The organism is Tistlia consotensis USBA 355 (genome assembly GCF_900177295.1).
GTDB lineage: Bacteria > Pseudomonadota > Alphaproteobacteria > Kiloniellales > DSM-21159 > Tistlia > Tistlia consotensis.
The window spans coordinates 55,760-156,558 of the sequence record NZ_FWZX01000012.1; the positions used below are offsets into that span (position 1 = coordinate 55,760).

Consider the following 100,799-nt stretch of genomic DNA (forward strand, 5'->3'; position numbering starts at 1 on the left):
GGGCGGCGGAGGCCGTCCGCCGCCCGGCCGCGTGGAAGGGCCGGCGGGCACACGCACAGACCATGCGTCGGATCATCAACTATCACCCGGACCGGCTGACGGGCCTGCTGCTGGCCATGCTGCCCTTCGTGCTGCTGATCGCGGCCTACGCCGTCGGCTCGCAGGCGCGGCTGGCCGAGAACGCCGACGACAAGCTGATGCCGGCCTTCGCGACCTTCGTCGACGCGATGAGCCACCTCGCCTTCGAGCCGAACCGGCGGACCGGCGAGTACGTGTTCTGGACCGACACGCTGGTCAGCCTGCAGCGCCTCGGCCTGGGGCTCGGCATCTCGACGCTGCTGTGCATCGTGATCGGCGTGCCGATCGGCCTGATCCCCTACCTGCAGCAGTTCCTGAACTCCTTCATGGCGGCCTTCTCGCTGATCCCGCCGCTCGCCGTGCTGCCGATCCTCTTCATCATCTTCGGCCTCGGCGAGACCTCCAAGATCGTGCTGATCGTCTTCGGCATCGCGCCCTTCATGATCCGGGACGTCACGATCGCCGTGACCCAGATCCCGAGGGAGCAGCTGATCAAGGCGCAGACGCTCAACGCCAGCACCTGGCAGATGATGACCCAGATCGTCTTCCCGCAGGTCCTGCCGCGGCTCTACACCGGCCTGCGCCTGGGGCTCGGCGCGGCCTGGCTGTTCCTGATCGCCGCCGAGGCGATCGCCTCGGAAGGCGGCCTCGGCTACCGCATCTTCCTGGTCCGGCGCTATCTCTCGATGGAGATCATCCTGCCCTACGTCGCCTGGATCACCTTCCTGGCCTTCGCCATGGATTTCGCCCTCGACCGCCTGTCCCGCTGGACCTGCCGCTGGCATCATCTGGCTTCGTGAAGGAGCGCGCGTGACCGAAATCGTCGTCAAGGACCTGTTCAAGGACTACGACCGCGTTCCGGTGCTGGAGCGCGTCAACCTGACGCTGACCGACCACGAGTTCTGTGTCGTGCTCGGCCCCTCGGGCGCCGGCAAGACCACCTTCCTGCGCCTGCTGCTCAGCCAGGAGACGCCGACCCGCGGCTCGATCGAGATCGACGGCAGGCCGATCGCCCCGGAGCCGGAGGCCGACCGCGGCGTGGTCTTCCAGCGCTACTCGGTCTTCCCGCACAAGACCGTGCTGCACAACGTCATGATCGGGCCGGAGCTGACGCGCAGCCGCTTCCTCGGCCGGCTGTTCGGCAAGGCCCGGCGCGAGCTCGAGGAGAAGGCGCGCGGCCTGCTCGGGCAGGTCGGCCTGGCCGACGCGGTCGACAAGTACCCCGTGCAGCTGTCCGGCGGCATGCAGCAGCGCCTGGCGATCGCCCAGGCGCTGATCATGGAGCCGAAGGTCCTGCTGCTCGACGAGCCCTTCGGCGCGCTCGACCAGAGCACCAAGAAGTCGATGCACGGGCTGATCCTCGACCTCTGGCGGGCCAACCGGATGATCATCATCATGGTCACCCACGACATCCAGGAGGCCTTCACCCTGGGCACGCGGGTGCTGATGATCGACAAGGTGCGCCACGACCCGCAGGCGCCGGAGGCCTACGGCTCGACGATCACCCAGCACCTGCGGCTCGATCCGCAGCGCAAGCCCTCGCTCGGCCTCGCCGGCGCCGAGGAGAGCCGCACGATGCAGGACATCTTCCGCTCCTGGGCGGACCGCATGGGCCCGGCCGTCGTCGCCGACCCGGCCGACGAGCCGCCGAGGCAGCCCGAGCTGCTGTGCCACGCCGGCGAGTGAGCGAGCGACGAGAGGAGCGGCTTTACGCGATGCACGACCTCCAGGCCAACACCCGGAACCTCGACCGGCACGACCAGGCGGCGCGCCGCCTGGACTTCTCCGAGATCCCGCAGGTCGACATCGCCGGCCTGCGCGGCGGCGATCCCGCCGCGGCGGCAGCGGTCGGCGCGGCGCTGGCCGAGGCGATGGAGACCGTCGGCTTCGTCTACGTCACCGGCCACGGCATGCCCGGGAGCCAGCTCGACGCGACCTTCGAGGCGATGGCGCGCTACTTCGAGCGGCCCGAGGCGGAGAAGGCCGGCCTCGACATCCACAAGCTGGCGCGGCATCGCGGCTACGTGCCCTTCGAGGGCCTGCATGCCGACCCCCACGAGGGCGGCGCCGACCTGCAGGAGGCCTTCGAGCTCGGCCTCGAGCTGCCGGCCGACGACCCCGACTACCTGGCCGGCAACATGATGTACGGCCCCAACGTCTGGCCGGAGCGGCCGGCCGAGTTCAGGCCGGTGCTCTCGTCCTACCTCGACGGCGTGCACGCCATCGGCCGCCTGCTGTTCCACGGCATCGCGCTCGGCCTCGGGCTGCCCAAGGACTGGTTCGACGACAAGATCGGCAAGCCGATGATCCAGCTGCGCGCGATCCACTACCCGCAGCAGCCGCCCAGGGAGGTCGACGGCCGCCACATCGGCATCGGCGCGCACAGCGACTACGAGTGCTTCACCATCCTGGCCGCCAGCCAGCCCGGCCTGCAGGTCCGCAACCGGCGCGGCGAGTGGATCGACGCCCCGCCCCTGCCCGGCGCCTTCATCATCAACATCGGCGACTGCATGGAGCGCTGGACCAACGGCCGGCTGGTCTCGACCGTGCACCGGGTGATCAACCGCAGCGGCGCCGAGCGCTACAGCCTGGCCTTCTTCTTCGGCGCCGACTACGAGGCGACGATCGAGTGCCTGCCGACCTGCCAGGGCCCGGACAACCCGCCGAAGTACCCGCCGGTCAAGGCCGGCGACTGGACGACCAGCAACATCAAGGCGGCCTACACCTATCGGGCCAGCGAGGACGCCCGCAGGTGAGCAGCCTCTCGGGTCGGGCGGTGGTCGTCACCGGCGCCGCCAGAGGCATCGGCCTCGTGATCGCGGAGACCCTGGCCGCCCGCGGCGCAGCGGTCATCGGGCTCGACCTCGCGGAGCCGTCACGTCCCTCGACAGGCTCGGGACGAAGCCCGGATCCGGGCGAGCTCTCAGGTTCGCTTCGTCCCGAGCCTGTCGAGGGACGTGGGAGCGCCCCCGGCGCCGGAATCGACTTCCTCGCCTGCGACGTGACCGACGAGGCGGCGATGGTCGCCGCCTTCGAGGTCGCCCGGCAGCGCCTCGGCCGAATCGACGGCCTGGTCTGCAACGCCGGCGTCGTGCTCGAGAAGCCGCTGGTCGAGACCAGCGCCGCCGAGTTCGACCGGGTCGTCGCGGTCAACCTGCGCGGCGTCTTCCTGGCCGCCCGCGAGGCGGCGCGCCGCTTCTCCTGGGACCCGGCCGAGGGCGAGGCCGCCAAGCCGCGCCTGGTCGCCATCGCCTCGGAGCTCGCGCACCTCGGCCGCGTCGACTATTCGGCCTATTGCGCCAGCAAGGGCGGCGTGATCAGCCTGACCCGCGCGCTCGCCCGCGAGCTGGCCCCGGCCGTGCTGGTCAATGCCGTGGCGCCCGGCCCGACCGACACCGAGATGCTGCGCCGCGAATCCCAGTATCCCGACCTCAAGGCCCACGGCACCGGCATCCCGCTCGGCCGCATCGGCCGCCCCGAGGACGTCGCCGGCGCCGTCGCCTTCCTGCTCGGCCCGGACGCCAGCTACCTGACCGGCACGGTCATCGACGTCAACGGCGGCGCGGCGATGTACTAGCGGACAACCACCCGTTCTCATGCCGTCATCCCGGAAGCCGCTTTGCCCGGCAGCTCTGCTGCCGTCGACAAAGCGAGCTGTCCGGGACCCAGGGGCCACAGGCCGCAGCGGGACGACCCTGGATCCCGGGTCGCAAGGCTCGCCACCCGAAAGCCTGACGGCTTTCGGGCTCGCCTAGCGCCCGGGATGACGAGAGAAGATTTGGGCGAGGTAAATCAGCCCGCTTTGCGCTCCTGCTCGAAGCGGCCGAACTCGTTGAGGCCGCGGGAGCCCTCGGGCAGCTGGACGCTGCCGTCCTTCAGGCCATCGATCAGGTAGCCGAAGGTCTGCATGGTCTGGCCGACCAGGTGGTCGCCGGCGCTGAGCGCCGGATAGCGCGGCGGATTCTCCGGACCGACGAGATCGGGGTGCGGCGCGACCACCGTGTCGTAGTCGGTCGCGAAGAACATCGGGAAGGAGTAGCGCTCCTCGGTGACCTGCCGGACCCGGTGGCTGGTCGCGACGTAGGCGCCGTTCGACCAGGCCTCCAGCATGTCGCCGATGTTGATCACGAAGGCGCCCGGGATCGGCGGCACCTCGATCCACTCGCCGTCGCCGTTGATGACCTGCAGGCCCGGTGCGGTCGGCAGCAGGATGGTGAAGCACTCGTAGTCGGTATGGCCGCCGATGCCCATGACGTTGGCGCGCTCGGACTCGGGCAGCGAGTCGATCGGCGGATAGTGGACCAGGCGCAGCTGGGTCGTCGGCTTGGTGACGTGCTGGGCGAAGGCCTCCTCCGGCAGGCCCAGGCCGAGGGCGAAGCCGCGGATCAGCGTCTTGCCGAGGTCCAGCGCCGCGGCATAGTAGGCCGTGACCTGGCGGTCGAAGCCCTCGACCTCGGCCGGCCAGACGTTGGGGCCGAGCATACGGTTGCCGGCAAGGTAGTCGGGATCGTCGGCCGGCAGGTCGAGCGCCGTGTCGAAGGCCTCCTTGAGGTCGTCGCCGTAGCCGTAGAAGCGCTCCTCGCCGCGCGGCACGTAGCCCCGGTGGTTGCTCGAGCGGCCGATGTAGTAGCGCTGCTTGGTCTCGGCCGGCAGGGCGAAGAGGCGCCGGGCCGCGTCGAGCAGCCCCTCGATGGTCGCCTCGGGGATGCCGTGGCCGACGACGTAGAGGAAGCCGACCTCGCGGCCGACGCGGGCGAGCTCGGCGGCGGTCGCGCGGCGCAGGGCCGGATCCCCGGAACGCAGCCCCGAGACGTCGACGACCGGGACGGACTGGAAGGCGGTGCGGGCCTCTGCCATGGGAGCTTCCCTCGGCCGGCGGCACGGCACCCGAATGCGCGGAGGCGATCCTAGGGCTTCACTTTGACGTTCTCAAGAGAATTGTTCGCCGCGAAGAGATCCTCGAGGAAGGCCTCGAGCACCGGGGTGCGCGCCGCGCCGCTGCGCAGGGCCAGCTGCATCGGCAGGGTCTGGCGGTAGTCGGCGGGCCGGATCGCCCGCATCCGGCCCTGCCTCACCCACTGCGCGGCGAAGTGGTCGGGCAGGAAGCCGAGGTAGGCGCCCGACAGCACCAGGGTCGCCTGCGCCTCCATGTTGTCGACCGTCGCGGCCTGGGCCGCGGCGCCGATCAGCGTCAGGTCGCGCTCCAGGTCGAAGCTGCGGCCGACCAGCGGCGCGGTCGCCACCGCGACGTTGGAGATCGCGGCGTCGGGCCGGTCGAAGAAGGCATGGCCGGCGGCGCAGTAGAGGCTGTGGCGCTCGCCGTAGAGCGGGCTGTAGGCCAGCCCCGCGACCTTGCGCGGAAAGGCCCCGATCGCCGCGTTGAGGCGGCTGTCGAGCAGGGCGGCGGTCAGCTCGCCCGGCTCGTCGACGGTCAGGCTGACGTGGACCTCGGCGTCGCGCCCGGCGAAGCGCCGCATCGCCTCGCTGAGCGGCGCGCGCGGGTCGCTCAGCGTGTTGTCGTTGACCCCGAGCCGCAGCTCGCCGGACAGGCGGTCGCGCAGCGCCGCGGCCTCGGCCCGGAAGTCCTCCATGGCCAGGAACAGGCGGCGCGCGGCGGCCTGCAGCTGGCGGCCCTTCCCGGTCAGGCGGAAGCCGCCGCGCCCGCGCTGGCACAGCACCACGCCGAGCCGCTTCTCCAGGTTGCCGAGGTGGATCGACAGGGTCGAGGCGGTCAGGCCGAGGTGCGCCTGGGCGCCGGCGAAGCCGTCGTGGTCGGCGATCGCCTGGAACACGCGCAGCAGGCGCAGGTCGATGGGATCGAGCTGCAAGGGCGGCTCCCGATCGTTGTTTTGATATTTTTCAAAGTAAAGGTGAAACCTCGACTATGTAAAGCCGCCGCGGGGCCGCCTACCCTGCGCCCAGCTTCCGCCGCCGCGGTCCCGGACAACCAGACGGTTCGGTCGCCCGGATGCGCAACAGGCCGCGGCGCGGAAGCGGGGCATCGAGGGAACGGACAGGAGGTCGAGGCTTGCGCGACACGGTGATGATGTCGGAGATGAGCTGGTCGGAGTACGACCGGCGGCTCAAGGACGGCGCCCTGCTGCTGCTGCCCTGCGGCACCATCGAGCAGCACGCCCATCACCTGCCGCTCGGCGTCGACAAGCTGCTGCCGACCCGGGTCTGCCAGGAGGTCGCGGGCCGGCTCGGCGCGATCGTCGCCGATCCCATCGTCTATGGCTGCAAGTCGCAGCCGAAGATGGGCGGCGGCCAGGACTTCGTCGGCACGACCAGCCTGGACGGCGCGACCTACTTCAACGTCGTGCGCGACGTGCTGCGCGAGTTCATGCGCCACGGCGCGCGCCGGATCATCGTGGTCAACGGCCACTACGAGAACATGATGTTCATCATGGAGGGCATCGACCTGGCGCTGCGCGAGGCGCGCTACGACGACATCCGCGACGTCACGGTCATGCGCCTGGAGTACTGGGACTACATCCGCGACGCGACCCTGGCGACGGTCTTCCCCGAGGGCTTCCCGGGCATGGCCCTGGAGCACGCGGCGGTCATCGAGACCTCGCTGATGCTGCACTTCTTCCCGGACCTGGTCGACCTGAGCCGGATGCCGGAGGACGAGGCGCCGGCGGCCTTCCCGGCCTACGAGATCTTCCCCTCGGGCAAGCGCTGGGTGCCGCCCAGCGGCTCGCTCTCGCCGGCCAGGGGCGCCAGCGCGGAGAATGGTAGGCTGATCGCCGATGACAGCGTGTCGGGCATCGTGCGCGACATCGCGGCCGAGTTCGCCGTCGCGCCGCGCTGAGCGGCGCCATGGAGCTCTACGGCCTGCTCGGCGCCGGCGCACTGGGCCTGGCCGACTTCGCCGCCCGCTTCACCAGCCGTGCCCTCGGGCCGCTGCAGGTCGCCGCGGCCATGCTGCTGGCCGGCTGCCTGATCTTCGGGGTCGCGGCGCTGGGCCTCGGCCTCGGCTTCCCGCACGGCGGCCTCCAGCTCGGCTCCGCGGTCGCCTCGGGCGGCGTCTCGGCGCTCGGCATGATGGCCTTCTACACGGCGCTCGCCCTCGGCCAGATCACCTACGTGATCCCGCTGGCCGCGACCTATCCGATCTGGGCCGTGCTCTACGGCGCGCTCTTCCAGGGCCTGGCGGTGACGCCGCCGCTCGCCGCCGCCTGCGCCGTCACCCTGGCCGGCGGCTGGCTGGTCGCGGCCTACGGCGAGATCGGCCGGACGGAGGAGCGCGCGCCGGTCGAGGCGGCGCGGGAGCCGGCGGGCCGGCGCCTGCTGGTCGTCGCCTGCGCGCTGGCCGCCGGCCTGTTCATGGTCGTCTCGGTCTATCTCGCGGGCCCGGCGACCGCCGGCAGCTCGCAGATCGGCACTCTGGCGGTCGCGCGCGGCGCCGCCGCGGCGACCATCGTCCCGCTGCTGCTGCTGAGGCCCCGGCCGCTGCCGGCCGGCTCGGCCCGCTGGCTGCCGGTGATCGCCCTGCAGGGCCTGCTCGACGGCGTCGGGGTCTTCGCGCTCTACGCCGCGACGGCGGTGCCCGAGGGCGCCTTCGGGGTGGTGATCTCCTCGGCCTTCGGCGTCGTCACCGTGCTGCTCGGCCGCACCCTGCTGCGCGAGCGGGTCAACGCCCGCCAGTGGCTCGGCATCCTGCTCGCCATGGGCGGCGCCCTCTCGCTGACCGCCCTGAGCTGAGGCCATGAATCCGGACCGGGCGACCACGAACCACGAGCCCTGGCGCGACGCGCCGGTGCCGGCGGCCTACCAAGGCCTCTGGCGGCGCCTCTCGCTGATCCGGCCCGACGGCACGCGCGACGCGACGACCCTGGTGCTCTGGCTGCAGACGCCGGAACACCACGCCGACCTGCGCATCCCGGCCGACCGCCCCGACCTGACCGGCGCCGCCGGCCTCGACGAGCTGGACATTCCCGATCTGCTGGCGCTGGCCCGCCAGGAAGGCTTCGCCGGCGGCCAGCAGTACCGCACCGGCCAGCTGGCGTGGCGGCGGGTGATCGATTTCGCGCCCTCCGACGGCCCGCCGGACGAAGGCATCATGGAAGCCACCGGCCCGGGCCGCTTCACCGAGACCGGCCTGCACGTCGCCTATGGCGAGGACTGGCTGCGCGAGGACGGCGCCGAGGGCCCCTTCGCCGCGCGCGTCGAGCGCGCCCCCTTTCCGCGCTTCCTGCTGCGCGCCGGCCGCTGGGTCGCGCTGGCCGAGGACCGGCGGCCGGCGCCGCCGCCGCCGGGCGGCCTGGTCGAGCGCGCCGAGGCGGCGGCGGCGGCGGGCGACCGCCAGGCCCTGCGCGACCTCCTCGACTGCCCGATCTCCTTCGCCGAGATCGGCACCGACGGGATCGCTCGCATCCGCCACTCGAGCCATCCCTGGCTGGAGGGCGGGAGACTGCCGGTCCCATGACCCCCGACTATTCCCGAGCAGGACGGCGGAAGGAGCCGCGATGACCCACGATCCCGTCGCGCTGCGCAGGCGCTACGAAGAGCTGAAGGCCAAGGCCCAGGAGGCCGGCGCCTTCGAGGCCAGGCTGGCCGCCGCGCCCGGCAACCCCGAGACCCTGGACGAGAGCCTGGTGATCCTGCGCGAGACGATCCCGGCCGGCTGGTACTGGCGCGCCGCGATCCGGCGCGGCCAGGCCCTGCGCCTGGCCAACCCCGAGGGCTCGCCCGGCGTCTCGGCGCAGATCTGGGCGCTCGCCGACCCTTCCGAGCGCTTCAACGCCGCCGACACGGTCAAGCTGCAGTGGACCTCGCGGATCGCCAAGGGGCGAGTGCTGTTCAGCGACATGGGCCGGGTGCTGGCCTCGATCACCGACGACACGGGCGGCTTCAACGACTGCATCGTCGGCCCCTCGCGCCGCGCCACCGCCCTGCCGACGCCCGGCGCGCCGAGCACCGACGGACCGTTCCGCAACAGCCGCGACAACTTCCTGCTGGCCGCCTCGAAATTCGGCCTGGGCCGGCGCGACCTGCACCCCGCGATCACCTTCTTCGCCGGCGCCGGCGTCGACCCGGACGGCCGCCTGACCTGGGATCCGGCCGGCAGCGCGCCGGGCGCGCGGCTCGACCTGCGCTTCGAGATGGACGTGCTGGTCGCGCTGTCGAACTGCCCGCACCCGCTGGCGCCGGCCGGCCAGCCCGCAAAGCCGGTCGCGGTGACGCTGTGGCAGGCGCCGCCGCCGGCCGCCGACGACCTCTGCCGCACCGGCAGCGAGGAGGCCGTGCGCGGCTTCGAGAACACCGACCCGCTCTATTCCTGAGCAGGAGAGCATCGCCATGACCGTCACGAACCTCACCACCAACCTCATGGCCAGCCGGCTCGATCCCGCCGCGGCCTTCTACGACCGCACGGTGCCGGCCAACAGCCCCTGGTCCGAGCTGCTCGAGCAGGGCCAGGCGCTGCGCATCGTCGACCTGGAGGGCCAGCAGGCCGTCGACACGCTGTTCTACAGCGCCCGCGACCACGGCGAGCGCTACTCCTCCCAGGACACGGTGGCAGCCCAGGGCTCGCCCTACATCACGACCGGCAGCCGCCTGCTCTCCAACGAGGGCAACGTCCTGGCCACGGTGATCGCCGACACGGTCGGCAACCACGACACCTCGGCCGGCGCCTGCTCGGTCGAGAGCAACACCGTGCGCTTCGGCCATCACACCCGCTACATGCACGCCTGCCGGGAGAACTTCGTCCTGGAGACGGCGCGCTGGGGCATGACCAAGCGCGACATCGTGCCGAACATCAACTTCTTCATGAACGTGCCGATCCGGCCGAACGGCGACCTCGCGATCCTCGACGGGCTGGAGGGCCGGGGCAACTACGTCGAGGTCCGCGCCGAGATGGACATCCTCTGCGTCATCTCGAACTGCCCCCAGGTCAACAACCCCTGCAACGGCTTCAACCCGACGCCGGTCAGGGTGCTGATCTGGGACGCCGCCACGGTCGCCGCCGTCGCCGCCACCCCGGGAGACTGAGCCCTTGCGCGTGCTGGTCGCCAACCGGGGCGAGATCGCCTGCCGGATCATCCGGACGCTGCGCGACCTCGGCCTGGACTCGGTCGCGGTCTATTCCGACGCCGACCGCCACGCGCCGCACGTGCGCCTCGCCGACCGGGCCGTGCGCCTGGGCCCGGCGCCGGCGGCCGAGAGCTACCTCTCGATCGAGGCGATCCTCGCCGCCTGCCGCGAGACCGGCGCGACCGCCGTCCATCCCGGCTACGGCTTCCTGTCGGAAGCGCCCGAGCTCTGCGAGCGGCTGGAGGCCGAGGGCATCGCCTTCGTCGGCCCGACCGCGGCGCAGCTGCGCACCTTCGGCCTGAAGCACACGGCGCGCGCGGCGGCCGAGGCCAGCGGCGTGCCGCTGCTGCCCGGCAGCGGCCTGCTGGCCGAGCTCGCCGAGGCTGAGGCGGCGGCGGCGGCGATCGGCTACCCGGTGATGCTGAAGTCGACGGCCGGCGGCGGCGGCATCGGCCTGCAGCTCTGCCGCACGCCGGAGGAGCTGCCGGGCCTCTTCGAGAAGGTCCGGCGCCTCGCCGCCGCCAGCTTCGGCGACGCCGGGCTCTACCTGGAGAAGTTCGTCGCCGAGGCGCGCCACGTCGAGGTGCAGATCTTCGGCGACGGCGAGGGCCACGTGATCGCGCTCGGCGAGCGCGACTGCTCGCTGCAGCGGCGCAACCAGAAGGTCGTCGAGGAGACGCCAGCGCCGGGGCTGAGCGGCGAGCAGCGCCGGGCCCTGTCCGAGGCCGCCGTCGCGCTCGGCCGCTCGGTCTCCTACCGCTCGGCCGGCACGGTCGAGTTCATCCTCGACGCCGCCAGCGGCGCCTTCTGGTTCCTCGAGGTCAACACCCGCCTGCAGGTCGAGCACCCGGTGACCGAGGCGGTGACCGGCCTCGACCTCGTCGCCTGGATGGTCCGCCTCGCGGCCGGCGAGCTGCCGCGCGCGGAGATCGTCGCCCCCGAGCCGCGGGGCGCGGCGATCGAGGTGCGGCTCTACGCCGAGGACCCGGGCCGCGACTTCCGGCCCTCCTCCGGCCGGCTGACCGAGGTCGCCTTCCCCGAGGGAGTCCGGGTCGACGGCTGGATCGAGACCGGCAGCGAGATCTCGACCCACTACGACCCGCTGCTCGCCAAGCTGATCGTCCGGGCGCCGAGCCGCAGCGAGGCGATCCGGCGCCTCTCGGCGGCCCTGGCCGGGACCCGGCTCTACGGCATCGAGACCAACCTCGACTACCTGCGGCAGGCCGTCGACGCGGCCTTCTTCCGCGAGGGCCGGGTCTCGACCCGCGCCCTCGCCGGCTTCGACTTCCGCCCGGCGACCGTCGAGGTGCTGTCCGGCGGCACCGCGACCTCGGTGCAGGACTGGCCGGGCCGGGTCGGCTACTGGCACGTCGGTGTGCCGCCGAGCGGGCCGATGGACGCGCTGTCCCACCGCCTCGCCAACCGCCTGGTCGGCAACGCCGCGGACGCGCCGGCCCTGGAGCTCACCCTGCAGGGCCCGACGCTGCGCTTCGCCGCCGACGCCCTGGTCGCGCTGACCGGCGCCGGCTTCGAGGCCCGGCTCGACGACGAGGCCCTGCCAGCCTGGCAGGCGGTGCCGGTCAGGGCCGGCCAGGTCCTGGAGATCGGCCGGGTGCGCGGGCCCGGCCTGCGCGGCTGCCTCGCCGTGCGCCACGGCTTCGACGTGCCGCGCTACCTGGGCAGCGCTTCGACCTTCGACCTCGGCCGCTTCGGCGGCCACGCGACCGGCCTGGTGCGCACCGGCGACGTGCTGCGCCTGAACCGGGAGGGCGCCGTCGCCGGGCCAGCCGCCCTGCCCGCCGCGGCGCGGCCGGAGATCGGCACGGAGTGGGAGATCGGCGCACTCTACGGCCCCCACGGCGCGCCCGACTTCTTCCGCGAGGCCGACGTCGAGACGCTCTTCGCGACCCGCTACGAGGTGCACTTCAACTCGGCGCGCACCGGCGTCCGGCTGATCGGCCCGAAGCCCGAATGGGCGCGCGAGGACGGCGGCGAGGCCGGCCTGCACCCCTCGAACATCCACGACAACGCCTATGCCATCGGCGCGCTCGACTTCACCGGCGACATGCCGATCCTGCTCGGCCCCGACGGCCCCAGCCTGGGCGGCTTCGTCTGCCCGCTGGTCGTCGCCAAGGCCGAGCTCTGGAAGCTGGGGCAGCTCAAGCCCGGCGACGGCGTCCGCTTCCGGCGCCTGAGCCTGGCCCAGGCCGAGGCCCTGGAGGAGGCCCAGGAGCGCCTGGTCGCAAGCCTCGCGGCCCCTGCCCTGCCGGCGATCCTCCGCGGCCCCGCCGAGCCCGAGGACGCGGTGGTGGCGCGCGACGAGGAGCGCGAGGTGCCGGTCTGCTACCGCCGCACCGGCGAGGACTTCCTGCTGGTCGAGTTCGGCCCGATGGAGCTGAGCCTGGACCTGCGCGTGCGCGCCCACGAGCTGCAGCAGCGCCTGGAGCGCGAGGCCCTGGAGGCGGTCATCGAGGTGACGCCCGGCATCCGCTCCCTGCAGGTGCACTTCGATAACCGCCGGCTCTCCGCGACCCGCATGCTGGAGATCCTGCGGGCGCTCGAGGCCGAGCTGCCGCCGCTCGACGACGTCGTGGTGCCGAGCCGCATCGTCCACCTGCCGCTGTCCTGGGACGACGAGTCGACGCGCCTCGCCACCCGCCGCTACCAGGAGACCGTGCGGCCCGACGCGCCCTGGTGCCCCTGGAACATCGAGTTCATCCGCCGGGTCAACGGCCTGGACTCGGTGGACGAGGTGAAGCGCGTCGTCTTCGAGGCCGACTACCTGGTCTACGGCCTGGGCGACGTCTACCTGGGCGCACCGGTCGCCAGCCCGCTCGACCCGCGCCACCGCCTCGTCACCACCAAGTACAACCCGGCGCGGCCCTGGACGCCGGAGAACGCCGTCGGCATCGGCGGCGCCTACCTCTGCGTCTACGGCATGGAGGGGCCGGGCGGCTACCAGTTCGTCGGCCGCACGGTGCAGGTCTGGAACACCTGGCGCCGGACCGCCCCCTTCGCCGAGGGCAGACCCTGGCTGCTGCGCTTCTTCGACCGCATCCGCTTCCATCCCGTCGAGCCGGCCGAGCTGCTGGAGCTGCGCGAGGCCTTCCCCTACGGCGGCTGGGCGCCGGAGATCGAGGCGGGCCGCTTCGAGCTGAAGGCCCACCACCGCTTCCTGGCCGAGCACGAGGGCGAGATCGCGGCCTTCACCGCGAAGCGCAACGCCGCCTTCGCCGAGGAGCGCCGGCGCTGGGCCGAGCAGGGCATCGCCGCCGTGGTCTCGGACGAGGGCGGGCCGGCCGCCGCGGCGCCGGCCCTGGAGATCCCCGAGGGCGCGCGCGCCGTCGAATCGCCGATGGCCGGCGTGGTCTGGAAGCTCGACACCGCCGCCGGCCGGTCGATCGCCCGCGGCGAGGCCGTCGCGGTGCTGGAAGCCATGAAGACCGAGACCGAGGTATCCTCGCCCTGCGCCGGCACGGTCCTGGAGCTGCTCTGCAAGCCGGGCCAGGTGGTGCGCGCCGGCGATCCCTTGATGCTGATCCGGCCAGCGAACTGATCGGGAGGAGACCAGAGCGTGAGCGACATCCAGCACATCATGGCGCCGGGCGCGCCCGAGCCCGTCGCGCCCTTCAGCCACGCGGTCAGGGCGAACGGCCTGGTCTTCGTCACCGGCCAGATGCCGACCCTGCCCGGCGGCGGCAAGCGCCTGGTCGAGGGCGGCATCGAGGCGCAGACCCGGCAGGTGCTGGACAACCTGGGCGCGGTGCTGGCCGCCGCCGGCACCGGCTGGGAGAAGGCGCTCAACGTGCGCGTCTACCTGACCGACTTCCAGGGCCACTACGCCGCGATGAACGAGGTCTACAGCGCCTACCTGAAACCCTTCGGCGCCCTGCCGACGCGCACCTGCGTCGGCGTCACCGGCCTCGCCGTCGGCGCCCTGGTCGAGATCGACCTGGTCGCGCTGGCGTGACGGGCCTGCCGGCGTGACGGCCCCCCGCTACGACTTCTCCGGCCGCCGGGTGCTGGTCACCGGCGCCAGCCGCGGCATCGGCTACGGCATCGCCGAGGGCTTCGCCCGGGCCGGCGCAGAGCTGACCGTGCTGGCCGACGACCCGGGCCTCTCCGAAGCCGCCGCGCGCCTGACCGCCCTCTCCGGCCGGCCGGTCGAGGCCCTGCCCTGCGACATCACCGACGAGGCCTCGGTGACGGCGGCCCTGGCCGGGCTGGAGCGGGTCGACGTGCTGGTCAACAACGCCGGCCTGGAGCGCATCACGCCGATCGCGGCCGAGGGGCCCGAGGTCGTCGAGACCTTCCGCCGGGTCGTCGAGATCAACGTCGTCGGCTCCTGGCTGATGACCCGGCTCTGCCTGCCGCTGATCCCCGAGGGCGGCCGCATCCTCTTCACCGCCTCGATCTGGTCGAAGGTCGGGGTCGCCGAGTTCTCGGCCTACGTCGCCTCCAAGCACGCGACCCTCGGCCTGGTCCGATCGCTGGCCCGCGAACTGGCGCCGCGCGGCATCGCGGTCAACGCCGTCTGCCCAGGCTGGGTGCGCACCGAGGCCGCCCTGCGCTCGGCCCGCGAAAGCGCCGCGCGCCGCGGCCTGACCGAGGAGGCCGTGCTCGACGAGGTCGTGGCCGCCCAGGCCTTCGGCGGCCTGATGGAGCCGAGCGACCTCGCTGCCCCCTACCTCTTCCTCGCCTCCGACGCGGGACGCGACATCACCGGCCAGAGCCTGACGGTCGACCGCGGCGAGACGATGATCTGAGGAGCGGTCGGGCCCCGGGTCGTCGACACGGGAATTTCCTGCTTGCAGAACATACCGACTAGTTGGTATTGTTCGTTCATCGAGGAGGACAGCATGGCCAGGACCGCCGCGAAGCCGGACGCGAGACTGAAGCTTCTGGACGCCGCCCTGTCCCTGATCCGGGCCAAGGGCTATTCGGCGACCACGGTCGACGAGCTCTGCGTGCGGGCCGGCGTCACCAAGGGCGCCTTCTTCCATCACTTCAAGAGCAAGGATGCGCTCGGCGTGGCCGCCGCGGAGCACTGGTCGCAGACGACCGCGGCGCTGTTCGCCGAAGCGCCCTATCACGACCACGCCGATCCGCTCGATCGCGTGCTGGGCTACCTCGCCTTTCGCAAGGCGCTGCTGCAGGGCGGCGTGCCCGACTTCACCTGCCTCGTCGGCACCATGGTGCAGGAAACCTACGAGACGGCGCCGGCGATCCGCGATGCCTGCGAGCGCAGCATCAGCGGCCATGCCGAGACGCTGGAAGCCGACATCGAGGCGGCGATGCGCGACCGGGGCCTCTCCGCCGACTGGACCGCCAGGTCGCTCGCGCTCCATACCCAGGCCGTGCTCCAGGGCGCCTTCATTCTCGCCAAGGCCAAGGGCGGAGCGGCGATCGCCGCCGACAGCATCGATCATCTCACGCGCTACCTGGAGCTGCTGTTCAGCCCGGCCAACCTCGACCGTCACTCATGAAGTCGAACCAGGAGGAAACCGACCATGCCCAACACGATCCGACTGCACCGAGTCATCGCCACCAGGCCCGAGAAGGTCTATCGCGCCTTTCTCGAGAGCGACGCCGTGGCCAGCTGGCTGCCGCCCTACGGCTTCCTCTGCACGGTCCACGAGCTCGATCCGACGGTCGGCGGCCGCCACAGGATGACCTTCCGGAACTTCACGACGGGCGAGGGCCATTCCTTCGGCGGCACCTACCTCGAGCTCGTGCCGGGCGAGCGCCTCGTCTACACGGACAGCTTCGACGACCCGAACCTGCCCGGCGAGATGCGGGTCACCGTCAGCCTGAAGGCCGTGTCGGTCGGCACCGAGCTCGCCATCGAGCAGCAAGGCGTGCCGGACGTGATCCCGCCCGAGGCCTGCTACCTCGGCTGGCAGGATTCGCTGCGCAAGCTCGCCAAGCTCGTCGAGCCCGACATCACGCGCTAGGGGGAACCCTGCCCTGCGGGGATGGCGGCGCTCGCCGAGCCCGCTCTTCGACCCGTGCGGGGCGCTGCCTTCCCGGCGCATCGCCCCGCTGCACGGCAGCGACCTCGGCCAGGCCTTCTGTGAAGGCCCGGAGGCGGGGGTCGCGGGTCGTCGGGCGCGCGAGCCCCCCTCTCCGTCTCCGACGTCCGGCCCGGGCGTCGGCGCCGGCGGAGCCGTTCCATCGGCGCGGCGGGACGGCCGGAGGCGCCCGCTCGTCGCCGGCCGGGGCTGGCAGTCGCCTGCACTGCCGCCCGGCCGCCGGGACGGGGGAGCAAGGGTCCCGGCGCCGGGCCACCAACGTCGCTCCGGTCTGCACGGTACGGCTCGTCGCAGCCGACGGTGGCCGGACGTAGCGGAGCGGAAGGTCCGCTGCGCCCCGGGAGGGGGATGTCAGTGAAGCCCCTCTCCCCTTGCGAGTTTCTCCAGCATATTTTTCAGACGTTTTGCGCGGGTCTCGGGGCGTTTTGCCGTGTGCAGGCGATAATAGATCGAATACCGATTCTTGCGATCCAGCGTCGCGAAGAAAGCCTTTGCGGCGGGATTACCTTCGAGCGCGTCGAGGAAATCCTGTGGAATCTCGCCTTCGGACGATCCCGCATAGGCATTCTCCCAGCGACCATCAGCCTTCGCGGCATCGACCTGATGCTGCCCGGCCTCTGTCATGCGTCCCTCTGAAATCAGGCGTTCGGCATGTGCACAGTTCTTTTTCGACCAGTTCGCCCCGGGCTTTCGCGGCGAGAGCCGCTGAAGATAGGAGTCGCCGTCAAGGGGCTTCTTCTGGCCGTCGATCCAGCCGTGGGCAATGGCCTCCACGACGCAATCGGCCCAGACGAGCGATCGTCTGCCAGACCTTTTCTTGTAGATGCGCACCCACAATTCAGACACGACCTTGTGGTGCTGGGCCAGCCAATTCCGAAGATCGGCCGGCGTCTCGAACGCGTGAATGTCAACGGGTGGTTCTGACATGCTTCGTGTTCGATCAGGATGACGTCGCGGGGACCTCGAGGGTGCCGTCCAGACCAGTGCCGTTCTGCCGCAATTTCTTGCAGCCTTCGAAGAAAACTGGATCGTCGCAGAAATTCTGCCGTTTCCGATTGTGGTCGGCGCCCATTCAATGAACCTCGTTGGAAATGTTGCTCACCTTTCGGAGTTCCGACGATCCTACACGCACCCGAAGACAGTCCGCAAAGGGTCAGCACTTGTCGTTCGCCCGCATCGCCGGCAATTCCAGCCCCGGCGAATTCGAGCCCTCGGGCGACGCGCTGGCGAGCCCGGCTTCGCCCAGCGCCTCGGCGAGCAGATCGCCGAGCGGCTCGGGAAGGGCCAATCGTCGCGCCGCGGCTTGCCCGACCGGGGTCATCTTGACCCAGGTCTTGCGGAGAATCTCGACGATCTTCTCGCTCGGGTGGCGGGCCACGAAGGCGGTCAGCTCGCTCTCCAGGAAGACCAGGCAGATGGCGTCCTCGAGCCGGGCGACATCGGGGTCGCGGCCGGCGCCCTGCTTCTGCAGCAGCGCCCGGACGCGTTCGATGGTCTCCGGCGGATAGCCGACGCCGGCGAGGATGGCCGCGGCGTGGCCGGCGTGGCGGCGCTGCAGCTCGCGACGCCAGCGCAGATAGCCCGTGCGGCCGTCCGGATAGTCCCGGCGCGGGATCTCCCAGCGGCGGATGTGCTGGGCGCGGGCGGCGAGGCGGAGGGCGGTGCCGGCCTCGGGATAGAGGCGCTCCAGCCAGGCGGTCATGCGCCGGCCGTAAAGGAGCTCGCGCGGCAGCTCCTCGCCGCCGGCCCCGGCCTCGCGGCGCGGGTCCTCGGCGTTGGCGGCGTCGATCGCGACATAGGCCGCCGTCAGCCGCTCTCGATCAGGGTCGCTCGAGGTCATGGGCCCGACTTGCCGATCCGATCGTCTGCTCGGCCTCGCGCAGCAGCAGCTCGGCCAGTGCCTCATCCTGCCCGACCGGACCGGCGTAGACGATCCCGCCGGCCGTCTCGGCGAGCCGGGCCGGCAAGTCGTGGCCGGCGTGCCGTCCGGCGTCGGCGAAGAAGCCCAGCGCCAGGCGGTGGCGCGCCGTCATCGCGGCGGCAGCCTCGACGACGCCGGGCGCCTGCTCCAGGAACGCCGTCGCGACCTCGGCGAAGCCGCCGAGGTCGGCGAGGCGCGCCGCCTGGCGCCGAAGGCTCGCGCCCGAGGCGGCGTGGCGCCGGGCGCCGTGGCCGACCAGCAGCAGGCCCGTCTCTCCCGGCAGCCATCTGCGCCCGGCGCAGATCGCGGCCGCACGTTGCGCCATGACCTCGGCCAGCCCCGGCAGCGTGCCGAGCGGGCGGCCGACGGCGCAGAGCAGACCCGAGGGATGCTCTCGCAGGCGCCGCTCCAAGTGGTCGAGCGTGTGCCCCTCTGCCATCAGGAAGGGCAGCAGCAGGCTGGGACCCGGCGGCAGGCCCTCGAGCGCGACCTCCAGCGTCGCCGGGCCGTGCAGGGCACAGTCGTCGACGGCGGCGAAGCGGCCCTTGGCCCGCAGGACGGCGGCCTGTTCCGCCGCGGCGCCGGCCGGGCCGGCGGAGCCGTAGGCGACCAGCAGCAGCGACCATCGGCGCAGCGGGTCACGGGTGGGGCGCCGGCGGGCCGGGAAAGCGATCGCCGACGCCATGTCAGGCGGCCTCCGGGCCCCGGCGCTCCCGTCCGGCACGCACCAGCGCCTCGATCTCGGGCAGGCAGGAGCCGCAGCCGGTACCCGCCGACAGCAGGCGGCCGACCTCCGGGGCGCTGGTCGCCCGGCCGTCGGCGAGCGCCGCCGAGATCTCGGCGAGTCCGACGGCGAAACAGGCGCAGACCAGCCGGCTCCGATCCGCGGCGGCCTCCGGCGTGCGCCCGGCCAGCAGGCCCGCGCGCTCCGCGGCGCCGAGCGCGTCCCGCCCGAACAGGCCCTGCAGCCAGGCGCGCGCCACCTGCGGCCGGTCCGGGGCGAGGAACAGCGCGGCCTCCAGGCGGTCGCCATCCAGCCAGGCGAGACGCCGGACGCCGCGCGCCGAGTCGCGGTAGTCGAGCCGCTCGAGGCCGGCACCCGCGAGCGGCTGCTCGACCAGCCAGGCCGGCGGTGCGGACTCCTCGCCCGCCAGCTCGACGAGCTGGCAGCCGGCGCCGGCGCTGCGGCACCAGTAGCCGATGCCGGCCGGCGAGACCGCCCGGCGGCTGAGCAACAAGCCGCTCCAGCATGCCTTGAAGGGACGGAGGCGGACCGGCGTGTGCTTGCTCTCGGGCTGACCCGACAGCGGGTCGCGGTGGCCGGCGACGAGGCGTCCGACGACGGCCCGGGAGGCGTAGGCGTCGGTCCAGTGGATTGGCAGGAAGACCTCGCCCGGCCGCTGCGCCTCGCTCGCCGCGACCCGCATCACCGCCGCGCCGTGGCGGCTCTCGATGTGGGCCAGGCTGCCGTCGGCGAGGCCCAGGCGGGCGGCGTCCCGGGGATGCAGCTCGACCAGCGGCTCCGGCCGGTGCCCGGCCAGGCGGGCCGCCAGGCCGGTCCGAGTCATGCTGTGCCACTGGTCGCGGTAGCGACCGGAGTTGGCGAGCAGCGGGAAGACGAAGCTCGGCCTCTCCTTCGGCTCGGACCGGCGCAGCGGGACCAGGCGGGCCCATCCGTCCGGCGTGAAGAAGCCGCCGGTCGCGAAGAGCCGCGCGGTCGGCGCGCCGCCCTTCGCGAAAGGCCACTGCACCGGCTCCAGGGCATCGTAGGCGGCGCGGCTCAGGTCCGCGAGGCCGCCGATGTCGAAGGCGCGGCTGCCGCCGTTCTCGAAGGCCGAGAGGCGGGCATGCTCGCGGAAGATCTCGGAGGGATGCCGCCAGGCGAAGGCCCGGCCGTAACCGAGCGCCCGGCCAACCTGGGCGAAGATCCACCAGTCGGGCCGCGCCTCGCCGGGCGGCGCGCGGAAGCCGCGCTGCCGCGAGATGCGGCGCTCGGAGTTGGTGACCGTGCCGTCCTTCTCGCTCCAGGCCGCGGCCGGCAGCAGGATGTCGGCGAAGCGCGCCGTGTCGCTGTCCGCGGTGACGTCCGAGACCACGACGAGGGGGCAGGCCGCGAGGGCGGCGCGCACCGTCTCGGCCTCGGGCAGGCTGACCGCCGGGTTGGTGCCGGCGATCCAGAGCGCCCGGATACGGCGCGCCGCAACCGCCTCGAACAGCTCAAGGGCCTTCAACCCCTGCCCGCCCCTGAGATTCGGCGCGCGCCAGAAGCGGCGCAGCCGGTCGAGATCGTCCGGATCGTCCGGGTCCATGTGGGCGGCGAGCTGGTTGGCCAGGCCGCCGACCTCGCGGCCGCCCATGGCGTTGGGCTGGCCGGTCACCGAGAAGGGTCCCATGCCGGGCCGGCCGATCCGCCCGGTCGCGAGATGGAGGTTGAGGATCGCGTTGACCTTGTCGCTGCCGCTGCTCGACTGGTTGACCCCCTGGGAGAAGAGCGTGACCGTCCTGGGCGTCCCGGCGAGCAGCTCGCAGAAACCCTCCAGGGCGTCGAGCGGCAGGTCGCAGGCCGCCGCGACGGCGGCGAGGTCGGTCGCCTCGGCCCGCGCGGCCTCCAGGGTCGCCTCCAGGCCGCGGGTGAAGCCGGCCGCCCAGGCGCGGTCGAGACGGCCGCGACGGTCGAGCTCGGCGAGCAGGCCGTTGAACAGCGCGACGTCGCTGCCGGGTTTCAGCGCCAGGTGCAGGTCCGCGTCGTCGCAGGTCGCGCTGCGCCGGGGATCGATCACGACCAGCCGGGCGCCCCGGTCGCGGGCCGCGCGCACCCGGCGGTGCAGGATCGGATGGCACCAGGCGAGGTTCGAGCCGACCAGGACGATCAGCTCGGCCTCGTCGAGGTCCTCGTAGCAGCCGGGCACGACGTCGGCACCGAAGGCCCGCTTGTGGCCGGCCACGGTCGAGGCCATGCAGAGCCGTGAGTTGGTGTCGATGTGCGGCGACCCGATGAAGCCCTTCAGCAGCTTGTTGGCGACGTAGTAGTCCTCGGTCAGCAGCTGGCCGGAGACGTAGAAGGCGACGGCATCGGGGCCGCTTTCCTCGACGACCGCGCGCAGGCGGCTCGCCACGGCGGCGATCGCGGCCGGCCAGCCGACCGTCTCGCCGTCGACCGTCGGCCGCAGCAGCCGGCCCTCGGTGCCCAGCACGTCGGGCAGCGCCGCCCCCTTTGAGCAGAGCCGGCCGTGGTTGGCCGGGTGCTCCGGATCGCCGCCGACCGCCCAGCCGTCGCGTGCCCGGCTGGCGACGACGCCGCAGCCGGTGCCGCAATAGGGACAGGTGGTGCGCACGCCCTCAGCCATGGCCGGCCGCCTCGGGCCCGGCGTCGGCGGGCAGCGCCAGCAGCACGCGGCCGCGCTCGAGCCGGACCGCGTGCCGGTGGCTGCAGCCTTCGTCGGGCCTGCGCGCGGCGCCGCTGGCCAGCTCGATCACCCAGTTGTGCAGCGGGCAGGTGACGGCGTGGCCGTGGACGATGCCCTGGGACAGCGGACCGCCGCGGTGCGGGCAGCGGTCGTCGAGGGCGAAGAGGCCGTCGTCGTGGGTGCGGAACACGGCGACGTCGCCGCGCGGCGTCGCGACCACCCGCGCGCCCTGCCGGGGAATCGCCTCGAGGGCGCCGACGTCGATCCAGGAGATGACTAGGCTCATGGCCTCAGCCCTCCACGCTGGCGAGCGGCCGGAAGGCCTCGGCCTCAGCACCGGCGGCGCGCTCGGCCCAGGGGTCGACCTGGGCATGGCGCTGGCTCTCCAGGAAGCGCCGGTGGTAGGCGGCACGCCGATCCGGATCGGACAGCCGTTCGGCGACGTGCTCCAGGCCGACCCGCTCGATCCAGGGCGCCGTGCGCTCCAGGTAGCGCGCCTCCTCGCGATAGAGCTGCAGGAAGGCGCCGCACCAGAGCTTCACCTCCTCGGCGGTCTCGACCTTGCAGAGCCTGTCGCAGGCCCGGACCTTCATGCCGCCGTTGCCGCCGACATGGAGCTCCCAGCCGGACTCCACCGCGACCACGCCGAAGTCCTTGATCGTCGCCTCGGCGCAGTTGCGCGGGCAGCCCGAGACCGCGAGCTTGACCTTGTGCGGCATCCAGGAGCCCCAGGTCATGCGCTCCAGCGCGATGCCCATGGCCGTCGAGTCCCGGGTGCCGAAGCGGCACCATTCGGAGCCGACGCAGGTCTTCACGGTGCGCAGCGCCTTGCCGTAGGCGTGGCCCGAGACCATGCCGGCGGCATTGAGGTCGCGCCAGACCGACGGCAGGTCCTGCTTCCTGACGCCCAGCAGGTCGATGCGCTGGCCGCCGGTGACCTTGACCGTCGGGATGGCGTAGCGCTCGACGACGTCGGCGATGGCGCGCAGCTCGGCAGCGCTGGTCTGGCCGCCCCACATGCGCGGAACCACCGAATAGGTGCCGTCCTTCTGGATGTTGGCGTGCAGGCGCTCGTTGACGAAGCGCGCCGCGGCCTGGTCGAGGTATTCGCCGGGCCAGGCGCAGAGCAGGTAGTAGTTGAGCGCCGGCCGACAGCTATGGCAGCCGTCCGGCGTCGACCACTCCAGCGCCTGCATGACCGCCGGGATGGTCTTCAGCTCCCGGGCCAGGATCAGGCGGCGCACGCTGTCGTGGTCGTGGGGCGTGCAGCCGCAGATCGGCTCCGCGCCCTCGGCGACGCGGTAGTCCTCGCCCAGCGTCACGGCGAGCAGCTGCTCGACCAGCCCGCTGCAGGAGCCGCAGGAGGCCGAGGCCTTGGTGTGGGCGCGCACCTGCTCGGCGCTGGTCAGGCCGGCCCGGGCGATCGTCTCGACGATCCGCCCCTTGCAGACGCCGTTGCAGCCGCAGATCTCCGCCTCGTCGGGGAGGGCCGCAACGGCCTGCCTAGGGTCCTGGGTGACGGCGCCTCCCGCATAGGCCCGGCCGAAGGCCAGGCTGTCGCGCAGCTCTCCGAGCGCTTCGCCCGCGCGCAGCAGCTGCAGGTACCAGGCGCTGTCGGTCGTGTCGCCGTAGAGCACCAGCCCCCGCAGCCGTCCCTCGGCCAGGACCAGGCGCTTGTAGACGCCGCGCCCGGCGTCGCGGAGCACGATGTCCTCGCTGCCCGGACCGCCGGAGAAGTCGCCGGCCGAGAAGAGGTCGACGCCGGAGACCTTGAGCTTGGTCGCCGGCACGCTGCCGGTGAAGCCCAGCCCATCCCGTCCGGCGAGGCGGCTCGCGACGACCTTGGCCATCTCGAACAGCGGGGCCACCAGGCCGTAACACTGGCCGCGGTGCTCGACGCACTCGCCGACCGCCAGGATCTCCGGATCGGAGGTCGTCATGTCGTCGTCGACCAGCACGCCGCGGCCGACCTCCAGCGCGGCCTCGCGCGCCAGCGCCGCGTTGGGCCGGATGCCGACGGCCATCACCACCAAGTCGGCCGGGATCTCCCGCCCGTCCTTCAGGCGCACCCCGGTGACACGGTCGGGGCCGAGGATCTCGGCGGTGTCGGCGCCGGTCAGCACGGTGATGCCGCGGCGCGCCAGCTCGCCTTCCAGCAAGTGCGCCGCCGAGGCGTCGAGCTGGCGCTCCATCAGGTGGCCGGCGAGGTGGACGACGGTCGTCTCCATGCCGCGAGCGGCCAGGCCGTTGGCCGCCTCCAGGCCCAGCAGGCCGCCGCCGATGACCACGGCGCTGCCACCGCGGGCCGAGGCGGCGACCATCGCCGCGACGTCGTCGACGTCGCGGAAGGTGACCAGGCCCGGCAGGTCGCGGCCGGGCACAGGGATCACGATCGGGTCCGAGCCGGTCGCCAGCAGCAGGCGGTCGTAGCCGCATTCCAGGCCCGAGCGCGCCGTCACGACACGCCGCTCGCGGTCGATCGCCACCACCGGGTCGCCGGCCTTCAACGTGATGCCGTTGGCGGCGTACCAGTCGAGGTCGTTGAGCAGGATCTCCTCGAAGCGCTTCTCGGCCGCCAGCAGCGGCGAGAGCATGATCCGGTTGTAGTTGCCGCGCGGCTCGGCGCCGAAGACCGTGATCGCGTAGCGCCCGGGATCGATCGCCAGCAGCTCCTCGACCGCGCGCATCCCGGCCATGCCGTTGCCGATCACCACCAGGCGCTCGCGTCCGCCGCGCTCCTGCTGGCCTTGCCGGCTGTTCTGCGTCGTCATCCTGCTCGTCCTCCTCCTGGTCAAAGGATGGGCAAAAGCGAAAAAGCGCCCGAACGCACCGCCCGCGCTGTCGCGCAAGGGTGTTTCGGACGCCGTTATCCGCACTGGCCCGGCATTGGGCCGCTTTGGGAGAGCCGCTCGTCTGGCGGCCGAGGGGAAGCCACGTCGCTCCCGCTCGGCTCCTTACTAGCAACGGCCGTGCCAGGGCGCGGCCACCGCCGGCCGTTTTCGAATAGACGACTGATTTCGCGGCGGGAATCGGCTCCGGTTGCAGCCGGCCTGCGCGCGCCTGCTTGTCGCCCGGCGGCGCCCGCAATGCCGCACTGCACAAAAATTCACCCCGCCTTCCTGCCCTGGTCAATTCCTGGGCAGAGATCCGTGGCCGATCGTTGCTGCAATGCTGCCGCCGTCATGCCGCACTGCACAAAAAATGCCTTCCGATTCCGGGACTTGGACGCCGACCGGCGGCGATGGCCGGGGGTTGGCCCGGGACTTGCTGGACAGTCGGGCGGACGGCGATGCCGTCCCGCAAGCCCTCGACGCTGGGGGCCGCGCGCGTCCAACGGCGGACGATGGGCAAGGAAGCTCGCAACCACGACGGTCCCAAGGCAGGGGCCCGAGGACTGATTGCTTCTTTCCATGGTCGCCGGCGGGCGTCGAGACGTCGACCGGCGGCCGCGACATGGATCCGGCCGTTGCGACCGCTCCCGGCGGCGCCGGCCCTGCAACAGAAGGGCTTGCGAGATGGAAATCAGAAACCAGGCGACCCGCATCCGCCTCCTCGACCTCAGGTCGATCCAGATGCGCAGCTTCCACATCACCTGGCTGGCGTTCTTCCTGTGCTTCTTCGGCTGGTTCGGTATCGCTCCCCTGATGGCGGTGGTCCGCCACGACCTCGGCCTGACCAAGGCCGAGGTCGGCAACACCATCATCGCCTCGGTCGCGATCACCGTGCTGGTGCGCATGCTGATCGGCCCGCTCTGCGACCGCATCGGGCCGCGCCGGACCTACACCGGCCTGCTGGTCCTGGGCTCGCTGCCGGTGATGGCGATCGGCCTCGCCGATTCTTACGCCAGCTTCCTGCTGCTGCGCCTGGCGATCGGCGCGATCGGCGCCTCCTTCGTCATCACCCAGTACCACACCTCGGTGATGTTCGCGCCGAACGTGGTCGGCACCGCGAACGCGACGACCGCGGGCTGGGGCAACCTGGGCGGCGGGGTCACCCAGATGGTCATGCCGCTGGTCTTCGCCGCCGTGATGACGACCGGCGTCGAGGCCGGGCTCGGCTGGCGCCTGGCGATGGTGGCGCCGGGCCTCGCCCTGCTGGCGGTGGCCGCGCTCTACTGGTTCGGCACCCGGGACTGCCCGGACGGCGACTACAGGGATCTGCGCGCCCAGGGCCGGCTGCCGACGGCCGAGCAGACCGGCAGCACCCTGTCGCACCTCGCGACCGCGGCGCGCGACGGCCGGGTCTGGGCCCTCTTCGTGGTCTACGGCGCCTGCTTCGGGGTCGAGCTGACGATCAACAACATCGCGGCGATCTACTTCTTCGACCGCTTCAGCCTCGGTCTCGAGACCGCCGGGCTGATCGCCGGGCTGTTCGGCCTGATGAACATCTTCGCGCGCTCGCTGGGCGGCTTCCTGTCGGACCACTGCGCCGCACGCTCGGGGCTCAGGGGCCGTGTGGCCTTCCTGTTCCTGGCCCTGTTCGTCGAGGGCCTGGGCCTGATCCTCTTCTCCCAGATGACGACCCTGGTTTTGGCGGTCGGCGCCATGCTGGTCTTCTCGCTCTTCGTCCAGATGTCGGAGGGCGCGACCTACGGCGTCGTGCCCTTCGTCAACCGCAGGGTGCTCGGCTCGGTGGCCGGGATCGTCGGTGCCGGCGGCAATGCCGGCGCGGTCGCGGCCGGATTCCTGTTCCGCTCCGAGGCGATCACCTACCAGCAGGGGCTGCTCTACCTCGGCCTCGCGGTGACCGCCTGCTCCTTCATGGCGCTGCGCGTCCGCTTCTCCGAGGCGGCACAGAGCGAGGAGGCAGGGCGCCTGCGCGTCGCGCTCCGCCGCGGCGAGCCGGCGGCGGCGGAAGCCTGAGGCCAGGCATGGGGATGGCGGTCCGTGCGACCGGACGCGGAGACGCTCTCCCCCGATGACCGAGCGCATGCTCAACATCCTCGTGATCGACGAGGACCCGGGACGCGCCGGCCAAGTCGAGCAGGGCCTGCGGGAAAGCGGCTACGGCCGCGTCACCGTGGTCAGGCCCTCGCTCGACCTCGTCCGCCGGGTCGAGAGCCTGGCGCCCGACGTCATCATCATCGATCTCGAGAACCCCGACCGCGACTCGCTGGAGCAGATGTTCCAGGTGACCCGCGAGCTGAGGCGTCCGATCGCCATGTTCGTCGATCAGAGCGACGCGGCGACGATCCAGGCGGCGATCGAGGCCGGCGTCAGCGCCTACGTCGTCGACGGCCTCAGGAAGGAGCGCATCCGGCCGATCGTCGACATGGCGATCTCGCGCTTCAACGCCTTCGACCGCCTGCGCCGCGAGCGCGACGAGGCGCGCAGCGCGCTCGCCGACCGCAAGACCATCGAGCGCGCGAAGGGCCTGCTGATGCGGCAGAAGGGGCTCGACGAGGAAGCGGCCTACGCCGCCATGCGGCGCGCCGCGATGAAGCAGAACCGCAAGCTGGTGGAGATCGCGCACAGCATCGTCACCGCCTATCAGCTGGACGTCTAGGAGGCGGAGCCGAGATGGCCAAGACAACCCTGCGCATCGGCTACGTGCCGCTGCTCGACTGCGCGATCCCCCTGGTTGCCGAAGCGGAGGGCTTCGCGGCGCGCCACGGCCTGGCACTCGAGCTCCTGCCCGAGATCTCCTGGGCCGCGATCCGCGACAAGGTGGCCTTCGGCGCCCTGGAGGGCGCGCACATGCTGGCCGGCATTCCGCTCGCGGTCTCGCTGGGCGTCGGCCTGCCGGCGATCCCGATGGTCGCGCCGATGGCGCTCGGTCTGGGCGGCAACGCGATCACCGTCGGCCTCGGGCTGTTCCGGGCGATGCGGGCCGCCGACCCGGCGGCGATGGCGGGGCCCCGGCGGGACAGCGCCCGGGCGCTGGCCGCCGTGATCGCCCGGGAGCAGGCCGAGGGTGCGCCGAAGCGCCGCTTCGCCTCGGTCTTCCCGGTCTCCAGCCACGCCTACGAGCTGCGCTACTGGCTGGCCAGCGCCGGCCTGGACCCCGACGGCGACGTCGAGCTGACCGTGCTGCCGCCCTCGCGCATGGCCGAGAGTCTCGGCACGAGCCAGATCGACGGCTATTGCGTCGGCGAGCCCTGGAGCCTGGTCACGCTCTCGGCCGGGATCGGCGCCGTGGTCGCAACCAAGGCCGACATCTGGCCACTGGCGCCAGAGAAGGTGCTGGGCCTGCGCACCGACTGGGCGGACCGGAACCCGGAGGTCCTGGCGGCGCTGCTACGCGCCTTCGCCGAGGCGGCGGTCTGGGCCGATGCTCCAGAAAACCGGCCAGCGCTGGCGCGGCTGCTTGCGCCGCGCCTGGGCGTCGACCTGCGCCTGCTGGAGACCGCGCTCTGCGGCAGCGTGGCGCTCGCGCCCGGCCGCCCGGCCGAGCCGCTGCCGCACCGCCCGGTCTTCCATGCCGCCGCCGCGACTTTCCCCTGGCGCTCGCAGGCGCTCTGGCTGCTGACCCAGATGGCCCGCTGGGGCCAGATCCCGCGCGAAAGCGATTTCGCCGGCGTCGCCGCTGCCGTCTATCGCCCCGACCTCTATCGCGCCGCGCTGTCCGGCGGCGGCCTCTCGGTGCCGGTCGCCGACCTCAAGCCAGAGGGCGCCCACGACGCGCCCTATGAAGTCGCCGCCGTCGAGCGCCCAGCCATCATCTTGCCACCGGACCGCTTCATCGACGGCCGAACCTTCGACCCCTCCGAGCCGACAGCCTATCTCGCAGGGTTCGGGCGCGGCGAAGTGGCGGTTCCCGGCGCATCGGGCTGACGGCGCCGACGGATGCGCCGAATGCATCCGGCCCGATCCGTCTTCACGACCCACTCCAGGCGGCCGGCTCAGGCGCCCGGACTATGCGCTCGCAGCTTCGTCGGCAGGTCTCCCCGCGGAAGGAAAACGCAAGGGCGGGTTCGCGCCGATTCCGCTCGTCGGGCCAGGTCCGGCCGGAAGTCCCGGTCTTGGGGCGGCCCTTCCTCGCACGGTCCCGAAGGCGGCAGGTGCGCGGACCAAGAGCTGCGCGGCGCTGCGGCGGCGACGCGCGGCCGGCGCACCTACGGCCGTTGCGCAGCGGCGTGGCCGACGGTGAGACTGCGGGCGAACTCGATGAAGGCCTCGGTCTGCGGGCGCACCAGCTGGCGATGGGGGATCATCGCGTAGACGTTCTTCGGCTTCGATTCGTAGTCCTCGAGCACGCGGACGAGGCCCCCCTCGGCGAGGTCCTTCTCGACGTGGAAGGCGTAGAAGTTGCCGAGCCCCGCGCCCATCAGGCAGGCCTTGCGCAGCAGGTCGCCGCTGTCCGAGAACAGGCGGCTGCGCACATTGATCGCCCGCCACTCGCCATCCTGGCGCAGCGTCCAGGGCTCGGCGAGCTCGGAGAAGCGCGCCGACAGGCAGTCGTGGTGGTGCAGGTCGTCCGGCGTGCGCGGCTCGCCGCGCCGCTCGACGTAGGCCGGCGAGGCGCAGATCGCGCGCGGGCTGGCGGCCAGCAGGATGTGGGTCAGCTTCGTCACCGGCCCTTCCTGGACAGCGATCGCGACGTCGATGCGGTCGCGGATCAGGTTGGGCGTGTCGCTGGTCACCACCACGTCCACCGACATGCCGGGATGCTCGTCGAGGAAGCGGTGGAGGTTCGGCCCGAGCAGGGTGGCGGCGTAGGAGGGCGGCGCCGTGACCCGCAGATGGCCGCTCAGCTCCCGCTCCGAGACCATCGTCGCGGCCAGGCTGTCGATCTGGGCCAGGATCGCCAGGCACCGGCTGTAGAAGCGCTCGCCGGCCTCGGTGACGCTGACGCGCCGGGTCGTCCGGTGAAACAGCGCGACGTTCACCGCGCCCTCGAGCCGTTGCACGTGCTTGGTGATGGCCGAGGGCGAGACGCGCAGCTGGCGAGCGGCCGAGGAGAAGCTCTGGGTCTGCACGACGGCCACGAAGCAGCGCAACGACAGCACGCTGACCTCGTTGAGCACGTCGCGGATGACGACGGACACGGCTGCCTCACCTCGGTCAATCTGGAAACAATATTTTCTGTTCTTTCCCAGTAATCAAGAGAGACCTCCTGGCTCATGATCGTCCCCAAGATGGCGGGGACCGGATCGGCCCGACCAGCGCACGGAGGAAACGGATGGTGGACGAGGCGAAGCGCCTGCAGGGGCGCGGCTTCGGCCGACGGGTCGGCTTCGGCCGGCGCCCGGCCCTGCTGGTGGTCGATTTCAGCGCGGCCTTCACCGACCCCGAGGCACCGCTGGGCGCCGAGATGGGCGCCGAGATCGCGCAGGCGAACCGCCTGATCCTGGCGGCCCGCGCGGCCGGTGCGCCGGTCTTCCTGTCGACCATCGCCTATGCCGAGCCGCTGCGCGACGCCGGGATCTGGGCCGAGAAGATCGAAGGCCTGCGCGGACTCCGGACCGGCAGCCCGGCGGTCGAGCTCGACCCGCGCCTGGAGCGGACGCCGGGCGACCGCCTCCTGGTCAAGCGCTTCGCGAGCTGCTTCTTCGGCACGACGCTGGCCGGCGACCTGCACCGCGCGGCGGCCGACAGCCTGGTGATCGCCGGCTGCACGACCAGCGGCTGCGTACGCGCCAGCGCCGTCGACGCCTGCCAGCACGGCCTGCGCACCCTGGTCGCGCGGGAGGCCACGGCCGACCGCCTGCCGGAGGCCCATCGCCAGAGCCTGATCGACATCGATCTCAAGTACGGCGACGTCCTGCCGGTCGAGGAGCTTCTCGCCGGCTTCGCCGCCCTGGCGGCGGCCCCGGCCGCCGACCTGCCGAGGACGGCCGCCGGCGGCTAGCGGGCCGCCGGCCCCGAAAAGCGACCACAGAAGAACAGAAGCACTGGGAGGAGCACCATGAGCAAGCACCCGTCGAAGCAGCCCCCGCTCGTCTCGCGCCGGAAGGCGCTGGTCCTCGCCGGCGCCGCCGGCCTGGCCCTGGCGGCGCGGCCTCGGCTGAGCGCCGCGGCACAGCCGAAGATCCGCATCGGCCTCGCGACCCGGACCTGGTGGCCCTCGGTGATCGCCGAGACCGCCGTCGCCCGAGGCCTCTTCGAGAAGGCCGGCGTCGCCGCCGACCTGACGATCTACCGCAGCGGCGGCGAGGCGGTCGAGGCGCTGGCGGCGGGAGCGACCGACATGATCACCGGACTGGTCTCGCAGATGGCGACCGGTCGGACGCGGGGCGTCGCGGCCAAGATCGTCGCCCTGGGCGTCGACAGGAACACCGGCTGGAAGCTGCTGCTGCCCGCCGACTCGCCGATCAAGGACGTCGCCGAGCTGGCCGGCAAGAAGGTCGGCATCACCGCCGCCGGCTCGCTGACCGACTTCATGGCGCTCTGGACCCGCGCCCGGTACAAGATCGACTTCAGCAGCGTGCCCGTCGGCGGCGGCGGCCTGGTCCCGAACCTGCTGGCCCGCAACATCGACGCCGCGGTGGTCTATTCGCCGCTCAGCTTCGAGATGCTGCAGGCGGGCCAGGCGCGGGAGCTGGTCGACTACGCCACGGCCATCCCGACGAACCTGACGGTCGGCTGGGCGACCACCGACAAACTGATCGCCGAGCAGAAGGACCTGGTGCGCAACACCCTCGAGGCGCTCTACGGCTCCGTCGACTACATGCGCGGCAACCGGAGCCAGGCGATCGACATCATCGCCCGGGTCAACAGCATCGAGCAGCCGATCGCGACCCAGGAATATGAGGAAACCTTCCTCAAGCTCTCGACCGACGGCGTCTTCACCATGGAGCAGGTCAAGGTGGCCCTGGACCTCGCCCGCGTCGGCGGCTTCACCAACCTGGCGCCGGCCGAGGACATCGTCACGACGGACTTCATCCCGGTCACCGCAGCCGCGTGATGAGCGCCGATGCCTCCACCCGAGGCGCGGCGGCAACCCGCCGCGCCGGCGGCTGGGCGGTCTGGCTGGGCGCCCTGGCCGTGCTGTTCGGCACCTGGCAGGCGGCCCTGTCGCTCGGCCTGCTGTCGCCGATGCTGCTGCCGCCGGCCTCGGCGGTGCTGGCGACGGCCTGGGACCTGGTGCGGCGCCCGGACTTCCTCGGCGACGTGGGCGTCACGCTGGCCGAGGTGGCGGTCGCCTTCCTGGTCGCGGTGCCGCTCGGCATCGCGCTCGGCGTCGCGATCTCCGAGAGCGACTACTGGAGCCGGGTGCTGAGGCCGATCGTCTTCCTGGTCTTCTCGATTCCGAAGACGATCTTCCTGCCGATGTTCATCCTGGCCTTCGGCATCACCTTCGCCCAAAAGGTCGGCTTCGGCGTCTTCTCGACCGTCTTCATCGTGCTGATCAGCACCTTCTCGGCGCTGGAGTCGGTGAAGGGCGACCACGTCCGCGTCGCCCGCGCCTACGGCGCGACGCGTCGGCAGATCGCGCTCAGGGTCTACCTGCCCTCGATGGCGCCGGTCCTGCTGGAGGCGGTGCGGCTGGCGATGATCTTCAACGTCACCGGCATCCTGCTGGCCGAGATGTACGCGGCGCGCGCCGGCCTGGGACAGGCCGTCGCCACCTGGGGCCAGAACTACATGCTGCGCGAGCTGCTGGCCGGGATCCTGCTGATCGCGGCCGCGGCGATCCTCTTCACCGAAGCGGTCCGCTGGCTCGAGGCCAGGTGCGAACACTGGAGGACATGATGGCTGGCAAGGCGACCCCTCTGCCGGAGGCGCCGAGTCCCGGCGCCGGCGCACCCGGCCCCTCGCTGCGGGCGCTGCCCTCGCGGAACGGCTCGATCCGGGTCACCGGCCTGGAGCATACCTACGCCGCGGCCGGGCGGGTCACGAAGGCGCTGGAGGACATCCGGCTCGACATCGCGCCCGGCCGCTTCGTGGTCATCGTCGGGCCCAGCGGCTGCGGCAAGTCCTCCCTGCTGATGATGCTGGCCGGCCTGGTCGCGCCGACTGCCGGCCGCATCGTCTGCGGCGGCCGCGCGCTGACGGCGCCCGATCCGGACCTGGTCGGCGTGGTGTTCCAGGAGGCCAGCCTCTATCCCTGGCTGACCGCCCAGGAGAACGTGGAGTTTCCGCTCTCGCTGCGCCGCGTGCCGCGGGCCGAGCGCACCCAGCGGGCGCGCGACAAGCTGGCCCTGGTCGGCCTCGCGGGCTTCGAGGACCGCTATCCCCACGAGCTGTCCGGCGGCATGAAGCAGCGCGTGTCGATCGCGCGCGGCCTGGTGCAGAACCCGCCGGTCCTGCTGCTCGACGAGCCCTTCGCGGCGCTCGACGAGCAGACCCGGATCTCGATGGGCGACGAGCTGCTGCGCATCTGGGAGCAGACCGGCAAGACCGTCGTGTTCGTCACGCACAGCCTGACCGAGGCCGCCTACCTGGCCGACCAGATTGTCGTCATGTCGGCGCGGCCGGGGCGGATCGTCGACCGCGTCGAGGTCGACCTGCCGCGCCCGCGCACCTACGCCATGATGGGAACGCCCCGCTTCGCAGAGCTGCGCCAGCGGATCTGGGAGCAGATCCGGAGCCAGGCCGATGGCTGACACGGCGGTCCGGCGCCCGGCCGGGGCTGCGCCGGCCCTCCGGATCGCGCCGAGGACCCTGCGCGTCCTGCTCGGCTTCTGCGTCCTGGTCGCCTGGGAGGTTCTGCCCCGCAGCGGCGCCATCCCGACGCTGTTCCTGCCGTCGCTCTCGGACACGCTCGCCGCGCTCGCCGACGGCGCGCCGGAGTACGGCCGGCACCTGCTGTTCACGCTGCGCGCGATCGCCGTATCGATGGCGGTCGCCTGCGGCCTGGGCATCGGCGCCGGGCTGCTGATCGGCTCGGTCGCGCGGCTGCGCCGCATCGTGCAGCCCCTCGCCTCGGGCCTCTACGCCGTTCCGCTGGTGATCCTCTATCCGCTGTTCACCGCCTGGTTCGGCATCGGCCCGCAGTCGAAGATCGTCTTCGCCAGCCTCTACGGCCTGCTGCCCTGCCTGCTCGGCACGATCGCCGGCGTGCAGACGATCGACCGGCAGTACCTGCTCGTGGCGCGCAGCCTCAGGGCGACGCGCCGGCAGACGGTCCTGAGGGTGCTGCTGCCGGCCGCCATTCCGACGGTGCTGACCTCGCTCAGGATCGGCGGGGCGCTCGTCATCGTCGGCGTCGTGGTCGCCGAGATGCTGACCTCCGCCGAGGGCATCGGCTACCTGATCACCCGCTCGCGCACGCTGCTCGACAGCCCGCGCGTCTTCGCCGGCATCCTGCTGGTCGTGGCGATGGTCTTCGCCTTCGACGGCCTGGTCCGGCTGCTCGATCACCGGACCCGCCACTGGCGGCTGTCCACCCGCTCCGGCGACGGCGGCGCCTGACCGCCCGGCGCCGAGCCCGCCTTTCCCAAAAAAAACGGAGACTGACGGATGACGATGATCACCCTGTCGTTCGACAACGGCCCGGACCCCGACGTGACGCCGCAGGTGCTGGACACGCTGCGGCGGCACGACGTCAAGGCGACCTTCTTCGTGGTCGGCGACAAGCTGCGCGACCGGCGGGCGCTCAGCGAGCGGGCGCACGCCGAGGGGCACTGGATCGGCAACCACACCTACAACCACCTCGTGCCGCTGGGCCTGACCGCAGAGCGCGGCGTCGCGGCCGCCGAGATCGCCCGCACCGAGGAGCGCATCGTCGGCCTGGCCCACGAGCGGCGCTTCTTCCGGCCGTTCGGCGGCGGCGGCCAGCTCGACCGCCGGCTGCTGAACCGCGAGGCCTTCGACCATCTCCGGCAGGGCGGCTACACCTGCGTGCTCTGGAACGTGGTGCCGGAGGACTGGGCCTACCCCTCGAGCTGGGTCGAGCGCGCACTGAAGCTCTGCTTCGCGGAGGAGCACGCCCTGCTCGTGCTGCACGACCTGCCGACCGGGGCGATGGACAACCTCGGCCGCTTCCTCCTGGCCGCGCGCGACCGCGGGGCGGTCTTCACCCAGGACTTCCCGCAGAGCTGTGTCCTGATGGAGCGTGGCCGGCCGGCCCTGCCCGTCGAGACCTACCTCACCGAGGCGGCCTGACCGGCGCCCGGCGTTCTTCCTTCCCCCTCTGATCCAGGAGCCCAGATGAAACTCTGCCGCGTCGGCCAGCCCGGCCAGGAAAAGCCCGCCCTCGTCGACCGCGACGGGCGTCTGAGAGACCTCTCCGGCGTGCTCGCCGACATCGACCCCTCCGCCCTCTCGGCGGCGCGCCTCGCCGAGCTGGCGGCGCTGGCACCGGCGGACCTGCCGCTCGTCGAGGGCACGCCGCGCCACGGCGCGCCGGTCGCCGGCATCTCCAAGTTCGTCTGCATCGGCCTGAACTATTCCGAGCATGCCGCCGAATCCGGACTGCCGGAGCCGAGCGAGCCGGTGGTCTTCCTGAAGGCGCCCTCGGCGATCTGCGGCCCGAACGACGACACCATGGTGCCTTTCGGCTCGAGCAGGCTCGACTGGGAGGTCGAGCTCGGCGTCGTGATCGGCGCGCGCGCACGCAACGTCGGAACCGACGAGGCGCTGGACGCCGTGGCCGGCTACTGCGTCGTCAACGACGTCTCCGAGCGCGCCTTCCAGCTGCAGAGCTCGCAGTGGGACAAGGGCAAGGGCTGCGACACCTTCGGCCCGATCGGTCCCTGGCTGGTGACGCGCGACGAGGTGCCGGACCCGCAGGCGCTGCGCCTCTGGCTCAAGGTCAACGGCGGGACCATGCAGGACGGCAACACCCGGACCATGATCTTCGACGTGAAGACCATCGTCTCCTACGTCAGCCGCTACATGACGCTGCTGCCCGGCGACGTGATCGCCACCGGCACGCCCTCAGGCGTCGGCATGGGCAAGAAGCCCGAGCCGATCTGGCTGAAGGCCGGCGACCTGGTCGAACTGGGCATCGACGGCCTCGGCTCGCAGCGCCAGAAGATCGTCCCCTATCGCTGACTCCTCCCCCCGGCCGGGCAGGATCGGCCCGGCCGGGATCGTCCACCGCGAGCGGACGCTCGACAGCATGAAGCGCTCCGGCCGGAGGGCCGCCCGGCCCGAGCGGAGACCGCGCCGCGCTCCGGCTCAGGCGGCGGTCACCGGGGCCTCGGCGGGCCGTCCGGCCTGGTCGACGCCCATCTCGGCCATGTCCTGGTAGCGGTCGCCGATGCGGTGGTGCGGGCGGCCGCCGGTGGCGGCGCCGATGGCGACCAGCAGCTCGTCCGGGCCGGGCGCGTCGGCGATCGAGAACTCGTAGGTCAGGAAGTGCGAGCGGGCGCCGCGCCGCTCCTGGACCTTGTGGGTCATCGGCACGGCCACCGCGCAGTTCGGTCCGCCCCGCTTGTTGGTGAAGGACAGGAACGAGGTGCCACCGGCCGCCTCGCGCAGCTGGTTGCCGAAGCGCAGCGTGTGGATCATCGCCGAGCCGTGCTCGACCTCGCCGTTGGTGCCGACGACCGCGGCCTTGCCGTAGGCCTCGACCGCTGCGGCGCCGCCGGCCGCCTCGAGCAGTCGCGGCACCAGCAGCGCGCCCAGGACCGGCGCGACCTCCAGGATCGCCGGCCGCAGGTCCTCGACGAAACCCTGCCCGGCCCAGGGATTGCGCAGCACCGCCGCCGCCGCGACCATGCGCAGCGGCCGCGGCGCCGCGCGGCCGCCCTCGACCAGCGTGTCCTCGACGAAGGTGACGACCTTGCGGACCGAGGGATGGCTCATGACTGCTGCTCCATTTCCTTGAGAACCCGGTTGGCGATGCGGTGGCACTCGACCCCGGCGGGGATGCCGCAGTAGATCGCGATCTGGGTCAGGATCGCCTTGAGCTCGCCGAGGCCGACGCCGTTGCGCAGCGCTCCGCGGAAGTGCAGCTCCCACTCGTGCATCCGGTTGAGCGCAGCGATCATGGTCAGGTTCAGCATCGAGCGCGTCCTGGCGTCGAGCGTCTCGTCGCCCCAGGCGGTGCCCCAGCAGTACTCGGTCACCAGTTCCTGGAAGTCCCGCGAGAACTCGCTGGCGTTGGCCAGTGACCGCTCGACGTAGTCGGCACCCAGCGTCGCCTTGCGCTTGGCCAGCCCGCGCTCGAAGCGCTCCTCGTCCATGGCGTCGTCTCCTCGGTGAGTCGGAAGGGTAAGCGCCGTCAGCCGGCCAGGAAGGCCTCGAGGCGCTCGGCGATCAGCTCCGGCACCTCGGCCAGCAGGCTGTGCTTGAGGCCCGGCAGGATGACCAGCTCGGAGCGGCGGATCTGCTCGTGCATGAAGCGCGCCATGCGCGGGTTCGAGCCGACGTCGAACTCGCCCGTCAGCACCAGCGTCCGGTGGCCGATCTCGTGCAGGCGCGGCCCCATCTCGCTCTGGCCGAAGACGCGGTAGGCTTCCAGGTAGGACGCCTTGTCGTTGGCCACGAGCTCGGCGATGCGGCGGGCGATGCGATCCGGATGGGCGGCCGCGAAAGCCTCGGTGAACCAGCGCTCGCGGGCGGCGCCGGTGACCGCCTGGATGCCGTCCTTCTCGATCATCTCCAGCCTGCCGACGACCTTGGCACGCTCCTCCTCGGTGCGGTTGGCAACGGCCGAGATCAGCGCCAGGCGGTCGATGCGCGCCGGCCAGCCGACGGCCAGGCACTGGGCGATCAGGCCGCCGAGCGAGAAGCCGGCGACGTGGGCCCTGTCGATGCCGAGATGGTCGAGCAGCGCCACGCTGTCCTCGGCGAAGGCCTCCAGCGAGAAGCGTCCCTCGATCCGGGCCGAGGCGCCGTGGCCGCGCAGGTCGGCACGGATCACCCGGAACCGCCCGACGAGCCGGCGCGCCACCTCGTCCCAGCTCTGCAGATTCGCGCCGACCCCGTGGATCAGCACCAGGGGCGGCCCCTCGCCCTCGTCGACATAGTTCAGCCGCCGGATGCCGTCGTCGAAGATCGTCATGAATCGTTCCTGCCGCGGCCGGCCGCGGGCGCCGGCCCCTGTCACTGGAGGGGCGAGAAGTCGGTGGGCTGGAGAATGCGGTTCTCCATCGCCTCGAGCGTCGCGGTCAGTTTCTTGGTGAAAGCCTGCCACTCGGGCTTGGACGCCAGCTCCCGGCGACGCGCTGCGCGATCCTCGAGATCGCGGTAGCCCCAGAGGTGCACGACGTGGTTGAGCGGGCCGATCTCGGTCACGAAATAGCCGATCAGGTTGCCCAGCACCGGCTGCTGGATCGCCAGTCCCTCGCTGCGCACGAGCTCCAGGTAGGTCTGCATCATGCCCGCGCGGATGCGATAGATCCGTTCCTCGACGATCACTGTCCCGTTTCCTTTCCATCTGCTTCGTCCGAGCCGGCCGCGACCTCCAGGGCATTCGCGTTGGCCGCCCGCCAGCCGAGTCGCACGAGGTCGCCCGGGCCGAGCCCGCTGCGCTCGGCATCCTGGGCCTGCTGGCGGACCACGACCTCCTGGCCGTCGGCCAGCCGCAGCAGGTACTTCCGCGAGAGGCCGAGGTAGACGACCTCCTGCACGCGGCCCTCCAGCCGGTTCTCCGGCTCGCCCCCCCCGCCGGCCGCGCTGCCGTCCAGCAGGCACAGCCGTTCCGGCCGGACCGCCACGACCGTCGGGTCGCCGACCGCGAGATCGCCGTTGCGGCGGGCGAGCAGCGGGCCGGCCGGCGAGGCGATGCGGCAGAGCTCGCCCTGCAGAGCCTCCACCCGTCCCTCGAAGAAGTTGGACTCGCCGAGGAAGCCGGCGACGAAGCGGCTGCGCGGCCGCTCGTAGAGCTCCTCCGAGGCGCCGATCTGCTCGATGCGCCCGTGGTTGAACACCGCGATGCGGTCGCTCATGACCAGGGCTTCCTCCTGGTCGTGGGTGACGTAGACGATCGAGGCGCCGAGCTCGCGGTGCAGCCGCGAGATCTCGAGCTGCATCTGCTCGCGCAGCTGCTTGTCGAGCGCGCCGAGCGGCTCGTCCATCAGCAGCAGCGGCGGGCGGAAGACCAGCGCACGCGCCAGGGCGACGCGCTGCTGCTGGCCGCCCGAGAGCTGGCGCGGATGGCGCTGGCCGTAGCCTTCGAGCCCGACCAGGGCCAGCGCCTCCTCGACGCGCCGGCGGATCTCGGCCGCCGGCACGCGCCGCATCTCAAGCGGGAAGGCGATGTTCCTGGCGATCGACATGTGGGGGAACAGCGCATAGTGCTGGAACACCACGCCGATGTTCCGCTGGTGCGGTGGCAGCGGGTCGATCGCCTGGCCGTTGAGGCGGATGTGCCCGGCGCTCGCCGACTGCAGACCGGCGATGATCTGCAGGGTCGTCGTCTTGCCCGAGCCCGAAGGTCCGAGAAAGGTCACGAACTCGCCGGTCTTGAGGCTGAGATCGACGCCGTCGACGGCGACCACCGGGCCGTACTGCTTGCGCAGGCCCTCGATCTCAAGGATTCCCTCGGCCATGGCACCTCTGTTGCGGGTCGAACCGGGTGATGGGCTGCGGCTCATCGCGCGCCTCCGGCGCTACGCCGGCGCGCCAGATGGTCGGCGAGCAGCGCGAGCAGCGAGAAGCCGAACAGCAGCGTCGCGATCGCCGCGATGGTCGGGTCGACGTCGCCGCGGATGTTCGACCACATCTGCACCGTGACCGGCCGGACCCGCGGCGTGCTGATGAACAGCGAGACGATCAGCTCGTCGAAGGAGGTCACCATCGCGAAGAGCAGCCCCGACAGGACCGCCGGCAGGATCAGCGGCAGGGTGATCCGCCGGAAGCAGACCAGGGGCGAGGCGCCCAGCGTGCGGGCGGCGTCCTCGAGGCGGGCATCGACCACCGAGAGGGCGGCGCCGACCGTGGCGACGACGTAGGGCACGGTCAGCACCGTGTGGGCCAGGATCAGGCCGGGCAGCGTGCCGTTCAGGCCGATGTGCCGGAAGAAGCCGAAGATGCCGGCCGCGGTGATGATCACCGGCACGACCACCGGCGCCATCAGGAAGCCCTGGATCGCGGCGGCCGCCGGCAGCCGCGAGCGGGCCAGGCCGTAGGCGGCGGCGGTGCCCAGCAGCGTCGCGAGGATCGAGGTCGGCACCAGGATCTCGATGCTGGTGATCAGCGAGCGCAGCCAGACCGGGTTGCCGAACAGGTTGTCGTACCACTGCAGGGACAGGCCCGGTGGCGGGAACGACAGGAAGGGCGCCGAGGAGAAGGAGATGATCAGCACGATGACCAGCGGCGCCACCAGGTAGAGGCCGACCAGCACGCAGATCAGGGCGCGCAGCCGGTGCCACCAGACGGCACCGCGGCCGGCCGCGGAGAGCTCCTCGCCGCCCGTCATCGGCGGCCCCACGGCGCCTGGCCGCCGACGAAACGGCGGACCAGCGCCAGGCACAGGGCCGTGCCGGCGAGCAGCACCAGCGAGAGCGCGCCGGCGAGGCCCCAGTTGCCGAAGTTCGAGATCTGCTGCTCGATCAGCTGGGCGATCATGATGTCGCGCTGGCCGCCGAGCAGCGCCGGCGTGATGAAGTAGCCGAGCGAGACGATGAAGACCAGCGTACCGCCGGTCATCAGCCCGGGCAGGCTGAGCGGCAGGTAGATGCGCAGGAAGTTGCGCAGCGGCGGCGCGCCGAGGGTCGCCGCCGCCCAGCTGCAGCTGCGGTCGATCCGCAGCATCACCGAATAGAGCGGGAAGATCATGAAGGGCAGCAGGATCTGCGTCATGCCGATCAGCACGCCGGTGCGGTTGTAGACGAGCGCCAGCGGCCGCTCGGTCAGGCCGAGCCAGAGCAGCAGGTCGTTGATCAGGCCCTGGCGCTGCAGGATCACCATCCAGGCGAAGGTCCGGACCAGGATGCTGGTCCAGAAGGGCACCAGGACGACGAAGGTCAGCAGGCGCCGCACGCGGGGGCCGCCGTGGGCCATCGTATAGGCGAGCGGATAGCCGATCACGGCGCAGCACAGCGTGACCAGCAGGCTGATCACCACGGTGTTGAGCAGCACCTTGAGGTAGATGCTGCGCTCGTAGAGAACCTGGAAGTTGGCGAAGCCCCAGTGCGGCTCGCTGATGCTGCGCAGCAGCAGCCAGAACACCGGATAGGCGAAGAACACGAGGAGGAGGGCGCAGGCGGGCAGGACCAGCAGGCCGTAGCCCCCGGGCTTCAGAGATCCTTGCACGCGGCCCTCCCCTCGCAAGCTGTCAGGCTGTCGGACGCTCGCAGGCCGTCAGGACAGCTTCCATTCCGACCAGCGCTGGGCCAGCTCGTCGAGACGCTCGCGCCAGAACTCCGCATTGATCACGAAGCCCTTCGCCGCGTTCTCCGGCTTGGTCGACAGCCAGGGCGCGATCTCCTTGTCGATCGAGGCGAAGGCGTCGGGGTTGGTCGGCGAGTAGGCGATCATGTTGGCCAGCTTGGCCTGGTTCTCGGCGACCGTCATCTCGTCGATCAGGCCGTGGGCCGGGCCGAGGTTCTTGGCGCCCTTGGGGATCACCAGGTAGTCGACCGACTGGATGTTCTGGCCCCAGTCCAGGTCGATCGGCGCGCCCTTCTTGGCGGCGTCGTAGACGCGGCCGTTCAGGATCGTGCCGCAGCTCACCTCGCCGTCGGCCAGCAGCTGCTGCGACTGGGAGTTCGTCTCCCACCAGACGACGTTGTCACGGATGGAATCGAGCTTGCCGAAGGCGCGCTTGATGCCCTCCTCGGTCGCCAGCACCTCGTAGACCTTGGCCGGCTCGACGCCGTCGGCCATCAGCCCGATCTCGAGCTGCGGCGCGACGCGGTCTCGCATCAGGCGCTGGCCCGGGAACTTCTTCAGGTCGAAGACGTCCGCCCAGCTGGTCGGGTGCTTGCCCTTGGGGATCAGGTTGGTGTTGAAGCCGATGTTGTAGGACCAGGCGATGCAGCCCATGCCGTAGTCGTGCACGAACTCGGGCTTCAGCCGGTCGGTGTGGATCTTCGAGCGGTCGAGCTTCTCGAACAGGCCGCTTTCCACGCCGTTGTAGAGGAACTCGATGGTGACATCGACGACGTCCCAGTCGGGGCTGCCGCCCTCCACCATCGTGCGGAACTTGGCGTTGTTCATCGGGCCGTCCTGCAGGACGGTGGCGCCGGTCTTCTTGGCGAAAGGCTCGCAATAGGCCGCCTTCTCCGCGTCCTGGTAGGAGCCGCCCCAGCTGGTGAAGACGACGGTCTGACCGTCGAAGGCGCCGGCCCGGGCCGCAGCGGGCCAGCCCAACACACCGGCCGCCGCCAGCGCGGCACCGCCACCGAGGACGCTCCGGCGGCTGACTTGCGCGTCCTTCAGGGACGAGAGGAAATGCTCGAGCCCGTCACTCATCGTCTTCATCTGCTTGTCTCCCCATGTTCGAACGTTGAAGCTTCCGGTTCTGCCTTCCGTTCAGGCGCTGTGGGCCCTTGCCGGGCTCGATCGCTCGTCGTCCTCCGTCTGGAAATGCGGCATGACCCGCTCGATGAACAGCTCGAGCGAACGCAGGGCGGCCTTGCGGTCGAGGCCGAAGGTCGCGCCGTAGCAGAACACGTCGACGCCGGCCTGCTCGTAGAGCTTGAGCTTCTCGACGACCTCGTCGGGCGTGCCGAACAGCATGTTCTCGCGGACGTTCTCGGGCTGGTACTCGTCGCGGTTGGCCACTGCGTCGAACGCGACCGGCTCGGGAAAGCCGTTCTCGACCGTGCCGATGTTCTTGAAGAGGTTCTCGAAGCACTGACCGTAGCGGATCGAGGCCTCGACCGGCAGCCGCCAGTCCTCGGCGCGCTCGTAGACGCAGGCGCGGCGCAGCATCAGCAGGCGCGGGCGCGGCACGGAGGGGTGGTCGGCGACGGCCTTCTCGAACTTGTCGGCCAGCACCTGGACCTCGGCCGCCGGACGCGACAGCGGGGTCGTCATGATGTCGCAGCCGTTGGCGACCGCCCAGTCGAAGGTCCCGGGATCGCGCGCCGCGACCCAGATCGGCGGGTGCGGCTGCTGCAGCGGCTTCGGCACCGAGGTGGCCGCCGGGAACGACCAGTAGTGGCCCTCGTGGGCGTAGTCGCCGGCCCACAGCGCCTTCACCGCCGGCACGATTTCCTTGAGGTACGCCACGCCTTCCTGCTGCGGCATGCCGCCGGCCATCCGGTCGAACTCGTACTGGTAGGCGCCGCGCGCGATGCCGAGCTCGAGACGTCCGTCGGTCAGGCGGTCGGCCAGGGCCGCCTCGCCGGCCAGGCGTATCGGCTGCCAGTAGGGCGCGACGATGGTCGCGGTGCCGAGCCGGATGCGGCTGGTCCGGGCCGCCCAATGGGTCAGCGTGATCAGCGGGTTCGGCGAGATCGTGAACTCGATCGTGTGGTGCTCGGCGGTGAAGGCGATGTCGAAACCGCCCTGGTCCGCGAGCTTCACGAGGTCCAGCGCGTGCGCGATCACGCCGCGCATGTCCTCGTCGGCGCTGAAGCGCTCCATGGTGACCGAAATTGCGAACTTCATGGCGATCTTCCCCGTAAAGATGAAGGCGGGCGGCTACTTCAGCCGCATCACGAAGGGGTCGTGCGTCTGACCCGAGTAGTCGACGACGACGCTCTTCAGGCGCGAGAACTCGCGCACCGCCTCGAAGCCGTTGTGCTTGCCGTAGCCGCTGTTCTTGAAGCCGCCCGAGGGCGACATGAAGGAGGCCGAGCGGTAGGTGTTGATCCAGACCGTTCCGGCATCGACTTCCCGGGCGAAGCGCAGGGCCCGGTCGATGTCCCGGGTCCAGACGCCGGCCGCCAGGCCGTAGTCGGTGTCGTTCGCCTTCTCGATCAGCTCCCGCTCGCCCGAGAACTTCATGACGCAGACCACCGGCCCGAAGATCTCGTCGCGGGCGACCCGCATGTCGTTGCTCGCGTCGGTGAAGACCGTCGGCTCGAAGTACCAGCCGCGGCCCAGGCCCTCGGCCTGCGGCCGGCGGCCGCCGGCCTTCAGGGTCGCGCCGTCTTCGACGCCCCAGGCGACGTAGCGCGAGACCTTGTCGAGCTGGGCCTCCAGCGCCAGCGGCCCGAGCTGCGTGTCGGGCGCCGCCGGATGGCCGATGACGATCTTGCCGGCCTTGTCCAGCAGCCGCTCGAGGAGGTCGTCGTAGATGCGGTCCTCGACGAAGACCCGCGAGCCCGCGATGCAGGTCTGGCCGGCGGCCGCGAAGATGCCGGAGACGACGCCGGTCGCGGCGCGCTCGGCGTCGGCGTCGGCGAAGACGACGTGCGGGGACTTGCCGCCCAGCTCCAGGTTGCAGGGCGCGAGATGGCTGGCCGCGCTGGCGGCGACGCGCCGGCCGGTCTCGGTGCCGCCGGTGAAGCACACCTTGGCCACGCCGGGATGCCGCGCCAGGGCCTCGCCGGCGGTGTGGCCGTAGCCGGTGACGACGTTGAAGACGCCGGCGGGAAAGCCCGCCGCCTCGACCAGCTCCGCGAAGGCCAGGGCCGAGGCGGAGGTGTGCTCGGAGGGCTTGGCGACGACCGCGTTGCCGATCGCCAGGCAAGGAGCCAGCGACCCGGCCAGGAGATAGAGGGGCGAGTTCCAGGGCACGATGACGCCGACCACGCCGAGCGGCTCGCGCAGCGTGAAGTTCAGCATGTCGGGCTTGTTGATCGGCACGACGTCGCCCTGGATCTTGTCGGCCATGCCCGCGAAGTACCCGTAGATCTCTGGCAGGGTGCCGGCCTGGGCCCGCATCTCCTTCAGCAGCTTGCCGTTGTCCCGGGTCTCCAGCTGGGCCAGCGTCTCGGCGTGCTCGGCGATCAGCTCCGCCAGGCGCCGGACCATGCGGCCGCGATCGGTCTGGGTCAGGCGCCGCCAGGCCGGGTCGGCGAGCGCGCGCCGCGCCGCAGCGACCGCCGCGTCGACGTCGTCCGCACCGGCCTCCGCGGCCTCGTACCAGGGCTCCCCCGTCGCCGGATCGAAGCTCGGAAGGTAGCGGCCGCTGCGTGGCTCGAGCCACTCGCCGCCGATGTACAGGCGGGTGCGGGAGCCGGCGATGCTTTCCGCGGTCGTCTCGAGTGTCATGGCTGTCATCGTTCCCCGAATCGCGAGAGGTAGCTGTCGAAGGTCTCGGCGCGCTCGAGGCGCGCGACGCGCCCTTCGTCGGCGAGCTCGCTGTAGACGCCGAACTGGTCGATGGTCCGCTCCCGGAAGAACCGCCGCAGCATGCCCTTGAGCTGGATCGGGGCGAGCGCGTTCCAGGGCACGTCGGCCTCGGCGAACAGCTGCGCCTGGCGGCCGGCGGGCGGCCCGCCGCGCAGCTCGCCCCGGTAGACGATGTGCACGGCCGGGACGGCGGCGCCCGGATCGCCGGCCGCACCGGCCTCGCCTCCCTCGAAGACCGAGTAGAGGAAGGTGATCTCGACCTCGACCGAGAGCTCGCGGAAGACCCGCTTGAGCGGCCCCAGGTCGCGCCCCGGCGCGGCGCCCGGCGCACCGGGACGTTTCTCGGCCGGCTGGTCGAGGGCGGCGCGCGGCAGCGTCCAGGTCTCGCCGTCCCGTTCGAGCAGGACGCGGCCGGCGCGCTCCGCGATGCAGCTGACCACGACCTCGCGGCCGACCGGCCGGGCGACGGCGGCCTGCTGCACGCCCAACGGGACGTAGCCGCCCTGGCCGAACACCAGCGGCCTTCCCGGCAGGACCGCATAGTCCTCGATGCGGCCGATCAGGATCAGATGGTCGCCGGCCGGCACCCGGGCGTGGACGCTGCAGTCGAGGCTGACCAGGCTGCCGTCGATGCGCGGAGCGGCGGTCGCGCCGGCCGTCCAGGCGAGCCCGGCGAAGCGGTCCGCCGAGCGTTTGGCGAAGACGTCGCAGACGCCGCGCTGGTCCTCGCTGAGCACGTTGACGCCGAAGCCGCCGCAGGTCTCGAGCAGCGGCAGGCTCGAGGAGCTGTTGGCGATGCAGACCAGGATCAGCGGCGGATCGAGGGAGACCGAGGTGAAGGAATTGACGGTGAGGCCGCGCGGCCGCCCCTCCGGGTCGACGAGCGTGACCACGGTGACGCCGGTGACGAAGTTGCCGAGCGCGGCCCGCAAGGCCTGCGGCTCGATCGCTCCGCTCCGCGCCGCGCTGTTCCCTTCTCCCGGCACCCGCTTTCCCTCGCATCCACTCGACACGAGGCTAGGGGCCGCCGCCGGCCTGCGCATGCTATGCACCGTAGGAACCGACGGGGCCGGCGTCGTAGCTTCAGCAGGAAGGCATCGCCGGCCGGATCAGGCGTCCGCGCCGGCGCGCCCGATCGCCCGCAGACGCAGCGCGAGGGCCAGGCGGAAGCGCGCCTCGGGCTCCTCGAGGTCGATGCCGAAGAGCTCCTGCAGGCGCTTCAGCCGATAGCGCAGCGTCGAGACGTGGATGCCGAGCCGGTCGGCCGTCGTCTGAAAGCGGCAGGACTGGTCGATGAACGCCCCGGCGGTCTCGAGCAGGTCGGTCGCGTGGGCGCGGTCGTAGGCCTCGACCGGGCCGACGGCCTCGTCGACGAAGCTGCGCAGCGCCTCGCTGTCGAGGGCCGACAGCAGCAGCGCGAAGGGACCGAAGTCCTCCTGGCGCAGGATCCCGCGCCGGTCGAACATCGCGGCCAGGGTGAGCGTCCTCAGGCAGTGGTCTCGGGCGGCCCGGAACTCCTTCGGGTGTCGGCAGAGCGGCCCGACCGCGACCCGCAGCGATCCGCCGGTCGCCCACTTGAGGGCATCCTCGACGCGGCGGGAGACGGCGCCGGCCGCCGTGGCGGAGCGCTCCGGCACCCCGAGGAACACGGCCGCCTGCTGATCGACGACGAACGCCTCCGGCAGCGAGCGGCGCAGGGAGCGGACGACGCCCTGCGCCGAGGCGGAGGCCGCCCGACCGCGGGCGATCGGACCGGACGCCGGCGGGTCGAGGGCGAGCAGGCGGAACGGCTGCGACAGGTCCACGCCGAGGCGCGCGGCACGCGAGAGGATCTGGTCGCCGTGCTGCCAGTCGCCCTCGGTCAGGCGCTCGAAGAGGTCGGCGAGATCGTGAGCCTCGCGCCGCAGCTCGCTGTGCCGGCGCATCATCTGCGCGCTGAGCGCGAACTTCGCCTCCTGGGCGATCAGCCGGTCGAGATCGTCGAGCGCCTCGCTGCGCGGAAAGATCACCAGACCGCCGACGGTCTCCGAGTCGACCTGCAGCGGTTCGACCAGCGCCCGCCGGACGATCGGAAGGCCGCAGGCCGACAGGTCGAGCGGCTTCGGCTCGCGGAAGTCGGCGGGCTGGGCGCTGCCGGCGAGCCGCGCCAGCGCCCGGCCGGCCTCACCGCGCAGCGCCGCCGCCCATTCGCAGTCGCCGATCGACTCGGGCTCCGGGGAGCGGCCGCCGTAGGTCTCGCCGTCGATGAAATCGAGCACGACCAGGGGCTCGGACAGGATGGTCCCGACCATCCCGGCGATCATCGAGAGCGACGCGCCGCTCAGCACCCGCTCGAGCAGGCAGGAGTTGATCGACAGCGTCCGGCGCAGCCGCTCGCTGCGCTGCCACTCCGCCTGGAACAGCTTCGCCTTGTCGATCGCGATGCCGGCGAGGTGGGCGGCAGTCATCAGGAAGTCCAGCTCCTCGCCGGAGACCTCGAGCTTCTCGGGCGAGTTGACCGCGAGCACCATCTCGCGGCCCTGGGCGTCGCTGCAGCCGAGCGGCAGGATCACGACGCTGCGGTAGGCGCGGGCGATGGAGTCCTGGCGGTAGTCCTGGAACTCGCTGGTCGTCTGGGCGTCCTCGATGATGATCGGGCGGCGCGTCTCGACCACCTTCAGCGACGGGCTGGTCTCCAGCTTCCAGCGGGTCGGCAGCTCGGTGTCGCGCGCGATCGTCGGGTCGTAGCGTGCCACCAGCTCCGAATAGCCGGTGGCACGGTTCACCGCCATGATGCCGCTGCGCGCCCAGGGCGGCGCCCCGCAGACGGCGAAGGCGATGCGCTGCAGCACGCTGTCGAGATCGCCGCCGCTGTTGACGAGGCTGCTGATCTCCCGCAGCCGGCTCAGGTGGTGCGCCTCCGCCGCGCTCGCCGAAGCCGGCGGCCGGGACGCCGGCGGCGACGGTGCGACTGTCTCCTGCTGGAATGCCATGGGTCTTCCGGTTGGGGCCGAGCCGACGGTCGACGGCCCGCCGGGCAATGCTAGCGCCGGCCGCCGGCCGGGTCGAGCGAGCGCCACGGCCGACGTCGTCAGTCTCGCCGTCACCCCCATGATCGGCGGGAGTGCCGATGAAGATTCCCGAGTCGCCCCGGCGCAGGGTCAATTCCACTGTCCTCGCGGGCGTGTCGATCGGCGTCGAACGCTCGATCTGCCCGTCACGAGACCAGTTTTTCAAGCCGCTTCACACCGAAGAACCACACCCTCTCCGGCCGGCGACGCGCGCCTGCGAGGCCATGCCCGCCCGAGCGCTGCCAGACCACCCGTCGGGACACGACAGTCGAAGGACGACAGGCACCGGTCCCGACGATCTCCGAGGAGGCGAACGACCGCGGCCGGCAGGCCGCTGCCGGCTTCCAGGCGCCCCCTCAGAGCAGATTCCTCACCTCGTCGAGGTAGAGCTCGACCTCTCGGTCCTGGCGTTCCTGCTCCCAGCCAAGCGTCGAGCCCACGAGCGCAGCGAGGGACCGAGCCAGCGCGCTGCCATGGCCGACGTCCCAGACCTTTCCGCTGCGCGCCCAAAGCAGGTCGCCGAGATGCACGACCTGCTCGTCCCTGGCGATCCGCAACCACTCGGAAGGCCCGAGCTCCGCCGCGAGCGGCCCTGTCTTCGCCAGCCCGCCGCCCCTGCGCGGCGGACCCGAGGGGGCGAGACGACGTCCCAAGGCCGCCAGGACGTCCCGGCCGGTCGAGCGATGGGCGCCGAGGGAGCCGTTCGTCAAAGCGAGGAAAGGCGGCCCGCCGACGGGTCCGAGGTCGTGCAGTGTCCGGTTCCGAAGGCCCATGAAGGTCCCTGGGTCGTGGGTCAGAGGGCGCAGGCCCGCCCAGCTGTAGAGAATGTGTCGCCGCTCCACAAAGAGGCCGGGCAGCTCCCGACCGGCGAGGCCGAGAAGCTGCTCGATGTCCCCGTCCGAAGCCCGCACGCGGTCGCGATCGCCGTCGTAGGCGGTCTCGGTCGGTCCGAAGAAATGGGCGTCGCGCCAGGGAAAGCAGTAGAAGGGGTGGCCGTCGGAGGTCATCGCCATCAGGCCCTGTCCGCGGAAGGCTTCCGGCAGCCGCACGACGACGTGGGCCCCCTTTGTGACGTCGACCGTCCGCCGGACCCGCGCCTCGGCTGCGTCGTTCACCTCGTCGATCCAGGGCCCGGCGAAGTTGAGCAGAGCCCGGCACCGGACGTCCGCTCGCGCCCGCCCGCCCCCGCCGGTGGCCGACTCGTCGGCCAGGGTGACCCGCCAGCCTTCGCCCTCGGCCGTGAAGTCGGTTACCGCCGTGTAGTTGAACGCGGCGGCGCCAAGGCGCTGCAGCTCCAAGGCCAGGTCGACGGCCAGTCGCTCGGGCCAGTCGAACTGATATTCCGTGTAGACGGCAACCGACAGCAGGCGGTCTCGGTCGCGCAGGAAGGGGGCGAAGGGCAGCTCCTCCAGCGCCTGCGCGGCCGGAAGCCGGCGATAGTCCAGAGGGACGCCGCCCTCGCCGAGCCCCTTCAGCAGCGTGAAAGCCGCGTCGAGCTGCCAGGGCCGGTAGGGACCGTCCGAGTAGATCGGCAACTGCATCGTGACGGGCCGCAGGCGTCCGCCGAGCTCGCCGACCAGCTCGGCCCGGGTTCGCATGGAGCGCCGCACCGTCCTCAGCGCCTGGGCCAGCCGCTTCGGGCGGAGCAGGAAGGCCGACATCGGCCCGCCAGGTGCGAGGTAGCGCAAACCGCAGTGGAGCAGCCGGCTCGAGCGGCTGGTCGACCCGGAGCCGTAGTCGCCGCGCTCGACGAGCAGCACGGAGTAGCCCGCCAGCGCCGCCTCGCGGGCGGCGGAGGCGCCGTTGATGCCGCCGCCGATGACGACGACGTCGAAGACCTGCCCGGCCAGCCCGGCGAGCCGCTGCGCCATGGCGTCAGACCGCGGCCCCGGTGTGGTGGCAGCGCGCGCGATGGCCCGGGGCGACCTCGACGGGCGGCGGCACGATCTGCCGGCAGGTCGCGTCGGCGAGGCCGCAGCGCGGGTGGAAGACGCAGCCCGGCGGCGGATCGATCGGGCTCGGCAGCTCGCCGAAGGCCGGGGCCTCAGCCGGGCGGCGGTCGGGATCCGGGATCGGCGTGGAGGCCAGGAGCATGCGCGTGTAGGGATGGCGCGGCGCCGCGAAGACCTCCCGGTTGGCGCCGACCTCGGCCAGCCGGCCGAGGTACATGATCGCGATCCGGTCGGAGACCACCCGCACGACCCCCAAGTCGTGCGAGATGAAGATCAGGGTCAGGCCCAGCACCTCCTTCAGCTCGTCGAGCAGGGTGATGATCTGCAGGCGGATCGAGACGTCGAGCGCCGAGACCGCCTCGTCGGCGATCAGCACCTCGGGGTCGAGGGCAATGGCCCGGGCGATCATGATGCGCTGGCGCTGTCCGCCGGAGAACTCGTGCGGATAGCGGTCGAAGTCCCGCCTCGACAGGCCGACGCGCTCCAGCAGATCGACGGCGCGGGCCTGGGGATCGCGGCAGAAGGAAGGCCCCTGAACGATCAGCGGCTCGGCGACGATGCTGCCGACCTTCTGCTTCGGGCTGAGCGAGGAGAAGGGATCCTGGAAGACGATCTGGACCTTGCGCCGGACCTTCTTCCAGTCGGCGGACGAGGCCTTGGCGAGATCGAGCCCTTCGGGCCCGAGCGAACGGTCCTGCGGCCGGAAGCGCAGCGACCCCGCGGCGGGCGTGTTGAGGCCCATGATGGTGCGCGCCAGGGTCGACTTGCCGCAGCCGCTCTCGCCGACGATGCCGATCGTCTCGCCGCGCCGGATCGTGAGCGAGAAGTCCTCGACCGCGTGAACCTCCCTGCGGCCGAGCCCGAAGAGGCCGTGCTTGACCGGGAAGCGGACCGACAGCCGGTCGATCTCGAGCACCGGGTCGGAAGCGGTGGTGCTCACGGACGCCCCTCCTGCTCGAGCCAGCACTTCGAGCGGTGGCTGGTGGAGACCTCGAAGAGTGGCGGGGTCCGCCCCCTGCAGAGGCCGAAGCCCGACTCGCAGCGCGGCTCGAAAGGACAGGCAGCGGGATTCTCGGGCAGGTCGGCGACCGTGCCGCGAATCGGCGTCAGGCGGCTGAAGGGCTCGCTCTCGATCGAGGGAACCGAGGCCAGCAGGCCACGCGTGTAGGGGTGGCGCGGCCGGTGGAAGATCTCGCGGACCGGCCCGCTCTCGACGACCTCGCCGAGATACATGACATGGACCCGGTCGGCGATCTGCGCGACGACGCCGAGGTCGTGGGTGATGAACAGCGTCGAGGTCCTGGAGCTGCGGCTGAGCTCGCGGATCTGGGTCAGGATCTGCGCCTGGGTCGTCACGTCGAGCGCCGTCGTCGGTTCGTCGGCCAGCAGCAGGCCCGGTCGGCAGGCCAGCGCCAGCGCGATCATGACGCGCTGGCGCATGCCGCCGGACAGCTCGTGGGGATACTGCCGTGCGCGCACCTCCGGCGAGGGGATGCCGACGAGGCGCAGCATCTCCAGCATGCGCTGCCAGGCCGCGCGCCGGCCCAGGCCGGTGTGGCGGCGGATCACCTCGACGATCTGGGCGCCGTTGCGATGGACCGGGTTGAGCGAGGTCATCGGCTCCTGGAAGATCATTGAGACGGCGGCGCCGCGCAGCCGCCGGAACGCGCGGCCGCGCGGGTCGAGCCGGGCGAGGTCGAAGACCTCCTCGCCGGCCCGCAGCAGGATCTCGCCGCCGACGATGCGCATCGGCGGTGTCTGCAGCAGCCCCATGACGGCGAGCGCGGTCACCGACTTGCCGCAGCCGCTCTCGCCGACCAGGCAGACGGTTTCGTTGCGCCGGATGTCGAAGCTGATGCCCTTGACGACCGGCTTGCGCTCGGCGCCCGAGACGACGGCGATCTCCAGGTCGCGGACCTGGAGCTGCAGGTCCTCGTGCAGGGTGGGTGTCACTGGTCGCTAAGCCTGTCCGTTTGCCGGGCCCGACGGTCAGCCGTAGTGCCGCGGGTCGACGACGTCGCGGATCGAATCGCCGACGAGGTTGAAGAAGACGATGGTCAGGAAGATCGCCGCGCTCGGCGCGAGGGCCATCCAGGGCGCGATCGGCAGGTAGTCCAGCCCGGACTTGATCATGTTGCCCCAGGTCGGGGTCGGCGGCGAGACCCCGATGCCGATGAAGGAGAGGCTGGCCTCGACCTGGATCGCCGTGCCTATCCAGAGGATCGCGACCACCAGGATCTCGCTGAAGATGTTCGGCACGATATGGACCGCGAGGATGCGGTGGAAGGGCGCGCTGACCGCCTGGGCGGCCTCGATGTACTCCTTGACCCGCACCGCCATGGCCGAGCCGTAGGCGATGCGCACGAAGCGCGGCGTCATCACGATGGTCAGGCAGAGGATCACCTTCTCCGTCCCCGACCCCAGGATGGCCATGATCGCGACGCCGAGGATCAGCGAGGGGAAGGCCATCAGAGAGTCGGCGACGCGCATGATCGCGACCTCGGCGTAGCCCCTGTAGTAGCCGGCGACCACGCCGAGCAGCGTGCCCAGCACCATCGCCAGACCGATCGAGACCAGCGAGATCAGGAGCGAGGTCTGGGCGCCGAAGATCACGCGGGACAGCACGTCACGCCCCTGGTTGTCGGTGCCGAGCCAGCTGGCGAGCGAGGGGCCGGCCAGGGTGCCGTAGGGCTGCTGGGCCAGGGGATCGCTGAGCGGCAGCAGGGGCGCCAGGGCCGCCAGCAGGACGATCGCCGCGATGCCGGCCAGGCCGATCAGGGCGGAGGGACTGGCCAGCAGCCGGGCACCGCCGGAGCGCCGCCCGCTCATCGGCTGCGGATCCGCGGGTTGACGACGCCGTACAGCAGGTCGGCGGTCATGTTCACCAGGATGACGATGCCGGCGTAGACGACCAGCACCGACTGCAGGCTGACGTAGTCGCGCTGGCGCATCGCCGAGATCAGCAGCCTGCCGAGCCCGGGCCGCGAGAAGATGATCTCGACCATCACCGACGAGCTGATCAGGACGATCACGTTGATCGCGCAGAGCGAGACCAGCGGGACCAGGCAGTTGGGCAGCGCGTGGCGCAGCACGACCCGCAGCTCGCCGATGCCCTTGGACCGGGCGGTGCGGATGTAGTCCTCCTGCAGGACGTTGAGCATCGAGGTGCGCATGACCCGCGTCACGTAGGCCATCATGATCAGGCCGAGCGTGAGCGACGGCAGCGCCAGATGCAGCAGTTGGTCGCTCAGGTCACCCGAGCGCCCGCCGCCGATCGCGGGGAATATCGGGACGTCGATGGCAAAGAGCAGCATCAGCAGGATGCCCAGCACGAAGCTCGGGATCGACAGGCCCGAGAGCGAGAACAGCCGCCCGGCGTGATCGACGGGCCGGCCCCGGCGGACCGCCGTGACGATGCCGAGCGGGACGCCGAGCAGCAGGCCGATCGCCAGCGAGCTGGCGGCGAGCGCGAGGGTCTCGGGCAGGGCCGAGGCGATCTGGTCGCTGACCGGGGCGCCCGACGACAGGGAGCGCCCGAGGTCGCCGTGCAGCAGCCCGCGCAGGGAGTCGAGGTACTGGCTCCAGAGCGGCCGGTCGAGGCCCATCTCCTGGCGCAGGCTCTGGACCGCCTCGGCGCTCGCGTAGTCGCCGAGCATCGCCGTCGCCGGATCGCCCGGCGCGATCCGCATCAGGCAGAACACGATCGTGAAGACGACCAGGCAGATCGGGATGACGTTGAGCGTGCGTCGGATGATCAGTTCGAGCATCGGCCGAATGGGAGCTTCGGGAAAAGGCGGGGGCCGGCGGAGCCGGCGCCAACCCCTGGAGGGCAGGCGCCGGCCGGGCACCGGGGCTAGTCGGAGAGGTAGACGGTCTCCGTGATCGGGATGAAGAACGCCAGGTTCGCATCGAGATCATAGCCGAGGTCGACCGTGTCCCGGACGCCCATGGCAACGCGCCCCTGGAACACCGGGATCGCCGGCAGATCCTCGAGGATCTGCACCGAGGCCCGCTTCCAGAGCTCGGCCTGCTTCCTGGCGTCGGTCGTCGCCTTGGCCTCCGCGATCAGGCCGTCGACGCCGGAATAGTGCGAGAAGTTGGTGTCCGGCTTCGAGCCCGCCGTGATGTCCGAAGAGGAATCGTAGAAGCGGGTCAGGAAGACGTCGGCGTTCGGCCGCCAGGCCATGTAGTGGACGATCTGGCTCGCGTCCTTGCGGATCAGCGAGTGGAAGGTCGGGTGGTCGACGACCTTCAGGTTGAGGTTGATGCCGGCCTTCCTGAGCTGGGCCTGGATGTTCTCCATCGGCCGCAGCATGACCGCCAGCTCGGTGTGGACGACGTCGAGGCTGATGCCGTCGGGATAGCCTGCCTCGGCCAGCAGGGCCTTGGCCTTGGCGATGTCGGTCGGATAGTCGAGGCCCTTGGCCCTGACCTCCTCGGTCGTCAGGCCACCCGGCAGGTACTCGCCCGGGAAGGGCGCATAAAGCGGCGTCGCCGTCTCCGCGCCGATCGCCGCAACGACGGCTTGGCGGGACAGCGCATAGGCGATGGCCTGCCGCACCCTGATGTCGTCGAGCGGCTTGCTCTTGGTATTGAGGAACAGGATCGAGGCCGAGCCGGGGCCGAAGACCTTGACCGAGATGCCCGGGTAGCTGCGCATCAGCTTGACCCAGCTCTCCTCGCTGCTGCCCTGGATCAGGTCGAGCTCGCCGGTGCGGAGGCCGATGCCGCGCGCCGAGACGTCCGGCATGAACAGCAGCTCGACGCCGGGCAGCTTCGGCTTGCCGCGGAAGTAGCGCTCGTTGGCGACGAAGCTGATCCGCTCCTTCGGCACGTAGTCCTTGAACATGAAGGGGCCGGTGCCGACCGGATGCAGTCGGAAGCCGTCGGGACCGAGGTCCTCGTAGGCCTTCTTGGAGACGATGAAGCCGCCAGCATAGTTCATGACCTTGGCCAGGAACAGCGTCTCCGAGACCGGCTGCGCCGTGTCGATCTCGACCGTGTACCTGTCGAGCGCCTTGACGGTGAAGCCGTCGTATTCGCTGGCGTAGGCCGAGGTCTTCGGATCCATCGCCTTCTCCAGGGAGAAGACGACGTCGTCCGCGGTCATCTCGTAGGCCGGGTGGTCCTTCCAGGGATGGAACATCACGCCGTGCCGCAGGTGGAAGACCCACCGCTTGCCGCCGTCGCCGACCTCCCACGATTCGGCCAGGTCGGGCTCGACGGTGCTGATGTTCGCCTGGCCCGGCGGCACCCGCACGAGGCCGTTGAACAGCATGTCGGCGATCGCCCGGTCGACGTGGGAGGAGCCGCGATGCGGATCGAGCGTCGCGATGTCGCCGATGTCGTAGGCCATGCGCAACGCCCGGTCCGCCGCCTGGGCCGTCGAGAGCGTGACCGCCACCAGAAGGCAGGCCATCGCAAGGGACGCGAGTACTTGTCTCACCGTGAGCCCCCTTTTCCGAATAATGGACTTTATGTTGCCAATATCAGACTTCATGAGTCACGGCTTTCATCGACTTGTCAAGAACCCGAGCCCCGAAAAATCCGCAGAACCAGGTACTGTTCTCCCGGTCACAAGCGGCTTGACTTTGCCCGGCGGCGCGGTACGGAATTGATCAATATGGACTTATAAGTCCGATATACGGAAATCAATCGAGGTATGGCATGTCCAAGCAGGAGTTTCTCTTCCTGAGCCAGGAGGAGGTGGTGGAGTTCGGCGGGGCCGACATCGCGGCCACGGTGAAGGACGTCGACCGGGCGACGTCGCTGCTCTATCGCGACCTCGCCATCGAGGCGACGACCGCCACGCTGTTCTGGGACCTGCCGCTCGAGGACCTGCGCCGCAGGGTCGGCTACGCCGGCACCAAGCGGGTCAACATCCACGCCGCCTTCCTCGACGACGACGGCGTCAGGAAGGTCGGCGTCAAGAACATCCCCAGCAATCCCGAGAACCCCGCCAAGGGCCGCGGCCCCCGCGCCTCCGGCCTGCTGACCATGCTCGATCCGGAAAGCGGCTATCCGATCGCCCTGATGGACGCCGCCGTGATCAGCTGCATCCGGACCGGGGCGCTCGGCGCCCTGGGTGCCAAGTACCTGCGGCGCTCGGGGCCCTGCCGGCTCGGCCTGATCGGGACCGGGCCGATCAACCGCGCCGCCCTGGACGCGACGGTCGAGGTCTGCGGCGCGGATCTCGTCGACTGCCTGGTCTACGACCTCGACGGCGCGCGTGCCGCGGCCTACGCGAAGCGGATCGTCGCGAAGCACGGCCTGGCGGCGCGCGCCGTCGACAGCGCCGAGGCCGCCGTGCGCGACTGCGACATCGTCATGCCGGCGACCACCCTGACCGACCCCTCGCAGGCCTACATTCCCTACGACTGGCTGAAGCCGGGTGCGCTGTTCGTCGACCTGTCGATCTGGGACGCGACCTACGAGGTCTTCGCCAGGGCCGACAAGCTCTATGCGAACTCGGCCCAGTCGCTGGAGCGCAAGAACCTCACCCCAGGCTGCCTGGTCGACCAGGGCGTCGTGCCGGCGGACCGGGTGCTCGACCTCGGCGGCGTGCTGACGGGCGAGGTCGCCGGACGCGACGACGACGGGCAGATTATCGTCTATTTCGCCCGCGGCATGGCCATATACGATGCGATCTGCGGCCATCGGGTCTATCAGATGGCCCTCGCCAAGAAGAGCGGGCAGTTCCTGACGCTGTGGGACGAGCCCTACCAGTACTGAGCCGCGGGAGCCAGCCGGGGGAGCCAGCCGGGGGATGTCGAGCGTCACCAAGGAAGAGCGGAAGCCGTCGGCCGAGATTGCCAAGCGGCAGACGACGATCGGCAAGAGCGTGGAGATCCTCCACATCCTGGCCGAGGGCGAGACCCGCTTCTCCAACATCCAGAGGGCGCTCGGCTACGGCAATGGCACGACCCACCGGCTGCTCAAGAGCCTGCTCGACGCCGGCCTGATCGTCCAGGACCCGGTCTCCAAGGACTACCTGCTGTCCAACGAGATCCTCAAGCTCGCCGCCAAGATCGAGGACGGCTTCGCGCACATCAGCCTGATCGCGACCCGTGAGATGGAGCGTCTGCGCGAGGAGTCCGGCGAGACCGTCTGCCTGTGCAAGCGGGTCGGCCTGCGCAAGATCATCGCCGAGGAGCTGGCCAGCCAGCACGGCATCAAGTTCGAGTACGGCAAGGGCTATTCCTCGTCGTTCCACTCCGGTGCGACCGGCGTGGCCCTGCTCTCCCTGCTCGACGAGGCCGCGGTCGAGAAGCTGCTCGACAAGGCCGAGCTGGTCCAGGAGACGCCGGACACGGTGATCGACCGCAGCCGGATCCTCGCGCGCGTCGCCGAAGCGCGCCGGAACGGCTACGCCGTCAGCTACGGCGAGGTGACGCCCGGCACCGCTTCCCTGTCGGTGCCCTTGCAGGACGGCACCAGCTCCTTCGCGCTCACCGTCGTCGGCCCGGCCAACCGCTTCTTCCCGAAGTCGATGCTCGAGGCGACTCTCGCCGCTGCACGGCGCATCGAGGGCGCGATCAACGCCCAGCGGCACTGACGCCGCCGGCATGGCCGCCGTGCCGACCGCCGTGCCGACCGCCGGGCCGACCGCCGTGCCGACCGCCATGCCGGTGATCACGATCGCCGACGACGATCCGATGATGCAACTCGTGCGCTTCGCGCTCGAAGGCGATCGGGTGCTGAGCGAGGACTGGCTCAGGGACTACTTCTCACCGGAGCCGGTGACGGCCTCGGACGTCACCGGGATCGGCCGACGTTGCAGGCTCTTCGGCCGCTGCGAGGTGCGTTATCTTTCGCGCGAGGAGGAGCCGCGGCTGGCCGAGCTCAGCCGCGGCTCGGACGCCATCGTCTGCCGGCGGGCCGTGATCGATGCGGCGGTGATCACCGCATCGCCGAGCCTCAGGATGATCAACCGCCTCGGCGAACGCGCCACGGGCATCGACCTGGTGGCGGCCCGCGCCGCCGGCGTCACGGTCAATTGCATCGCCCGCCCGACCCTCGCCTACACCGCGGAGCACGCCATCCTGCTGATGCTGGCGGTCGGCAAGGCGCTGGTCGAAGCCGACAAGGCGACCCGCGCGGGCCGCTACGACCGCGGGAAGGTGCACCCGATCGACGGCGTGGCCTACAACTGGCCCGGCCTCGCCGGCCTGACCGGCCTCTACGGCAAGACGCTCGGCATCGTCGGCCTCGGCGAGGTGGGCACACTGGTCGCGCGGCGCGCTGCCGCCTTCGGCATGCGTCTTCTCTACAGCAAGCCGAACAGGCTGGGCGAAGAGCAGGAGCGCCGGCTCGGCCTGGGCTACCGATCCTTCGAGCGCCTGCTGGAGGAAGCCGACGTCGTCTCGCTCCATGCCCGGGCCGTGCCGGAGACGCGCCATCTCTTCGACCGGGCGGCCTTCCGGCGCATGAAGCCCGGCGCGATCTTCGTCAACACCAGCCGTGGCTCGCTGGTCGACGAGGAGGCCCTGGCCGCGGCTCTGGAAGGCGGCTGGATCGCCGGCGCCGGCATCGACAACCATGCCGTGGAGCCGCGCCCGGCCGGCGACCGGCTGGCGCGTCTGCCGAACATCGTCATGACGCCGCACATCGCCGGCGGCTCCCGCCACGCCCTGCTCGAGGAGGTCGAGCAATTGATTCCCCGGCTCGAACCAGCCGGGGGATAGCGGCCTCCGGGGTCAGAAACTGGCGCGACCGCCCGAGATGTCGAAGACCGCGCCGGTCGAGAAGGAGCATTCAGGCGAGCAGAGCCAGGCGACCAGGTTCGCGATCTCGCCTGGCTCGACGAAGCGCCCCATCGGCACGTTGGCCAGGAGCTTCTGCCGGCGGTCGTCGTCGAGCCTGCCGAAGATCTCGGTCTCGCTCGCCGAGGGCGTGACGGCGTTCACCAGCACGCCGCTGCGGGCGACCTCCTTGGCCAGCGACTTTGTCAGCGCGATCTGGCCCGCCTTCGACGCCGCGTAGCCCGAGACGAAGGGATTGCCGTCCTTGCCGACGACCGAAGCGACGTTGACGACCCGTCCGTAGCCGTTGCGGACCATCTCCGGGACGATCGCGCTGCAGCAGTTGAAGGTGCCGGTCAGGTTGACCGCCAGGACCGTCTCGAAGGCCTCGTGCGGATAGTCGCCGACCGCCGCCCGCGGCCCCAGGATGCCGGCATTGTTGACCAGGATGTCGACTCGCCCGAACCGGCTTCGCGTCTGGTCGGCGGCGCCCGACACCTCGTCGGGGTTCGAGACGTCGACGCAGTGGCAGGAGACGCGCGCCCCGGCCGCCAGCTGCCCGGACGCGGCTTCGAGCACGGCCTGGTCGCGGGCCCAGAGGCTGACCGCTGCGCCGTCGGCCAGCAGCCGGCGCGCCACCGCGAGTCCGATGCCCCGGCTGCCGCCCGTGACGACGGCGCACTGCCCTGCGAGCCGGCTGGGGTCTCCGTTCACCATGGCTTTCCGGAATCAATAACGTTTTCACATATGGCGGGTCGCCGCCATTTGCGTCCGTTTCCTACATCATGCGGTTCTGAACTACAACCTCCTCACCTGCGCCAATGGAGCACAGGCAAGCTGCGCCGAGATGGTTGTGAACGTTTTCACAGCATGTTATAGCTGCGGAAACTAAGCGTCCAAGGGAGGAAATGAGAGAATGCTCGGCTTTCCGAAGCTCAGGAAGATCACCGCCGGCCTGACGTTTTCCGTGGCAGCGCTGGCGGCGGTGGCGCACGTGCCGCAGGCCCTGGCCGAAACGAAGCTCGTCTACGCCGGCTACATCACGCGCTCGGCGGTCGCCACGACCCTGGACGAATGGTTCATGGATCAGGTCGAGCAGAGGAGCAACGGCCGCATCACCTTCGAGCGCTACTACTCCGGCGCCCTGATGAAGGCGCGGGATCTCTTTCCGGGCCTGACCAACGGCGCGGTCGACATCGCGACCGGGGCGCCGATGGCCTACAACCCGCAGAGCTATCCGCTGTCGAACATCATGATGCCCTACATCACCGACAAGGCGGACGCCGCAACCAAGGCGATCATCGAGCTCTACGGCTCGAACGAAGAGATCAAGCAGGAGTACGAGCGCCAGGGCATCAAGATGCTCTGGTCCCTGGCCTTTCCCGACGGCGCGATCTGGAGCAACCGGCCGATCCACGAGCCCGAGGACCTGCAGGGCGTGCGCATCCGCGCCGTCTCCGGCATCGGCTGGGCGATGGAGAAGCTGGGCGCATCGCCGGTGCCGATGAGCTTCACCGAGGCGGTCGAGGCCCTGAATCGCGGCGCCGTCGACGCGGTCACCAACGCCCCCTTCGACAGCGGCGTCAACGTCGGGCTCCCCAAGGTCGCCAAGTACGCGACCGACGCCGGCCGCCTCGGCATCAACGGCATCTCCGTCACGGGCATCAACAAGGCCCGCTTCGAGGGACTGCCCGAGGAGGACCAGGCGGTGATCCTGCAGGTAGCCGCCGAGGTCCCGGGCCAGTTCGCCAAGGTCGTCAATGCGGCGATCGAGAAGGCGGCCCGTCGCATGGTCGAGCAGGGTGGCGACATCCAGGTCTCGGTCAGCACCGACGCGCAGGCCGCGAAATGGAAGGCCGCGGTCGCCGACACGCTGCGCGGCCGCTACATCGAGTCTGTCTCGAGGGTGACCAAGAACGGCGGTGCGATCTACGACCAGTTCGTGGCACTGGTGCGCAAGCACGAGCCGGACTCGACCTACACCCCCGGCCTCGAGGCCTACCTGAAGGCGGCCGGCAAGCAGTAGGCTCCGCCGCGGGCGCCGTCCCCGCCGGCGGGACGGCGCCCGGACAGCGCGCGCGACCGGACGGGGGACTCGATGCGTTTCCGGCTGCTCCAAGCAATCTCTCGGTTCAACATCGCCCTGGGCTCGGTCAGCGGCTTCGCCACCGGCCTGATGATGTGCGTCATCGTGATCGACGTCGCCGGGCGGGCCTGCTTCTCCTCCCCCCTGCCCCTGGCGACGGAGATCAGCGTGCTGCTGCTGATCATCAAGATCTTCCTCGGCATGGCCGGCGCCCAGGCGACCGATTCGAACTTCCAGGTGACTCTGGTCATCGACCTGCTCTCGCCGCGCTGGCGCCGCTACCAGCGCGTCTTCTCGCTCGTCGTCACGCTCGCGGCGGTGGCGATCATCACCTGGCTGTCGATCGGCTACGCGATCACCTCGACCCGCCAGGGCGAATCCTCCTTCGGCGTCTATCCCTTCCCGATCTGGCCGGAGCGGATCATCCTCGCCGCCGGTCTGGTGTTCCTCGTGCTGCAACTGGTGACCGACCTGATCGTCACAACGCTGGGCGGCGACGAGGCGCTGAAGGCCGGCCTGCCGAAGCACGATGCCTCCGTCTGACGCAGCCCCGGAAGCCCTCCAATGACCATGACAGACCTCACGCTGGGGCTTGCGCTGCTCGGCGGCATGCTGACGCTGCTGATCGCCGGCGTGCCGATCGGCTACGCCCTGCTGACCGCGGGCCTCGCCGGGCTCGTCCTGACGCGGCCCTTGCCGGCGGCCGAGTTCCTGCTGTCGACCTTCGCGCATTCGGCCTCGGCGCACCTCGCCTACGTCGTGCTGCCGCTGTTCCTCTTCATGGGGCACATGTGCTTCTCCGCCGGCATCGGGCACAGAGCCTTCGACAGCGCCCGCGTCTGGGTCGGGTCCCTGCCGGGCGGGCTCGCCATCACCACGGTCTTCGCCTGCGCGGGCTTCGCCGCCGTCTCCGGCTCCAGCCTCGCGACCTCGGCGACCGTGGCGCAGGTCGCGGTGCCGCGCATGCTGCGCGAGGGCTACAGCCAGGCCATCGCCTCGGGCACCGTCGCCGCCGCCGGCACCCTGGGCGTGCTGATCCCGCCCAGCGGCCTGCTGATCGTCTACGCGATCTCCACCGACACCTCCATCGTCGACCTGTTCCTGGCCGGCATCGTGCCCGGCGTGATGACCGCGCTCTTCTACGCCGTCATGCTCTTCGGCTGGGTCAAGCTGGTGCCCGGCGCCGGACCCTCGCACTCGATCGGCCGCACCAGCTTCCGGGCCAAGGCGCGCGCCGTCGTCGAGAGCTGGGAGATCGTGATCCTGTTCCTGATCGTCATGGGCACGATCTACCTCGGCATCGGCACCGCGACCGAGGCCGCCGCCTTCGGCGCCGCCGGCGCGCTGGCGATCGTGCTGTTCCGCGGCAAGGACCGCTGGCGGATCGTCTGGCGCGGGCTGATCGACACCGGCGTCACGACTTCCTGCGTCTTCCTGCTGGTCATCGGGGCCGGCCTCTTCGGCTTGGCCCTGACGACGACCCAGGTGCCGCAGCACTTCACGCTGTGGCTGACCCACTTCGATCTGCCGGTCTGGCAGCTGACGGTGGTCCTGCTGCTGCCCTACTTGGTGCTCGGCCTGTTCGTCGACGGCATCACGATGATGCTGCTGACCCTGCCGATCATCTTCCCGGTCGTGCAGCACGCCGGCATCAATCCCGTGCTGTTCGGCATCCTGGTCACGAAGTGCGCCGAGATCGGCGCGATCACGCCGCCGGTCGGCCTGAACATCTTCGTGGTGAAGAACACCGTCCCGGAGATCGACCTGCTGCAGGCCTTCCGCGGCTCGATCCCCTTCGTGCTCGTCGAGCTGCTGATCATCGGCCTGCTCATCGCCTTCAACGACATCGCACTGGTGCTGCTATGACCTCCTCCCTCCTCGAGAACCGCGTCGCCGTCATCAGCGGGGCCGCCCGCGCCCGCGGCATCGGCCTGGCGACGGCCGAACTCTTCGCCCGGCAGGGCGCCAGGGTCGCGATCCTCGATCTCGAGGCCGAGGCGCCCGAGGCGGCGGCCGCGAAGATCGGCTGCGGCGCCATCGGCCTCGCCTGCGACGTCACCGACCCGGAGGCCTGCACCGCGGCCATCGAGCGCGCCGTCGCGGAATGGGGCCAGGTCGACGTGCTGGTCAACAACGCCGGGCTGACCCAGCGCCGCCGCCTCGCCGAGGTCACGGCCGACGACTACGAGCTGGTCACCGGGGTGATTCTCAAGGGCACAATGCAGCTGACCCAGGCTGCCCTGCCGCACATGCCGCGCCAAGCCGGAGCGGCGATCGTCAACGTCGCCTCGCTGTCGGCGCTGCAGGGCGGCGGCGTCTTCGGCGGCCCGCACTATTGCGCGGCCAAGGCCGGGGTGCTGGGCCTGACCCGGGCGATGGCGCGCGAGCTCGGGCCCGAGGGCATCCGGGCCAACGCCGTCGCGCCGGGGCTGACCCTGACGGACTTCTCCCGCGGCGCGAACTCCGACGAGAACAAGCACGCCGCGGCGAAGGCCTATCCCCTGGGCCGTGTCGGACGCCCGTCCGAAATCGCCCAGGCCTGCCTGTTCCTGGCCTCCGAGATGTCCTCCTACGTGACCGGCATCACGCTGGACGTGAACGGCGGCGCCTACATCCACTGAGCGGCGCGGACCGGCGCCGGGCGATGCTCAGCCCCGGTGCAGCCGCCCCGGCGCCTTCGGCGCGGCGACCGACCGGCGCTCGATGAGGCGCGTCTCGTAGAGGCGGGCGATCGTCGGACCGTCATCCGGGCCGCCGCCCCGCCGCGCGTCGATCCGCTGGAGCAGGCGCCCGGCGGCGTCGCTGCCGACCCGGGCGAAATCCCAGTCGATTGCCGAGATCGGCGGATTCCCGAAGCGGGTCAGCTCGTTGTCCCCGATGCTGACGATCGACAGATCCTCCGGGACCGCGAGTCCGGCGGCCGCCATGTACTGCAGCACCTCGGCCAGCAGCTGGGACCCGAGCGAGATCACGGCGGTCGGCGGGCTCGCCAGGCGCATCAGCGCCATCGCGGCGTTGAAGCCGCTGTCGACCGGGCCCTGCACCTGGCGCACCAGGTCCGCGCCGTCGGTCACGCCGAGCTCGGCGCAGAGCGCGAGGAAGCCGTCGACGCGGGCGGCGGCCGGCCGCGCCCCGATCCCGGGCGTGACGACGCCGATGCGGCTGTGCCCGGCGGCCCTCAGGTGTTCCGCCGCCAGGCGCACCCCCTGGCGATGGTCGACGCAGAAGGTGTCGTTGTCGGGCTTCTCGCGCTCGATCTGGACGGTCGGGATGCCGACCTCCGCGATCGCGGCATTGACCTCCGCTCGGTCCTGCGAGCCGGTGATGTAGACGATCCCGTCGAAGCGGTAGCGCCGTGCCGTGGCCAGGGCCGCGAGTTCGCGACTCTCGACATTGCCGGTGCTCATGGCGACCATCGAGTAGTCGCTGTCGTTGAGCTTGCGCTGCACCGCCGCGATCAGCCGCGCGTAGAGGGGGTTGCCGATGTCCGTCAGGATGCAGGCGACCATGCGCGTCGTCTTCCGGCGCATGTTCTGCGCCGCCATGTTCGGGACGTAGTTGAGCTCGGCGACCGCCTCGCGGACTCGCTCGGCCTTCTGCGCGTTCACCCGCGTCGTGTTGTTCAGCACCCGCGAGACGGTGCCGATCGACACGCCGGCGCGCTCGGCCACGTCCTTGATGGTCGCCGAGCGCGCACCCGGACGGCGCCCCGTCGGTCCCTCGCCCCTCTTGTCGTCGCCCGTCATTCAGGCTTCTCGTCCTGCCGGCGGAAGCCGGCGATCCCGTGGCTGCCGACCGGGAGTCTCCGCGGGATCGCAGCGGCGAGTCAAACCGCCCCGGCGAGGAACGCCGGCGGCCCCGCCGCGGCGGGGCGCCGGCGCTTCCGGACTCACTCGCTCCAGTGCTTCAGCAGCTCGACCTTGCCGGCCGCGCCGTCGACGATCTTGGCGTAGCCGAAGGTCGTCGGCCCGGCGTGGTGCCCCGGCGCGTAGGTGACCGGCGGGATGACGCCGCAGTCGTAGGTGCCGAGCGACTCGAGGGCGTCCATCAGCTTCGCCCGCGTCGGCTCACCGTCGATCTTGCGCAGCGCGGCGACGAACAGCCTGGCCCCGGCCATGCCCATGAAGGACCAGTAGCCGGGCGCGGTCTGCGGCGCGAACTCCTTCATCGCGGCGACCGCCTCCCTGACCGCGTCGGTGTCCATCGTCTCGAGCGCGGCGTAGAGGTTGATGATCATGCCGTTCAGCGCGGAGCCGCCGAGCTTCATGCTGACCGCGTCGGCCATCAGCTGCGGGGCCAGGAAGATGCTGCGCCACCCCAGCTTCTGCGCCTCCAGCATGAAGAGGGCGCCGTGCTTCGGGATCACCGCCATGATCACCGCGTCCGGATGGCTGTCGCGCAGGGCCAGGGCCTGGGCGCTGACGTCCACGTCGCTCGGCACATAGCTGGCGCGGCCGACGATCTTCAGCCCCGTCTCCTTCGCGTAGGCCTCGACGCCCTGCATCATCTCCTTGCCGTACTGGTCGTCCTGGTAGAAGACGGCGAAGGTCCCGGCGCCCATCTGCTCGTGCGCATAGGCCGCCAGCGAGCGACCGTGAGAGGTGCCGAGCGGCGAGATCGGAAAGACCACGCGCTCGGTCGGCGTGTTGATGCTGGGATGGCTGCCAAGCGGCCCGAGCAGCGGCACCCCGCGCTGGGCGAGAAAGGGTATCGCCGCGACGGTATTGGTGGTGCCCAGCGTTCCGACGATGGCGAAGACGCCGTCGCGGTCGACCAGCTTCTTGGCCGCGGCCACGGCCTGCTGCGGATTGTAGCTGTCGTTCTCGAAGGTGATCTCGATCTTGCGGCCGTCGACGCCGCCGTTCTTGTTGATCCACTTCAGGTAGGCGTCGATGCCGTCCCTATACTGCGTCGCGCCGGCGGACAGGCCGCTCTGCAGGGGCAGGAAGGAGCCGACCTCGATCCTGTCCTTCGATACGCCGGGATCGCCGGCAAGCGCCGGGCTCGCGGCGGCCGCCAGGACACCGGCCAGCACCAGTGCTCCGACCTTGAACATGCTCCCCATACCGTCTCCTCCTCAGGTTTCCCGTCCCCGTTCCGCGGGGAGGCTTCACGCCGTGCCCAGGTAGGCCGACACGATCTCTTCGTTGCTCGCGAGTTCCCGCGCGGGGCCGCTCATGACGATCCGCCCCTTCTCCATGACGTGGGCGTGGTCGGAGCGGGCCAGCGCCTTGCTCGCGTTCTGCTCGACGAGGACGACGGTGATGCCGCGGTCGCGGATGGCGCCGACCAGGGCCATGATCTCGTCGATGACGAGGGGCGCCAGTCCCAGCGTCGGCTCGTCCAGCAGCAGCAGACGCGGAGCGGACATCAGGGCCCGGCCGACCGCCACCATCTGCTGCTCGCCGCCGGACAGCGTGCCGGCGAGCTGGCGCAGCCGCTCGCGGAGCCGCGGGAAGAGGGCCAGGATGTCCTCGCGGTCGCGCTTCACGCCGGCGGCGTCGCGCCGCAGGTAGGCGCCCATCGCCAAGTTCTCGGCGACGCTCAGGCCGGCGAAGAGCTGCCGCCCCTCGGGCGACAGGGCCAGGCCCGCGCGCACGATCCGGTCCGGCGCGGCGCGTCCCAGCGGGGCGCCGTCGAGCAGGATCTCGCCCCGCAGGCGGCCCGGGCAGACGCCCATGAACGCCTTCAGGAGCGACGACTTGCCGGCGCCGTTGGCGCCGAGGATGGCGACGATGCTGCCGGTCTCGATGCCGAAGGACAGGCCGTCGACGGCGCAGATGCCGCCGTAGTGGATCGAGAGGCCGCGCACTTCCAGGATCATCACGCCGCCGCCTGGCCCAGATAGGCCTCGATGACCTGGCGGTCGGCGCGGATCTCCTGCGGCGTGCCCTCTGCGATGCGGCGCCCCTGGACGACGACCACGATGCGGTCGCAGGCCGACATCACCAGGCCCATGTCGTGCTCGACCAGCAAGATCGTCATGCCGCGCTCCCGAGCCAGGTCGCGGATGGCCCGGCCCAGCGCCGCGGATTCGGCGGTGTTCATCCCGGCCGCCGGCTCGTCCATCATCAGCAGGCGCGGCCGCGCCACGAGCGCCCGCGCCAGCTCGACGCTCTTCTGGGTGCCGAAGGGCAGGTCGGCGACGACCCGGTCCCCGACCGCCTGCAGGCCCAGGGCGGCCAGCGTCTCCTCCGCCCGGGCGTAGGCGATCTCGCGGGCGCGCCGCGCCGCCGGCAGGCCGAGCAGCTCCGCGGCCCAGCCCGCGCGGTGGCCGGCGGCGCAGCCCATGGCGACGTTGTCGAGCGCGGTCAGCTCGCTGAACAGCTCGAGGTTCTGGAAGGTCCGCATCACGCCGAGACCGGCGAGCGCGTGCACGGGACGCGCCAGCAGGTCCTCGCCGAAGACGCTCACCGCGCCGGCGTCCGGCGTGGCGATCCGGGTCAGGCAGTTCAGGATCGTCGTCTTGCCGGCGCCGTTTGGCCCGATCAGGCCGCAGACGCTGCCCTCGCAGACCTCGAACGACAGGTCGTCGACGGCCCTCAGTCCCGAGAAGGCCAGGGACAGCCGCCGCACGGTCAGGGCCTCAGGCATCACCGCGCCGTCCGATCCGGGCCAGGCGGCGCGGCAGCGACGCGAGGCCGTCCGGCAGGAAGTGCATGAAGGCGACCAGCAGCGCGCCGTAGATGAACATCTGCCACTGCTCGAAGGCGCGCAGCACCTCGGGGGCGTAGGCCAGGAAGATGCCGCCCAGCAGGGCGCCGACGACCGAGTTCAGCCCGCCGACGATGGCCATCGTCAGGAAGCTCAGCGACACGACGAGGGTGAAGCTGTCGGTGCTGAGCTGGCCCAGGATCGCCCCGTAGAAGGCCCCCGAGACGCCGGTGATCGCGGCGCTGAGTGCGAAGACGAAGAGGGTCGCCCCGGCCCGGTTCACGCCGCAGCTCTGGGCCGCGACGTCCGACAGGCGCAGGGCGCTGAGGCTCAGCCCGCCGAGCGAGCGGCGCAGGTTGACGACGATCCAGACAAAGAGCGCCAGCACCGCCAGAATCAAGTAGTAGGCTTGGAAGTCGCTGCCGAGCTCGTGGCCGAACAGCGAGGGTCGACTCACGAACATGCCCTGGCGGCCGCCGGTCAGCCCGTCCCACTCGTAGAGGATGTGCACGATGACCAGCGAGAAGCCGAGGGTCGCGATCGCCAGGTAATGCCCGCGCACCCGCAGGGCCGGCAGCGCGACCAGCAGACCGACCAGGCCCGCGAGCAGGCCGGAGGCGAGCAGCGACAGGAGGAACGGCAGCGCCAGCTTCTGGACCAGGATCGCCGAGCCGTAGGCGCCGACCGCCCAGAAGCCCGCGTGGCCGATCGAGATCTGGCCGCCCAGGCCGAGCAGCAGGCCGAGACTGAGCGCGACCATCGCGTAGATCGCCGCCATGCACAGCAGATAGTGGCCGTAGGGACCGAGGAAGAGCGGCGCCGTCAGGGCCGAGGCGACCGCGGCGAGAGCCGGCAGGACAGTCCGCATCTCAGACCTTCCTCCGGGCGACTTTGACGAACAGCCCGCCCGGCCGCAGCATCAGCACCAGGATGATGAGGGCGAAGGCGAAGCTGTCCTTCAGGGTCGAGGTCGCGAGCGTGCCGACGTAGGCCTCGGTCACGCCGAGCAGCAGGCAGCCGGCGGCGGCGGCGGGCAGGCTGGTGAAGCCGCCGAGGATCGCCCCGGCGAAGCCCTTGAGGATGATCGAGATCATCATCTGCTGATCGACGAAGGTCAGCGGCGCGATCAGGATGCCGGACACGACCGAGAGGCCGGCGGCCAGCCCCCAGGAGACGGTCGCCACCCGCCCGACCTTGATGCCCATCAGGCGCGCGGCGAAGGGGTTCATGCTGGCCGCGCGCATCGCGGTGCCGTAGCGCGAATGCTCGAAGAAGAGGTAGAGCGCTGCCATCAGGACCAGGGTCACCGCGATGATGCCGAGGCTCGCGGGCGAGACGGCGGCCCCGGCGACGGCGATCGGCTCGGTCGGGAACAGCGACGGGAAGCGGTAGGGATCGAAGCCCCAGACGATCCCGGCGAGGCTGTTGAACATGAAGAACAGCCCCAGCGTCACGATCAGCACGTTGAGCGGAGGACCGTCGGAGATCGGCTTGATGAAGACGAGCTCGAGCAGGGCACCGAGCAGGAAGCCGCAGGGGAGGGCCAGCAGCAGGACCACGATCACCGGCAAGCCGGCCGCGTTCAGGGCCGACAGCGCGACGAAGGTGCCGAACATGGCGATCTCGCCCTGCGCGAAGTTCACCACGTCGGTCGCCTTGTTGATGATCACGAGGGCGAGGCCGATCAGGGCATAGATGCTGCCGACCGCGAGGCCGGACAGCAGCAGCGGCAGCCAGGTCATTGCAGGCGGCCTGCGCCGGCCGCCTCGGCGGTCCCCCGCGGCGGCGCGCAGGACGCGCGCAGCACCAGTTCGGTTGGCACCTCGAAGGAGCGGAAGGCCGAGGGCTCGGCGTCCGGGGCGGCCCCGTGCGCCTCCATCCGCTCGATCAGCAGCTCGGCCGCGCTGCGCCCGACGTGGCGCAGGTTCCAGGTGATCGCGGTGATGCCCGGGCTGTTGAAGCGGGCGAGATCGGAATCGCCGACCGTCACCAGCGACAGGTCCTGCGGTATGGCCAGTCCGCTCTCGCGGGCGTATTCCAGGACCTGCGCCAGCATCCAGGTGCTGAGCACGATCAGCGCCGTCGGGGCCTCGGGCCGCGACAGCACGCGCATCATGCAGGCGGGGATGTCGGCCCGCCGCTCGACCATCTCGATCAGCGACTCGTCGAGCGGCAGGTCCAGCCGGTCCAGCTCGGCACGATAGCCCTTGGCACGGCGCCGCGCGGCGACCAGGCCGGGCGAGGGAGTCAGCAGGCCGATGCGCCGATGCCCCAGCCCGGCGAGCTGGCGCACCGCCTGGGCCGCACCGCCGGCGTGGTCGACACAGATGGAATCGCCCCAGTCGAAATCTCGGTCGACCGCCACGACCGGCATCTCCATCCGCGCCAGCGTGTCCTGGTAGCGCTCGTGCGTCATCGGACCGGCGATCGAGATCAGGCCGTCGACGCGCCGCCCCCGGTCGGAGGTCAGGGCGGCCAGCTCCCGCTCCTCGTCGTAGCCGGTGCTGTGCACGATCATGATGTAGCCGGCCGCCAGCAGTCGCTCCTCGGCGGCGCGGACCATCTCGGCCACCAGCGGGTTCTCGATGGTCGAGACGTGGCAGGACACGGTGCGCGTGCTGAAGCCGCGCATCGCCTGCGCGGCGATGTTCAGCTCGAACCCGAGCCGGCGGGCGGCGTTCTCGACCCGCGCGCGCAGCGCCGGGCTGACGCCGTCGGCGCTGTTCAGGACCCGCGAGACGCTGCCCGGCGAGACGCCGGCCTGCCGCGCCACGTCCTTGATCGTCATTCTCGGCTCGCGCTCCGGCATCAGATGGACAGTCCCCCGTCTACGATGATCTGCGCGCCGGTCACGTAGGCCGACTCGTCCGAAGCGAAGAACAGGGCGGCATTCGCCACGTCCCAGCAGGTGCCCTGGCGGCCGATCGGGCACTTCGCGTCGCGCTCGCGCAGCTTCTCCGCCAGCTCCTCGGGCGAGAGGTGGCGATAGAGAGTGCGGATGTGCGGCGTGTCGATCATGCCCGGGATCACGACGTTGATCCGGACCTTCTGGGGCGCGTGCTCGCGCGCCATGATCCGCGAGAAGTGGTTCAGCGCCGCCTTCGAGGAGTTGTATGCGAGGAACGACGTGCCGCCCCAGCGCAGGCTCGCGGTCGAGGAGATGTTCACGATCGAGCCGCCGCCCTGGCCGGCCATCACCGGGATGACGTGCTTGCAGGCCAGGAAGACGCCCTTGATGTTCACCGCGTGGACGTTGTCCCAGGCTTCCTCCGGCGTGTCGACCGCGTTGCCGAGATACTCGATGCCGGCGTTGTTGTGCAGGACGTCGATCCGCCCGAAGGCCTCGAGCGCCGCATCGGCGGCGGCCTTGACCTGGGCGCTGCTGCGGACGTCGGCGGCGACCGCGACGGCGGTGCCGCCCTCGCCCTCGATCTCCGCGACGGTCGCCCGGGCCGCCTCGAGGTTGACGTCCGCGACGACGACGCCGGCCCCTTCCCGCGCATAGGTCAGCGCGCTGGCCTGGCCGTTGCTGTGGCCGCCGTCCCTGTTCGACGACCCGCCCCCCATGACCAGGGCAGCCTTGCCCGCCAGCCGGTGCGTCCGCGTCATCCCGTCCTCCTCGTTATCGTTTTCATACGGAGTATCTGGGAAAGAGCACTTGTGTCAATTGATGCTATGGGAAAATATGCGGCCGATGCGCAAAACGTTTTCACATCCTGGAGGGCATACGTGCAAACTGTGGATCTGGGTCGGATCACGATCGACCGAATCGTCGAGATCGACCTGCTCTGGGTCGATCCGGTCTGGTTCTACCCGAACATCACCCCGGAGATTCTCGCGCGCCAAGCCGGCTGGATGGGCCCCGGGCTCTACAGCGCCGCCGAGAACAAGCTGGCGATCAGCTTCCACAGCTTCCTGATCCGCAGCGGCGGCCTCAACATCCTGGTCGACACCTGCAACGGCAACCACAAGGAGCGGCCGACGATGCTCTGGCAGCATCGCCTCGCCTCCGACACCTACCTGCGCAACCTGGCCGCGCAGGGCCTGTCCCCCGAGGACATCCACGTCGTCATGTGCACCCACCTGCACACCGACCACGTCGGCTGGAACACACGGCTGGAGAACGGCGCCTGGGTCCCGACCTTCCCCAAGGCCCGCTACATCTTCGCCAGGAAGGAGTTCGACCACTACTGCCGGCTCCAGGAGCAGGCGCCGGACCGGCCGATCGGCCACGGCTCCTTCGCCGACAGTGTCCTGCCGGTCGTCGAGGCGGGCCTCGCCGAGCTCGTGGAAACCGATTTCAGCCTGTTCCATGAGCTCGACGAGGCGGTCGGCCTGGAGCCGTCGCACGGCCACACGCCCGGCCACGTCTTCATCTCGGCGAAGGGGCGGCACGGGTCGGCCGTCATCACCGGCGACGCGATCCACCATCCGATCCAGCTGCGCGAGCCCTCGCTGGTCAACCTCGGCGACATCGATCCGGCGCAGGCGAGCCGGACCCGCCAGGCGCTGCTGGCCCGCTGCGCCGACGACCGCACGCTGATGCTGACCTGCCATTTCCCCGCCCCGACCGCCGGATACGTCAGACGCGACGGCGACGTCTTCGACTTCGACTACCGGGAGTGAGCAGCGGTGCCTCCGGGCCCGCTCGGTCCGAGGTGCGCGCGCCCTCCGCGTCCGACACCGCCGCCCGCTCGCCGGCCGACAGCTCCCGCAGGAGCCGCCTCAGGACCGTGCGCGTGAAGGCCACGGAGGGGTGCAGGTAGCGCTCCTTGCGGCAGGCGAGCACCCTCGGCAGCTTCAGCGGCGCGATCCGGACGATCCGGAAGCGGCCGCGCCCCAGCTCGGACAGGACGCCGGAGGCCGGCAGGATCGCCAGGCCGAGCCGGCGCTCGACCAGTTCCTTGGCCACCTGGGGGCTCTCCACCCGATAGCGGACGTCGAAGGCCGGCGCCTCCTGGCGAGTCATCTCCTCGAACCAGGAGCGGCCGGTGGCCGCGCGCGTCGTGATGACGAGCGGATGGCCGGCGATCTCTTCCAGGCCCTCGACCGTCGGCGGAAGGGGGTGGTCGGCCGGGGCGAGCAGGAATACGTCCTCGAAGGCGACGAGCTCGGCGATGATGCTGTCCGAGCCGTCGCCGTGTCCGAGGATGCCGATGTCCAGCCGCTCCGCATGCAGCTGCTGCCAGAGATGGTGGCCGACCCCCTCGTAGAACTCGAACCGCAGCTTCGGATAGACGGCCGCGACCTCGCTGCTCAGACGGCCGAAGAGATGGTGGGCCAGGGTCGGCGGCGCACCGATAGACACGGTGCCGCCGGGCTCGCGCGACTGCTCCCGGACGTCAGCCTCCGCCGCCCGCCAGGCCCGCAGGATCTCGGCGGCGTGGCGGTAGAGCGTGGCGCCCTCCTCGGTCGTCTCGACGCCCTTCGAGTGGCGGATCAGGAGCGGCGCGCCGAGCGAATCCTCCAGCGCGCGAACGCTCTTGCTCAGGGCCGGCTGGGCGACGCGCAGCCGCTCCGAGGCCCGGTGCAGGCTGCCCGCCTCCACGATCGCCTGGAAATAGCGAAGCTTCCTGAGGTCCATCGCTCGTGCCCGTCACTGCCATTCCCGATCGATATAGCAGAACCCGGGCGGAAGGGCTCCGGCTCTCCCCGGGGGCGCCACGCGACAGCCCCGGGGTTTCGGCCGGCCAGGCAGCGGCCCGGTGGCCGGCGGCGTCAGCGCCGGTGGCAGCGCTCTGGCGATAACGAATCGGAATTGCTTCCGCCCTGCCATTGTATTGGAAGCTGCGAGAGCGCTCTGACACCTTCCGGCTGCTTGGACAGGGAGGAGACCCCATGAAGACGATCACCCCGAGCGTCGAGGAGATGGAAGCCCGGCTGGCACGCTTCGGCGACCTGAAGCCCTACGGCAAGGACTTCGCCGACTCGATCGGCGTACCGGAAGCGGTCTTCAAGCAGCTGACCGCCGACAAGGTCTACACGATCATGACGCCGGCGAACTACCAGGGGCGCAGCAAGAACGCTCCGGTGAAGGGCGTGGCCGGGGCCGTCGTCAACATCGCCGAGTGCCCGCCGAAGAACGGTCCCGGCCTGCACGTCCACGAGCAGACCGTCGAGAACTTCTTCTGCCTGTCCGGCTCCTTCGACATCATCTGGGGCGACGACGAGGAGCACAGCCTGACGCTCGAGCCACTCGACTTCATCTCGATTCCGCCCGGGGTCGCGCGCAGGTTCTACAACAAGAGCGACGAGATCGGCCGCCTGCTCGTGATCATCCAGCCGGTGAACGAAGAGCAGAAGGACCGTGTCGCCTATGCGCCGCGGGTCGCCGACGACATGGCCTCGACCTTCGGCCCGGCAATCATCGAGAAGCTCGAGACCATCGGCTTCCACTTCGACGCCGGTCAGGAGTGAGGGGCCGGTCGGCCGCGGAGGTCGCGGCAGGCCGGCCGTCGCGCAGGGACGGACTCGGCGAAATGCTGGCGACCGACATCGCCGCGCCGACCGGCCGCCCGGGCGAGACGCTCCACCTCCGCCGCGTCGACGGCGGCGGCGGCGGGGACGGGCGTCCGCCGGTCCTCTTCCTGCACGGCTCGACCGTGCCGGCGAGCGTCGCCTTCGCCAGCCGCTTCGACGGCCTCAGCTTCCTGGAGCTCGCCGCGGCGCAGGGCCTCGACGCCTGGTCGCTCGATTTCCGAGGCTTCGGCCGGTCTTTCCGGCCGGACGGCTCGACCGGCCCGGTGACCTCGACCGGCGACGCCGTCTCCGACGTGGAGGCCAGCGTCGCGCACATCCTGGCCGAGACCGGCGCGACGCAGCTCGACCTAGTCGGCTGGTCCTGGGGCGCGACCGTGGCCGGCAGCTTCGCCGCCGGCCGCAGCCCGCGACTGCGCCGGCTGGTGCTGATCGCACCGCAATGGCTCCGCGACACCCCCTCGCCGCTGCTGAAAGATCCCGCGGTCCTGGAGAGCGGCTACCGTGCTGTCGTGCCCGAGGCCGTCGCGGCCCGCTGGATCGGCGGCCTTCCGGAGCAGCTGGCCGACCAGGTGACGCGGAACGGCTGGGATCGCATCCTGGCCGCGGCCCTGGCCGAAGAGGCGAGCGGCGCTGGGCTGGCGCCGAACGGACCGCTGCGCGAGATCCACCGGAACTGGTCCGGCGGCCTGCCGGTCTACGCCCCCCGACTGATCGAGGTTCCGGTGCGCGTCCTGGTCGGCAGCGACGACCGGGAGACGCCGCCCCCGACGGTGCGCGGCCTCTTCGCGGAGCTCGTCCGGCACCCGGACGCCCAGCTGCTGGAGATCTCCGGCGCCTCGCACTTCGTGCCGCTCGAGCCGAAGCGGGAGCAGGTGGTCCACTTCATCGCCGGCTTCCTCGGCTGAGGCGTCGCCTCGACCGGCGAGCGGGGCTGCCCCTGGCCAAGAAGCCGGGCTGCGCCCCGCAGGAGGGGCCGCTGGGCCCCTTCGCCGCCACCGACCCCATGCGGCAGACCAGCGTCCCCGGTGTCTTCGCCTGCGGCGACGCGGGGCGCGGCGCACCGCTCGCCGGTCTTCGGATGAAGCGAAGGCCCCGCCGGGCGAACCGGGCGGGGCCTCTCCGCCCACAGGCCGCTCAGCCCGGAATCCGCCGCTCGTACTCCGGCTTGAGGGCGCTCCAGCGGTCCCAGAAGGGCTCGGGCTCGCTGCCGGAGAGGCGGGCGGCCAGAATGTCGAGGTGGGCGTGCCAGCCGGCGCCGACCTTGAGCGAGGTCGGGCGGTCGGGCAGGCGGCGGTGGATCACGGTCAGCAGTACCTTCTCGCCGCGCGGCTCCAGCTCGAAGGAGACCTCGCCGGCGCCGCCGAAGGTGAAGGCGAGGCGGCGCGGCGGCTCGAATTCCAGGATCCGGCTCTCGATGCGGTGCTCGGCCCCGAAGCCCTCGGGCCGCTCGCCCGGCGGGTCGGTCAGCTCGTCGTTGCGCCAGGTGAGCGCGAAGGCGCCGCCGACCGCCGCCGGCATCTCGCCGGCCGCCAGCCAGCGGCAGCGCAGGTCGCTGTCGGTGAGATAGGCCCAGACGCGCTCGGCGGTGCCGGGCAGCAGGCGCTGGATCTTCAGGGTCGCCGGCTCGATCAGGCTGCCGTAGCCGTCCAGGGTCGCGGTCTCGGTCATGACTCGTCTCCTTCGGGGGATTGCGGGGCGGAAGGATTCTCGCGGGTGGCGGAGCTCTCGGCGGCCTCCTGGCGCAGCAGCGCGTCGAGGACGTCCAGACGCCCGGTCCAGAAGCGCTCGTAGAAGCCCAGCCAGTCGTGGGCGCTGGCCAGGGGGCCGGGCTCGAGGCGGCAGAGGTGGGTCCGGCCGCGCACCTCGCGGCGGACCAGCCCGGCCTTCTCGAGCGCCTTGACGTGCTTCGAGGCGGCCGCGAGGGACATCTCGAAGGGCTCGGCGAGCTGGCCGACCGTCCGCTCGCCGCCGGCCAGCGCGCGGAGCATCCGCCGCCGCGTGGCGTCGCCGAGGGCGTGGAAGACGGTGTCCAGGTCGGGGGTCTGTTGTTCAACCATGCGGTTGAATATAGCGGCGGGCAGGAAGCCTGTCAACCGAATGGTTGAATGATATCGCCCGGTGGCGGCTCAGGACCGGCCCGGCGCCACCTCCTCGCGGGTAGCGCCCCGCTCTTCGTCCCCGCCCGCTAAACCGGCAGGCGGGCGCAGCGGCTGCCCAGTTCTTCGGCAGGCGGCGGCGGCGCGGCGCGGCGGTGGCCGGAGAGAATCGTTGTACCTGCTACCGTTTGCCCGGATGGGTGCGGCTGGCACGCAACTTGCGACGCCCGCGGCGTCGCGACCAGCGAGGACTGGGCCCATGCAGCGTCTTTCGGCTTCGACCCTCCGCCATGCCCGTGAACCGGGCCGAGGCCGGCCGTGACGGGGCTGACGCAAGATGAAGCCGCGCGCTTCGAGGCCGAGGGCTACTTCCTGAAAGGCCGGGCGATCACGGCCGACCACGCGGCCGACTGCCGGCGGCGCATCGAGGCGATGGAGGAGGCGCTCGGCGAAGAGTGCAACATCCGCATGAAGATCAAGGCGCACGTGGTCTCGCCCTGGATGGTCGACTTGGCGCGCCACCCGGCGATCCTCGACGCCGTCGAATCGCTGCTCGGGCCGGACATCCTGCTGTTCGGCTCCTCGATGTTCGCCAAGGCCGCGGCGAGCCCCAAGTTCGTCTCCTGGCACCAGGACTCGGCCTACTACGGCCTGACCCCCAACGAGTCGGTGACCGCCTGGCTGGCCTTCACGCCGAGCGACCGCTCGAACGGCTGCCTCCGGGTCCTGCCCGGCTCGCACCGCGGCGTCGACTACGAGCACGACGAGACCTACGACCCGGAGAACCTGCTGGCCCGCGGCCAGACGATCCGCGGCATCGACGACGAGCGCGCGGTCTACCTGGAGCTGGAGCCGGGCGAGTTCTCGCTGCACCACGTGCGCACCGCCCACGGCAGCCTGGGCAACCCGAGCGGCGACCGGCGCATCGGCCTCGCCTTCTTCTACATGGCCGCCCAGGTCGACTCGACCCTGGGCCGGCGCAGCGCCCTCCTGGTGCGCGGCGAGGACCGCCACGGCCACTGGGACCCCGACCCGCTGCCGCGCACCGACCTCGACCCCGTGACCCTGCAGTACCTGACCGACATGTGGACCCGCTACCAGAGCAAGGAGGTCCGCCAGGCCGCCCTGGCGGGCAAGCTCTGACCGGCCAGGCGCGCGTGGCGATGGAGATCAACCACCCCGAGACCCTGGCCGAGGTGACCGCGGCCTTCCTGGCCTACGAGAAGGCCCTGGTGACCAACGACCTGGCGGCGCTCGACGGCTTCTTCTGGGAGAGCGGGTTCGTGCTGCGTTACGGCGTCGGCGAGGAGCTCTACGGCATCGAGGCGATCCGCGCCTTCCGCTCCGACCGCCCGACCGGCGACCTGGACCGCGACCTGGTCCGCCAGGTCGTCACCACCTTCGGCCGCGACTTCGCGACGGCCAACGCCCAGTACCGGCGCCGCAGGTCCGGCGCCGAGGGCCGGGTCAGCCAGACCTGGGTCCGGCTGCCCGAGGGCTGGCGCATCGTCGCGGCCCACGTCAGCGCAGCCAAGAGATGAGGTAGGCCGATGGACCGGCTGAACGGCCTGCTGCTGAAGCTGCGCAACGGCACCGAGCCGGCGCCGGCCGACCGGGCCCGGGCCTTCGTCGAGCGCTTCGAGCTGCCGGGCGCGTCCCAGGGCCCGCTCGCCGGCCTCTCCTTCGCCGCCAAGGACGTCTTCGACGTCGCCGGCCACAGGACCGGCTGCGGCAACCCGACCTGGGCGGCGACGCACCCGCCGGCCGCGGCCCACGCCGCCGCCGTCGAGGCCTGCCTGGAGGCCGGCGCGAGCCTGCGCGGCAAGACCCACACCGACGAACTGGCCTACAGCCTGATGGGGGTCAACGCCCACCACGGCACGCCGCTCAACGGCGCCGCGCCGGGCCGCGTGCCCGGCGGCTCCTCCTCCGGCTCGGCGGCGGCGACGGCGGCCGGCCTGGTCGATTTCGCCCTGGGCAGCGATACCGGCGGCTCGGTGCGCCTGCCCGCCTCCTTCTGCGGCCTCTACGGCCTGCGCACGACCCACGGCCGGGTCGCCCGCGAAGGCATGGCGCCGCTGGCGCCGAGCTTCGACGTGGTCGGCTGGCTGGCGCGCACCGCCTGGATCCTGGAGACCGTGACCAAGGGCCTCGGCCTCGGCGGCCGGCGCAGCCCGGGCCGGCCGCGCCTGCTGGTCGCGAGCGACGCCTGGGCGCTGGCCGAGCGGCCGACCGCCCGCGCGCTCAAGCCGGTGGTCGACCGGCTGGAGGACCTGCTCGGCCCGGCGACCGCCGTCAGCCTGGCCGGCGACTCGCTCGCCGGGGAATCGCTCGCCGAGTGGCGCGAGACCTTCCGGATCTGCCAGGCCGCCGAGGTCTGGCAGGCCCACGGCGCCTGGATCGAGGCCAATGCGCCGGACTTCGGCCCCGGCGTCGCCGAGCGCTTCGCCGCCGCCAGCCGGGTCACGGCAGCCGAGCGCGCCGAGGCCGGGGCCCGGCGCGCCGCGATCCGCCGGCGCCTGACCGGCCTGCTCGGCGCCGACGGCCTTCTGGTCCTGCCGACCGCGCCCGGGCCGGCGCCGCTGCTCACGGCCGGGGCGGCCGAGCTCGACAGCTTTCGCGCCCGGGCCCTGGAGCTGCTCTGCCCAGCCGGGCTGGCCGGCCTGCCGCAGGTCTCGATCCCGGCCGGCCTCGCCGGCGGCGCGCCGGTCGGCCTGTCGCTGCTCGGCCCGGCCGGCGCCGACGGCACGCTGACCGAGATCGCCGCCAGCCTGGAGCTGTTCCTGATGGTGCCCTACGCGCCGGTCTGACGGCCGTCGCCGGCGGCCTCGTCCAGCGTGCCGGGGATCGGCATCCAGCCGTCCTCGACCCGCTCGAACAGCGGCCCGGCGAAGACTCCGCGGACCAGGGCCGGCAGCGCCGGGTCGTGCCCGGCCAGGCGCGCGCGCCAGGCGACGCCCTGGCGCATCGCCACGACCACGCCGGCGAGACGGCAGTCGAGCCGCCCGAGCAGGCTGAGGGCCGAGACCAGGGTCGAGCCGCTCGAGACCGCGTCGTCGACCACCACGACCCGGCGCCCGGCGAGGCGCGGCAGCAGGTTCGGATCGACGTAGAGCGACTTGGCACCGCCGGGGCTGGTGATCGAGCGCACCGGCTCCGACAGCGCCTCGCGGTACCAGAACTTCCGGGAGTAGCCGAAGGGCAGGTAGCTGGCCTGCCCGAGCCGCCGGGCGACGAGCGGCGCGAGGACCAGCCCCAGGGTCGGCAGCCCGACGATCGCCTCGGCGCCGGCCGCGCGCGCGAGCCCGGCCATGAAGTCCGCCAGCGTCTCGCAGACGGCGAAGCTCGCCTGGTTGGCGATCAGCGAGGCGACGGCGCGGCCGCGCCCCTCGCCCGGAGTCGCCGGCAGCCGGCGCAGCGGCAGCACCAGGATCCGCCCGTCGGGCAGTCGCGCCGGATAGCCGTAGCGGTAGGGCGCCACCGCCCGGCCGGCCGGGTCGTCCGCCGGCAGGATCGCCTGCCAGGAGTCCGTGGTCGGCCGGACGAAGTCGTCGCCGGCGCCGGTCACGGAGTCGCCCTCGCGGGATCGCCCGGGCTATAGGATGCCGCCATGACCGACCTCCCCACCGGCTGGCAGGCCGTCGCGACGCTGCAGGACCTGCCGGCCGAGGGCCTGCACGAGATCGTCGTCGGCCGGCACCTCGTCCTGCTGGTCCGCCGCGGCGGCGCGCTGCTCGCCGTCCAGGGACTCTGCCCGCACCAGGCGGCGCGGCTGGTCGGCGGCCGGCTCGACGATCAGGGCTGGCTGCACTGCCCGCACCACCAGGCCCGCTTCCGGCTCGCCGACGGCGCCTGCGGACCGGGCTGGCGGCTGCCGGCGCTGCGCCGCTTCGAGACGCGGGTCGAGGCCGGCATGGTCCTGCTGCCCGATCCCCTGGCGCCGCTGCCCTAGCCTTCCGGCCAGGGCGCGATGCCGCGGCCGACCAGGCCCTCGCCCTGCGCACCGACCATGCCGAGCATGATGCCGAGGCAGCGGCGCGTCCGGGTCAGGTCGAGGCCGAGCTTCAGGCCCTCGAAGGGCAAGGCCGGATGCGGACCGACGAAGGCGGCGTGCGCCTCGACCCCGTAGTAGGCCGGATCGACGAAGCCCCTGAGGCCGGCGCCGAGCTCCGGCGCGAAGCGCAGGCAGGCCGCGCCGAGGCCGAGGGCGTCGAGCACCGCGCTGTCGCCGATCGCCGGCAAAGGGCTGCTCGCCTCGTGGCCGGGCAGGCGCGGCCCGACCGGCCGCGTCGCCGGCGCCGTCCGCCAGCGGCCGGGCTCGCCGGCCAGCTTCCAGCCGAGGTCGCGGCCGTTGCCGCCGCTGGCGACGACCAGGTCGCTGCCCGCGATTCCGGCGCCGGCGCCGATCATCAGCGCCGCCGCGGCCATCAGGACGTTCAGCACGAACTGGCTGGCCCTGGCGAGATAGGCCTCGCTGGCCGGCGCGAGCGGTCCCCCGAAGAAGCCCGGGACGGCTTCCTGCGCGGCGGTCAGCCGGCCGTGCAGCTCGTCGCCGCCGGCGAGGCCGCGCGCGATCACCGGCAGCAGCGGCAGGGGGCCCGCGAGCCGGGCCGCCAGGTCCGGGCCGACGGCGGCGGTCAGCTCGCGCAGGATCGCACGCCCGGCCGGCCGGCCGCCGCCGAGCCGGAGCGCGTCGGGCAGCGGCCCGTCGTTGAGCGGCGAGAAGGCGCGGCGCTCGGGGGCGCAGGCGTCGCGCACCTCCAGGCAGAAGACGCTCGGGCCGACCACGAAGGCGAGCGGCGTGACCAGGCCGATGTCCTGGGCCGGGGCGAGCCGGATCTCTCCGGCGGCGAGCGCGGCGGGCAGCTCCCCGCCCCCGGCGATCCAGCCCTCGTGCAGCGCCGCCGCGGCGACGCCGTTCGCGAGCGGCAGCGGCAGGTCCGCCGGATCGGCGAAGGGTGGCCCGGCGTGGAACAGCGTGCGTCCGGGCAGGCCGGGGACCAGCTCGGCGAGCGGCGCGATGCGCGACAGCTCGGGCTCGACCGCGATCAGCCGCGCGAACGACCGCTCGGTCGCCGGGGAGGAGCCACTCACGGCCGCTCCCTCCCCAATCGGGCGGCGCTTACCGCCGGGCCGGCTCCGAGCCGCCCTTGGCCTCGACGATGCGGTTCATCAGCTCGACGAAGAGCGCCTGCTCGGCCGGCGCCAGGTCCTCGACGGTGCGCAGATGCGCCCGGTGCGCCCGCTCGTCGATCCGGTCGAGCAGCTCGCGCCCGGCGTCGGTCAGCGTCGCCAGGCGCACACGCCGGTCCTTCAGCGCGACGCGCCGGCGCACCAAGCCGCGCTTGCGCAGCCGCTCCAGGATGTCGGCCATGTTGGTCTTGTCGATCGCGACCGCCGCCGAGAGCGTGGTCTGGTCGACCGGGCCGCTCTGCGCCAGGGCGGAGAGCACCGAGTACATGATCGGCGTGACCTTCTCCTCGCCGCACTCCTCGGCGAAGAGCGAGGTGTGGATCTGATGCAGGCGCCGGATCAGGAATCCGGGCCGCCCCTGCAGGGGGCCGCCGCGCCAGTGCTGATCCGACTCCTCCGGATCCGCCGCCGGCCGTGCCGCCGACGCCTTCGCCTCCGCCATTGCTGGTTCCGCCGTTTCGGTTCTTGTCGGAGGACAACATGGAAGCCTTCTCACTCACGCCGCAAGACCCGTTTGATGAGGGCGATCGCCGCGGCGCCGAGCAGCGGCAGTCCGCGCAAGGGTCGCGGCGCCGCCGGGGCGGCCTCCGCACCGGTTGCGCGGGCGGTCAGGGCCGCCCCGACCTCGGCGAGCAGGCGGTCGGCGATCGCCTCGACCAGGGCCGGCCGGCCGAACTGCGCGAGCGGTCCCTTGAGCCGGTAGACCATGGCCAGGTCGATGCGCGAGCCGCCGTCGGGCAGCGGCTCCAGGGCGAAGTCGAGCGCGCCCTCCAGGCCGGAGCGGCTGAGCCCGTCCCGGCCCTGGCCGCGCACCCGGCCGCGCCGTGCCGCCGCGTCGAGCGAGACCCGCGCCGTGCCCTGGAAGGCGGCGCGCATCGGCCCGACCGCGACCTGGCAACGGCCGCGCAGGGTCTCGCCCTCCGGCGGGCCGTCCAGCGCTGCGCCCGGAATGCAGGAGACGACCGTCGGGATGTCGCTCAGCACCGCCCAGACCCGGTCGGGCGACGCCGCGACCGGCAGGCTGCGGGTCAGGCGGACGCCGTCGGGGATCTCGCCCGCCGTCACGGCGGCGTCCCCCTCACCCGCCTCGCTCCGCTCGGCACCCTCTCCCCTGAGGGGAGAGGGACGGGGTGAGGGGGACACCGCCGGAGCGTTTCGGGACTTCCGCGCTACCGGCACCAGCTTCGCCGGCGGCGGGTCCTGGAGCACCTCCTGGATCGCCGCGACGATGCCGGCGTAGCCGGTGCAGCGGCAGAGGTTGCCGGCGAGCTCCCGGCGGATCCGCGGGGCGTCAGCGTCGGGCAGGCGGCGCACGATGTCGTAGGCGGTCGCCAGCATGCCGGGGGTGCAGTAGCCGCACTGCAGGCCGTGGTGCCGGCTGAAGGCCTGGCGCAGGCGGCCCATCAGGGCGTCCTCCTCGAAGCCCTCGACGGTCGTCACCTCGGCGTCCTGGCAAGCGACCGCCAGGGTGATGCAGGAGCGCACCGGCCGGCCGTCGACGAACAGCGTGCAGGCGCCGCAGACGCCGTGCTCGCAGCCGATGTGGGTGCCGGTCAGCAGGTGCTGCTCGCGCAGGAAGTCGGCGAGATGGCTGCGCGGCTCGGCCGGCAGGGTGATCGCCCGGCCGTTGAGCCGCAGGGTGACCTCAGTCGTCCCGCTCACCGCCCCTCCTCCCCGCCGCGCGCCTGGGCCAGCGCGCGGGTCAGCGCCGTCACGTGCAGGACCAGCGCCTCCGCCGGGCGCTCCGGCAGGGCCGCACGCAGTGCCGCAGCCGGACTCACCTGTCCCTCGATCAGGCCCTCGGGGTCGCCGAGCAGCAGCGGCGGCCGGCCGAGCGCGCCGACGGCGCAGCGCAGCCGCCCTTTCTGCCGGTCGAGCAGCACGGCGGCGCTGGCCTTGGCGAACTCGCCGACCTGGCGGGCGAACTTCCAGTAGCCCCAGGAAGCGCCGGCGCCGGGCCGCGGCACCTCGACCGCGACCAGCAGCTCCTCCGCGCCGAGCGCGGTGACGAAGGGGCCGACCGCGAAGTCCTCGATCGCGACCCGGCGCCGACCCTGCGGCCCCTCGACGATCGCCGTCGCGCCCAGGCCGGTCATGACGATCAGCCAGTCGGCCGCCGGATCGGCGTGAGCCAGGCTGCCGCCCAGGGTGCCGCGGTTGCGCACCGCGCGGTAGGCGATGTTCCCGGCGGCTTCGCGCAGCCAGCCGCCGGTCGGGTCCGGCACCTCGCCGTCCTCGATCTCGGCATGGGTGATCGCCGCACCCAGGGTCACGGCCCCGGCGGTCTCGGCGACGGCGCGCAGCTCCGGCAGGGCCGAGACGTCGACGAGGCGGCCCGGCCGCGCCAGGCGCAGGTTGAGCATCGGGCCGAGCGACTGGCTGCCGGAGACCGGCTTGGCCGCCCCGCCCGCCAGGAGCCGCCGCGCGTCGGACAGGTCCCCCGCGGCGCTGTAGTCGAAGGGCGCCGGCTTCATGCGCGCCGCGGCTCCGCCGCCGCCAGGGCGCGCAGCACCCGCTCGGGGGTCAGCGGTATCTCGGCGACCTCGGCGCCGAGCGTCGCCAGGGCGTCGTTGACGGCGTTGGCGATGGCCGCCGGCGGCCCGATCGCGCCGCTCTCGCCGATGCCCTTCTGACCGAAGCGGCTGAGCGGCGAGGGCGTCTCCATGTGGAGGATACGGATCGCCGGGATGTCGGAGGCGACCGGCAGGTGGTAGTCGGCCAGGGTCGAGGCGAGCGGCTGGCCGGCGGCGTCGAAGGGCATCTCCTCGAACAGCGCCGTGCCGATGCCCTGCACGGTGCCGCCCAGAACCTGGCCGTCGACGACCATCGGATTGATCATCGTGCCGGCATCCTCGACGATCGCGTAGTCGAGCAGCCGGACCTGGCCGAGGTCGAGGTCGACCTCCACCGTCACGGCGTGGCAGGCGTAGGAGAAGGTGCCGGTGTCCCTGGCGGTCTTGTAGCCCTCGGTCGCCTCCAGGCCGCGCGGGTCGGCATCGGGCGGCAGCAGCTGGGGCTTGAGGTACCAGGTGCGCGCGATCTCCTCGATCGAGACCTCGGCGCCGCCGGCCCGGGCGACACCGTCGGCCAGCACGACCTCGTCGGGCCTGGCCTGCAGCAGGTGGCCGGCGATGGCGCGCACGCGGCCGGCCAGGGCGGCGCTCGCCGCGGCGACCGCGCCGCCGGCCATGACCGCGCAGCGGGAGCCCCAGGTGCCGGTCGAATAGGGCGTCAGGGCAGTGTCGCCGTGGACCAGCTTGACCTTCGCCGGGTCGACGCCGAGCTCCTCGTAGGCGACCTGCGCCAGGGTCGTCTCCATGCCCTGGCCGTGGCTCTGCACCCCGACCCGGAGCTCCAGGCCGCCGTCGGGCGTCAGGCGCGCCGTCGCCTGCTCGAAGCCCGGCACCATGGGGATGCCCCAGCCGTGGTAGACCGAGGTGCCGTGGGCGCCCTGCTCGCAGAAGATCGAGAAGCCGACGCCGAGCCGCCTGCGCGCCGCCGGGTCCTGCGCCCGCTGGCGGGCGCGCAGGCCCGGCAGGTCGATCGCCTCGACCGCCCGGCGCAGCGCCTCGGGGTAGTCGCCGCTGTCGAAGTACTTGTTGGTGATGTTGGTGAAGGGCATCTCCTCGGGCGTCGCGAGGTTGAGCCGGCGGATCTCCTCCGGCCCGATCTTCAGCTCGCGCGCCAGGGCGTCCATGGTCAGCTCCATGGCGAAGCAGACGCCGGTGCGCGCGACCCCGCGGAACGGCAGGATCGGCGGCTTGTTGGTGCAGACCGACCAGGTCCGGCAGCGGTAGCCGCGCATCCGGTAGGGCCCCGGCAGGATCGAGGCGACCTGGGCGGCCTCCAGGCAGGCCGAGAAGGGATAGATCGAGTAGGCGCCGGAATCGACGATGGCCCGGCAGTCGACCGCCAGCAGCTCGCCGTCGGCCGCGGCGTAGCCGACGACCTCGTAGTGGTGCTCGCGGCAGTTGGCGCCGCCGGTCAGCGCCTCGCGCCGGTCCTCGAGCCAGCGCACCGGCCGGTCCAGCTTCATGGCCAGCCAGGCGGCGCAGACCTCCTCGCCGAGCAGCACGCCCTTGTAGCCGAAGCCGCCGCCGACGTCGGGCGCCACGACCCGCACCTGGCCGTGGTCGAGACCGAGGCAGCCGGCGAGGCCGGTGCGCACGATGTGCGGCATCTGGGTCGCGCTGTGGAGCGTCAGCTGCTCGAGCTGGCGGTCCCAGACCGCGACGCAGCCGCGGCCCTCGATCGGCGCCATGCACTGCCGCGCCGTGCGGAAGGTCCGCCGGACCACCGCCGCGGCCCCCGCGACCGCCGCCTCGAAGCCGACCTCGACCGCGCTCTCCAGGAAGGCGTTCTCGTCCCAGTGCTCGTGCAGCAGCGGCGCCCCGGGATCGCGGGCACGCAGCATGTCGTGGACCGCCGGCAGCTCCTCGAGATCGAGCTCGACGCGCTCGGCCAGGTCCTCGGCGAGCGCCCGGGTCTCGGCGAGGCAGGCGGCGAGCGGCTCGCCGACGTGGCGCACCTTGTCGCCGGCCAGGATCGGCTGGACCGAGCTGCGGAAGCCGGGCAGGCCGGAGTCGGCGCGGATGCCGGAGACGCCGGTCAGGTCGGCAGCCGCGAAGACCCGCTCGCCGCCCTCGGCCGGCTTGGCGACGCGGCGCACCCGGGCGTGGGCGACGGGGCTGCGCACGAAGGCCAGCTCCAGCATGCCGGGCAGCCGGATGTCGCCGACGAAGCGGCCGCGGCCGCGCAGGTAGCGCTCGTCCTCGCGGCGCTGCAGGCGCGCCCCGACGCCCTTGCCGCCCGACCGGTCCCCGACCTCAGATCCCATCCCTCTCCCCCTGCCGTCCAGCACCGGAAAAGGCTGTGCTCTTAGAGCTTGACAGCAATCGTGCTGCACCACAGCATCGGCGATAACTGTAATTACAATAATCCGCGTTACAACTGTTTTCCGGAAGCGGTCACCGCGAGGCCGTGGGCGGCGCCACGGAACGGTTGCGCAGGAGCGAGGGACCCTATCGATGGACATCCGCCCGCAGTTCGATCTGGTGATCGAGAACGGCACCCTGCTGGACCCGGCGAGCGGCCGGCACGGACGCTTCGACCTGGCGGTCGCCGGCGAGCGCATCGTCGCGGTCGAGCCCAATCTCTCGACCCGGCCGGCCGCCGAGCGGATCGACGCCTCGGGGCAGCTCGTGATCCCGGGGATGATCGACACCCACGCCCACGTCTACCGCCACGTCACCGGGCGCTTCGGCCTCGATCCCGACCTGGTCGGCGTGCGCTCCGGCGTGACGACCCTGGTCGACCAGGGCGGGCCGAGTTGCATGACGATCGGCGGCTTCCGGCACTACGTCTCCGAGCCGGCCAGGACCCGGACGCTCTGCTACATCTCCTGCTACCTGGTCGGCGGCCTGGAGGGGCACCTCTATCCCGACCTCTACGGCCCGATCGGCGTCAACGCCGAGCACACGATCCGCGTCGCCGGGGAGAACCTGGACCTGGTCAAGGGCATCAAGGCGCATGCCGAGATCGGCGGCCAGTCGCGCTGGGGCCTCGAGGTCATCAAGATCGGCAAGCGGATCTCGCGCGAGACCGGGCTGCCGCTCTACATCCATCTCGGCCAGCTCTGGCCGACCGCGGACTCGGCGCCGATCCCGGACGCCGACGAGCTGATCCGCGAGCTGGTGCCGATCATGGAGCCGGGCGACATCCTGGCCCATCCCTTCACCCGCCATCCAGGCGGCTTCGTCTCCGAGAGCGGCGAGATCCATCCGATCCTGCTGGAGGCGGTCAGGGAGCGCGGCCTCAAGGTCGACGTCGGGCACGGCTCGCACTTCAGCTTCGACGTCGCCCGCAAGGTGCTGGAGGCCGGCATCGAGCCCTTCACCCTGGGCGCCGACATGCACGGCTACAACGTCCAGATCCCGGACGCCGACGGGACCGGGAGCGACGACGTGCGCAAGGCCAACCCCTTCTTCGGCGTCGCGCCCTTCAACCTGACCATCGCCATGACCGAGCTGCTGCACCTCGGCCTGCCGCTCGAGCGGGTCGTCGCCATGGTCACCTCGAACGCGGCGCGGCTGCTGCGCCTGGAGGACGAGCTGGGCAGCCTGGCGCCCGGCCGGATCGCCGACGTCAGCGTGCTCAAGGTCGAGAGCGGCCGCTTCAAGCTGTCCGACAACAGCGGCGTCGAGGTCGTCTCCGACAAGCTGGTGCGCCCGGTCTTCTGCCTGCGCGCCGGCGAGCGCTTCGACGCCGACTCGCCCTTCATCCCGGCGGCCATCGCCGCCTGACCCGGGCCAGCGAGCGGGGGAAGACCGACATGAGCCTGCAGAGAGCGCCGGAAGCGATGTCGGCCGCCGAATGGGCGACGCGCGTCAAGCTGGCGGCGGCCTATCGCATCGCCGCGCTGGAAGGCGCCGACGACGGGGTCTTCAACCACTTCTCCTGCGCAGTGCCGGACGAGCCGGGCCATTTCCTGCTCAAGCCCTTCGGCCCGCTGTTCTCGGAGGCGACCGCCTCGGGCCTGCTCAAGGTCGACCTGTCCGGCGCGATCGTCAGCGGCAGCGGCAAGTGGGAGCCCACGGCCTTCCTGATCCACTCGCGCATCCACCAGCACGTGCCGCGCGCCCGCTGCATCCTGCACAGCCACATGCCCTACGCGACGGCGCTCGCCTCGCTCGCCGACATGCGCATCCAGCCGGTCAACCAGAGCTCGATGCGCTTCGTGAAGCGCACCGCCTACCTGGAGAGCTATCGCGGCCTCGTGCTGGACGAGGCCGAGGCCCTGAGCATCGTCGAGGCCCTCGCCGAGCACGACGTGCTGCTGATGGCCAACCACGGCGTGACGGTGATCGACGACACGGTCGAGGGCTGCGTCTACGACCTGCACTATCTGGAGTGGGCCTGCCGGGACCAGCTGCTGGTCTCCAGCTTCGGCCAGCCGGTCCGGGCGATCCCGGAGGCCGTCGTGGAGGCCGCCGCCGCGCAGATGGTCGAGGAGAAGGCCTACGCCAAAGCCGCGCACTTCGCCGCGATGCTGCGCCGTCTCGACCGCGAGAACCCGGGCTACGATTCGTGAGCGAGGCCGAGCTGGCGATGCACGGCGACGGCGGCCCGGCGAAGCGGCCGGTCCTGCTGTTCATGAGCGACTACGACGACCCGGCCGAGTGGGCGCCGGCCCTCGCCGAGGCCTGGCCGGAGCTGGAGGTCCGGGTGTGGCCGGAGATCGGCGAGCCGGCCGAGGTCGACTTCGCCCTGGTCTGGAAGCCGGCGCCGGGCAGCCTCCGGCAGTTCCCCAACCTCAGGCTGATCGTCAACCTCGGCGCCGGCATCGACGCCATCGCCGCCGACGAGACGCTGCCGGCCGACGTGCCGATCGCCCGCCTCGCCGACAGCGGCCAGTCGGAGATGATGACCGGCTTCGTCGTGCTCTCGGTACTGCGCCACCACCGCGAGCTGCGCTTCTTCGAGGCGGCGCAGCGCGAGCGGCGCTGGGCCTACCGGCATCCGCGCGAGCACCGCGACTGCCGGGTCGGCGTGATGGGCCTCGGCTACCTGGGCCTCGCCGCGGCGCGCGCCCTCGCCGGACTCGGCTTCGAGGTCGCCGGCTGGTCGCGCGGCCGCAAGGCTGCCGACGGCATCGAGTGCTTCGCCGGGCAGGAGGAGCTGCCGGCCTTCCTGGCCCGCACGGACATCCTGGTCGCGATGCTGCCGGCAACCGCCGAGACCCGCGGCCTGCTCGGCAGGGAGGCCTTCGCCGCCCTGCCGGAGGGCGCGAAGTTCGTCAACGTCGGCCGCGGCAGCACGGTCGACGAGCAGGCCCTGATCGAGGCCCTGGAGAGCGGCCGGCTGGCCGAGGCGACGCTCGACGTCTTCGAGACCGAGCCGCTGCCCGCCGAGCATCCGCTCTGGGCCATGGAGCAGGTCCTGATCACGCCGCACCTGGCCAGCGTCGCGGTGCCGCGCACGGCGGCGCTGCAGGTCGTGGCGAACTGCCGCCGGGTTCTGGATGGGGAGACGCCCGAATACACGGTGGACCGCGGCCGGGGCTACTGACCCTCCGCGAACACCACCGGGTTCGATCGATTCTCGAAACGCGGGAAGAGGGGAGAGTTCCTCATGAGGAAGAGCGTCACCGCGGCCGCGCTGGCGGCCGTGCTCGCCGTCGGCTCGCTGCAGGCGGCCCGGGCCGAAACGCTGCTGGTCAGCTCCTGGGGCGGCAGCTGGCAGGAGATGATCGCCAAGACCATCGGCAAGAAGTTCACCGAGACGACCGGCGCCAAGGTCGAGTTCGTCACCGGCGGCACCATCGACCGCCTCAACAAGGCCAAGCTGGCGGCCGGCGACCCGGAGACCGACATCACCCTGACGACCAGCCACGTCGGCTGGCTCTACCAGAGCAGCGGCCTGTTCGAGACCCTGGACTATGCCAGGATCCCGAACGCCGCGAAGATCTTCCCCGAGGCCAGGATCAGCCCGGGCCACGTCGGCGTCTGGTCCTACGTCTACACCATCGGCTACCGCAAGGACCTGCTGCCCGAGGGCCTGACCTTCGACAGCTGGGAGGACCTCTGGTCGCCGAAGATGAAGGGCCTGCTCGGCCTGCCCGACTTCGACCCGAGCCACATCATCGCGGTCTCGGCGATCCTGTCCGGCGCCGACCCCCAGCACTGGGAGAAGGGCCAGGACAAGCTGCTGGCGCTCAAGCCCTCGATCAAGGCCTTCTACACCAACGACGCCTCGAGCCAGCAGATGATGTCCTCCGGCGAGACGCCGGTGCAGATCCTGCTGTCGGGCAACGCCTTCTATCAGATGGGCCAGGGCGTCGACCTGGCCCTGGTGATCCCGAAGGAGGGTGCCGTGATCGGCATCGACGCCATCGGCATCATGAAGGGCACGAAGAAGTCGGAGCTCGCCTACAAGTTCATCGACGCCGCCTTCGATCCCGAGGTCCAGGCCGAGATCGCCTCGTTCAAGAAGCTCGGCCCGATGGTCGAGGGCGCGCCGGTCGACCCGGCCATCGCCAGGCTGCCGGGCGTCTTCACGACGGCCGAACAGTGGAAGGAGCAGGCGATCGTCATCGACCACAAGCTGCGCGCCGAGAAGCTCGGCGAGTGGAAGCAGTGGTTCACCGAGCACATGATCGCCCAGTAGCAACTGTGGCGCGGGGGCCCGCCGTCCGGCGGGCCCCGCGCCGCTTCTTCGCGACGCCCTTCCGTGATCGACCAGAGCTATCTCAGGCGCTTCCTGCTGCCGGCCCTGCTGCTGGCCGCGGTCTACGCCTGCGCCCTCGCCGCCATCGTGCAGTACGCCTTCCGCACCTTCGTGCCCGGCTCCCTGGAGGTCGGCCCGCCGACGCTTCACAACCTGGCGCGCCTCGTCGACCCGCTCTACGCGCGGGTCTTCGGCGACTCGCTGCTGATCGGTCTCTATACCGCCGCGGCGACGCTGCTGGTCGGCTATCCGCTGGCCTACGCCCTGGTCCGCACGCCCTCGCGCGCGCTGCGCTCGGCGCTCTTCGTGGTCGCGATCACGCCGCTCTTCACCGGCGAGATCGTGCGCACCTACGCCTGGCTGAACGTGCTCGGCGCCAACGGCTTCATCAACCGGATCCTGCTGTGGAGCGGCCTGATCGGGCAGCCGCTGGAGCTGATGTTCACGACGCTCGGCGTCTGCATCGCGCTGGTGCACTTCTCGCTGCCGGTCATGGTGATGATCCTGGCCGCGGCGCTGGCCCATGTCGACCCGCGCTACGAGCGCGCCGCGGCGACGCTCGGCGCCGGGCCGCTCAGGCGCTTCGCCCTGATCACCCTGCCGCTGTCGATGCCCGGCGTGGTCTCGGGCTTCGTGACGATCTTCGCCTGGACGCTCTCGGCCTTCGCGACGCCGCAGCTGATCGGCGGCGGCCGGGTCACGATGATCTCGAACCTCGTCTATCAGCTCGGCTTCGCCTCCTTCAACTTCCCCTTCGCGGCGGCGCTCAGCCTCGCGGCCATCCTGCTGACCGTGCTGCTGCTGGCGCTGCTGCGCTGGAGCCAGGCGCGGGTCGACCGCATGGCGGTGCACGCATGAGCCCCCGCTTCTTGTCCCCGCGCCTGGTCGAGCGCGCCCTCCGCCTCGGCTTCGCGCTGCTGGTCGCCGCCATCGTCGGCTACGTCGTGCTGCCGGCCGTGGTCGTCGCGATCGCCTCGCTCAACGCCAGCGCGATCCTGGCCTTCCCGCCGGACGGCCTGTCGCTGCGCTGGTACGCGACCGCGCTCGGCTACCGGGACTTCCAGCGCGGCCTGGTCAACAGCCTGATCGTCATGGCGATCGCCTCCACCCTGGCGGTCGCCGTCGGCGCCGCCGCCGCGCTCTACATCGACCGCTCCGGCCACCGGCTGCGCGGGCTGCTGGAGGCGGTGCTGGTCTCGCCGATGGTCGTGCCGAACTTCACCATCGGCCTCGGCTTCCTGATCTTCGCCGTCGAGGTCGGCCAGGCCCGCACCTTCGGCGTCGTGGTCGTCTCCCACGTCGTGCTGGTGCTGCCCTTCGTGCTGCGCTCGATCTACGTCAGCCTGCGCAACATCGACCGACGGCTGGAGCGCGCCGCGGCGACCCTGGGCGCCCGGCCGGGCCGGGTCTTCCTGGAGGTCACGCTGCCGATGATGGCGCCCGGCATCTTCGCCGGCTGGGTCTTCGCCGCCGTGCTGTCCTTCAACGAGTTCACCGCCTCGCTGTTCGTCACGGCGCGCTCGACCAAGACCCTGCCGGTCGCGATGTACGACTACGTCCGAGAGTACGCCGACCCGACCATGGCCGCGCTCTCGACGCTGTTCATCGTGACCACGGTGATCCTGGTCGTGCTGGCCAACCGGCTGGTCGGCCTCGACCGCATCCTGACCATGGAGAGTCCCCGATGAGCGCGGCCGAACGCCAGGAGACGAGATCCCGCGCGGCCCTGCCGGTCCGGCTGCAGGGTGTCGCCAGGAGCTTCGGCGCCGTCCAGGCGCTGGAGGAGACCTCGCTCGACGTCCGGCCGGGCGAGTTCCTGACCCTGCTCGGGCCCTCGGGCTGCGGCAAGACCACCCTGCTCAACATCGTCGCCGGCTTCCTGGAGCCGGACCGCGGCGAGGTCTTCCTGGGCGAGGAGCTGGTCACCTACCAGCCGGTGCACAGCCGCGGCATCGGCATGGTCTTCCAGAGCTACGCCCTGTTCCCGCACATGACCGTCGCCGGCAACGTCGCCTTCGGCCTGCGCATGCACGGCGTGCCGAAGGCCGAGCGCGCCGCCCGGGTCCGCGAGGCGCTCGCCGCGGTCGCGCTGGAGGGCTACGGCGAGCGCCATCCGGCGGCGCTGTCCGGCGGCCAGCAGCAGCGCGTCGCCCTGGCCCGCGCCATGGCGCTCAACCCGCGGGTGCTGCTGCTCGACGAGCCGCTGTCCGCGCTCGACAAGTCGCTGCGCCTGCAGATGCAGGTCGAGCTGAAGGCGATCCAGCAGCGCTACGGCGTGACCACGATCTTCGTGACCCATGACCAGGGCGAGGCCCTGGCCCTGTCGGACCGGATCGCCGTGATGCGCGCCGGCCGCATCGAGCAGATCGCCGGGCCGGACGCCTGCTATCGCGACCCTGCGACGGCCTTCGTCGCCGGCTTCGTCGGCGATGCCAACCGGCTCGCGGCCAGGGTCGCCTCGGTCGAGGGAGACGCGGTCGGCCTGCTGATCGGCGGGCGGAGACTGGCCCTGCCGGCCGCGCGCTGGCGCGGCGAGGGAGCGCCCGCGCCAGGCGCCGACGCGCAGCTCTTCGTCCGGCCCGAGGCGGTGGCGCTCTGCGAGGCCGGCAGCGCGGACGCCCTGCCCGGCCGGGTCGCGCAGGTCGTCTTCCAGGGGCCGAGCACCCACGTGCTGCTCGAAGTCCCGAACCTCGGCAGCCTGACCGCGCTGGTGCCGGCGCCGGCCGCGGCCGGCCTCCCGGCCGGCGCGCCGCTCGCCGCCCGCCTCGATCTCGCCCAGGCCAGCCTGTTCCCGGCGGACGCCGACGATCAGGCGTAGGCGCCGGCCTGGCGGCGATCGAGGTAGTCGCCGCTGGTGATCGGCGGATAGAGGGGCGCGCCCTCCCGCCGGCAGGTCGGCAGCGTCTCGATCAGCACGTCGGGATTGGGGTGGAAGAAGAAGGGAATGGAGTAGCGCGCGCCCGGCGCGACCCGGACCACCCGGTGCGGCGTCGCGCGGAAGCGGTCGGCGGTCCAGCGCGCCATCATCTCGCCGATGTTGCAGACGAAGGAGCCCTCCTCCGGCGGCACGTCGAGCCAGCGCCCGTCGCGGCGCTCGACCTGCAGGCCGCCCTGCGTGTCCTGGGCCAGGATCGTCAGGTAGCCGTAGTCGCTGTGCGCGCCGCAGCCGGCCGGCAGCTCGGCCGGATCGACCGGCCACCCGGCCGGCGGGTAGTGCAGCACGCGCAGGATCGCCGTCGGCCGGTCCAGCTTGGCCGCGAAGAAGTCCTCCGGCAGCTCGAGCGCCAGCGCGAAGCCGCGCGACAGCGTCCGGCCCAGCGCCGCGATGGCCTCGTAGTAGGCGCTCAGCACCGTCTTCAGCTCGGGCAGCCCGGCCGGCCAGCGGTTCAGCTCCCCGGCGGCGCCGAAGGCGATGTCGAAGCCCTCCTTCGGATCGCCGCCGGCCGCGGGATCGGTCACCTCGCCCCGGAGCGGGAAGTAGCCCCGGTAGCCGCTCGCCGGACCGAGGGCGACGGCCGCCTTGGCCTCGGGCGGCAGCGCGAAGAAGCCCTGCGCGACCGCGAAGGCGCGCTGCAGCAGCGCCGGCTCGACGCCGTGGCCGACGATCCGGAAGAAGCCGACCTCCCGGCAGGCCCGGCCGATCGCCTCGGCGCAGGCGTGGCGCTCGGCGGCCGTGCCGTCGAGCGCGGCGACCTCGATCGTCGGGATCGCGTCCATCGCGCCGCTCAGGCCGGCAGCGCCGACTTCGGCAGCATGCAGTGCACACCCTTGTTGACGTCGACCATCTGGGTGATGCGCAGGTCGGCGGCCAGGCTGCACAGCGAGTAGGCGTCCTGCCTGCGGAGCCCGGCGAGCTCGACGATCAGGTCGATCATCTCGCGCAGCGCCTGGCGGGCGGCGTCGTCCAGGTCCTCGTTGAGGCCCATGGTGATCCAGCTCTCCGCGGTCTCGGCGCGCGGCATCGCCAGCGTCATGTCCTTGCGCACGCTGAGCTCGACCGTGCCGGTCAGGCAGGTCTCGATGGCGGTCAGGCAGACCTCGCCGTCGCCCTGCACGGCATGGCCGTCGCCGGCCGAGAAGAGCGCGCCCTCGTTGAACACCGGGAAGTAGACCGTGGTGCCGGCGACCAGCTCCTTGTTGTCGAGGTTGCCGCCGAACTCGCGCGGCACGATCGAGTTGCAGCGCCCGTAGTGCGCCGGCGGCGCGACGCCGAAGTTGCCGAAGAAGGGCCTGAGCGGCAGCTTGCCGCCCCAGGGCAGCCGCGCCTCCATGGCCTCGCGGTCGAGCGGGATGTGGATCAGCCGCTTCTCAGGGAAGTCCTCGGGCAGGGTGCCGTGCAGCGGCAGCTGCAGGTTCCAGCCCCAGTCCTGGCGCAGCGCGATGTCGAGCAGCCTGACCTGCAGGACGTCGCCCGGCTCGGCGCCCGCGACGTGGATCGGCCCGGTCATGAAGTGCGGCCCCGGCCCGCGCTGGTTCCGGGCATGGACCTCGCGGTGGCCCTCGACGACCGTCGAGCCGGAGCCCGGCATGTCCTCGGGCTCGCCCGACAGGGTGTCGATGGTGAAGGTGTCGCCGGACTCGACCTGCAGCACCGGCTCCAGGCGCGCGTCCCAGAAGCCCCAGTGCACGGTCTCCGGCCGCGACGGCAGGTGGTGGTGGGTCGGCATCGGCTCTTTCTCCCTTGTCCGGACTCAGCCCTTCACGGCGCCCATGGTCAGGCCGCGCACGATGTGTCGCTGCAGCAGGAAGACGGCGATCATCACCGGGGTCAGCGCGACCATGCCGACCACCGCCATCTCGCCCCAGCGCACGCCCTGGGTGGTGATCAGCGTCGGGATCGCGACCGGCAGCGTCTTGACCGCCTTGCCGCCGAGCATGAAGGCGAAGAGGAACTCGTTCCAGGCGAAGATGAAGCAGAGCATCGCCGTCGCGATGATGCCGTTGCGCAGCAGCGGGAAGACGACGCGCCGGAAGACCTGCAGGCGCGACCAGCCCTCCAGCAGCGCGGCCTCCTCCAGCTCGACCGGCAGGTCGCGGCAGAAGCTGCGCAGCACCCAGATGTAGAACGACAGGTTGAAGGTCATGTAGGCCAGCGTCAGGCCGGCGAAGCTGTCGAGCAGGCCGATGCGCGCGAAGATCAGGTAGTAGGGGATGACCATGCAGACCGGCGGCGCCATGCGCGTCGCCAGGATGAACAGGAAGAGGTCGTCGCGCCCGCGCATCTCGTAGCGCGCGAAGGCGTAGGCGGCCGGGGTGCCGAGCACCACGACGAGGGCCGTCGAGAGCGCGCCGAGCGCCAGCGAGGTCAGCAGCGAGAGGTGGAAGCCCTGCTCGATGACGTAGTCGAAGTGCTCGAGCGTCGGCGTGAAGAGCCAGACCGTCGGCCGCGCGAACATCACGTCCGAGGGCTTGACCATCATGCTGGCCATCCAGAGCACGGGGAACAGCACCAGCAGCGCCACGGCGACGGCGAGCAGCGTCCAGGCGACCTTCTGCCGGGCCGCGCGCTGGCGGCGTTCCGTGCCGGTGCTCATCGGGCAGGTGCCTTCCGGGTCGCCGCCGGGACGCCCCCGAGTCCGTCATCCCCGCGCGGGCCGGGATCCAGGGTCGCGGGCTTCGAGCAGGCCGCCCTGGATCCCCGCCTGCGCGGGGATGACGGCGAAAAGAAGGACCTCGGCACGGTCGGCATCATCCGGGAGCACTCCCTCAGAAGGCGTTCAGCTTCTTCTTGGCGAGCTGGTAGAAGACGTTGCAGAAGGCGAAGAACAGCAGCCAGACGACCACGGCCAGAGCCGAGGCCTCGCCGATGTTCCAGAACTCGAAGGTCATCTTGTAGGCCAGCACGCTCGGCATCTCGGTCGAGGTGCCGGGGCCGCCGCCGGTCAGGATGAAGATCGAGTCGAAGACCTTGAAGGCGTCGATCAGGCGCAGGAGGCCGATCACCACCAGCAGCGGCGCCATCATCGGCAGGGTCAGGCGGAAGAAGGCCTGGACCGGCGTCGCGCCGTCGACCGCCGCCGCCCGGTAGGGATTGACCGGCAGCGCCTGCAGGCCGGCGAAGAAGGCCAGCATCATGAAGGGCGTCCACTGCCAGACGTCGACGAAGATCAGGGCGTAGAGCGCGAGGTCCGGCGAGGCGAAGATCGAGATCTCGCCGACCAGCCCCAGCGGTTCGATGACGTTGGTCGAGAGCAGGCCCCAGGAGCCGGCCAGCATGATCTTCCACAGCAGGCCGACGACGATCGGCGCCATCGTGGTCGGGATGAAGAGCAGCGGCACCAGGGCCGAGCGGCCCCAGATCGGCCGGCAGAGCATGAGCGCACCGGCCAGCCCCAGCATGAACTCGAGCGGCACCGCGATGGCGACGAAGAGCGCGGCGATCGCCATCGAGTTCCAGAAGCGGGAATCCGACAGCAGGGCGCCGTAGTTCTCGAAGCCGGCGAAGTCGCCGAGCCGGCCGTACTTCATCTGGTGGAAGGAGATGAAGACGGCGAAGAGGAAGGGCACCAGCGCGACCAGCACGAAGGTGATCATCGCCGGCGCGATCAGCGCGTAGGGATACCAGCGCGGCTCCGTGGCGGAGGCGGGCGAAACCGCTAGATCGGTGTCTATGGCCGCCATGGCATCACCTTTCGGTTCCAGCCGGGCCGCACCCCTCACCCTCCCACGCTTCGCGTGGGCCCCTCCCTCTCCCCCAAGGGGCGAGGGATTCAGGAGAGGCGCCCTGGTGAACCCTCGCCCCTTGGGGGAGAGGGTGCCGAGCGAGAGCGAGGCGGGTGAGGGGTGACGTGGCTCGGAGTCCTACTTCAGCAGGCAGGGATCGCAGATCCCGAGCATCGCCTTCTGGGCCTTGGCGGCGCCCTCGGCCGGGCTCAGCTTGCCCAGGCCGATCTCCTGCGAGATGCCGGTCAGCGCGTCGTAGAGCTCGTAGAACTTCGGCATCTTCGGCTTGCCGGTGGTGACCTCGAGCGAGCTCTTCATGGCCTTGAACATGCCGGCCAGCGGGCCGTCCTGCATGACCGGCAGGGACCAGCTGCTCTCGCGGATCGGCACGCCGCCCTGGCCCGCCTCCAGCAGCTTCGTCTGCTGCTGCTTCTCGACCAGCCACTGCAGGAACAGGAAGGTCGCCTCCGGGTTCTTGCTGGCCTGGCTGATCACGATGGCGGAGGGCTCGCCCTCGACCGAGCGCTTGGCCTCCATGCCCTCCTTGTAGGGCATCGCGCCGTAGAGGAACTTGCCGGCGTAGGGCGAGGCGCCCGGCCGGTCGATGCCGAGCACGAAGTCGGACCAGGCGATGGCCTGGGCCGCGATGCCGTTGCCCATGACCGTCGGCACGTCGATCAGCGAGTACTCGGCCGTGCCCGGAGGCGCGAACTTCCAGAGCTCGGCCCAGGCGGCGATCGCCTCGACGTTGGTCGGCGTGTCGAAGGTCGGGTGGCCGTCGGCATCGACGATGTCGCCGCCGTAGGACTTGATGAAGTTGCCCCACATCGACAGGAAGGTGGAGCCGCCTTTGATGCCCTCCAGCACGATGCCGTAGAAGGGGCTGTCCAGGGTCTTGCCGGCCAGCGTGGCGCCGGCGGGCCGGGTGAAGAACTCGGCGATGTCGCGCAGCTGCTTGAAGGTCGTGGCCGGCGCGAGCGCGTAGCCGTACTTCGCCTTGAAGGCCGCCTGCTCGCCCGGATCGCCGAAGAGGTCGCCGCGCGCCCAGTAGATCTGGTTGTAGTTCCAGTTCAGGAAGCCGTACTGCTTGCCGCCGCTGAAGGCCGTGGTCTTGTAGGCCGGCTCGATCAGGTCGGCCTCGTCGAAGTCCGGATCGGCGAGCGCGGCATTGGCCTTGAGGTCGTCGATCGGCCGCAGCACGCCGGCGTCGAGCATCGGGCCGAGCTGGAAGCCGTGCAGCATGATCGCGTCGTAGTAGCCGCGGCCCGACAGCATGTCGGCCTGGCCCTTGTTGATCACCTCGAAGTGGTTGAGCAGCTCGTACTCGACCTTGATCCCGGTCTCCTCGGTGAAGGTCGGGACCAGCTTGGCCAGCGTCTCCTGCAGCGGCGTGATCTCGTCCAGCACGTGGATCGTCGTGCCCTTGTAGGGCTTGGCGGCCTCGGCATAGGACCAGGCGGCCGAGGCCGGGCCGGCGAGGCCGGCCAGCAGGCCCGTGGCGAGCGCGGCACCGGCGAGCAGCCGGCAGCGCGGAGTAAAGCCGTTCCTGTTCATCTTTTCTGGCTCCCCAGCTTGCTTGTCGAAGGGACTCGCAACGTCACTCACGCAACCCCGGCCGTGCGGCTCGGCAGCTCGATCGCCCTGCCGCTCCGGCCGTCGAAGACCATCAGCCCGTCGCTCTCGAGCTGCAGGCCGACCCGCTGGCCGACGGCTAGGCCGCAGTTGCCGGCCGTCTTGGCGCGCAGCAGCGCCGCGCCGATCCGGGCGCTGACGATGGCGTGCTTGCCGAAGGGCTCGACCGTATAGATCTCGACCTGCGGCAGGCTCCCGGCCCCGGCCTCGCCCAAGGGCAGGAAGCGGATCGCGCGCGGCTTCAGGCCGAGCGTGACCGCCTCGCGCCCGGCCAGCTGCAGCAGGCCGGCGGCCAGCGACGGCTGCAGCGGCAGGCGCGCGCCCTCGCCGGTGACCAGCGCCGGCGGCCCCTCGCCCTGGGCGACGCGGCCCTCGACCAGGCTCATCGGCGGGTCGCCGATCAGCCGTGCGACCCGGACGCTCGCCGGCCGCTCCCAGATCTCCTGGGGCGTCGCCAGCTGCTCGATCCGGCCGTCGATCAGCACCGCCACCCGGTCGCCGACCGACAGCGCCTCCAGTCCGTCCGGCGTCGACCAGATCGCCGGCGCGGGACGCGCCGCGAGCCGCCGCTTGATCTCGCCGCGCAGGCGATGGCGCAGCTTGGCGTCGAGATGCGAGATCGGCTCGTCGAGCAGGGTCGCCGTCGCGCCTTCCTGGACCAGCGCGCGGGCCAGCGCGACCCGCTGCTTCTGGCCGCCGGACAGCTCCGCGGGCAGGCGCCCGGCCAGATGGCCGATGCCGAGCAGGTCGAGGGCCTGCTGCACCCGCTCGCTCAGCTCGCCGGCGCCGAGCGGCGGCAGCTGGCCCGGCGCACGCAGCGGCGAGGCGGCGTTCTCGAAGACGCTGAGATGGGGGAAGAGCGCGTAGCTCTCGAAGAGATAGGCGACCCGCCGCCGACGCGCCGGGACCTGCGCCAGGTCGGCGCCGCCCAGGGTCAGGCGTCCGCGGTCCGGCCGCTCCAGGCCGGCGATCAACCGGCAGAGCGTGGTCTTGCCGGCGCCCGAGGGCCCGGTCACCGCCAGCACCTCGCCCGGCTCGATCGCGAGCGCGACCTCGTCGAGCGCCTGGATCGCGCCGAAGCGCTTGGCGACGCCCTCGAGGACGAGACGGCCGGACGGCGCGTCGCTCACGAGCGCCTCCGCAGGTTGCGGCCGCTCTCGGCGTCGAAGAGGTGCAGCGACCGGGCCGGCAGGATGACCGAGACGGCATCGCCGCTCCGCCAGCCGGTCGGCCCCTCGACCTCGGCGGTCAGGCGGAGGCCGCCTTCGGCCAGCGCGAGCGTGAGGACGTCGCTGTCGCCGCGCGGCTCCAGGTAGCGGACCTCGGCCGGCACCGGACGTCCCTCGATGCGCCGGGCGCCGGTCCCGTCGCGCGGCAGCACGACCAGGTGCTCGGGCCGGATGCCGACCTCCAGGGCATGCGCGCCGGCGAGGGCGCCGAGCGCGACGGCGCTCTGGCGGTCGAGCTCGCTCAGCCAGCCCTCGCCCGCGACGATGCTGCTGCCGTCGCGCTGCTCGACGCGGGCACGCAGCAGGTTCATCGGCGGCTCGCCGATGAAGTTGGCGACGAAGAGGTTGGCCGGGCTGTCGTAGAGCTCGGCCGGCGTGCCGACCTGCTGCAGCACGCCGTCGTTCATCACTGCGACCCGGTCGGCCATGGCGATCGCCTCGCTCTGGTCGTGGGTGACCAGGATCGAGGTCAGGTCGGCGGTCCGCTGCAGCCGCTTGATCTCGGCGCGCAGCCGGACCTTCTGGTCGCCGTCGAGGTGGCTGAGCGGCTCGTCGAAGAGGATCAGCTCGGGATTGCGCACCAGGGCGCGGCCGATCGAGATGCGCTGCTGGGCGCCGCCCGAGAGGTCGCGCACCCGCTGCTGGCCGAGCTCCTCCAGGCCGAGCAGCGCCACGACCTCGTCGACCCGCCTCGCCGCGGCGGCCTTCGCCGTGCCGCGCACCCGCAGCGGAAAGGCGATGTTGTCGCGCGCCGAGAGGTGCGGGTAGAGCGCGTAGTCCTCGAAGACCATGGCGATGTTGCGTGCGCCCGGGCCGAGCTGCGAGACCGGGCGGTCGTCGAAGAAGATCTCGCCCTCGCTCAGCTCCTCGACCCCGGCGACCATCTTGAGCGTCGAGCTCTTGCCGCAGCCCGACGGTCCGAGCAGCGCCAGCATCTCGCCCTGCGGACAGGCGAGCTGCAGGTCGCGCACGGCCTCGACCGGGCCGTAGCGCTTCCAGACGCCGTCGAAGACCACTGCCGCCATCTAGGAGCTTGTCCGAGTAAGCGCCTTTGTCTCGACGCTCGGCAGTGGTCGTGATTCACTACGGTTCATGGGCAAGACCTATCGGGCTTGGGAGGTGGACCAGCGGTGGCTGTTGCCGCCGTCGGTGCACGAGTTCGTTGCCGCGGACCATCCGGCGCACCTGGTGCGGGAGATCGTGCGCGGCGAGCTGGACCTGTCGGCGGTGCTGGGGCCGTACGAGCGGGAGCTGCGGGGCTATCCGCCCTATCATCCGGCGATGATGGTAGCGCTGCTGCTCTACGCCTACAGCCGCGGCGTCTACTCCTCGCGGCAGATCGCGCGGGCCTGCGA

Annotated in this window: 99 protein-coding genes; 46 read left to right on the forward strand and 53 right to left on the reverse strand. The window is 71.6% G+C overall.

From position 1 onward, the window contains the following. The first annotated feature begins 62 nt into the window (after positions 1 to 62). Genes B9O00_RS15420 through B9O00_RS15435 form a run of 4 tightly spaced genes read left to right on the forward strand, consistent with a single transcriptional unit; the run spans position 63 to position 3,655 of the window. Positions 63 to 878, forward strand: coding sequence for an ABC transporter permease (locus B9O00_RS15420; protein WP_085123587.1), 816 nt, complete (start codon positions 63 to 65; stop codon positions 876 to 878). 10 nt (positions 879 to 888) lie between these two features. Then, positions 889 to 1,764, forward strand: coding sequence for an ATP-binding cassette domain-containing protein (locus tag B9O00_RS15425; RefSeq protein ID WP_085123588.1), 876 nt, complete (start codon positions 889 to 891; stop codon positions 1,762 to 1,764). A gap of 29 nt (positions 1,765 to 1,793) precedes the next feature. Continuing rightward, the gene (locus B9O00_RS15430; protein ID WP_085123589.1) at positions 1,794 to 2,834 is read left to right on the forward strand and encodes an isopenicillin N synthase family dioxygenase; all 1,041 of its coding nucleotides are present in this window, start codon (positions 1,794 to 1,796) and stop codon (positions 2,832 to 2,834) included. Continuing rightward, positions 2,831 to 3,655, forward strand: a complete 825-nt coding sequence (locus B9O00_RS15435) for an SDR family NAD(P)-dependent oxidoreductase (protein WP_159460227.1) — start codon at positions 2,831 to 2,833, stop codon at positions 3,653 to 3,655. Before B9O00_RS15430 ends, B9O00_RS15435 begins: the two co-directional genes overlap by 4 nt. A gap of 215 nt (positions 3,656 to 3,870) precedes the next feature. Here B9O00_RS15435 and B9O00_RS15440 read toward each other — a convergent pair whose 3' ends face one another. Then, complete coding sequence (locus tag B9O00_RS15440; RefSeq protein ID WP_085123591.1) at positions 3,871 to 4,935, reverse strand: isopenicillin N synthase family dioxygenase; 1,065 nt, start codon at positions 4,933 to 4,935, stop codon at positions 3,871 to 3,873. 50 nt (positions 4,936 to 4,985) lie between these two features. Beyond that, positions 4,986 to 5,906, reverse strand: coding sequence for a LysR family transcriptional regulator (locus B9O00_RS15445; RefSeq protein WP_085123592.1), 921 nt, complete (start codon positions 5,904 to 5,906; stop codon positions 4,986 to 4,988). Between the two features lie 200 nt (positions 5,907 to 6,106). Between B9O00_RS15445 and B9O00_RS15450 the strand changes: the two genes are divergently transcribed. The 10 genes from B9O00_RS15450 (at position 6,107) to B9O00_RS15495 (ending at position 16,070) form a co-directional block, all read left to right on the forward strand. After that, the gene (locus B9O00_RS15450) at positions 6,107 to 6,892 is read left to right on the forward strand and encodes a creatininase (RefSeq protein ID WP_200808529.1); all 786 of its coding nucleotides are present in this window, start codon (positions 6,107 to 6,109) and stop codon (positions 6,890 to 6,892) included. 8 nt (positions 6,893 to 6,900) lie between these two features. After that, complete coding sequence (locus B9O00_RS15455; protein WP_085123594.1) at positions 6,901 to 7,785, forward strand: EamA family transporter; 885 nt, start codon at positions 6,901 to 6,903, stop codon at positions 7,783 to 7,785. Positions 7,786 to 7,789: 4 nt separating this feature from the next. Beyond that, positions 7,790 to 8,509 carry a hypothetical protein gene (locus tag B9O00_RS15460; protein ID WP_085123595.1) on the forward strand — a complete coding sequence of 240 codons (720 nt, stop codon included), beginning with the start codon at positions 7,790 to 7,792 and terminating at the stop codon, positions 8,507 to 8,509. Between the two features lie 40 nt (positions 8,510 to 8,549). Beyond that, complete coding sequence (locus B9O00_RS15465) at positions 8,550 to 9,365, forward strand: urea amidolyase associated protein UAAP1 (RefSeq protein WP_085123596.1); 816 nt, start codon at positions 8,550 to 8,552, stop codon at positions 9,363 to 9,365. Positions 9,366 to 9,381: 16 nt separating this feature from the next. Next, positions 9,382 to 10,074, forward strand: coding sequence for an urea amidolyase associated protein UAAP2 (locus B9O00_RS15470; protein ID WP_085123597.1), 693 nt, complete (start codon positions 9,382 to 9,384; stop codon positions 10,072 to 10,074). Positions 10,075 to 10,084: 10 nt separating this feature from the next. Beyond that, positions 10,085 to 13,672 (forward strand): urea carboxylase, encoded by a 3,588-nt coding sequence (uca, locus tag B9O00_RS15475; RefSeq protein WP_437123427.1) that lies wholly within the window; start codon positions 10,085 to 10,087, stop codon positions 13,670 to 13,672. Positions 13,673 to 13,690: 18 nt separating this feature from the next. Further along, a complete protein-coding gene (locus tag B9O00_RS15480; RefSeq protein WP_200808530.1) occupies positions 13,691 to 14,086 on the forward strand; it encodes a RidA family protein in 396 nt (131 codons plus the stop codon). A gap of 13 nt (positions 14,087 to 14,099) precedes the next feature. Then, entirely contained in the window at positions 14,100 to 14,882 is a 783-nt protein-coding gene (locus B9O00_RS15485; protein ID WP_085123599.1) for an SDR family NAD(P)-dependent oxidoreductase, read from the forward strand. 93 nt (positions 14,883 to 14,975) lie between these two features. Beyond that, a complete protein-coding gene (locus B9O00_RS15490) occupies positions 14,976 to 15,602 on the forward strand; it encodes a TetR/AcrR family transcriptional regulator (RefSeq protein WP_085123600.1) in 627 nt (208 codons plus the stop codon). A gap of 24 nt (positions 15,603 to 15,626) precedes the next feature. Then, positions 15,627 to 16,070: an SRPBCC family protein gene (locus tag B9O00_RS15495; RefSeq protein WP_085123601.1), complete on the forward strand. Its 444-nt coding sequence runs from the start codon at positions 15,627 to 15,629 to the stop codon at positions 16,068 to 16,070. 429 nt (positions 16,071 to 16,499) lie between these two features. On the opposite strand, the gene B9O00_RS15500 is transcribed toward B9O00_RS15495, so the two are convergent. From B9O00_RS15500 to nirB, 7 genes are all read right to left on the reverse strand, one after another. Next, positions 16,500 to 17,075 carry a YdeI/OmpD-associated family protein gene (locus tag B9O00_RS15500; protein ID WP_085123602.1) on the reverse strand — a complete coding sequence of 192 codons (576 nt, stop codon included), beginning with the start codon at positions 17,073 to 17,075 and terminating at the stop codon, positions 16,500 to 16,502. Positions 17,076 to 17,088: 13 nt separating this feature from the next. Next, positions 17,089 to 17,220 (reverse strand): hypothetical protein, encoded by a 132-nt coding sequence (locus tag B9O00_RS34035; protein WP_268810769.1) that lies wholly within the window; start codon positions 17,218 to 17,220, stop codon positions 17,089 to 17,091. Between the two features lie 81 nt (positions 17,221 to 17,301). Further along, positions 17,302 to 17,988 carry a DUF4202 domain-containing protein gene (locus tag B9O00_RS15505; RefSeq protein ID WP_085123603.1) on the reverse strand — a complete coding sequence of 229 codons (687 nt, stop codon included), beginning with the start codon at positions 17,986 to 17,988 and terminating at the stop codon, positions 17,302 to 17,304. Further along, entirely contained in the window at positions 17,969 to 18,754 is a 786-nt protein-coding gene (locus tag B9O00_RS15510; protein ID WP_085123604.1) for a CbiX/SirB N-terminal domain-containing protein, read from the reverse strand. Before B9O00_RS15510 ends, B9O00_RS15505 begins: the two co-directional genes overlap by 20 nt. Before the next feature lies 1 nt (position 18,755). After that, positions 18,756 to 21,416 carry a nitrate reductase gene (locus B9O00_RS15515; protein WP_085123605.1) on the reverse strand — a complete coding sequence of 887 codons (2,661 nt, stop codon included), beginning with the start codon at positions 21,414 to 21,416 and terminating at the stop codon, positions 18,756 to 18,758. Beyond that, positions 21,409 to 21,762, reverse strand: coding sequence for a nitrite reductase small subunit NirD (nirD, locus tag B9O00_RS15520; protein ID WP_200808531.1), 354 nt, complete (start codon positions 21,760 to 21,762; stop codon positions 21,409 to 21,411). Before nirD ends, B9O00_RS15515 begins: the two co-directional genes overlap by 8 nt. Before the next feature lie 4 nt (positions 21,763 to 21,766). Next, positions 21,767 to 24,247, reverse strand: coding sequence for a nitrite reductase large subunit NirB (gene nirB / locus B9O00_RS15525; protein ID WP_085123606.1), 2,481 nt, complete (start codon positions 24,245 to 24,247; stop codon positions 21,767 to 21,769). 744 nt (positions 24,248 to 24,991) lie between these two features. Here nirB and B9O00_RS15530 point away from each other — a divergent pair. From B9O00_RS15530 to B9O00_RS15540, 3 genes are read left to right on the forward strand one after another with little or no spacing between them, the layout of a single operon-like run. Beyond that, a complete protein-coding gene (locus B9O00_RS15530; RefSeq protein ID WP_085123607.1) occupies positions 24,992 to 26,338 on the forward strand; it encodes an MFS transporter in 1,347 nt (448 codons plus the stop codon). A gap of 55 nt (positions 26,339 to 26,393) precedes the next feature. Next, positions 26,394 to 26,981, forward strand: a complete 588-nt coding sequence (locus tag B9O00_RS15535; RefSeq protein ID WP_085123608.1) for an ANTAR domain-containing response regulator — start codon at positions 26,394 to 26,396, stop codon at positions 26,979 to 26,981. Positions 26,982 to 26,995: 14 nt separating this feature from the next. Continuing rightward, entirely contained in the window at positions 26,996 to 28,249 is a 1,254-nt protein-coding gene (locus B9O00_RS15540; RefSeq protein WP_085123609.1) for a CmpA/NrtA family ABC transporter substrate-binding protein, read from the forward strand. A gap of 281 nt (positions 28,250 to 28,530) precedes the next feature. On the opposite strand, the gene B9O00_RS15545 is transcribed toward B9O00_RS15540, so the two are convergent. After that, positions 28,531 to 29,463 carry a LysR family transcriptional regulator gene (locus B9O00_RS15545; RefSeq protein ID WP_085123610.1) on the reverse strand — a complete coding sequence of 311 codons (933 nt, stop codon included), beginning with the start codon at positions 29,461 to 29,463 and terminating at the stop codon, positions 28,531 to 28,533. A 134-nt stretch (positions 29,464 to 29,597) separates the two neighbouring features. On the opposite strand from B9O00_RS15545, the gene B9O00_RS15550 reads away from it, so the two are divergent. Genes B9O00_RS15550 through B9O00_RS15580 form a run of 7 tightly spaced genes read left to right on the forward strand, consistent with a single transcriptional unit; the run spans position 29,598 to position 35,356 of the window. Continuing rightward, positions 29,598 to 30,266, forward strand: a complete 669-nt coding sequence (locus B9O00_RS15550) for an isochorismatase family protein (protein ID WP_085123611.1) — start codon at positions 29,598 to 29,600, stop codon at positions 30,264 to 30,266. 57 nt (positions 30,267 to 30,323) lie between these two features. Then, on the forward strand, positions 30,324 to 31,322 hold the full coding sequence (locus B9O00_RS15555; RefSeq protein WP_085123612.1) for an ABC transporter substrate-binding protein: 999 nt from the start codon (positions 30,324 to 30,326) through the stop codon (positions 31,320 to 31,322). Then, a complete protein-coding gene (locus B9O00_RS15560; protein ID WP_085123613.1) occupies positions 31,322 to 32,110 on the forward strand; it encodes an ABC transporter permease in 789 nt (262 codons plus the stop codon). The genes B9O00_RS15555 and B9O00_RS15560 overlap by 1 nt, the downstream gene beginning before the upstream one ends. Beyond that, the gene (locus B9O00_RS15565; RefSeq protein ID WP_235017136.1) at positions 32,107 to 32,964 is read left to right on the forward strand and encodes an ABC transporter ATP-binding protein; all 858 of its coding nucleotides are present in this window, start codon (positions 32,107 to 32,109) and stop codon (positions 32,962 to 32,964) included. Before B9O00_RS15560 ends, B9O00_RS15565 begins: the two co-directional genes overlap by 4 nt. Next, positions 32,957 to 33,772 carry an ABC transporter permease gene (locus B9O00_RS15570; RefSeq protein ID WP_085123615.1) on the forward strand — a complete coding sequence of 272 codons (816 nt, stop codon included), beginning with the start codon at positions 32,957 to 32,959 and terminating at the stop codon, positions 33,770 to 33,772. Before B9O00_RS15565 ends, B9O00_RS15570 begins: the two co-directional genes overlap by 8 nt. 48 nt (positions 33,773 to 33,820) lie before the next feature. Next, entirely contained in the window at positions 33,821 to 34,465 is a 645-nt protein-coding gene (locus B9O00_RS15575; RefSeq protein ID WP_085123616.1) for a polysaccharide deacetylase family protein, read from the forward strand. Between the two features lie 45 nt (positions 34,466 to 34,510). Continuing rightward, positions 34,511 to 35,356: a fumarylacetoacetate hydrolase family protein gene (locus B9O00_RS15580; protein WP_085123617.1), complete on the forward strand. Its 846-nt coding sequence runs from the start codon at positions 34,511 to 34,513 to the stop codon at positions 35,354 to 35,356. 126 nt (positions 35,357 to 35,482) lie between these two features. Here the strand turns inward: B9O00_RS15580 and B9O00_RS15585 are convergent, their stop codons facing one another. From B9O00_RS15585 to B9O00_RS15670, 18 genes are all read right to left on the reverse strand, one after another. Continuing rightward, positions 35,483 to 36,112 carry an amino acid synthesis family protein gene (locus B9O00_RS15585; protein ID WP_085123618.1) on the reverse strand — a complete coding sequence of 210 codons (630 nt, stop codon included), beginning with the start codon at positions 36,110 to 36,112 and terminating at the stop codon, positions 35,483 to 35,485. Then, positions 36,109 to 36,492 carry a carboxymuconolactone decarboxylase family protein gene (locus tag B9O00_RS15590; RefSeq protein WP_085123619.1) on the reverse strand — a complete coding sequence of 128 codons (384 nt, stop codon included), beginning with the start codon at positions 36,490 to 36,492 and terminating at the stop codon, positions 36,109 to 36,111. The genes B9O00_RS15585 and B9O00_RS15590 overlap by 4 nt, the downstream gene beginning before the upstream one ends. 38 nt (positions 36,493 to 36,530) lie before the next feature. Then, the gene (locus tag B9O00_RS15595; RefSeq protein ID WP_085123620.1) at positions 36,531 to 37,313 is read right to left on the reverse strand and encodes an alpha/beta fold hydrolase; all 783 of its coding nucleotides are present in this window, start codon (positions 37,311 to 37,313) and stop codon (positions 36,531 to 36,533) included. Between the two features lie 41 nt (positions 37,314 to 37,354). After that, a complete protein-coding gene (locus tag B9O00_RS15600) occupies positions 37,355 to 37,669 on the reverse strand; it encodes an NIPSNAP family protein (protein ID WP_085123621.1) in 315 nt (104 codons plus the stop codon). Next, positions 37,666 to 38,802, reverse strand: a complete 1,137-nt coding sequence (locus tag B9O00_RS15605; protein WP_179243953.1) for an ABC transporter ATP-binding protein — start codon at positions 38,800 to 38,802, stop codon at positions 37,666 to 37,668. The genes B9O00_RS15600 and B9O00_RS15605 overlap by 4 nt, the downstream gene beginning before the upstream one ends. 41 nt (positions 38,803 to 38,843) lie before the next feature. Then, a complete protein-coding gene (locus tag B9O00_RS15610; protein ID WP_143596250.1) occupies positions 38,844 to 39,671 on the reverse strand; it encodes an ABC transporter permease in 828 nt (275 codons plus the stop codon). Continuing rightward, a complete protein-coding gene (locus tag B9O00_RS15615) occupies positions 39,668 to 40,507 on the reverse strand; it encodes an ABC transporter permease (protein ID WP_085123624.1) in 840 nt (279 codons plus the stop codon). The genes B9O00_RS15610 and B9O00_RS15615 overlap by 4 nt, the downstream gene beginning before the upstream one ends. A 48-nt stretch (positions 40,508 to 40,555) precedes the next feature. Then, positions 40,556 to 41,677 (reverse strand): ABC transporter substrate-binding protein, encoded by a 1,122-nt coding sequence (locus B9O00_RS15620; RefSeq protein ID WP_085123625.1) that lies wholly within the window; start codon positions 41,675 to 41,677, stop codon positions 40,556 to 40,558. 51 nt (positions 41,678 to 41,728) lie between these two features. Further along, the gene (locus tag B9O00_RS15625) at positions 41,729 to 42,811 is read right to left on the reverse strand and encodes an LLM class flavin-dependent oxidoreductase (protein WP_085123626.1); all 1,083 of its coding nucleotides are present in this window, start codon (positions 42,809 to 42,811) and stop codon (positions 41,729 to 41,731) included. 33 nt (positions 42,812 to 42,844) lie between these two features. Next, a complete protein-coding gene (locus B9O00_RS15630; RefSeq protein WP_085123627.1) occupies positions 42,845 to 44,362 on the reverse strand; it encodes an aldehyde dehydrogenase in 1,518 nt (505 codons plus the stop codon). Between the two features lie 5 nt (positions 44,363 to 44,367). After that, complete coding sequence (locus tag B9O00_RS15635) at positions 44,368 to 45,429, reverse strand: flavin reductase (RefSeq protein WP_159460228.1); 1,062 nt, start codon at positions 45,427 to 45,429, stop codon at positions 44,368 to 44,370. Positions 45,430 to 45,552: 123 nt separating this feature from the next. Next, positions 45,553 to 47,415, reverse strand: coding sequence for a helix-turn-helix domain-containing protein (locus tag B9O00_RS15640; protein WP_159460229.1), 1,863 nt, complete (start codon positions 47,413 to 47,415; stop codon positions 45,553 to 45,555). A gap of 434 nt (positions 47,416 to 47,849) precedes the next feature. Beyond that, on the reverse strand, positions 47,850 to 49,364 hold the full coding sequence (locus tag B9O00_RS15645; RefSeq protein WP_085123630.1) for an FAD-dependent oxidoreductase: 1,515 nt from the start codon (positions 49,362 to 49,364) through the stop codon (positions 47,850 to 47,852). A gap of 4 nt (positions 49,365 to 49,368) precedes the next feature. Then, positions 49,369 to 50,385: an ABC transporter ATP-binding protein gene (locus B9O00_RS15650; RefSeq protein ID WP_085123631.1), complete on the reverse strand. Its 1,017-nt coding sequence runs from the start codon at positions 50,383 to 50,385 to the stop codon at positions 49,369 to 49,371. After that, on the reverse strand, positions 50,382 to 51,398 hold the full coding sequence (locus B9O00_RS15655; protein WP_235017137.1) for an ABC transporter ATP-binding protein: 1,017 nt from the start codon (positions 51,396 to 51,398) through the stop codon (positions 50,382 to 50,384). The genes B9O00_RS15650 and B9O00_RS15655 overlap by 4 nt, the downstream gene beginning before the upstream one ends. Positions 51,399 to 51,434: 36 nt before the next feature. Continuing rightward, positions 51,435 to 52,274: an ABC transporter permease gene (locus tag B9O00_RS15660; RefSeq protein WP_085123632.1), complete on the reverse strand. Its 840-nt coding sequence runs from the start codon at positions 52,272 to 52,274 to the stop codon at positions 51,435 to 51,437. Then, positions 52,271 to 53,212: an ABC transporter permease gene (locus B9O00_RS15665; protein WP_085123633.1), complete on the reverse strand. Its 942-nt coding sequence runs from the start codon at positions 53,210 to 53,212 to the stop codon at positions 52,271 to 52,273. Before B9O00_RS15665 ends, B9O00_RS15660 begins: the two co-directional genes overlap by 4 nt. A gap of 86 nt (positions 53,213 to 53,298) precedes the next feature. Further along, on the reverse strand, positions 53,299 to 54,864 hold the full coding sequence (locus B9O00_RS15670) for an ABC transporter substrate-binding protein (RefSeq protein WP_159460230.1): 1,566 nt from the start codon (positions 54,862 to 54,864) through the stop codon (positions 53,299 to 53,301). Positions 54,865 to 55,112: 248 nt separating this feature from the next. Here B9O00_RS15670 and B9O00_RS15675 point away from each other — a divergent pair, with 248 nt between their 5' ends. The 3 genes from B9O00_RS15675 to B9O00_RS15685 are packed head-to-tail and all read left to right on the forward strand — an operon-like array spanning position 55,113 to position 58,129. Continuing rightward, positions 55,113 to 56,177 (forward strand): ornithine cyclodeaminase family protein, encoded by a 1,065-nt coding sequence (locus tag B9O00_RS15675; protein ID WP_085123635.1) that lies wholly within the window; start codon positions 55,113 to 55,115, stop codon positions 56,175 to 56,177. A gap of 34 nt (positions 56,178 to 56,211) precedes the next feature. Next, positions 56,212 to 57,000 (forward strand): IclR family transcriptional regulator, encoded by a 789-nt coding sequence (locus B9O00_RS15680; protein WP_085123636.1) that lies wholly within the window; start codon positions 56,212 to 56,214, stop codon positions 56,998 to 57,000. Positions 57,001 to 57,010: 10 nt separating this feature from the next. After that, complete coding sequence (locus B9O00_RS15685) at positions 57,011 to 58,129, forward strand: 2-hydroxyacid dehydrogenase (RefSeq protein ID WP_085123637.1); 1,119 nt, start codon at positions 57,011 to 57,013, stop codon at positions 58,127 to 58,129. 12 nt (positions 58,130 to 58,141) lie between these two features. On the opposite strand, the gene B9O00_RS15690 is transcribed toward B9O00_RS15685, so the two are convergent. Further along, on the reverse strand, positions 58,142 to 58,900 hold the full coding sequence (locus B9O00_RS15690) for an SDR family NAD(P)-dependent oxidoreductase (protein WP_200808532.1): 759 nt from the start codon (positions 58,898 to 58,900) through the stop codon (positions 58,142 to 58,144). Positions 58,901 to 59,102: 202 nt separating this feature from the next. Here B9O00_RS15690 and dctP point away from each other — a divergent pair, with 202 nt between their 5' ends. From dctP to B9O00_RS15710, 4 genes are all read left to right on the forward strand, one after another. Further along, a complete protein-coding gene (gene dctP / locus B9O00_RS15695; protein WP_085123639.1) occupies positions 59,103 to 60,212 on the forward strand; it encodes a TRAP transporter substrate-binding protein DctP in 1,110 nt (369 codons plus the stop codon). Between the two features lie 72 nt (positions 60,213 to 60,284). Beyond that, entirely contained in the window at positions 60,285 to 60,815 is a 531-nt protein-coding gene (locus B9O00_RS15700; RefSeq protein WP_085123640.1) for a TRAP transporter small permease subunit, read from the forward strand. Between the two features lie 21 nt (positions 60,816 to 60,836). Beyond that, positions 60,837 to 62,138 (forward strand): TRAP transporter large permease, encoded by a 1,302-nt coding sequence (locus tag B9O00_RS15705; RefSeq protein WP_200808533.1) that lies wholly within the window; start codon positions 60,837 to 60,839, stop codon positions 62,136 to 62,138. Beyond that, on the forward strand, positions 62,135 to 62,893 hold the full coding sequence (locus B9O00_RS15710; protein WP_085123641.1) for an SDR family NAD(P)-dependent oxidoreductase: 759 nt from the start codon (positions 62,135 to 62,137) through the stop codon (positions 62,891 to 62,893). Before B9O00_RS15705 ends, B9O00_RS15710 begins: the two co-directional genes overlap by 4 nt. 27 nt (positions 62,894 to 62,920) lie before the next feature. Here B9O00_RS15710 and B9O00_RS15715 read toward each other — a convergent pair whose 3' ends face one another. The 8 genes from B9O00_RS15715 to B9O00_RS15750 form a co-directional block, all read right to left on the reverse strand. Continuing rightward, complete coding sequence (locus B9O00_RS15715) at positions 62,921 to 64,018, reverse strand: LacI family DNA-binding transcriptional regulator (RefSeq protein ID WP_085123642.1); 1,098 nt, start codon at positions 64,016 to 64,018, stop codon at positions 62,921 to 62,923. Between the two features lie 143 nt (positions 64,019 to 64,161). After that, positions 64,162 to 65,328 carry an ABC transporter substrate-binding protein gene (locus B9O00_RS15720; protein WP_159460231.1) on the reverse strand — a complete coding sequence of 389 codons (1,167 nt, stop codon included), beginning with the start codon at positions 65,326 to 65,328 and terminating at the stop codon, positions 64,162 to 64,164. Positions 65,329 to 65,382: 54 nt separating this feature from the next. Then, complete coding sequence (locus B9O00_RS15725) at positions 65,383 to 66,096, reverse strand: ABC transporter ATP-binding protein (protein ID WP_089229716.1); 714 nt, start codon at positions 66,094 to 66,096, stop codon at positions 65,383 to 65,385. Continuing rightward, positions 66,096 to 66,866, reverse strand: a complete 771-nt coding sequence (locus B9O00_RS15730; protein WP_085123644.1) for an ABC transporter ATP-binding protein — start codon at positions 66,864 to 66,866, stop codon at positions 66,096 to 66,098. The genes B9O00_RS15725 and B9O00_RS15730 overlap by 1 nt, the downstream gene beginning before the upstream one ends. Continuing rightward, on the reverse strand, positions 66,859 to 67,794 hold the full coding sequence (locus B9O00_RS15735; RefSeq protein WP_085123645.1) for a branched-chain amino acid ABC transporter permease: 936 nt from the start codon (positions 67,792 to 67,794) through the stop codon (positions 66,859 to 66,861). Before B9O00_RS15735 ends, B9O00_RS15730 begins: the two co-directional genes overlap by 8 nt. Before the next feature lies 1 nt (position 67,795). Beyond that, positions 67,796 to 68,668 (reverse strand): branched-chain amino acid ABC transporter permease, encoded by an 873-nt coding sequence (locus B9O00_RS15740; protein ID WP_085123646.1) that lies wholly within the window; start codon positions 68,666 to 68,668, stop codon positions 67,796 to 67,798. Then, positions 68,665 to 69,714: a LacI family DNA-binding transcriptional regulator gene (locus B9O00_RS15745; RefSeq protein WP_159460232.1), complete on the reverse strand. Its 1,050-nt coding sequence runs from the start codon at positions 69,712 to 69,714 to the stop codon at positions 68,665 to 68,667. Before B9O00_RS15745 ends, B9O00_RS15740 begins: the two co-directional genes overlap by 4 nt. A gap of 20 nt (positions 69,715 to 69,734) precedes the next feature. Next, a complete protein-coding gene (locus B9O00_RS15750) occupies positions 69,735 to 70,535 on the reverse strand; it encodes an SDR family NAD(P)-dependent oxidoreductase (protein WP_085123648.1) in 801 nt (266 codons plus the stop codon). A 120-nt stretch (positions 70,536 to 70,655) separates the two neighbouring features. Between B9O00_RS15750 and B9O00_RS15755 the strand changes: the two genes are divergently transcribed. Beyond that, complete coding sequence (locus B9O00_RS15755) at positions 70,656 to 71,552, forward strand: MBL fold metallo-hydrolase (protein ID WP_200808535.1); 897 nt, start codon at positions 70,656 to 70,658, stop codon at positions 71,550 to 71,552. Here B9O00_RS15755 and B9O00_RS15760 read toward each other — a convergent pair. Beyond that, positions 71,509 to 72,510 carry a LysR family transcriptional regulator gene (locus B9O00_RS15760; RefSeq protein ID WP_085123650.1) on the reverse strand — a complete coding sequence of 334 codons (1,002 nt, stop codon included), beginning with the start codon at positions 72,508 to 72,510 and terminating at the stop codon, positions 71,509 to 71,511. The two genes, B9O00_RS15755 and B9O00_RS15760, sit on opposite strands and share 44 nt — an antisense overlap. Before the next feature lie 254 nt (positions 72,511 to 72,764). On the opposite strand from B9O00_RS15760, the gene B9O00_RS15765 reads away from it, so the two are divergent. Together B9O00_RS15765 and B9O00_RS15770 are read left to right on the forward strand one after the other, a co-directional pair. After that, positions 72,765 to 73,343 (forward strand): cupin domain-containing protein, encoded by a 579-nt coding sequence (locus tag B9O00_RS15765; RefSeq protein WP_085123651.1) that lies wholly within the window; start codon positions 72,765 to 72,767, stop codon positions 73,341 to 73,343. 62 nt (positions 73,344 to 73,405) lie between these two features. Continuing rightward, positions 73,406 to 74,311 (forward strand): alpha/beta hydrolase, encoded by a 906-nt coding sequence (locus B9O00_RS15770; RefSeq protein WP_085123652.1) that lies wholly within the window; start codon positions 73,406 to 73,408, stop codon positions 74,309 to 74,311. Positions 74,312 to 74,540: 229 nt separating this feature from the next. Here the strand turns inward: B9O00_RS15770 and B9O00_RS15775 are convergent, their stop codons facing one another. Both B9O00_RS15775 and B9O00_RS15780 read right to left on the reverse strand, forming a co-directional pair. Further along, positions 74,541 to 75,074: an SRPBCC family protein gene (locus B9O00_RS15775; RefSeq protein WP_085123653.1), complete on the reverse strand. Its 534-nt coding sequence runs from the start codon at positions 75,072 to 75,074 to the stop codon at positions 74,541 to 74,543. Then, the gene (locus tag B9O00_RS15780) at positions 75,071 to 75,463 is read right to left on the reverse strand and encodes an ArsR/SmtB family transcription factor (RefSeq protein WP_085123654.1); all 393 of its coding nucleotides are present in this window, start codon (positions 75,461 to 75,463) and stop codon (positions 75,071 to 75,073) included. The genes B9O00_RS15775 and B9O00_RS15780 overlap by 4 nt, the downstream gene beginning before the upstream one ends. A 357-nt stretch (positions 75,464 to 75,820) precedes the next feature. Between B9O00_RS15780 and B9O00_RS15785 the strand changes: the two genes are divergently transcribed. Genes B9O00_RS15785 through B9O00_RS15795 form a run of 3 tightly spaced genes read left to right on the forward strand, consistent with a single transcriptional unit; the run spans position 75,821 to position 78,312 of the window. After that, on the forward strand, positions 75,821 to 76,645 hold the full coding sequence (locus B9O00_RS15785) for a phytanoyl-CoA dioxygenase family protein (RefSeq protein WP_085123655.1): 825 nt from the start codon (positions 75,821 to 75,823) through the stop codon (positions 76,643 to 76,645). A gap of 20 nt (positions 76,646 to 76,665) precedes the next feature. Then, positions 76,666 to 77,043: an oxalurate catabolism protein HpxZ gene (gene hpxZ, locus B9O00_RS15790; RefSeq protein WP_085123656.1), complete on the forward strand. Its 378-nt coding sequence runs from the start codon at positions 76,666 to 76,668 to the stop codon at positions 77,041 to 77,043. A 9-nt stretch (positions 77,044 to 77,052) separates the two neighbouring features. Then, complete coding sequence (locus B9O00_RS15795; RefSeq protein WP_085123657.1) at positions 77,053 to 78,312, forward strand: amidase; 1,260 nt, start codon at positions 77,053 to 77,055, stop codon at positions 78,310 to 78,312. Here B9O00_RS15795 and B9O00_RS15800 read toward each other — a convergent pair. Then, positions 78,297 to 79,070, reverse strand: coding sequence for a phosphoribosyltransferase (locus B9O00_RS15800; RefSeq protein WP_085123658.1), 774 nt, complete (start codon positions 79,068 to 79,070; stop codon positions 78,297 to 78,299). The two genes, B9O00_RS15795 and B9O00_RS15800, sit on opposite strands and share 16 nt — an antisense overlap. A 42-nt stretch (positions 79,071 to 79,112) precedes the next feature. Here B9O00_RS15800 and B9O00_RS15805 point away from each other — a divergent pair, with 42 nt between their 5' ends. After that, positions 79,113 to 79,454, forward strand: coding sequence for a Rieske (2Fe-2S) protein (locus B9O00_RS15805; protein WP_085123659.1), 342 nt, complete (start codon positions 79,113 to 79,115; stop codon positions 79,452 to 79,454). Here the strand turns inward: B9O00_RS15805 and B9O00_RS15810 are convergent. From B9O00_RS15810 to B9O00_RS15830, 5 genes are read right to left on the reverse strand one after another with little or no spacing between them, the layout of a single operon-like run. Beyond that, positions 79,451 to 80,596 (reverse strand): oxamate carbamoyltransferase subunit AllG family protein, encoded by a 1,146-nt coding sequence (locus tag B9O00_RS15810; protein ID WP_159460233.1) that lies wholly within the window; start codon positions 80,594 to 80,596, stop codon positions 79,451 to 79,453. The genes B9O00_RS15805 and B9O00_RS15810 overlap by 4 nt on opposite strands. A 28-nt stretch (positions 80,597 to 80,624) precedes the next feature. Next, complete coding sequence (locus B9O00_RS15815; RefSeq protein WP_085123661.1) at positions 80,625 to 81,137, reverse strand: MarR family winged helix-turn-helix transcriptional regulator; 513 nt, start codon at positions 81,135 to 81,137, stop codon at positions 80,625 to 80,627. 50 nt (positions 81,138 to 81,187) lie between these two features. Continuing rightward, positions 81,188 to 82,357: a 2Fe-2S iron-sulfur cluster-binding protein gene (locus B9O00_RS15820; protein WP_085123662.1), complete on the reverse strand. Its 1,170-nt coding sequence runs from the start codon at positions 82,355 to 82,357 to the stop codon at positions 81,188 to 81,190. Further along, a complete protein-coding gene (locus B9O00_RS15825) occupies positions 82,354 to 83,169 on the reverse strand; it encodes an FAD binding domain-containing protein (RefSeq protein WP_085123663.1) in 816 nt (271 codons plus the stop codon). Before B9O00_RS15825 ends, B9O00_RS15820 begins: the two co-directional genes overlap by 4 nt. Further along, positions 83,166 to 85,532, reverse strand: a complete 2,367-nt coding sequence (locus B9O00_RS15830; protein ID WP_085123664.1) for a xanthine dehydrogenase family protein molybdopterin-binding subunit — start codon at positions 85,530 to 85,532, stop codon at positions 83,166 to 83,168. The genes B9O00_RS15825 and B9O00_RS15830 overlap by 4 nt, the downstream gene beginning before the upstream one ends. A 190-nt stretch (positions 85,533 to 85,722) precedes the next feature. Here B9O00_RS15830 and B9O00_RS15835 point away from each other — a divergent pair, with 190 nt between their 5' ends. From B9O00_RS15835 to B9O00_RS15865, 7 genes are all read left to right on the forward strand, one after another. Beyond that, positions 85,723 to 86,997 carry an amidohydrolase/deacetylase family metallohydrolase gene (locus B9O00_RS15835; RefSeq protein WP_085123665.1) on the forward strand — a complete coding sequence of 425 codons (1,275 nt, stop codon included), beginning with the start codon at positions 85,723 to 85,725 and terminating at the stop codon, positions 86,995 to 86,997. Between the two features lie 29 nt (positions 86,998 to 87,026). Next, positions 87,027 to 87,785, forward strand: a complete 759-nt coding sequence (locus B9O00_RS15840; RefSeq protein WP_085123666.1) for a class II aldolase/adducin family protein — start codon at positions 87,027 to 87,029, stop codon at positions 87,783 to 87,785. Beyond that, a complete protein-coding gene (locus B9O00_RS15845) occupies positions 87,782 to 88,762 on the forward strand; it encodes a 2-hydroxyacid dehydrogenase (protein ID WP_235017138.1) in 981 nt (326 codons plus the stop codon). Before B9O00_RS15840 ends, B9O00_RS15845 begins: the two co-directional genes overlap by 4 nt. A gap of 63 nt (positions 88,763 to 88,825) precedes the next feature. Then, positions 88,826 to 89,860, forward strand: coding sequence for an ABC transporter substrate-binding protein (locus B9O00_RS15850; RefSeq protein WP_085123667.1), 1,035 nt, complete (start codon positions 88,826 to 88,828; stop codon positions 89,858 to 89,860). A 63-nt stretch (positions 89,861 to 89,923) separates the two neighbouring features. Beyond that, positions 89,924 to 90,778, forward strand: coding sequence for an ABC transporter permease (locus tag B9O00_RS15855; RefSeq protein ID WP_089229717.1), 855 nt, complete (start codon positions 89,924 to 89,926; stop codon positions 90,776 to 90,778). Beyond that, the gene (locus B9O00_RS15860; protein ID WP_085123669.1) at positions 90,775 to 91,608 is read left to right on the forward strand and encodes an ABC transporter permease; all 834 of its coding nucleotides are present in this window, start codon (positions 90,775 to 90,777) and stop codon (positions 91,606 to 91,608) included. Before B9O00_RS15855 ends, B9O00_RS15860 begins: the two co-directional genes overlap by 4 nt. After that, positions 91,605 to 92,738, forward strand: coding sequence for an ABC transporter ATP-binding protein (locus tag B9O00_RS15865; RefSeq protein ID WP_085123670.1), 1,134 nt, complete (start codon positions 91,605 to 91,607; stop codon positions 92,736 to 92,738). Before B9O00_RS15860 ends, B9O00_RS15865 begins: the two co-directional genes overlap by 4 nt. On the opposite strand, the gene B9O00_RS15870 is transcribed toward B9O00_RS15865, so the two are convergent. The 7 genes from B9O00_RS15870 to B9O00_RS15900 form a co-directional block, all read right to left on the reverse strand. Continuing rightward, positions 92,729 to 93,637 carry an isopenicillin N synthase family dioxygenase gene (locus tag B9O00_RS15870; protein WP_085123671.1) on the reverse strand — a complete coding sequence of 303 codons (909 nt, stop codon included), beginning with the start codon at positions 93,635 to 93,637 and terminating at the stop codon, positions 92,729 to 92,731. The two genes, B9O00_RS15865 and B9O00_RS15870, sit on opposite strands and share 10 nt — an antisense overlap. Positions 93,638 to 93,645: 8 nt before the next feature. Then, positions 93,646 to 94,587, reverse strand: coding sequence for an acetamidase/formamidase family protein (locus B9O00_RS15875; RefSeq protein ID WP_085123672.1), 942 nt, complete (start codon positions 94,585 to 94,587; stop codon positions 93,646 to 93,648). Positions 94,588 to 94,611: 24 nt separating this feature from the next. Further along, positions 94,612 to 95,454, reverse strand: coding sequence for a carbohydrate ABC transporter permease (locus tag B9O00_RS15880; RefSeq protein ID WP_085123673.1), 843 nt, complete (start codon positions 95,452 to 95,454; stop codon positions 94,612 to 94,614). A 172-nt stretch (positions 95,455 to 95,626) separates the two neighbouring features. Then, positions 95,627 to 96,541, reverse strand: coding sequence for a carbohydrate ABC transporter permease (locus tag B9O00_RS15885; RefSeq protein ID WP_200808536.1), 915 nt, complete (start codon positions 96,539 to 96,541; stop codon positions 95,627 to 95,629). 180 nt (positions 96,542 to 96,721) lie between these two features. After that, positions 96,722 to 98,137 (reverse strand): ABC transporter substrate-binding protein, encoded by a 1,416-nt coding sequence (locus B9O00_RS15890; protein ID WP_085123674.1) that lies wholly within the window; start codon positions 98,135 to 98,137, stop codon positions 96,722 to 96,724. 47 nt (positions 98,138 to 98,184) lie between these two features. Further along, positions 98,185 to 99,345, reverse strand: a complete 1,161-nt coding sequence (locus B9O00_RS15895) for an ABC transporter ATP-binding protein (protein WP_179243954.1) — start codon at positions 99,343 to 99,345, stop codon at positions 98,185 to 98,187. Continuing rightward, positions 99,342 to 100,469 (reverse strand): ABC transporter ATP-binding protein, encoded by a 1,128-nt coding sequence (locus tag B9O00_RS15900; protein WP_085123676.1) that lies wholly within the window; start codon positions 100,467 to 100,469, stop codon positions 99,342 to 99,344. The genes B9O00_RS15895 and B9O00_RS15900 overlap by 4 nt, the downstream gene beginning before the upstream one ends. Positions 100,470 to 100,536: 67 nt before the next feature. Here B9O00_RS15900 and B9O00_RS15905 point away from each other — a divergent pair. Then, positions 100,537 to 100,799: transposase (locus tag B9O00_RS15905; RefSeq protein WP_143596251.1), on the forward strand; the 263-nt coding region annotated here is incomplete at its 3' end.

Coding starts and splice junctions, on each gene's coding strand:
- B9O00_RS15420 (WP_085123587.1), top strand. CDS start 63: ATGCGTCGGATCATCAACTATCACCCGGACCGGCTGACGGGCCTGCTG.
- B9O00_RS15430 (WP_085123589.1), top strand. CDS start 1,794: ATGCACGACCTCCAGGCCAACACCCGGAACCTCGACCGGCACGACCAG.
- B9O00_RS15440 (WP_085123591.1), bottom strand. CDS start 4,935: ATGGCAGAGGCCCGCACCGCCTTCCAGTCCGTCCCGGTCGTCGACGTC.
- B9O00_RS15455 (WP_085123594.1), top strand. CDS start 6,901: ATGGAGCTCTACGGCCTGCTCGGCGCCGGCGCACTGGGCCTGGCCGAC.
- B9O00_RS15460 (WP_085123595.1), top strand. CDS start 7,790: ATGAATCCGGACCGGGCGACCACGAACCACGAGCCCTGGCGCGACGCG.
- B9O00_RS15465 (WP_085123596.1), top strand. CDS start 8,550: ATGACCCACGATCCCGTCGCGCTGCGCAGGCGCTACGAAGAGCTGAAG.
- B9O00_RS15470 (WP_085123597.1), top strand. CDS start 9,382: ATGACCGTCACGAACCTCACCACCAACCTCATGGCCAGCCGGCTCGAT.
- B9O00_RS15490 (WP_085123600.1), top strand. CDS start 14,976: ATGGCCAGGACCGCCGCGAAGCCGGACGCGAGACTGAAGCTTCTGGAC.
- B9O00_RS15495 (WP_085123601.1), top strand. CDS start 15,627: ATGCCCAACACGATCCGACTGCACCGAGTCATCGCCACCAGGCCCGAG.
- B9O00_RS15500 (WP_085123602.1), bottom strand. CDS start 17,075: ATGTCAGAACCACCCGTTGACATTCACGCGTTCGAGACGCCGGCCGAT.
- B9O00_RS34035 (WP_268810769.1), bottom strand. CDS start 17,220: ATGGGCGCCGACCACAATCGGAAACGGCAGAATTTCTGCGACGATCCA.
- B9O00_RS15505 (WP_085123603.1), bottom strand. CDS start 17,988: ATGACCTCGAGCGACCCTGATCGAGAGCGGCTGACGGCGGCCTATGTC.
- B9O00_RS15510 (WP_085123604.1), bottom strand. CDS start 18,754: ATGGCGTCGGCGATCGCTTTCCCGGCCCGCCGGCGCCCCACCCGTGAC.
- B9O00_RS15515 (WP_085123605.1), bottom strand. CDS start 21,416: ATGGCTGAGGGCGTGCGCACCACCTGTCCCTATTGCGGCACCGGCTGC.
- nirD (WP_200808531.1), bottom strand. CDS start 21,762: ATGAGCCTAGTCATCTCCTGGATCGACGTCGGCGCCCTCGAGGCGATT.
- nirB (WP_085123606.1), bottom strand. CDS start 24,247: ATGACGACGCAGAACAGCCGGCAAGGCCAGCAGGAGCGCGGCGGACGC.
- B9O00_RS15530 (WP_085123607.1), top strand. CDS start 24,992: ATGGAAATCAGAAACCAGGCGACCCGCATCCGCCTCCTCGACCTCAGG.
- B9O00_RS15535 (WP_085123608.1), top strand. CDS start 26,394: ATGACCGAGCGCATGCTCAACATCCTCGTGATCGACGAGGACCCGGGA.
- B9O00_RS15540 (WP_085123609.1), top strand. CDS start 26,996: ATGGCCAAGACAACCCTGCGCATCGGCTACGTGCCGCTGCTCGACTGC.
- B9O00_RS15550 (WP_085123611.1), top strand. CDS start 29,598: ATGGTGGACGAGGCGAAGCGCCTGCAGGGGCGCGGCTTCGGCCGACGG.
- B9O00_RS15555 (WP_085123612.1), top strand. CDS start 30,324: ATGAGCAAGCACCCGTCGAAGCAGCCCCCGCTCGTCTCGCGCCGGAAG.
- B9O00_RS15560 (WP_085123613.1), top strand. CDS start 31,322: ATGAGCGCCGATGCCTCCACCCGAGGCGCGGCGGCAACCCGCCGCGCC.
- B9O00_RS15565 (WP_235017136.1), top strand. CDS start 32,107: ATGATGGCTGGCAAGGCGACCCCTCTGCCGGAGGCGCCGAGTCCCGGC.
- B9O00_RS15570 (WP_085123615.1), top strand. CDS start 32,957: ATGGCTGACACGGCGGTCCGGCGCCCGGCCGGGGCTGCGCCGGCCCTC.
- B9O00_RS15575 (WP_085123616.1), top strand. CDS start 33,821: ATGACGATGATCACCCTGTCGTTCGACAACGGCCCGGACCCCGACGTG.
- B9O00_RS15580 (WP_085123617.1), top strand. CDS start 34,511: ATGAAACTCTGCCGCGTCGGCCAGCCCGGCCAGGAAAAGCCCGCCCTC.
- B9O00_RS15585 (WP_085123618.1), bottom strand. CDS start 36,112: ATGAGCCATCCCTCGGTCCGCAAGGTCGTCACCTTCGTCGAGGACACG.
- B9O00_RS15590 (WP_085123619.1), bottom strand. CDS start 36,492: ATGGACGAGGAGCGCTTCGAGCGCGGGCTGGCCAAGCGCAAGGCGACG.
- B9O00_RS15595 (WP_085123620.1), bottom strand. CDS start 37,313: ATGACGATCTTCGACGACGGCATCCGGCGGCTGAACTATGTCGACGAG.
- B9O00_RS15605 (WP_179243953.1), bottom strand. CDS start 38,802: ATGGCCGAGGGAATCCTTGAGATCGAGGGCCTGCGCAAGCAGTACGGC.
- B9O00_RS15610 (WP_143596250.1), bottom strand. CDS start 39,671: ATGACGGGCGGCGAGGAGCTCTCCGCGGCCGGCCGCGGTGCCGTCTGG.
- B9O00_RS15620 (WP_085123625.1), bottom strand. CDS start 41,677: ATGAAGACGATGAGTGACGGGCTCGAGCATTTCCTCTCGTCCCTGAAG.
- B9O00_RS15625 (WP_085123626.1), bottom strand. CDS start 42,811: ATGAAGTTCGCAATTTCGGTCACCATGGAGCGCTTCAGCGCCGACGAG.
- B9O00_RS15630 (WP_085123627.1), bottom strand. CDS start 44,362: ATGACACTCGAGACGACCGCGGAAAGCATCGCCGGCTCCCGCACCCGC.
- B9O00_RS15640 (WP_159460229.1), bottom strand. CDS start 47,415: ATGGCATTCCAGCAGGAGACAGTCGCACCGTCGCCGCCGGCGTCCCGG.
- B9O00_RS15645 (WP_085123630.1), bottom strand. CDS start 49,364: ATGGCGCAGCGGCTCGCCGGGCTGGCCGGGCAGGTCTTCGACGTCGTC.
- B9O00_RS15660 (WP_085123632.1), bottom strand. CDS start 52,274: ATGAGCGGGCGGCGCTCCGGCGGTGCCCGGCTGCTGGCCAGTCCCTCC.
- B9O00_RS15665 (WP_085123633.1), bottom strand. CDS start 53,212: ATGCTCGAACTGATCATCCGACGCACGCTCAACGTCATCCCGATCTGC.
- B9O00_RS15670 (WP_159460230.1), bottom strand. CDS start 54,864: ATGGCCTGCCTTCTGGTGGCGGTCACGCTCTCGACGGCCCAGGCGGCG.
- B9O00_RS15675 (WP_085123635.1), top strand. CDS start 55,113: ATGTCCAAGCAGGAGTTTCTCTTCCTGAGCCAGGAGGAGGTGGTGGAG.
- B9O00_RS15680 (WP_085123636.1), top strand. CDS start 56,212: ATGTCGAGCGTCACCAAGGAAGAGCGGAAGCCGTCGGCCGAGATTGCC.
- B9O00_RS15685 (WP_085123637.1), top strand. CDS start 57,011: ATGGCCGCCGTGCCGACCGCCGTGCCGACCGCCGGGCCGACCGCCGTG.
- dctP (WP_085123639.1), top strand. CDS start 59,103: ATGCTCGGCTTTCCGAAGCTCAGGAAGATCACCGCCGGCCTGACGTTT.
- B9O00_RS15700 (WP_085123640.1), top strand. CDS start 60,285: ATGCGTTTCCGGCTGCTCCAAGCAATCTCTCGGTTCAACATCGCCCTG.
- B9O00_RS15705 (WP_200808533.1), top strand. CDS start 60,837: ATGACCATGACAGACCTCACGCTGGGGCTTGCGCTGCTCGGCGGCATG.
- B9O00_RS15710 (WP_085123641.1), top strand. CDS start 62,135: ATGACCTCCTCCCTCCTCGAGAACCGCGTCGCCGTCATCAGCGGGGCC.
- B9O00_RS15715 (WP_085123642.1), bottom strand. CDS start 64,018: ATGACGGGCGACGACAAGAGGGGCGAGGGACCGACGGGGCGCCGTCCG.
- B9O00_RS15720 (WP_159460231.1), bottom strand. CDS start 65,328: ATGTTCAAGGTCGGAGCACTGGTGCTGGCCGGTGTCCTGGCGGCCGCC.
- B9O00_RS15725 (WP_089229716.1), bottom strand. CDS start 66,096: ATGATCCTGGAAGTGCGCGGCCTCTCGATCCACTACGGCGGCATCTGC.
- B9O00_RS15730 (WP_085123644.1), bottom strand. CDS start 66,866: ATGCCTGAGGCCCTGACCGTGCGGCGGCTGTCCCTGGCCTTCTCGGGA.
- B9O00_RS15735 (WP_085123645.1), bottom strand. CDS start 67,794: ATGCGGACTGTCCTGCCGGCTCTCGCCGCGGTCGCCTCGGCCCTGACG.
- B9O00_RS15740 (WP_085123646.1), bottom strand. CDS start 68,668: ATGACCTGGCTGCCGCTGCTGCTGTCCGGCCTCGCGGTCGGCAGCATC.
- B9O00_RS15745 (WP_159460232.1), bottom strand. CDS start 69,714: ATGACGATCAAGGACGTGGCGCGGCAGGCCGGCGTCTCGCCGGGCAGC.
- B9O00_RS15750 (WP_085123648.1), bottom strand. CDS start 70,535: ATGACGCGGACGCACCGGCTGGCGGGCAAGGCTGCCCTGGTCATGGGG.
- B9O00_RS15760 (WP_085123650.1), bottom strand. CDS start 72,510: ATGGACCTCAGGAAGCTTCGCTATTTCCAGGCGATCGTGGAGGCGGGC.
- B9O00_RS15765 (WP_085123651.1), top strand. CDS start 72,765: ATGAAGACGATCACCCCGAGCGTCGAGGAGATGGAAGCCCGGCTGGCA.
- B9O00_RS15770 (WP_085123652.1), top strand. CDS start 73,406: ATGCTGGCGACCGACATCGCCGCGCCGACCGGCCGCCCGGGCGAGACG.
- B9O00_RS15775 (WP_085123653.1), bottom strand. CDS start 75,074: ATGACCGAGACCGCGACCCTGGACGGCTACGGCAGCCTGATCGAGCCG.
- B9O00_RS15780 (WP_085123654.1), bottom strand. CDS start 75,463: ATGGTTGAACAACAGACCCCCGACCTGGACACCGTCTTCCACGCCCTC.
- hpxZ (WP_085123656.1), top strand. CDS start 76,666: ATGGAGATCAACCACCCCGAGACCCTGGCCGAGGTGACCGCGGCCTTC.
- B9O00_RS15795 (WP_085123657.1), top strand. CDS start 77,053: ATGGACCGGCTGAACGGCCTGCTGCTGAAGCTGCGCAACGGCACCGAG.
- B9O00_RS15805 (WP_085123659.1), top strand. CDS start 79,113: ATGACCGACCTCCCCACCGGCTGGCAGGCCGTCGCGACGCTGCAGGAC.
- B9O00_RS15815 (WP_085123661.1), bottom strand. CDS start 81,137: ATGGCGGAGGCGAAGGCGTCGGCGGCACGGCCGGCGGCGGATCCGGAG.
- B9O00_RS15825 (WP_085123663.1), bottom strand. CDS start 83,169: ATGAAGCCGGCGCCCTTCGACTACAGCGCCGCGGGGGACCTGTCCGAC.
- B9O00_RS15830 (WP_085123664.1), bottom strand. CDS start 85,532: ATGGGATCTGAGGTCGGGGACCGGTCGGGCGGCAAGGGCGTCGGGGCG.
- B9O00_RS15835 (WP_085123665.1), top strand. CDS start 85,723: ATGGACATCCGCCCGCAGTTCGATCTGGTGATCGAGAACGGCACCCTG.
- B9O00_RS15840 (WP_085123666.1), top strand. CDS start 87,027: ATGAGCCTGCAGAGAGCGCCGGAAGCGATGTCGGCCGCCGAATGGGCG.
- B9O00_RS15850 (WP_085123667.1), top strand. CDS start 88,826: ATGAGGAAGAGCGTCACCGCGGCCGCGCTGGCGGCCGTGCTCGCCGTC.
- B9O00_RS15860 (WP_085123669.1), top strand. CDS start 90,775: ATGAGCCCCCGCTTCTTGTCCCCGCGCCTGGTCGAGCGCGCCCTCCGC.
- B9O00_RS15865 (WP_085123670.1), top strand. CDS start 91,605: ATGAGCGCGGCCGAACGCCAGGAGACGAGATCCCGCGCGGCCCTGCCG.
- B9O00_RS15870 (WP_085123671.1), bottom strand. CDS start 93,637: ATGGACGCGATCCCGACGATCGAGGTCGCCGCGCTCGACGGCACGGCC.
- B9O00_RS15875 (WP_085123672.1), bottom strand. CDS start 94,587: ATGCCGACCCACCACCACCTGCCGTCGCGGCCGGAGACCGTGCACTGG.
- B9O00_RS15880 (WP_085123673.1), bottom strand. CDS start 95,454: ATGAGCACCGGCACGGAACGCCGCCAGCGCGCGGCCCGGCAGAAGGTC.
- B9O00_RS15885 (WP_200808536.1), bottom strand. CDS start 96,541: ATGGCGGCCATAGACACCGATCTAGCGGTTTCGCCCGCCTCCGCCACG.
- B9O00_RS15890 (WP_085123674.1), bottom strand. CDS start 98,137: ATGAACAGGAACGGCTTTACTCCGCGCTGCCGGCTGCTCGCCGGTGCC.
- B9O00_RS15900 (WP_085123676.1), bottom strand. CDS start 100,469: ATGGCGGCAGTGGTCTTCGACGGCGTCTGGAAGCGCTACGGCCCGGTC.